Source organism: Enorma burkinafasonensis, assembly GCF_902150035.1.
GTDB classification, from domain to species: domain Bacteria; phylum Actinomycetota; class Coriobacteriia; order Coriobacteriales; family Coriobacteriaceae; genus Enorma; species Enorma burkinafasonensis.
In genome coordinates this window covers 57,672-171,886 of record NZ_LR597503.1, presented here as the reverse complement: position 1 = coordinate 171,886, position 114,215 = coordinate 57,672, and the positions used below count along the sequence as shown (strand labels likewise).

The 114,215-nt window shown below is 67.5% G+C and carries 98 protein-coding genes and 3 tRNA genes (2 of these 101 cut by a window edge); 35 read left to right on the top strand and 66 right to left on the bottom strand.

All coding sequences use genetic code 11. The features are described 5' to 3' along the window. From pstA to FS885_RS03190, 3 genes are all read right to left on the bottom strand, one after another. Positions 1–807, bottom strand: the 5' portion of a protein-coding gene (gene pstA / locus FS885_RS03200) for a phosphate ABC transporter permease PstA (protein ID WP_144743561.1). It extends 129 nt beyond the left edge of the window; only the first 807 of its 936 coding nucleotides appear in the window; it begins with the start codon at positions 805–807; its stop codon lies off the left edge, out of view. Then, the gene (pstC, locus tag FS885_RS03195; protein WP_144743560.1) at positions 800–1,699 is read right to left on the bottom strand and encodes a phosphate ABC transporter permease subunit PstC; all 900 of its coding nucleotides are present in this window, start codon (positions 1,697–1,699) and stop codon (positions 800–802) included. Before pstC ends, pstA begins: the two co-directional genes overlap by 8 nt. A gap of 93 nt (positions 1,700–1,792) precedes the next feature. Further along, on the bottom strand, positions 1,793–2,755 hold the full coding sequence (locus FS885_RS03190) for a phosphate ABC transporter substrate-binding protein (protein WP_144743559.1): 963 nt from the start codon (positions 2,753–2,755) through the stop codon (positions 1,793–1,795). 393 nt (positions 2,756–3,148) lie between these two features. On the opposite strand from FS885_RS03190, the gene FS885_RS03185 reads away from it, so the two are divergent. Next, the gene (locus tag FS885_RS03185) at positions 3,149–3,346 is read left to right on the top strand and encodes a hypothetical protein (protein WP_144743558.1); all 198 of its coding nucleotides are present in this window, start codon (positions 3,149–3,151) and stop codon (positions 3,344–3,346) included. Positions 3,347–3,350: 4 nt separating this feature from the next. Further along, positions 3,351–4,349 (top strand): VanZ family protein, encoded by a 999-nt coding sequence (locus tag FS885_RS03180; RefSeq protein WP_144743557.1) that lies wholly within the window; start codon positions 3,351–3,353, stop codon positions 4,347–4,349. 85 nt (positions 4,350–4,434) lie between these two features. Here the strand turns inward: FS885_RS03180 and FS885_RS03175 are convergent, their stop codons facing one another. Beyond that, the gene (locus FS885_RS03175; RefSeq protein WP_144743556.1) at positions 4,435–5,256 is read right to left on the bottom strand and encodes a ZIP family metal transporter; all 822 of its coding nucleotides are present in this window, start codon (positions 5,254–5,256) and stop codon (positions 4,435–4,437) included. A 376-nt stretch (positions 5,257–5,632) separates the two neighbouring features. Here FS885_RS03175 and FS885_RS03170 point away from each other — a divergent pair, with 376 nt between their 5' ends. Then, positions 5,633–6,499 (top strand): putative RNA methyltransferase, encoded by an 867-nt coding sequence (locus tag FS885_RS03170; RefSeq protein ID WP_144743555.1) that lies wholly within the window; start codon positions 5,633–5,635, stop codon positions 6,497–6,499. A 141-nt stretch (positions 6,500–6,640) separates the two neighbouring features. Here the strand turns inward: FS885_RS03170 and FS885_RS03165 are convergent, their stop codons facing one another. Next, complete coding sequence (locus FS885_RS03165) at positions 6,641–7,321, bottom strand: zinc ribbon domain-containing protein (RefSeq protein ID WP_144743554.1); 681 nt, start codon at positions 7,319–7,321, stop codon at positions 6,641–6,643. Between the two features lie 137 nt (positions 7,322–7,458). Between FS885_RS03165 and FS885_RS03160 the strand changes: the two genes are divergently transcribed. The 4 genes from FS885_RS03160 (at position 7,459) to FS885_RS03145 (ending at position 11,613) form a co-directional block, all read left to right on the top strand. Beyond that, complete coding sequence (locus tag FS885_RS03160; protein ID WP_144743553.1) at positions 7,459–8,187, top strand: response regulator transcription factor; 729 nt, start codon at positions 7,459–7,461, stop codon at positions 8,185–8,187. A 391-nt stretch (positions 8,188–8,578) separates the two neighbouring features. Continuing rightward, the gene (locus tag FS885_RS03155) at positions 8,579–9,601 is read left to right on the top strand and encodes an ABC transporter ATP-binding protein (protein ID WP_144743552.1); all 1,023 of its coding nucleotides are present in this window, start codon (positions 8,579–8,581) and stop codon (positions 9,599–9,601) included. Positions 9,602–9,713: 112 nt separating this feature from the next. Beyond that, a complete protein-coding gene (locus tag FS885_RS03150; protein WP_144743551.1) occupies positions 9,714–10,613 on the top strand; it encodes a hypothetical protein in 900 nt (299 codons plus the stop codon). Between the two features lie 76 nt (positions 10,614–10,689). Continuing rightward, complete coding sequence (locus FS885_RS03145; RefSeq protein ID WP_246060746.1) at positions 10,690–11,613, top strand: sensor histidine kinase; 924 nt, start codon at positions 10,690–10,692, stop codon at positions 11,611–11,613. Positions 11,614–11,780: 167 nt separating this feature from the next. Here FS885_RS03145 and FS885_RS03140 read toward each other — a convergent pair whose 3' ends face one another. From FS885_RS03140 to gatC, 4 genes are all read right to left on the bottom strand, one after another. After that, entirely contained in the window at positions 11,781–13,385 is a 1,605-nt protein-coding gene (locus FS885_RS03140) for an ABC transporter substrate-binding protein (RefSeq protein WP_246060745.1), read from the bottom strand. Between the two features lie 373 nt (positions 13,386–13,758). Continuing rightward, a complete protein-coding gene (gene gatB, locus FS885_RS03135; protein WP_144743550.1) occupies positions 13,759–15,435 on the bottom strand; it encodes an Asp-tRNA(Asn)/Glu-tRNA(Gln) amidotransferase subunit GatB in 1,677 nt (558 codons plus the stop codon). Continuing rightward, on the bottom strand, positions 15,436–16,968 hold the full coding sequence (gene gatA, locus FS885_RS03130; protein WP_144743549.1) for an Asp-tRNA(Asn)/Glu-tRNA(Gln) amidotransferase subunit GatA: 1,533 nt from the start codon (positions 16,966–16,968) through the stop codon (positions 15,436–15,438). Then, positions 16,969–17,274: an Asp-tRNA(Asn)/Glu-tRNA(Gln) amidotransferase subunit GatC gene (gene gatC / locus FS885_RS03125; protein ID WP_144743548.1), complete on the bottom strand. Its 306-nt coding sequence runs from the start codon at positions 17,272–17,274 to the stop codon at positions 16,969–16,971. A 538-nt stretch (positions 17,275–17,812) separates the two neighbouring features. On the opposite strand from gatC, the gene FS885_RS03120 reads away from it, so the two are divergent. Further along, positions 17,813–18,892, top strand: a complete 1,080-nt coding sequence (locus FS885_RS03120) for a M24 family metallopeptidase (RefSeq protein WP_144743547.1) — start codon at positions 17,813–17,815, stop codon at positions 18,890–18,892. Positions 18,893–18,930: 38 nt separating this feature from the next. Here the strand turns inward: FS885_RS03120 and FS885_RS03115 are convergent, their stop codons facing one another. Together FS885_RS03115 and FS885_RS03110 are read right to left on the bottom strand one after the other, a co-directional pair. Further along, complete coding sequence (locus tag FS885_RS03115; RefSeq protein WP_144743546.1) at positions 18,931–19,662, bottom strand: sulfite exporter TauE/SafE family protein; 732 nt, start codon at positions 19,660–19,662, stop codon at positions 18,931–18,933. A gap of 219 nt (positions 19,663–19,881) precedes the next feature. Next, positions 19,882–21,096 (bottom strand): iron-containing alcohol dehydrogenase, encoded by a 1,215-nt coding sequence (locus FS885_RS03110; protein ID WP_144743545.1) that lies wholly within the window; start codon positions 21,094–21,096, stop codon positions 19,882–19,884. A 337-nt stretch (positions 21,097–21,433) separates the two neighbouring features. Between FS885_RS03110 and FS885_RS03105 the strand changes: the two genes are divergently transcribed. Beyond that, positions 21,434–22,513, top strand: coding sequence for a SirB1 family protein (locus tag FS885_RS03105; protein ID WP_144743544.1), 1,080 nt, complete (start codon positions 21,434–21,436; stop codon positions 22,511–22,513). Further along, entirely contained in the window at positions 22,513–23,616 is a 1,104-nt protein-coding gene (locus tag FS885_RS03100; protein ID WP_144743543.1) for a hypothetical protein, read from the top strand. Before FS885_RS03105 ends, FS885_RS03100 begins: the two co-directional genes overlap by 1 nt. Here the strand turns inward: FS885_RS03100 and FS885_RS03095 are convergent. Further along, positions 23,613–24,203 carry a DUF3841 domain-containing protein gene (locus FS885_RS03095; protein ID WP_186365760.1) on the bottom strand — a complete coding sequence of 197 codons (591 nt, stop codon included), beginning with the start codon at positions 24,201–24,203 and terminating at the stop codon, positions 23,613–23,615. The two genes, FS885_RS03100 and FS885_RS03095, sit on opposite strands and share 4 nt — an antisense overlap. After that, on the bottom strand, positions 24,200–24,781 hold the full coding sequence (locus FS885_RS03090) for a DUF3841 domain-containing protein (protein WP_186365759.1): 582 nt from the start codon (positions 24,779–24,781) through the stop codon (positions 24,200–24,202). Before FS885_RS03090 ends, FS885_RS03095 begins: the two co-directional genes overlap by 4 nt. Before the next feature lie 462 nt (positions 24,782–25,243). Between FS885_RS03090 and FS885_RS03085 the strand changes: the two genes are divergently transcribed. Next, positions 25,244–25,963: a TetR/AcrR family transcriptional regulator gene (locus FS885_RS03085; protein ID WP_186365758.1), complete on the top strand. Its 720-nt coding sequence runs from the start codon at positions 25,244–25,246 to the stop codon at positions 25,961–25,963. Positions 25,964–26,202: 239 nt separating this feature from the next. On the opposite strand, the gene FS885_RS03080 is transcribed toward FS885_RS03085, so the two are convergent. From FS885_RS03080 to FS885_RS03000, 17 genes are all read right to left on the bottom strand, one after another. Next, on the bottom strand, positions 26,203–27,291 hold the full coding sequence (locus tag FS885_RS03080; protein ID WP_144743539.1) for a C45 family autoproteolytic acyltransferase/hydrolase: 1,089 nt from the start codon (positions 27,289–27,291) through the stop codon (positions 26,203–26,205). A gap of 45 nt (positions 27,292–27,336) precedes the next feature. Beyond that, positions 27,337–28,929: a YfcC family protein gene (locus FS885_RS03075; RefSeq protein WP_144743538.1), complete on the bottom strand. Its 1,593-nt coding sequence runs from the start codon at positions 28,927–28,929 to the stop codon at positions 27,337–27,339. A 227-nt stretch (positions 28,930–29,156) separates the two neighbouring features. Beyond that, a complete protein-coding gene (locus FS885_RS03070; protein ID WP_186365757.1) occupies positions 29,157–29,396 on the bottom strand; it encodes a putative Se/S carrier protein in 240 nt (79 codons plus the stop codon). An 11-nt stretch (positions 29,397–29,407) separates the two neighbouring features. Then, on the bottom strand, positions 29,408–30,049 hold the full coding sequence (gene yedF, locus FS885_RS03065) for a sulfurtransferase-like selenium metabolism protein YedF (RefSeq protein WP_144743537.1): 642 nt from the start codon (positions 30,047–30,049) through the stop codon (positions 29,408–29,410). 45 nt (positions 30,050–30,094) lie between these two features. Beyond that, positions 30,095–31,999 carry a selenocysteine-specific translation elongation factor gene (gene selB, locus FS885_RS03060; protein ID WP_144743536.1) on the bottom strand — a complete coding sequence of 635 codons (1,905 nt, stop codon included), beginning with the start codon at positions 31,997–31,999 and terminating at the stop codon, positions 30,095–30,097. Continuing rightward, a complete protein-coding gene (gene selA / locus FS885_RS03055; protein ID WP_144743535.1) occupies positions 31,996–33,417 on the bottom strand; it encodes an L-seryl-tRNA(Sec) selenium transferase in 1,422 nt (473 codons plus the stop codon). The genes selB and selA overlap by 4 nt, the downstream gene beginning before the upstream one ends. Positions 33,418–33,507: 90 nt before the next feature. Continuing rightward, positions 33,508–33,602: transfer RNA gene (locus FS885_RS03050), tRNA-Sec, on the bottom strand. Positions 33,603–33,844: 242 nt separating this feature from the next. Continuing rightward, positions 33,845–34,858 carry a selenide, water dikinase SelD gene (gene selD, locus FS885_RS03045; protein WP_281281374.1) on the bottom strand — a complete coding sequence of 338 codons (1,014 nt, stop codon included), beginning with the start codon at positions 34,856–34,858 and terminating at the stop codon, positions 33,845–33,847. A gap of 138 nt (positions 34,859–34,996) precedes the next feature. Next, on the bottom strand, positions 34,997–36,148 hold the full coding sequence (gene grdD, locus FS885_RS03040; protein WP_144743533.1) for a glycine/sarcosine/betaine reductase complex component C subunit alpha: 1,152 nt from the start codon (positions 36,146–36,148) through the stop codon (positions 34,997–34,999). A 9-nt stretch (positions 36,149–36,157) separates the two neighbouring features. Continuing rightward, positions 36,158–37,699, bottom strand: coding sequence for a glycine/sarcosine/betaine reductase complex component C subunit beta (grdC, locus tag FS885_RS03035; RefSeq protein ID WP_144743532.1), 1,542 nt, complete (start codon positions 37,697–37,699; stop codon positions 36,158–36,160). A 110-nt stretch (positions 37,700–37,809) separates the two neighbouring features. Continuing rightward, complete coding sequence (grdA, locus tag FS885_RS03030) at positions 37,810–38,280, bottom strand: glycine/sarcosine/betaine reductase complex selenoprotein A (RefSeq protein ID WP_144743531.1); 471 nt, start codon at positions 38,278–38,280, stop codon at positions 37,810–37,812. 93 nt (positions 38,281–38,373) lie between these two features. Continuing rightward, positions 38,374–38,691 carry a thioredoxin TrxA gene (trxA, locus tag FS885_RS03025; protein ID WP_144743530.1) on the bottom strand — a complete coding sequence of 106 codons (318 nt, stop codon included), beginning with the start codon at positions 38,689–38,691 and terminating at the stop codon, positions 38,374–38,376. 15 nt (positions 38,692–38,706) lie between these two features. Continuing rightward, entirely contained in the window at positions 38,707–39,654 is a 948-nt protein-coding gene (trxB, locus tag FS885_RS03020; protein ID WP_144743529.1) for a thioredoxin-disulfide reductase, read from the bottom strand. A 21-nt stretch (positions 39,655–39,675) separates the two neighbouring features. Further along, entirely contained in the window at positions 39,676–40,995 is a 1,320-nt protein-coding gene (grdH, locus tag FS885_RS03015; RefSeq protein ID WP_144743528.1) for a betaine reductase selenoprotein B, read from the bottom strand. A gap of 14 nt (positions 40,996–41,009) precedes the next feature. Then, complete coding sequence (locus FS885_RS03010; protein ID WP_144743527.1) at positions 41,010–42,338, bottom strand: glycine/sarcosine/betaine reductase component B subunit; 1,329 nt, start codon at positions 42,336–42,338, stop codon at positions 41,010–41,012. Positions 42,339–42,654: 316 nt separating this feature from the next. Next, a tRNA-Arg gene (locus FS885_RS03005) sits at positions 42,655–42,731 on the bottom strand. A gap of 85 nt (positions 42,732–42,816) precedes the next feature. Next, the gene (locus FS885_RS03000) at positions 42,817–43,170 is read right to left on the bottom strand and encodes a hypothetical protein (protein ID WP_144743526.1); all 354 of its coding nucleotides are present in this window, start codon (positions 43,168–43,170) and stop codon (positions 42,817–42,819) included. A 155-nt stretch (positions 43,171–43,325) separates the two neighbouring features. Here FS885_RS03000 and FS885_RS02995 point away from each other — a divergent pair, with 155 nt between their 5' ends. Next, positions 43,326–44,339, top strand: a complete 1,014-nt coding sequence (locus FS885_RS02995) for a dipeptidase (protein WP_144743525.1) — start codon at positions 43,326–43,328, stop codon at positions 44,337–44,339. A 127-nt stretch (positions 44,340–44,466) separates the two neighbouring features. On the opposite strand, the gene serS is transcribed toward FS885_RS02995, so the two are convergent. Next, entirely contained in the window at positions 44,467–45,750 is a 1,284-nt protein-coding gene (serS, locus tag FS885_RS02990; protein WP_144743524.1) for a serine--tRNA ligase, read from the bottom strand. A gap of 159 nt (positions 45,751–45,909) precedes the next feature. Here serS and FS885_RS09900 point away from each other — a divergent pair, with 159 nt between their 5' ends. From FS885_RS09900 to FS885_RS02980, 3 genes are read left to right on the top strand one after another with little or no spacing between them, the layout of a single operon-like run. Next, positions 45,910–46,080 (top strand): DUF6724 family protein, encoded by a 171-nt coding sequence (locus FS885_RS09900; RefSeq protein WP_186365756.1) that lies wholly within the window; start codon positions 45,910–45,912, stop codon positions 46,078–46,080. A 27-nt stretch (positions 46,081–46,107) separates the two neighbouring features. Continuing rightward, positions 46,108–46,440, top strand: coding sequence for a hypothetical protein (locus FS885_RS02985; protein ID WP_144743523.1), 333 nt, complete (start codon positions 46,108–46,110; stop codon positions 46,438–46,440). A gap of 12 nt (positions 46,441–46,452) precedes the next feature. Further along, positions 46,453–46,989: a biotin transporter BioY gene (locus FS885_RS02980; protein WP_144743522.1), complete on the top strand. Its 537-nt coding sequence runs from the start codon at positions 46,453–46,455 to the stop codon at positions 46,987–46,989. Positions 46,990–47,000: 11 nt separating this feature from the next. On the opposite strand, the gene FS885_RS02975 is transcribed toward FS885_RS02980, so the two are convergent. Further along, positions 47,001–47,966, bottom strand: a complete 966-nt coding sequence (locus FS885_RS02975; RefSeq protein WP_144743521.1) for an SPFH domain-containing protein — start codon at positions 47,964–47,966, stop codon at positions 47,001–47,003. A 331-nt stretch (positions 47,967–48,297) separates the two neighbouring features. On the opposite strand from FS885_RS02975, the gene FS885_RS02970 reads away from it, so the two are divergent. Further along, positions 48,298–50,073 carry a 1-deoxy-D-xylulose-5-phosphate synthase gene (locus tag FS885_RS02970; protein ID WP_144743520.1) on the top strand — a complete coding sequence of 592 codons (1,776 nt, stop codon included), beginning with the start codon at positions 48,298–48,300 and terminating at the stop codon, positions 50,071–50,073. A 284-nt stretch (positions 50,074–50,357) separates the two neighbouring features. Here FS885_RS02970 and FS885_RS02965 read toward each other — a convergent pair whose 3' ends face one another. Then, positions 50,358–51,476 carry an aminotransferase gene (locus FS885_RS02965; protein ID WP_144743519.1) on the bottom strand — a complete coding sequence of 373 codons (1,119 nt, stop codon included), beginning with the start codon at positions 51,474–51,476 and terminating at the stop codon, positions 50,358–50,360. 94 nt (positions 51,477–51,570) lie between these two features. Beyond that, entirely contained in the window at positions 51,571–53,016 is a 1,446-nt protein-coding gene (locus FS885_RS02960) for a basic amino acid/polyamine antiporter (RefSeq protein ID WP_144743518.1), read from the bottom strand. 450 nt (positions 53,017–53,466) lie between these two features. Between FS885_RS02960 and FS885_RS02955 the strand changes: the two genes are divergently transcribed. The 3 genes from FS885_RS02955 (at position 53,467) to FS885_RS02945 (ending at position 56,170) form a co-directional block, all read left to right on the top strand. Beyond that, complete coding sequence (locus FS885_RS02955) at positions 53,467–54,432, top strand: helix-turn-helix transcriptional regulator (protein WP_144743517.1); 966 nt, start codon at positions 53,467–53,469, stop codon at positions 54,430–54,432. Positions 54,433–54,475: 43 nt separating this feature from the next. Beyond that, the gene (locus tag FS885_RS02950) at positions 54,476–54,952 is read left to right on the top strand and encodes a hypothetical protein (protein WP_144743516.1); all 477 of its coding nucleotides are present in this window, start codon (positions 54,476–54,478) and stop codon (positions 54,950–54,952) included. A gap of 135 nt (positions 54,953–55,087) precedes the next feature. Continuing rightward, positions 55,088–56,170 carry a 6-phosphofructokinase gene (locus tag FS885_RS02945; protein WP_144743515.1) on the top strand — a complete coding sequence of 361 codons (1,083 nt, stop codon included), beginning with the start codon at positions 55,088–55,090 and terminating at the stop codon, positions 56,168–56,170. Between the two features lie 316 nt (positions 56,171–56,486). Here FS885_RS02945 and FS885_RS02940 read toward each other — a convergent pair whose 3' ends face one another. Then, positions 56,487–57,041 carry a TetR/AcrR family transcriptional regulator gene (locus FS885_RS02940; RefSeq protein WP_144743514.1) on the bottom strand — a complete coding sequence of 185 codons (555 nt, stop codon included), beginning with the start codon at positions 57,039–57,041 and terminating at the stop codon, positions 56,487–56,489. A 164-nt stretch (positions 57,042–57,205) separates the two neighbouring features. Between FS885_RS02940 and FS885_RS02935 the strand changes: the two genes are divergently transcribed. Together FS885_RS02935 and FS885_RS02930 are read left to right on the top strand one after the other, a co-directional pair. Next, positions 57,206–57,907, top strand: a complete 702-nt coding sequence (locus tag FS885_RS02935) for an ABC transporter ATP-binding protein (protein ID WP_144743513.1) — start codon at positions 57,206–57,208, stop codon at positions 57,905–57,907. Between the two features lie 10 nt (positions 57,908–57,917). Next, positions 57,918–61,616 carry an ABC transporter permease gene (locus FS885_RS02930; protein WP_144743512.1) on the top strand — a complete coding sequence of 1,233 codons (3,699 nt, stop codon included), beginning with the start codon at positions 57,918–57,920 and terminating at the stop codon, positions 61,614–61,616. A 48-nt stretch (positions 61,617–61,664) separates the two neighbouring features. Here FS885_RS02930 and FS885_RS02925 read toward each other — a convergent pair whose 3' ends face one another. Next, complete coding sequence (locus FS885_RS02925) at positions 61,665–62,690, bottom strand: aspartate-semialdehyde dehydrogenase (protein ID WP_144743511.1); 1,026 nt, start codon at positions 62,688–62,690, stop codon at positions 61,665–61,667. Between the two features lie 144 nt (positions 62,691–62,834). Further along, a complete protein-coding gene (locus tag FS885_RS02920) occupies positions 62,835–64,232 on the bottom strand; it encodes an aspartate kinase (RefSeq protein ID WP_144743510.1) in 1,398 nt (465 codons plus the stop codon). 96 nt (positions 64,233–64,328) lie between these two features. On the opposite strand from FS885_RS02920, the gene thrC reads away from it, so the two are divergent. From thrC to FS885_RS02905, 3 genes are all read left to right on the top strand, one after another. Beyond that, entirely contained in the window at positions 64,329–65,867 is a 1,539-nt protein-coding gene (gene thrC, locus FS885_RS02915) for a threonine synthase (protein WP_144743509.1), read from the top strand. Positions 65,868–65,914: 47 nt separating this feature from the next. Further along, entirely contained in the window at positions 65,915–66,796 is an 882-nt protein-coding gene (thrB, locus tag FS885_RS02910) for a homoserine kinase (RefSeq protein WP_144743508.1), read from the top strand. A 110-nt stretch (positions 66,797–66,906) separates the two neighbouring features. Further along, entirely contained in the window at positions 66,907–68,001 is a 1,095-nt protein-coding gene (locus FS885_RS02905) for a YitT family protein (protein WP_144743507.1), read from the top strand. Between the two features lie 77 nt (positions 68,002–68,078). Here FS885_RS02905 and FS885_RS02900 read toward each other — a convergent pair whose 3' ends face one another. Beyond that, entirely contained in the window at positions 68,079–69,251 is a 1,173-nt protein-coding gene (locus tag FS885_RS02900) for an NAD(P)-dependent malic enzyme (protein WP_144743506.1), read from the bottom strand. Between the two features lie 179 nt (positions 69,252–69,430). Between FS885_RS02900 and FS885_RS02895 the strand changes: the two genes are divergently transcribed. The 3 genes from FS885_RS02895 (at position 69,431) to FS885_RS02885 (ending at position 72,613) form a co-directional block, all read left to right on the top strand. Continuing rightward, entirely contained in the window at positions 69,431–71,656 is a 2,226-nt protein-coding gene (locus tag FS885_RS02895; protein WP_186365755.1) for a YgiQ family radical SAM protein, read from the top strand. 190 nt (positions 71,657–71,846) lie between these two features. Continuing rightward, positions 71,847–72,140 carry a type II toxin-antitoxin system TacA family antitoxin gene (locus FS885_RS02890; protein WP_186365754.1) on the top strand — a complete coding sequence of 98 codons (294 nt, stop codon included), beginning with the start codon at positions 71,847–71,849 and terminating at the stop codon, positions 72,138–72,140. Continuing rightward, positions 72,137–72,613 (top strand): GNAT family N-acetyltransferase, encoded by a 477-nt coding sequence (locus tag FS885_RS02885; protein ID WP_144743505.1) that lies wholly within the window; start codon positions 72,137–72,139, stop codon positions 72,611–72,613. The genes FS885_RS02890 and FS885_RS02885 overlap by 4 nt, the downstream gene beginning before the upstream one ends. A gap of 124 nt (positions 72,614–72,737) precedes the next feature. On the opposite strand, the gene yihA is transcribed toward FS885_RS02885, so the two are convergent. The 10 genes from yihA to pflB all read right to left on the bottom strand — a co-directional run bounded on the left by yihA (position 72,738) and on the right by pflB (position 83,847). Further along, positions 72,738–73,331, bottom strand: coding sequence for a ribosome biogenesis GTP-binding protein YihA/YsxC (gene yihA, locus FS885_RS02880; RefSeq protein WP_144743504.1), 594 nt, complete (start codon positions 73,329–73,331; stop codon positions 72,738–72,740). A 62-nt stretch (positions 73,332–73,393) separates the two neighbouring features. Then, positions 73,394–74,158: a 5'-methylthioadenosine/S-adenosylhomocysteine nucleosidase gene (mtnN, locus tag FS885_RS02875; RefSeq protein WP_144743503.1), complete on the bottom strand. Its 765-nt coding sequence runs from the start codon at positions 74,156–74,158 to the stop codon at positions 73,394–73,396. A 44-nt stretch (positions 74,159–74,202) separates the two neighbouring features. Then, positions 74,203–75,009: a pyruvate formate-lyase-activating protein gene (gene pflA / locus FS885_RS02870; protein WP_144743502.1), complete on the bottom strand. Its 807-nt coding sequence runs from the start codon at positions 75,007–75,009 to the stop codon at positions 74,203–74,205. A gap of 398 nt (positions 75,010–75,407) precedes the next feature. After that, positions 75,408–75,707 (bottom strand): PTS sugar transporter subunit IIB, encoded by a 300-nt coding sequence (locus FS885_RS02865; RefSeq protein ID WP_144743501.1) that lies wholly within the window; start codon positions 75,705–75,707, stop codon positions 75,408–75,410. Then, positions 75,704–77,170, bottom strand: coding sequence for a glycoside hydrolase family 1 protein (locus tag FS885_RS02860; RefSeq protein WP_144743500.1), 1,467 nt, complete (start codon positions 77,168–77,170; stop codon positions 75,704–75,706). The genes FS885_RS02865 and FS885_RS02860 overlap by 4 nt, the downstream gene beginning before the upstream one ends. Positions 77,171–77,174: 4 nt before the next feature. Further along, on the bottom strand, positions 77,175–78,464 hold the full coding sequence (locus tag FS885_RS02855) for a PTS sugar transporter subunit IIC (RefSeq protein ID WP_144743499.1): 1,290 nt from the start codon (positions 78,462–78,464) through the stop codon (positions 77,175–77,177). Between the two features lie 72 nt (positions 78,465–78,536). Next, on the bottom strand, positions 78,537–78,872 hold the full coding sequence (locus FS885_RS02850; protein ID WP_144743498.1) for a PTS sugar transporter subunit IIA: 336 nt from the start codon (positions 78,870–78,872) through the stop codon (positions 78,537–78,539). Positions 78,873–78,917: 45 nt separating this feature from the next. Beyond that, complete coding sequence (locus FS885_RS02845) at positions 78,918–80,831, bottom strand: BglG family transcription antiterminator (RefSeq protein ID WP_186365753.1); 1,914 nt, start codon at positions 80,829–80,831, stop codon at positions 78,918–78,920. Positions 80,832–81,394: 563 nt separating this feature from the next. Beyond that, complete coding sequence (gene grcA3 / locus FS885_RS02840; RefSeq protein WP_144743496.1) at positions 81,395–81,646, bottom strand: autonomous glycyl radical cofactor GrcA3; 252 nt, start codon at positions 81,644–81,646, stop codon at positions 81,395–81,397. A 119-nt stretch (positions 81,647–81,765) separates the two neighbouring features. Beyond that, positions 81,766–83,847 carry a formate C-acetyltransferase gene (pflB, locus tag FS885_RS02835; protein ID WP_144743495.1) on the bottom strand — a complete coding sequence of 694 codons (2,082 nt, stop codon included), beginning with the start codon at positions 83,845–83,847 and terminating at the stop codon, positions 81,766–81,768. Positions 83,848–84,293: 446 nt separating this feature from the next. Here pflB and FS885_RS02830 point away from each other — a divergent pair, with 446 nt between their 5' ends. The 3 genes from FS885_RS02830 (at position 84,294) to FS885_RS02820 (ending at position 86,316) form a co-directional block, all read left to right on the top strand. Continuing rightward, positions 84,294–85,328, top strand: a complete 1,035-nt coding sequence (locus FS885_RS02830) for an SPFH domain-containing protein (RefSeq protein WP_144743494.1) — start codon at positions 84,294–84,296, stop codon at positions 85,326–85,328. Between the two features lie 96 nt (positions 85,329–85,424). Continuing rightward, a complete protein-coding gene (locus tag FS885_RS02825) occupies positions 85,425–85,613 on the top strand; it encodes a type II toxin-antitoxin system antitoxin (RefSeq protein ID WP_144743493.1) in 189 nt (62 codons plus the stop codon). A 361-nt stretch (positions 85,614–85,974) separates the two neighbouring features. Beyond that, positions 85,975–86,316: a hypothetical protein gene (locus FS885_RS02820; RefSeq protein WP_246060743.1), complete on the top strand. Its 342-nt coding sequence runs from the start codon at positions 85,975–85,977 to the stop codon at positions 86,314–86,316. Positions 86,317–86,429: 113 nt separating this feature from the next. On the opposite strand, the gene FS885_RS02815 is transcribed toward FS885_RS02820, so the two are convergent. Then, positions 86,430–88,628, bottom strand: coding sequence for an ABC transporter permease (locus FS885_RS02815; RefSeq protein ID WP_144743492.1), 2,199 nt, complete (start codon positions 88,626–88,628; stop codon positions 86,430–86,432). Further along, complete coding sequence (locus tag FS885_RS02810) at positions 88,618–89,478, bottom strand: ABC transporter ATP-binding protein (RefSeq protein WP_144743491.1); 861 nt, start codon at positions 89,476–89,478, stop codon at positions 88,618–88,620. Before FS885_RS02810 ends, FS885_RS02815 begins: the two co-directional genes overlap by 11 nt. A gap of 231 nt (positions 89,479–89,709) precedes the next feature. Here FS885_RS02810 and vsr point away from each other — a divergent pair, with 231 nt between their 5' ends. Continuing rightward, positions 89,710–90,642 carry a DNA mismatch endonuclease Vsr gene (vsr, locus tag FS885_RS02805; RefSeq protein ID WP_144743490.1) on the top strand — a complete coding sequence of 311 codons (933 nt, stop codon included), beginning with the start codon at positions 89,710–89,712 and terminating at the stop codon, positions 90,640–90,642. A 378-nt stretch (positions 90,643–91,020) separates the two neighbouring features. On the opposite strand, the gene htpG is transcribed toward vsr, so the two are convergent. Beyond that, complete coding sequence (gene htpG / locus FS885_RS02800; protein ID WP_144743489.1) at positions 91,021–93,072, bottom strand: molecular chaperone HtpG; 2,052 nt, start codon at positions 93,070–93,072, stop codon at positions 91,021–91,023. 241 nt (positions 93,073–93,313) lie between these two features. Continuing rightward, positions 93,314–94,489: a DMT family transporter gene (locus FS885_RS02795; RefSeq protein ID WP_246060742.1), complete on the bottom strand. Its 1,176-nt coding sequence runs from the start codon at positions 94,487–94,489 to the stop codon at positions 93,314–93,316. 250 nt (positions 94,490–94,739) lie between these two features. Here FS885_RS02795 and FS885_RS02790 point away from each other — a divergent pair, with 250 nt between their 5' ends. Next, on the top strand, positions 94,740–97,817 hold the full coding sequence (locus tag FS885_RS02790; RefSeq protein ID WP_144743488.1) for an insulinase family protein: 3,078 nt from the start codon (positions 94,740–94,742) through the stop codon (positions 97,815–97,817). 377 nt (positions 97,818–98,194) lie between these two features. Here the strand turns inward: FS885_RS02790 and metA are convergent, their stop codons facing one another. Together metA and FS885_RS02780 are read right to left on the bottom strand one after the other, a co-directional pair. Next, a complete protein-coding gene (gene metA / locus FS885_RS02785; protein WP_144743487.1) occupies positions 98,195–99,142 on the bottom strand; it encodes a homoserine O-acetyltransferase MetA in 948 nt (315 codons plus the stop codon). A 258-nt stretch (positions 99,143–99,400) separates the two neighbouring features. Next, a complete protein-coding gene (locus FS885_RS02780; RefSeq protein WP_144743486.1) occupies positions 99,401–101,410 on the bottom strand; it encodes a RecQ family ATP-dependent DNA helicase in 2,010 nt (669 codons plus the stop codon). Positions 101,411–101,631: 221 nt separating this feature from the next. On the opposite strand from FS885_RS02780, the gene FS885_RS02775 reads away from it, so the two are divergent. Beyond that, complete coding sequence (locus FS885_RS02775; protein WP_144743485.1) at positions 101,632–102,630, top strand: YitT family protein; 999 nt, start codon at positions 101,632–101,634, stop codon at positions 102,628–102,630. Positions 102,631–102,683: 53 nt separating this feature from the next. Here FS885_RS02775 and mfd read toward each other — a convergent pair whose 3' ends face one another. The 3 genes from mfd to FS885_RS02760 all read right to left on the bottom strand — a co-directional run bounded on the left by mfd (position 102,684) and on the right by FS885_RS02760 (position 107,027). Further along, positions 102,684–106,256, bottom strand: coding sequence for a transcription-repair coupling factor (gene mfd / locus FS885_RS02770; protein WP_144743484.1), 3,573 nt, complete (start codon positions 106,254–106,256; stop codon positions 102,684–102,686). A 199-nt stretch (positions 106,257–106,455) separates the two neighbouring features. After that, positions 106,456–106,755, bottom strand: a complete 300-nt coding sequence (locus FS885_RS02765; protein ID WP_144743483.1) for a type II toxin-antitoxin system YafQ family toxin — start codon at positions 106,753–106,755, stop codon at positions 106,456–106,458. Then, positions 106,755–107,027: a type II toxin-antitoxin system RelB/DinJ family antitoxin gene (locus FS885_RS02760; RefSeq protein ID WP_144743482.1), complete on the bottom strand. Its 273-nt coding sequence runs from the start codon at positions 107,025–107,027 to the stop codon at positions 106,755–106,757. Before FS885_RS02760 ends, FS885_RS02765 begins: the two co-directional genes overlap by 1 nt. 238 nt (positions 107,028–107,265) lie before the next feature. Here FS885_RS02760 and FS885_RS02755 point away from each other — a divergent pair, with 238 nt between their 5' ends. After that, positions 107,266–108,639, top strand: coding sequence for a DNA recombination protein RmuC (locus FS885_RS02755; RefSeq protein WP_144743481.1), 1,374 nt, complete (start codon positions 107,266–107,268; stop codon positions 108,637–108,639). 2 nt (positions 108,640–108,641) lie between these two features. Next, on the top strand, positions 108,642–109,301 hold the full coding sequence (gene nth, locus FS885_RS02750) for an endonuclease III (protein ID WP_144743480.1): 660 nt from the start codon (positions 108,642–108,644) through the stop codon (positions 109,299–109,301). A gap of 94 nt (positions 109,302–109,395) precedes the next feature. Here the strand turns inward: nth and FS885_RS02745 are convergent, their stop codons facing one another. The 9 genes from FS885_RS02745 to FS885_RS02705 form a co-directional block, all read right to left on the bottom strand. Next, positions 109,396–109,839 carry a type II toxin-antitoxin system HicB family antitoxin gene (locus FS885_RS02745; protein WP_144743479.1) on the bottom strand — a complete coding sequence of 148 codons (444 nt, stop codon included), beginning with the start codon at positions 109,837–109,839 and terminating at the stop codon, positions 109,396–109,398. 11 nt (positions 109,840–109,850) lie between these two features. Then, a complete protein-coding gene (locus FS885_RS02740) occupies positions 109,851–110,039 on the bottom strand; it encodes a type II toxin-antitoxin system HicA family toxin (protein ID WP_144743478.1) in 189 nt (62 codons plus the stop codon). A gap of 36 nt (positions 110,040–110,075) precedes the next feature. Next, complete coding sequence (locus FS885_RS02735; protein ID WP_144743477.1) at positions 110,076–110,654, bottom strand: hypothetical protein; 579 nt, start codon at positions 110,652–110,654, stop codon at positions 110,076–110,078. 418 nt (positions 110,655–111,072) lie between these two features. Continuing rightward, positions 111,073–111,612 carry a rubrerythrin gene (gene rbr / locus FS885_RS02730; RefSeq protein ID WP_144743476.1) on the bottom strand — a complete coding sequence of 180 codons (540 nt, stop codon included), beginning with the start codon at positions 111,610–111,612 and terminating at the stop codon, positions 111,073–111,075. 112 nt (positions 111,613–111,724) lie between these two features. After that, positions 111,725–112,675 (bottom strand): HhH-GPD family protein, encoded by a 951-nt coding sequence (locus FS885_RS02725; protein WP_144743475.1) that lies wholly within the window; start codon positions 112,673–112,675, stop codon positions 111,725–111,727. Then, the gene (locus FS885_RS02720) at positions 112,675–113,169 is read right to left on the bottom strand and encodes an RrF2 family transcriptional regulator (RefSeq protein WP_144743474.1); all 495 of its coding nucleotides are present in this window, start codon (positions 113,167–113,169) and stop codon (positions 112,675–112,677) included. The genes FS885_RS02725 and FS885_RS02720 overlap by 1 nt, the downstream gene beginning before the upstream one ends. Before the next feature lie 99 nt (positions 113,170–113,268). After that, positions 113,269–113,346, bottom strand: a tRNA-Asp gene (locus FS885_RS02715). 114 nt (positions 113,347–113,460) lie between these two features. Further along, positions 113,461–113,955, bottom strand: a complete 495-nt coding sequence (locus FS885_RS02710; protein WP_144743473.1) for a metallophosphoesterase family protein — start codon at positions 113,953–113,955, stop codon at positions 113,461–113,463. Positions 113,956–113,964: 9 nt separating this feature from the next. Further along, positions 113,965–114,215 carry the 3' end of a LytR/AlgR family response regulator transcription factor gene (locus tag FS885_RS02705; protein WP_144743472.1) on the bottom strand. It continues 466 nt past the right edge of the window, so only the last 251 of its 717 coding nucleotides appear in the window; its start codon lies off the right edge, out of view; its stop codon occupies positions 113,965–113,967.

Below are 114,215 nucleotides of genomic sequence, written 5' to 3'. Positions count from 1 at the left end.
GCTCGTGAGACGCCAGATGTAGACGGCGAGCGTGCAGGCGGGACGGAAGATGTTGAAGGGGTTCGTGGGCGAGCTGAAGTTGAGCACGTTGCCGAAGTTTAGGCGGCTCGGCGCGGAGCCCGAGGTGAAGATCAGCGCCGCGGCCTCGCCGAACACGCGGCCGGCCGAGATCACGATACCCGTGACGATGGCGGGCATGGCGGCGGGCAGAAGCACGTTCACCGTGGTCTCCCAGCGGGTGAGACCCATGGCGAGCGCCGCATCGCGCTGGCTGCGCGGCACGTCCTCGAGGGCCTGCTGGATGGTGCGCACCAGGATGGGGATGTTGAACATCGTGAGCGCCACGGCGCCGGAGATGATCGAGATGCCCCAGCCCAGCACCACGACGAAGAACAGCGAGCCGAACATGCCCACGACGATCGACGGCAGGCTGGAGAGCGTCTCGATCGCGGTCTTGGCCGCCGAGGTGACCCAGTTGTCGGGGGCGTACTCCACGAGGAAGATCGCGCCGCCGAGCGAGATGGGCACCGAGATGATGAGCGTGATGATGAGCATGTAGAACGAGTCGAACAGCTGGTAGAGAATGCCCGACACGTCCGCCGAGGACGGGTTGGTGAGGAACCCGGGCGTGAGCGCGATGCCGCCGCCGCGCGCGAGGATGTAGATGATAATCGCGGCGAGAAGCGCGAGCACGAGCCCCACGATGGCGGTCAGGATGCCGGTGACGATACGGTCCTGGCGGCCGATGCGCCTGACGTGCGCCGAGAGGTCGCGCGCCTGGGGCGCCGCGGTGGTCTGGCTAGCCATTCTGCTTCGCCCCCTTATGGCCGATGAGGTGGATGATAAAGATGAAGACGAGCGACATGGCGAGCAGGATCAATCCGAGCGACCAGAGCGCATGGTAGAACTCGGTGCCCGCCACGGCGTTGTTGAGACCGGAGGTCAAGGTCGCCGTGAGGGTGGACGCCGGCGAGAGCAGGCCCGTGGGCATGTTGCGCTCGACGCCGCCGATGACCATCTGCACGGCGAGGGTCTCGCCGAAGGCGCGCGTCATGCCGAGGATGACCGCCGTCATGATCGAGGGCGTGGCGCTCTTGAGCACCACGTGCCACACGGTCTGCCAGCGGGTGCACCCGAGCGCGTAGGAGCCCTCGCGGTACTCGTTGGGCACGGCGCGCAGCGCGTCGATGGAGAGCGTGGTCACCGTGGGCAGGATCATGACCGCGAGCACGATGGAGCCCGAGAGGATGCCCGCGCCGGTACCGGCCGCCGCGCCGAAGACGAGGCGCATGAAGGAGTTGACCACGTACAGGCCGAGCACGCCGTAGACGACCGACGGGATGCCCACGAGCAGCTCGACGAGCGGCTGGAACACGCGCGTGCCGAAACCCGGCGCGACCTCGACCACGAACATCGCCGACCCGAGCGCGATGGGCAGGGCGATGAGGGTCGAGAGCAGCGTGACCGAGAACGAGCCCACGATCATGGGCAGCGCCCCGTACATATCCTGCTCGGGGATCCAGTGCTGTCCGGTCAGAAACGCGATGGGGTCGAATCCGTCAACGAAGAACGTGGTGAGGCCCTGCTGGGCCACCATCACGATCAGCGCGAGGACCACGACGGCCACGAGCAGCACGCAGGCGCCCGTGATCCCCAGGCCGATGTTCTCCAGTTGGCGCTTCGGCATTACCTTTGCCATGTGACGCCTTTCTCAAACAGGGAAAGGGGGCGCCCCACGCGAACGAGAGGCGCCCCTTCTTACGACAGTTGCGCTAGCTGAACGATGCGCGCGCTACTCGACGGGAGTCACGTTGCCGTCGACGTCCTTCTGGACCTTCATGTTGCTCACGGGGATGAAGCCCTGCTCGATGACGGTCGTGGACTGGACGTCCTCGCTCATGATGTAGTCGATGAAGGCCTTGGTGATGGCGGCCGTGGACTCGTCCTCGTCGGAACGGGTGTACATGTGCTCGTAGGCCCAGATGTTGAAGTCGCCGGTCTCGACGTTCTCCTGCGTGGGCTCGACGCCGTCGACGGTGAGCGCCTTGATGCCCTCGTTGGTCTCGTAGTAGTTGAAGGCGACGTAGGAGATGGAGCCCTCGGTCGCGGCGACCTGCTCGACGACGGTGCCCGAGGAGTCGACCTCGGCGACCGGGGTGAAGTCGGCGGGAACCTCGGCGCCCTGGAGCACGGCGGCCTCGAAGGTGGCGCGGGTGCCCGAGCCGGCCTCGCGGTTGATCACGTTGATGGTGCCGGCGGTGCCGCCCACCTCGGACCAGTCGGTGATAGCACCGGTGAAGATGCCCTTGAGCTGCTCGGTGGTGATGTCGTCGATGTCGACGGAGGCGTTCACGATCGGGCCCATCCCGACGATGCAGACCTGGTTGTCGACAAGGCCCTCGAGCTGGGACTCGTCATCGACCTTCTCCTCGGCGAAGACGTCGGAGCGGCCGATCTGGAGCGAGCCGTCGACGATGCCGGAGATGCCGTCGCCCGAGCCGCCGCCGGAGATGGCGATGACCACGTCGGGGTTGTCGTTCATGAAGTCGTCGGCGACCGCCTCGATGAGCGGCTGGAACGAGGTGGCGCCACCGCAGTTGATGGTGCCGGAGAGGGCGGCCGCGGCGTCACCGCTGCCGGCGGCGGAGCCGGCCGCGGGGGCCTGGCCGCAGCCCGCGAGGCCGAGGCCGGCGAAGGCGGCCACGCCACCGGCGAGGCCGAGGAACTGACGACGAGAGCACGACTGATCGAACATGGATGATTCTCCTTCCGGAAATCTCTACGCAGAGGCGCGTCGGGAGCCCTCCCTTGCGCCTGTCGATGGCACTGTAGCGCGCCGAAATCCGGCCGATCGGCCTCGTCAAGCGGTTATTACCGGGGTCTTATCATCCATTACCCGGCTCGAACGGCCGCCTTACCCGCCGCTTACAATCGCCGCGGGCGGCATACGCGCGCTTGATGATGGCCGCCGCGCCGCCGTGAGGCGCGCCCGCTGGACGGCGGAAGCGGCGCCCCGCGCCCGCCTCCCGCCCCGCGGCCCCGTCGATTACAAAATCGTCACCCATCTGTAAGGCAAATCGATGGCATCCGGGCGCCGCCCTCCGCAGAATGGAAGCATCGGATACAGCTACGAAAGGCGGTGGCGAACATGAAACGGAAGACGAACGACCTTCGGCCGGGCGAGCGCGTCGGCAACCCCTATCGCCCCCAGGCAGACGGGCCGACACAGGCGGCGTCGGTGAAAGGTGCCGTCCGCTCGTGCGCGAGCCTCATCGCCTACATCGCCGCCATGGCGGTGCTGACCATCGGCATGCTCTGGATGCTCTGGAAGGTATCGGGGCGGTAGCGCGATGGGAGCTATCGACCGCTTCATCACGGGGTACTCGCGCAACTTCGAGATGGCCCTCATCCTGTGGCCCCTCGCCTCGGCGGCGCTCACCCTGCCAATCCTCGCCTTCCTCTACCACCGCGAGGGCCGGCTCAGGTTCCCCTCCGTCGTGACGACCTACCTCGCAGTGCTCTACCTGATGGGCCTCGGGTGCTTCACCCTCTACCCGCTGCCCAGCGGCACGAGCGGTCCCGGGATCAGCTACGGGATCCCCTGGCAGCTGAACCCCCTCGCGCCGATCGGCGACTTCATGCGCGAGGGCGTCTCCGTCCTGCCGCAGATCGTCTTCAACGTCGTGCTCTTCATGCCGCTGGGCTTCATCGCGGGGCGCCTTCTGCGCTGGGGCGCTGTGCGCTCGATCGCCTGCGGCCTCGCCGTGTCACTGCTCATCGAAGCCGCCCAGGGCACGGGGCTCTTCGGCATCTACCCGTACGCCTTCCGCACCGCCGACGTCGACGACCTCATCTACAACGCCGCGGGCGCGGCTGCGGGCTGGTGGGTCGCCTCGATGCTCGGCCGCGTGCTCCCGCCCGGCGCGCTCGCCGAGGAGGGCGAGGTCACACACGAGCCGGGCTTCGTCCGCCGGTCGGTGGCATTCTGGCTCGACACCCTGCTCGTGGGCCTCATCACGCTCGTTGCCGCGGGGCTGCTGTCATGCGCGGCGCCCGGCCTCGTCACGAGCGACGTGGAGCCTCTCGCTTCCTGGCAGACCGTCGTGACCGGGGCGGCGTTCCTCTGGGTGGAGGCGTTCATCCCCTGGCGTTCCGAGGGTTCCACGCCGGGCGGGAGGTTCGTGCGCATGAGCTGCGAGACGGTGGAGCGCGCCGGCGTGCGGCGGGTGGCGTTCTTCGCCGCACGCGCGGCGGTGCTGGGCGCGTCCTACTTCTACTTCCCGATCGCCTGGCCGCTGCTCGCCCTCTTCTACCTCATCTGGCGGCAGATGCCCTACGACCTCATCTGACGGGCGCCGGCGCCACTCGGGATGACCGCCGGCAACTTGGGAACCGGCCGAGCCAAGGCACCCGGAAGGCACCGAGCCGGGCTCCTTACCCCAGCGCGACGTCGAGCACCATCATGATCACGAAGCCCGCGATGACGCCGAGCGTGCCCACGTTGGAGTGCTCGCCCAGGTGCGCCTCGGGGATGAGCTCCTCCACCACCACGTAGATCATCGCGCCGGCGGCGAACGACAGGAGCCACGGCATGAAGGGCGAGATCCAGCCGCTCGCGAGCACCACGAGGATGCCGAAGATGGGTTCGACGATACCCGAGAGGCTTCCCACCACAAACGCCTTGAGCCGGCTCATGCCCTCGCGCCTGAGGGGGAGCGAGACCGCGGCGCCCTCGGGGAAGTTCTGCAGGCCGATGCCGATCGCGAGCGCCACCGCCATGCCCAGGTAGGCGTCGCCGGCCGCACCCGCCGCCTGCGAGGCCATCGCGAAGAGCAGGCCCACGCTCATGCCCTCGGGGATGTTGTGGAGCGTCACGGCCGAGACCAGAAGCGTCGTGCGCTTCCAATCGCTCCGCATGCCCTCGGGCTCGTCGCTGCCGGCATGCAGGTGCGGCAGGAGGGTGTCGAGCGCGATGAGGAAGGCGACGCCGAGCAGGAAGCCGCCCGCAGCCGGTATCCAGCCGATCTGCCCCAGCTCCTCGGCCTGCTCGATGGCGGGGTTCAGAAGCGACCAGACGCTCGCCGCGATCATCACGCCGGCGGCGAACCCCAAGAAGATGTGGTGCGTGAGCTTGCCGCGCTCGGGGTCCTTGCCCGTGAAGAGCACCACCGCCGAGCCCGCCGTGGTCATGAGCCACGTGAAGCCGCAGCCCGCAGCCGCCCACATGAGGCCGCGGACGAGGGTTGGTTCGAACATATCGTCTCCTATCGATGCTATGGGGCCCATCACCGGCGCACGGTCGTCGCCGCACACCACCATCACAGGACCGCCATCGGGTCATGCTGTCGCATAGTATTCCCTAGAAACAGCCCCGCGCATGCCCGAAATACGAGATGGCGGCATCCTTGGAGATGTGGCGGCCGATTGACTTGAACATGCTGCAGAGCGTCTAGATGAGACAGCGGTGTTCCCCGGATAGCCATTCGTCTTCTATACGAGACAAATCTAGAGCTGAGTTGTCTTTTATAGTCGACAGAATGCTGTCCAGCGATACTCGGGGTAATCGTGACAGCACATCGGGCCCGTTGCTCTTCTACGGTAAGATGCAGGGAGATATGAGGGGAGCAAGTCCATGGACCAACGGAAACTCATGCGGTTCGCGCAGAGAGCAGAGGCGCTCGCCTGCCCCGTATGCGGAGCGGCGCTCGCCCTCGAGGGCACGTCGCTGCGCTGTGCCGCGGGCCACAGCTTCGATGTGGCGCGCCAGGGGTACGTGAACCTCCTCACGGGCGGCCATCGCAACCAGAACTACGACCGAGCGTCCTTCGAGAACCGGCGTCAGGTGTTCGCGAGCGGCATCTACGACGGCATCGCGGATGCGCTCTGCGAGGTCGTGGCCGAGCTGGCAGCCGACAGAATCGCTGCGGGCGGCGAAGGCCGCCTGCGCGTGCTCGACGCCGGCTGCGGCGAGGGCCACTTCGCGCGCGCGGTCGCCGCGCGCACCGGGGCGCGGGTCTGGGCCTTCGACATCTCCAAGGATTCCGTGCAGCTCGCCGCGGGCGCCGACGCCGGGGACGACGTCGTGTGGTTCGTCGCCGACCTCGCGTCGATCCCCGTGGCCTGCGGCGCCGTGGACTGCGTGCTCGACGTGTTCTCGCCTGCGCACTACGGCGAGTTCCGCCGCGTGCTCGCACCGGGCGGGCACCTGGTGAAGGTCGTGCCGACCGAGAACCACCTGCACGAGCTGCGCGAGCGCGCGGCCGGCCAGCTCGCGCGGGGCGACTACTCCAACGAGCGCGTGGTCGAGCACCTCGAGGAGTCGTGCGAGCTCGTCGGGCGCCGACGCGTCAGCCGCACACAGGAACTCGAGCCCGACGAGCTCGAGGCGCTCGTCGCCATGACGCCGCTGCTCTTCCATGTGGACCGCGCCGCAATCGACTGGACGGATGTGCGCGAGGTCACCGTCGAGGCGGACATCCTCGTCGGTCGTTTCTCGTAGGAATCTGCCTTGATACCGAGCGCGCTTGACCTCGCGCAAGCGCCCCTCGGCACGAGAAAGCCATGCGGAGACGCCGCCGCGGGGTAACCGTGGCGCACGCGCGCTCTACCGCAGCCGAGGCCTCGCCCCAGCTCATACCCCCTAGTTGACGAACAGGGCTTGACGCTTGTCGAAATAGATCTTGTTGGCGAAGATCAGCGCGCCGTAGCCGATGAAGGTCCCAATGAACGAAGGGGTGAAGATCGCGGCAAAACTCGCGTGGATCAGGATGATGAACAGCAGCGAGTAGAGCACGTTGACGCCGATAATCGCCGCAAGGTAGATGAGATAATGCATCGGCGCGTCGCGCTTGAAGCCCGCGAGCTCGAACCGGACGAGAATCGCGAACGCGGCGAGACCGAGCATGACGAGCGCCGTGAGGATATCGAGCACCCGCACCCCGCCGTACAGCAGGTAGACGGCATGCGCGGAGCCCTCGTACTGCAGACCCGTGAACAGCTGGATGGCTTGGCCTATGGCAAGAAGCGCGGCGGCGAACAGCTGGAACCAGATCACGAACTTGTACCACTTCATACCAAGCTGAGCGGTGCCGAAGGAAGCCTGTCCGGGCGCGTTCCACGCCTGAGGAGCCGTCTGGTTCCAGCCGCCGAATACGGCCTGCTGGCTAGGAGCACCTGGTTCGGCCTGCGTGCTCGGGGCACCGGACGCCGGAGCTGCTTGCGGCGCAGCTCCCGCAGGGGCAGCATTACCCGTGGCAGCGCCGCAAACAGAGCAGAACGAGACACCGTCCGGAACCTGCGAGCCGCATTTGGAACAGAACATGGTTACCCCCTTCTCACAAGCGTCGCTTGGCCATTGTCGCCAAGCCCGCAGAGCACCAAGCCCTTATCGCACAAGTATATGCGCTGCCGCCGCGATGCGGTCCCCGGTATACTGGGATGTCGACAGGAGGTCCGAACATGCCGACTACCCATGTGCTCATCGTCGAGGATGACGCCGACATCAACCAGATCGTGACCACGCGCCTCGCACGCGAGGGCTATACGTGTACCCAAGCGTTCTCGGGCAGCGAGGCGCGCCTGCTGATGAAGGCTGCGCCGGACGAAAACCCGCGCAGCGAGGCGGGAACATTCCCCTTCGACCTCGTGATCTGCGACCTCATGCTTCCCGGTGTCGCCGGCGACGAGCTCGTGGGCGAGATCCGCGCCCTCGACGCGGGCGTCCCCATCATCGTCGTCTCCGCGCGGACCGCGCCGGCCGACAAGATCGACCTTCTGGGCATCGGCGCCGACGACTACCTCACGAAGCCCTTCGACCTCGACGAGCTCGTCGCGCGCATCGCGGTGCAGCTCAGGCACCGCGGCCGCGCCACGGCGTCGAGCGTCGGTGGAACGCTGCGCTTCCGGTCCTGGGAGCTCGACCCCGTCTCCAAGACCTTCACCGCGGCGGGCGCACCCATCGAGCTCACGCGCATCGAGTTCGCGATCATGGAACTGCTCATGCGCCATCCGCGACGCGTCTTCAGCAAGCAGGAGCTCTTCGAGGGTGCCTGGGGCGAGCCGTACGCCGCCGACGACAGCACCCTGAACGTCCACATCTCGAACATCCGCACCAAGCTGCGGCCGGGTGGCACCGACGGCTACCTCAAGACCGTCTGGGGCATGGGCTTCAAGCTCGCCGAGGCGTGATGCCTGAGCACCCGGGGCCAGGCCCCGACCGCGCGGACCGGTAGGATCCAGTTTTTCCGTTCGAGGCCGGTGTTTTGGCCGTGCAGTTCAGATATGTACGATTGGGTTGCCGAGGCGGCTCGGCATCCGCTGATGCGAATGGATGAATCCTGGGATTTTGGCGTGCGTGGGCGTATTCCGGCCTCTCGGTCACGTCGTTCAGGGACCTTTTGGCTCCCCACTTGGCAGCGGAATCGCGCATATCTGAACTGCGCGGCCAATTTCTTGACCCCGAACGGAAAAAACGCGACGCCGGACAGCTTTATCCTTTCTTTATACTTGCTGAAGGCTCTCTGAAACGTCGCGTGCCATAGTGGTTTCCAACAGGAAGCACCACGGCGATTGGACAGCCATGAACGTCATCGAACTGCACGGCCTCACGAAGCGCTACGGCGGCATGCACGCCGTCGACGGCCTCGACATGCGGGTCGCCCAAGGCGACATCTACGGCTTCGTGGGCAAGAACGGCGCCGGCAAGTCGACCACCATGAAGATCGTCGCCGGCCTTACCGAACCGACCTCGGGCACCGTGCGCGTCTTCGGCGTCGAGGGCCGCGGCCCCGCGTTCTCGAGCGCCTACTCGCGCATCGGCGCCCTCATCGAGCAGCCGGGCATCCAGCCCAACTTCTCCGCGTATGAGAACCTCATGATGAAGGCCCTCGCTATCGGCGTCATCAAGCCCCGGATCCAGTGCACGGAGCTGCTCGAGCTCGTCGGCCTCGATCCCGCGAGCCCGCGCAAGGCCAAGAAGTTCTCCATGGGCATGAAGCAGCGACTCGGCCTCGCGCTCGCGCTCGTGGGCTCCCCCGACCTGCTGATGCTCGACGAGCCGTTCAACGGCCTCGACCCCGAGGCGACGCGCGAGCTGCGCGGGGCGCTCATGACCATGAACCGCGAGCGTGGCGTCACCATGGTCATCTCGAGCCACGTCCTCGACCAGCTGAACCGCATGGCCACGCGCTTCGGGGTGATCCGCCAGGGGCGCATGGTGCGCGAGTTCACCGATGACGAGCTGCACGCGACGTGCAGCAGCTCGATCCGCGTGAAGACGACCGATCCCGCCCGCAGCCTCGCGCTGCTTGAGGAGCGCCTGCCCGCGGCGACCTTCAGGGCCGAGCCCGACGGCGCGATCTCGATCATGGGCGTCACTGGCGAGCGGCACGCAGCCTCCGCCTTCGGCGGCGCGGCGGGCGATGCGACCGTGAGCGCACCGGCCGTCGAGGAGGTCTCGCGGGCGCTCGCCGCCGCCGACCAGATCATCCTCGAGCTCATCGTGGTCGAGCGCGACGTCGAGGAGTACTTCGTCGAGCTCATGGGCGGCTACGGCGACGACCATGCGGGTGCCGTCCCGGCGCCCCGGCATGCGAGGCGCTGACATGGGCGCGCTCATCCTGGACGGCGCCATCATCGCCGCCCTCATCTACCTGCTCGCGGGCGCGCGCACGCGCTGACCCGCCGTCCGGCCTCTCACCAGGGAAGGAACTCTGATGTTCAACCTCCTCGCAGCGGACCTCTACCGCATCACCCGCCCGCGCGGCCTGCGCGGGACCTTCTGGCAGTACGGCATCGCGCTCGCCGTCGTCTACGCCGTGGTCTTCGGCTTCGTCTGGTTCTCCGGGTCGGACCTCCTCGCCGACCTGGCGGGCTTCTCCGCCGAGGAGCGCGCAGCCGCGGCGATCGAGTCCGCGGCGTGGCTGCGCTTCGAGACGCCCACGGCCATGCTCGCCAGCTTCCTCGGCGGCATCGTGCCCCTCTGCGTCGGCTTCATGGCCGTCGAGCACGCCTTCGCCGACTTCAAGGAGGGCTTCGCCCGGAGCATCGTCTCCGCGCGGCGCGGGCGGCTCTCCTATTTCGCCGAGAAGATCGTCTTCACCGGCATCATGGCGCTCGCGCTCACGCTCTTCGCGGCGCTCATGGTCGCGCTCGCGGCGATCCCCGCCGGCGCCACCGTCGAGCGCACGGACGGCGTGCTGCCCGCGCTCGGGTGGTTCGCCGCGTTCATCCTGAACACCTGGGCGATCGCCACCGCGGGCCTCGTCGTGGCCTACCTCTTCCGCAAGGTGCCGGCAGGCTACATCGCCGCCTTCCTGTTCGAGGTCGGCTTCGTCCCCGGGGCGCTCCAGCTCCTCGCCGGGCTCGCCCGCTCGGGCCTGCTCCACGTGCTCGCGCCCATCGCCCCGGCGCTCGACGAGATCGCCTACCGCATGCCCTCGCACCTGCTCGACATCCTCGGCAGCGGCGCGCCCGCGCTCTCGGGCGCCGCCCTCGGCGGGCTCGGGGAGTACGTTCCGGGCGATTTCGCCACCCAGGCGCTGGTGGACCCGCTGGTCTGGATCGCCCTCGGCGCGCTCGTCATCTTCGCCGCCTCGCGCAGGCGCGACATCTAGCGACGGCGGCGCCGTCACGGGATAATGGGGTGGATGGGCGCGACCCATCCGCCCGCTTCGCTAGAAAAGAGGGGCCATGCCTGACGACCTGCTCCCGATCATGCTGCTTATCCTCGGCATCTGCCTGGGCCTCATGATCGCGGCGGCGACCTACCTCACCGAGATGCGCCGCATGACGCGGCTGCTGCGCGACCTCGAGCCCGGCAGCAACGCTCGCCTCACGCTGGGCTCGCCGGCACCGGGCGCCCGCGAGCTCGCCGAGGCCGTGAACGAGGTGCTCGACCGCGACGCCCGCGAGCGCGTCCAGGCCTTGCGCGACCGCGCGGACTTCCAGCGCGACCTCGCGGCCCTCTCGCACGATATCCGCACGCCGCTCGCCGGGGCCAAGGGCTACCTGCAGCTTGCCGCCGACGAGGGCGATCCCGCTCTGCGCGGCCGACACCTCGCGGCGGCGATGGAGCGCATCGACGCCACGACGGAGTTGCTCGAAGCGCTCTTCGCCTACACGCGATCCGCCGATCCCGACCTTGCCCTGGAGCGCGAGGCCGTTGCCGTACGGCCGCTTGCCGAGCGCGCGCTCCTCAACCAGTACCCCGCCTTCGAGGGACGAGGCTGGGAGCCGCGCCTCGAATGCGCCGACGACGGCCTCGCTGCCTGGGTTGATGCCGACGCGCTCGCCCGCATCATGGAGAACCTGCTCGTGAACGCCCTGCGCTACGGCACAGCGGCGCCCCAGGTCAGGATATCCGCCGAGGACGAGGACCGGGTGCGCGTCACGGTCGAGAACCCCGTCGCCGAACCCGGGGCGCTCGACGTCGACCGCCTCTTCGACCGGTTCTATCAAGCGGACAGGGCTCGCGGCACGGCGGGCAGCGGTCTTGGCCTCGCGGTATGCAAGAACCTCGCGGAGGCCATGGGAGCGGGCATCGGGGCGCACCTGGCAGGCGACGTCCTCGCGATCGACCTCATGCTCCCGCGCGCGCCCGCCATGTCGGCGTAGATCGCGGCGGCATGGCGCGATGCGGTACCGCCCCGCCCGGCATCCCGCGCATTAGGGCGCGGCGGGCCACCGGCCTCCGGGCGGAATGGGAGCGAGCGGAAGCCCCCGCGCTCCCGCCCGCTTTCGAGCGCAGACCACTACGCCCTTAACCCTATGCGCTCTTGACCCTAGGCGCTCTTGGTGATGTACTCCGCATCGTAGAAGCTGAGCGGGTTCACGTCGTACCCGTCGATGGCGGCCGAGGTAGCGCCGAGCGAGACACCGTGGCTGATGACCATCCACGGCAGGTCACGTGCGACGATTTCCTCGCACTTGAGGTACACCTCGTCGCGGTCATCGCCGGCAGGCGTGCCCAGGCCCTCGACGATGAGCGCGTCGTACTCGGGGTTGGAGTAGTGCGCGATGTTCTGCGTGCCCGCGCTCGTGGCGAGCAGGTTCATGAAGTTGTCCGGGTCGCCGTTATCGGAGAGCCAGCCGGCCAGACACACGTCGTAGTAATCGGTCTGCTGGCGGTTCTTGTAGGTCGCCATGTCGTAGGCGACGATCTCCATATCGACGCCGACCTCGGCAAGGTAGCCCTGGAGCGTCTCGGCGAGGTTCTGCCCGTTCACGACGTTGTAGTCCTGCGCGTTGGTGTAGGTGAGCATCGTGATGTTGGTCACACCCAAGCGCGCGAAGGCCTCACGAGCGGCATCGGGGTCGAACGCGGGACGCTCGAGATCCTGCGCATAGGGAGCCATCGACTCGGGCATGCAGGAATGCGCGACCGTGGAGTACTCGCCGTAGAGCGTCTCGACCAGCTCCTCGATGTTGATGGCCTGGCAGAACGCTGTGCGCGCCTCAAGGTTGGAGAAGATGTCGCTCTCCATGTTGAACGCCATGTAGTTGAGGCTCGAGGCGTCCTCGATCACGCCCACGCCGCCCGCCTGCTCGACCTGGTCGATCATGGCCGGGTCCACGCCGTCGATGATGTCGACCTCGCCGTTGCTGAGCGCAGTGACGCGGCTCGAGGGCTCGGGGATGAAACGGTACACGATGGGCGAGCACTTGGGCATGTGCTCCTTGTCCCAGTAGTCCTCGAAGGTCTCCATCTGCACGTTCTCGCCCTTGGACCACGAGACGAACTTGTAGGGGCCCGTGCCGCAGGGGTGCTCGTTCAGGTTGTTGTCGTACTCGTCGAGGGCGGTGGGGCTCACGATGGGCGCACCGAAGAGCATGGCGAGGTTCATCTTGAACGGCGTCGAGGCGGCGCGCATGTGCAGGACGACCTCGTAATCGCCGGTCTTCTCGACGGAGGCCACACCCGTGCCCGTGCTCTCGGACCCGAACACGAACGACGCGTAGGCCATGTCGTCGGTGCGGTTGGGCTCGAGCTGGCGCTCGATGGAGCGCACCACGGCATCGGCGTTGAAATCGGTTCCGTCATGGAACTTGACGCCCTGGCGCAGCGTGAAGGTATAGGTCAGGCCGTCGTCGGAGACACTCCAGTCCTCCGCCAGGCAGGGCTCGACATCGGTGCAGTCGGCGTTGAACTTCACGAGGCCCTCGTACATCTGGCTCATGATCGTGCCGGGGTCGGAGCTCGCCAGCGCCGGGTCGAGGCCGAGCGACTCGGTGCGGACGCCGTAGGTGAGCGAGGTCGTCTCGGCGGCACCGGAACCCGCCTCGCTCGCGCGTTGGCTGCCGCACCCTGCAAGCCCCGCAGCACCGAGCGCGCCGGCGGCGCCCATGGCTAGAAATCCGCGACGTCCAAGCATCAGCTGTGGTTTCATAGTGTTCCTCTCGTCCGGACGCATGAGCGCCTACCGATACACAGTTCGTTTTGTCTACCCATCGAAGGCACCATCGAATCGCGCGAGCCCCGACAGGGAAGATGGACGGTATCGAACCGCCCCCAAACGGCAGCCTCCGCATCGCCCGCATGCCCGCTCGCGTCCTTCCCCCGGATGCGCCGAGGCCGAATCCACGGGGTCCCGCACGTTTGGTGCACCCGATTTCGAGTTACGTGCAAACCCGCAGGGAAACTGACGCACGGGGCGTCAGAACAACCTGCGGGTTTGCACCTAACAGCTTTTCTCGTGCACGTAACCGCGCTACCTGCGGTGCGCGCAAGGGGCCGTCGCGAAGGGTCGCCGCGGGCGGCCGCTAGGCCAGGCTCTTGCGCAGCAGCTCGTTGAACAGCTTGGGGTTGCCGCTGCCGCGGCTCTCGCGCATGCACTGCCCCACGAGGAAGCCGAGCACCTTCTGGTTGCCGTCGCGGTACTGCTGCGCCTGGTCCTCGCAGCGCGCGAGCACGGCGTCGACGACCGCCTGCAGCGCGCCCGTGTCGTTGACCTGGCGCATGCCGCGCTCGTCGACGATGCGCTCCGGGTCCTCCCCCGATCGCGCCATGAGCTCGAAGACCTCGTGCGCCTGGTTGCTCGAGATAGCATCCTCGGCGAGGAGCCGCGCGAGCGAGGCCACCTGCGCGGGCGCGATGCCGCACGTGGCGATCGTCACGTCGGCGCCCTGCGCGTTGAGGTAGCCGGTGAGCTCGTTCACGATCAGGTTCGCGACGGTCTGCGCGGCGGCGCCCCGCATGCCGGCGGCAGCCTCCTCGAAGAAGGCGGACGCATCCGGGTCGCCGGCGAGCTGCCCGGCGTCAGCGCGCTTGATGCCGAAGTCGCGCTCGTAGCGGTCGCGCTTGGCGTCCGGCAGCTCCGGCAGCTCGGCGCGGCAGCGGTCGATGAACTCGTCCGTGAGGTCGAAGGGCGCGAGGTCGGGGTCGGGGAAGAAGCGGTAGTCGTCCGCCGTCTCCTTGGTGCGCATCACGACGGTGCGCTTGCGGCTGGGCTCCCAGTGGCGGGTCTCCTGATAGATCTCGCCGCCCTCCTCGAGCACCTCGGCCTGGCGGCAGATCTCGTAGGCGAGGCCGTCGTGCAGGGCCTTGAAGGAGTTGAGGTTCTTGAGCTCGGTCTTCACGCCCAGCTCGGTCGAGCCACGGTGGCGCAGGCTCACGTTGCCGTCGCAGCGCATGGAGCCCTTCTCCATGGAGCAGTCGGAGATGCCGAGCGTCACGAAGATGCGGCGCAGCTTCTCCATGAAGAGGCGCGCCTCCTCGGGCGTGCGCAGGTCGGGCTCGGTCACGAGCTCGATGAGCGGCGTGCCGCAGCGGTTGTAGTCTATGAGCGACTCCGCCGCGCCGCCGATGCGCCCCTCCTCGCCGCCGACGTGCACCATCTTGGCGGCGTCCTCCTCCATGTGGATGCGCAGGATCCGGATGGGCACCGTGTAGGAGCCGTCGTCGCGGCGCTCGGCCACGGAGAGCGAGGCGGTGTCATAGGCCGCAAGCCCTGCGAGGGCTCCCTCGGGCATGGTCTTCGCCATCTGCGACGAGAGACCCACCGCGCCGGCGCTCGCCGAGGCGAGGCTCGCCGCCTCGTCCGCTCCGAACGCGCAGGCGGGCCGCTCCTCAGCGCCGCGGCCGGTGACCTCCAGATCGAGGCGACCGTGCATCGCGAAGGCGACCGGCCCCTGCGTGGTCTGGAAGTTCTTGGCCATATCCGGATAGAAGTAGTGCTTGCGGTAGAACATCGAGTGCTTCTGGATCTCGCAGTTCGTGGCGAGACCGGCTTTCACGATGTACTCGATCGCGCGGCGGTTGGGCACCGGCAGCGCTCCCGGCAGGCCCAGGCACACCGGGCAGACGTTCGCGTTGGGCTCGTCGTCGTGGCTGAGCTTGCAGCCGCAGAACATCTTGGTCTCGAGCGTGGTGAGCTCCGTGTGGATCTCGAGGCCGATCACGGCCTCCCAGTCCTGGAGCACCTCGTTGAGCTCGCGCATCTAGAGCTCACCTCCCTTCCCGGCGAAGGCAGCAGCGACCGGGGCCCCCGCGCGCCCGCGCGCCGCCGCGCCCCAGATGCCGTCTTTGCCCGCGTAGGCGCACTCGAGCGCCGACCCGAACGCGATGAGGCGCTCGTCGCCGAACGCGGGCGCCACGAGCTGGGCGGCGACCGGCAGCCCGGACGCCTCGCCCAGCCCGAGCGGCACCGTGATGCCGCCGTTGCCGGCGATGTTGATCGAGATGGTGTAGAGGTCGGCGAGGTACATCTGCGTGGGGTCCGAGATCTCACCGTGCTTGAACGCCGCATGCGGGCTCGCCGGCATGAGGATCACGTCCACCTGCTCGTAGGCGTGACGGTAGTCATCGGTGATGAGCGTGCGTGCCTTCTGCGCGGCGTAGTAGTACTTGTCGTACACGCCCGAGGACAGCAGGTAGGCGCCGAGCATCTGGCGGCGCTTGGCCTCCGGGCCGAAGCCGTGCGCGCGCGAGAGCGCGCTCTGGGCGGCGAGGGTCGCGCAACCGGGCTCCTGGTAGCCGTAGCGGATGCCGTCGAAGCGCGCGAGGTTGGAGAACGCCTCGGCGGGGCCGATCACGTAGTAGGCGGCGATCGCCGCGGCGAGGTGCGGCAGGTCGACCTCGACGAGCTCGGCGCCGGCGCGCTCGAGGTCCGCGGCGGCCGTCTCGACAGCGGCGCGCATCTCGGCCGTGAGGCCCTCGGCCCCCATGAAGGCGGGGATGATGCCCACGCGCTTGCCCGCGATGTCGGCACCCACATGCTCGGCGAAGGTGGCCGGGACGTCCTGGGCGGTCGAGTCGAAGGGGTCGCGCCCGCCGGTGACGAGCGCGTCCATGGCGAGCGCCACGTCCTCGACCGTACGGCCGAAGGGCCCCACCTGGTCGAGCGAGCTGCCGAAGGCGACCACGCCGTAGCGCGAGACGGCGCCATAGGTGGGCTTCATGCCCACGACGCCGCAGAGCGCGGCGGGCTGGCGGATCGAGCCGCCGGTGTCGGAGCCGAGCGCGAGCGGAACCTCGCCCGCCGCGACCGCCGCCGCCGACCCGCCCGAGGACCCGCCGGGCACGCGCTCGAGGTCCCACGGGTTGTTCGTGGGGTGGAACGCCGAGGTGTCGGTCGACGAGCCGAAGGCGAACTCGTCCATGTTGGCCTTGCCCACCGGCACGCAGCCCGCCGCGAGCATGCGCTTCACGCAGGTGGCGGTATAGGGCGACTCGTAGGTCTCGAGCATGTGCGACGCGCAGGTGGTGCGCGTGCCCGCGAGGTTCATGTTGTCCTTGATGGCGACCGGCACGCCCGCGAGCGGCGGCAGCTCCTCACCCGCGGCGCGGGCGTCGTCGATGCGCCGGGCGCGCTCGAGCGCAAGCTCGGGCGTGACCTGCAGGAACGCCTGCACATGCGGTTCGCGCGCATCGATGGCGTCAAGTGCCGCGCGGGCGACCTCCACGGCCGTGAAGGTTCCGGCGGCGACGCCCCGGGCGATCTCTTTGGCGGAAAGGGTGTCGAACGAGGCCATCTACTCCTCCTCCCCCAGAATCGAGGGCACGCGGAAGCTGCGCTCGCGCGCGCTCGCGGCGTTGCCCAGGGCATCGTCGACGGCGAGCCCGCGCGCGGCGTCGACCGCATCGGCGCGCATAACGTTCGAGAGGCTCCCGATGGGATGGAACGTGGGCTCGACGTCGGGCAGATCGTATTCGAGGACGGGCTCGAGCATGGCGACGGCGTCGTTCATATACGACGTCATCTCGGTGAGCTCCTCCCCCTCGAGCGCGATGCGGGCGTAGTCCGCGATGCCGCGCACGTCTTCTTCGCTGAGTGCCATGGGCGCTCCAATCCGGGATCGTCCCGTTCGTTTCAGTCAATCCGCACCATTATACGCGGCACGTCGAGCATCGAATGCGCGCGGCCGCCCTCAAGCGCGGAACGGAAACATGGAGGCACCGCGCAGACCTCGCGCTGCAAGGCGGAAACGGCCCCGCCGGGGCCGGCGCCGCACGCTCGTTTCGGTATTCGGTGCGAAGAATCCGGGGAGGCCCCGAGAGCGGCTTTTTGATGTAATAAAACTGCAGGTCGCGGTTTCCCGTCTTTGCCGGCACGGCGCGCGCCCGCGAAACTCACACCGAATTCCGAAACGAACATCGAAAGCGGCCACTGCAGAGCCCGTTTACCGGAATCCGAATCGCGGTTCTCGCGCGAATACGCCGATGCGCCTCGATGGGACGGCGCGTGCGCCCCACGGCACGCCGTCATGTACCGCGCCGCGCCGGGCAAGATCCTGTCATGCCGGGCGAAACCCTGCTGCGCCGCATCAACCCTGCTACACTTGCCTTGTTCCAACGACACCCATCCCGGGAGGCATCATGGATATCGAACGCATCGCACGGGTACGCGCCAACCTCGAGGCTGCGGGCCTCACGCAGCTCCTCGTGGTCGACCCCCTCTCCATCTGGTGGCTCACCGGCTACCATACCGAGCCCTACGAGCGCCTGCTCGCCCTCTACATCGGCCGCGAGGGCACGCCGACGCTCTTCGTGAACCGCCTGTTCCCCGACGCCGCGGCAACGGGTGCCCAGGTGGTGTGCTACGCCGACACCGACGACCCGGTGCCGCTCGTCGCCGCCGCCCTCGACCCCGCGCGCCCGCTCGGCGTCGACAAGGAGCTCGCCGCCCGCTGGCTCGTGCCCCTCATGCAGGCGGGCGCGGCGAGCGGCTTCGTGCTCGCATCCGACGCCGTGGACGACGCGCGCGCCATCAAGGACGCCCGCGAGCGCGAGCTCATGCGCGCCGCCTCGGCCGTGAACGACGAGGCCATGGCCTGGCTCGCCGAGCAGGTGCGCCCTGGCGCGACCGAGCTCGAGATCGCGGAGGGGCTGCTCGGGACCTACCGGCGCCTGGGGGCCGACGACCACTCCTTCACCCCCATCGTGAGCTTCGGCGCGAACGCCGCCGACCCGCACCACGAGCCCGACGGGACCGTCCTTGCCCCCGGCAACATGGTTCTCTTCGACGTGGGCTGCAAGCGCTCCCGGTACTGCTCGGACATGACCCGCACGTTCTTCACCGCCGAGCCGACCGACCACCAGCGCGCCGTCTACGAGGCCGTGCTCGCCGCCAACGAGGCGGCCGAGGCCATCGTCCGCCCCGGCGTCACCTTCGCCGAGATCGACCTCACCGCGCGCCGCATCATCGAGGACGCCGGCTGGGGACCGCAGTTCAACCACCGGCTGGGCCACCAGATCGGCCTGCAGGACCACGAGCCCGGCGACGTCTCCGCCACACATGACGAGCCGGTGCAGCCGGGTATGTGCTTCTCCATCGAGCCGGGCATCTACCTGCCGGGCGACATGGGCGTGCGCATCGAGGACCTCGTCATCGTGACCGAGGACGGCTGCGAGGTGCTCAACCGCTACCCCAAGGGCATCCAGGTCATCGGCCGCTAGGCGCGACCCTTCCGCACGCCGGCGGTGCGCCCCGCCCGCTAGATGAGCCCGTTCGCGAGCTGGATCACGCCGCACGCGCCGATGAGCACGTAGGTGATCTTTCTCAGGAGCGCGTCGTCGATCTTGGACTGGATGGCGTTGGCCACCACGAGGCCGACCCCGATGCTCACGCTGCCGATCGCGATCGAGCCGAGCGCATGGGGCGGGAACGCCCCGGCGACCGCGCGGACCACCGTGGTGTAGACGGCGTTGATGGTGAAGAAGAGCTGCAAGGACCCGAGGCGCGCCTCGCGCGTCTCGAAGCGGTCGAGGAAATAGACCACGAGCAGCGGCCCGCCGATGCCGAAGAGCCCGTCGCAAAGCCCCGAGATGACGACGCAGAGCACGCCGGCGCCCCGGCTCATGTGCCGCTCGCCGAAGCGCTCGTGGAAGCACAGATAGTAGATGCTGAGCGCGATGAGGAAGAGGCCGAAGACGCGCTTGATGAGCACCTGGTCGGTCGCGACGCTCGTGAGGTACGCCGAGGAACCCGAGAGCGCCATGTAGCAGATGAGCGGGAGGGCGATCTTGCGCGGCTGGAGGCTCTCGCGGTACTGGACCGTCATCGCGACGCTGAGCACGAGGAACACCAGCCCCGACACCGCGGCCGAGCTGGGCACGGAGTAGAGCATGGGCAGCGCCATCATGAGGACGAGCCCCGCGCCGAAGCCCGTGACGCCCTGCAGCACGCCGCCGAGGAAGGCCGCGAGCGCGACCACCGCGAATTCCATCTCCACCCCCTTCGCTCAGCTCGCATGGTACCACGCCCGGCAGCATCCGGGCGCGCCGCCGCCGAGGGCTTCGGGCACCGGCCGACCCGCGACAGAGAAAGGGCCGGAACCCTGAGGCCCCGGTCTGCCCGTGGACAGAAAAAGGGCCGGAACCCTGAGGTCCCGGCCCTGGATGCCGGCGCACAGGGCGCCGGCAGGTCTCGCTCGCGATAGCGCGGCTTAGAAGTCCACGTCCACGTCGTTGTAGACGCACTCGAGGAGCTTCTCCATCTCCTCGGGCGTCGGCTGGCGCGGGTTGGAGCCGGTGCAGGCGTCGCCGATGGCGTCGACGGCGATGCGGCCCTTCTTCTCCTCGAACTCGGCGTAGTCGATGACGGACTCGTCGGCCTTGACGCCGCCCTTGCCGTAGTTCTTGATGCCCTGCGGGATGTCGATCTTGTCGTTCAGGTCGCGGATCATCTGAACGAGCGCGGCCACGAGCTCGTCCTCGGTCTCGCCGGCGAGGTGGAAGACCTCCTTGGCGATGTAGGCGTAGCGGCTCTTGGCGCGGGCGTCCTTGGCGTTGAACTGGATGACCTTGCCGAGGTACATGGCGTTGGCGCAGCCGTGGATGATGTGGTCGCCGGTGAAGGCGGCACCGGTCTTGTGCGCCATGGAGTGCACGATGCCGAGCAGACCCGAGGAGAAGGCGATGCCGGCGATGCACTGGGCGTCGTGCATGTGCTGGCGGGCCTCCTTGTCGCCCTGGTAGCTCTTGGGCAGCCACTCGACGATCTCACGCATGGCGTAGAGGGCGTTGGCGTCGGTGTAGGCGGAGCCGGCGGTGGAGACGTAGGCCTCGATGGAGTGGGTAAGCGCGTCCATGCCGGTGTGCGCGCAGAGCTTGGCGGGCATGGTGTAGGTGAGCTCGGGGTCGACGATGGCCACGTCGGGCGTGATCTCGAAGTCGGCGATCGGGAACTTGACGCCCTTGGAGTAGTCGGTGATGATCGAGAACGCGGTCACCTCGGTCGCGGTGCCGGAGGTCGAGGAGATGGCGCAGAAGTGGGCCTTGGTGCGGAGCTTCGGCAGGCCGAAGACCTTGCACATGTCCTCGAAGGTGGTCTCGGGGTACTCGTACTTGATCCACATGGCCTTGGCCGCGTCGATGGGCGAGCCGCCACCGAGGGCGATGATCCAGTCGGGCTGGAACTCGGCCATGACGGCAGCGCCGTTCATGACGGTCTCGACGGAGGGGTCGGACTCGACGCCCTCGATGAGCTTGACCTCGAAACCGGCCTCCTTGAGGTCGTTCTCGACGTCCTGCAGGAAGCCACCGCGGCGCATGGAGCCGCCGCCGGTGACGATGACGGCGCGCTCGCCCTTGAGGTTCTTCACCTCATGGCGGGCACCCTCACCGAAGTACAGGTCGCGGGGGTTGGTGAAACGTCCCATAGTTGCCTCCAAACACGGGCTCCATCGGAGCCCGAATACACACGGGGCCGCCCATCGGCCCCGTAAGGACCGCTCTTTCGCACCCGGGCGGGATGCCGGGTGCGTTTCGCCACCGCATATTCTACAACGCATGACGGACTCCTATGCATGAAACGGCATACTTTTCCCGTCCCGATAGGAAATCGGCCCGCGCGGGCGCCCGCGGGGCCAAACCGGACCCCAAGCGGGCCCGCACGGTTTATGTACCTGCCCCGATGTGCTATGCTGGTCCATTCAGCCAGGGGTACCGCGCCCACACGGCACCGATGCCGACCCCGTCCGCGAAAGGAGGCGCGCCGTGGCTTTCGATCCCATCCAAGAGGACTGCCTGCGCCTCATCCTCGAGGCGATGCGGCGCGAACGCGTCTACCCGCTCGAGGACGCGCTGTTCATCGAGACGTGCATGACCGCGTTCAACGACGACCCCGCCAAGCTCATCGTGACCGACCGCGACCGGGCTTTCCACCTGGTCGCCAAGGCCACCCAGACCATCGACTACCGCTTCCCCTTCATCACCGACGACGCCGTCGCCGAGCAGGAGGCGGCACAGGCCGAGGCGCAGCTGCGCGAGGCGTGCGAGCTCGATCCCGCCAACTGGGACGCGAAGCGCATGCTCGTGGCGCTCCGCTCCGAATCGAACGACGCCTACGTCGCCTACCTCCTCGAGCACCGCGACGAGGTCGCGGAGGACCTCGAGCGCACCATCGAGGCGGCGAGCGACGTCTACAGCCGCGAGTACGCGAGCGACCTAGCTCGGCGCCCCCTCATCCGCTGGCTCGCCGCCATCGCCTCGCGCGCCCTCATCTCGGGCCAGTACCGCGTCGCGCTCTCCGCGGCGGAGGACTGCTTGGCCTTTGCGCCTGATGACCCCGCCGACGTGCGCCGCACCGCGCTGCTCGCCCTCGCCAAGCTCGAGTGCACGGTCGATGACCTCGACCGCTTCCGCCGCAAGCACGCCAGCGCGCTGCGCCCCACGGTCACGCGCGGCAGGCGCCACCACCTCGCCGAGAAGGCGCCCGACGCCTGGGCGCTCCTCTCCGAGCTCGCCGTCAGGTACCGCTCCTTCGATTTCGCCGGCGCGACGCGGGTGCTCCAGACCATCCTGCAATCGTTCCCCAACGCCGCGGCGCCCCTCTACTACCAAGCGGAGTTCCCCGACGGGCTCTTCGCGCGCGTGAACGTCGCCCCCGGCAGCGAGGACGAGCTCATCCTCGCCATCAGCGAGGCGACGCCGCTTCTGCAGGAGGGCCTCGGCGCACCAGACAACGCCGGCCTGTCGATCTGGATCGCCGAGCACGAGGCCGTTCGCGCCGCGCTCGACGCCGCGGACGGCCGCAAGCGCACGGTCGGCCGACGCGGGACGGGAGGCGAGAACTGATGGAGCCCGCGCGCTACGTCGCCGCCTACCTCGAGCGCACCTATCTAGAGAACCACCCCGAGCTCACGCCCGCCGCGCGCGAGCTCGTCCACGACGAGATAGCCCAGCATCCCGAGAAGTACGCCGCGGACGCCCATGCCCAGGCGCTCGTCGCCTACGCGCGCTGCCACGAGCATCTTATGGCCGAGCTCGCGCGCATGGACGACCTGCCGGACGATGAGTTCGAGCGCAAGCGCGGCGAGCTCTTCGACCGGACGCGCCTCGAGCTCTACAAGATCGCCGAGACGGACCGGCTCTGCATCGACGCCCGCCTGGTGGGGATCCTGCTCGCCGACATCCCGCTCGACGCCTGCATCGGCGAGCTCATGAAGCTCGAGCAGGCGGCACGCGAGTACCTCGCGGGCGGCGTGCCCGGGTTCTCGATCGAGGCCCCGGGCTTCTGGGAGGACCGCGCGGTCGCCTCGTGGCTCGAGCTCGCGGGCGCGGCGCTTTGCATCGACGACGCCGGCGAGCGCGCCGCGGCCGCCCGGGAGCGCATGACCGTGCAGGAGCCCGCCCTCATCGGCTGGCTCCACACCCTCGAGGCCATCTCGCAGCTCTGCCTCGCGAGCGCGCGCTACCGCGCCGCCGCCGAGTACGCGCAGCGGGTGCGACGCGCCGCGGGCTATCCCAACCGCGCCGAGGGGACGGTGTTCCTGGCGCTCGCGCGCCTCGAGGACGAGGAGGGCTTCTTCGCCTTCGCCCACCGGCTCGAGGCCGAGGCGGGCGACCGGGCGAGCGGGCTGCTCGACGACTCGCCCTGGTTTCTGCTCGCGCGGACGCTTCTGCTCTACAAGCTCGGCAGGCGCAGGCCCGCGCGCCGTGCGCTGCGCGACTTCGCCTCCCGCTGCGAAGGCGGCGCGTTCTTCCTGCTCAACCCCACCTACCTGACGCCCTACCTGCCGGTGCGGCCCGCACCGCGCCGCGCATGGGAGCTCTCGCACCAGGCGGTCTGGGAGGCCGACGGCATCATCGCCGACACGCCCGATTTCGCCGCCTGGGCGGAATCGGTCGAGGGCATCTACGACGAGTCCGAGCGCTTCGCCGAGCGCAACGGCTTCTAGCCCGTCGCCCCGCCCACGGGGATGACCTCGCGCACCCACGCGCGCCTGAGCTCCCACACGCCCGCCTGCAGGTAGCACGCCGGACAGCCCTCCGCGGACGAGAACAAGCGCTCCCAGCTCTTTTGCACCCGCTGCCTCTGCAGCGGGTAGAACGGGGTCTCGAAGAGCCTGCGCGCATCATCGACGCCCGCGCGCTCGAGCTCCTCCTGGAAGCGGCGGCCGTCCGCCTCGTCGGCGGGCACGTACGAGAGGTTCAGGATCGCGTTCCACACGCGCGAGTCGAAGAGGATCGCCGCGGCGCGCGGCACCTCGAGCCTCAGCACGTAGCTTCCCGGCGCGGCGTAGAGGTTCTTGCGGTCCGCATAGAGCCAGATGGCGGATTCGGCGCCCTCGGGCACCTCCACCAGGCGCGCGCCCTCGCGCCGGAAGAAGCGGTACGCCTCGGCGAACGCCCAGGCGCTCTCGCCGTACTTCCGCTCGACATAGGCCATCTTGACCCGCGACACCCCGTCGCGCTCGAGCGCATCGATGACGACGCGGTCCTGTGCCGCCCAGAGCTCGATCGTCTCGCCGTCTCCCGCCGTCATGGCCGCTCCCCCACCGTGTAGCCGCGTACCCATTCGCGCCTGAGCTCCCAGCACAGGCCGAGGTTGTCCTCCATCGACGCCGCCGGGGTGAAGACGCGCTCCCAGCTGCGCGTGATCTTGCCCTTGAGGGCCGGGTGGTAGTTCCCCAGGGGCCCCGCCACCACGAGCGACTCATTCGCCACGCCCAGGCGCGCGAGCTCCTCGTTGTGCGCGGTCTCGTCGGCGGGATCTGCCGGCACGTACCAGTTGTTCACGCGGTATCCCCAACGCGCCCCGTCGATGACGGCGATCCTGTCGCGCGGGATCTCGAGCTCGAACATCACCGCGCCCTCGGTCTCGCCGAGCTTCTGCGACTCGGTGAGCGCGATCCAGATCGGCAGGGTCGCACACGCCGGGATGTCCGCGCCCCGCGCGCGGCAACCGGCGATCAGCCAGTGGTAGAGGCCGAGGTAGTGGTCGGCGATGTCGCCGTACTTCTCGCGCACGAACTCCTCGCGCGCCCGGTAGACGCCTTCGCGCTCGAGGACATCGAGCACCGCGAGGCCCTGCCGTGTCCACGCGTGCACCGTATCGCCCATCGCAGCTCCTCCCGCCGGGCGGCGTCGCGCCCCTTCTCCTCCGGTTGACCTTCGCCGCGCCGAAGCGCCCGCAAGCGCGCTCGCGGCAGGCGGCCGCCGCTCGCAGGCGGCCATCTCTAGGATACCGCCGCCGTCCACGGTGGCAGCGGCCAATCGCCGAGCGTAGGGGGCGTTCCGGCTACTGTCCCAGGACCGTTGGGGGCCCACGCGCGCACCGGCTGCTGCGGGGCCGCGTGGGCGGGCGGCACGCGTTCCCTGCGCATCTCAACATGCCGCCCCCGTGGCCTATGCGACCGTTTCCGGATTAATTCCGACCGAACGGACATGTCCGAACGGTTAAAGATTTACACTAACCGTGATAGCTATTCAATAAACGTGTTCAGCGATGTAAGGTGACCTATCTTCTTTTGGGCGCCGGCACGCGCAATGCATGGCCGGGCGGCAGCTGCGGAAGGATGGTGTATGGGCAGAAGAGAGTACTCCGACGAGGAGCGCGCGCAGATGGTCGATATCTTCCTGCGCGCCACGCGCAAGATCATCGACTCCGAGGGAATCAACAACGTCTCGATACGCAAGGTCGCGACCGCGGCGGGCTACCATAGCTCGACGCTCTACCTCTACTTCCGCAACCTCGACGAGCTCGTCACCTTCGCCTGCATGGGCTACCTCGTGGGCTACTGCCGCAAGATGGCCGATGCCGCCCCGCAGATGAAGACCCCCCGCGACGTCTACTACAAGACCTGGGAGATCTTCTGCAACTGCGCCTTCGAGAGCCCCCAGGTGTTCCAGCAGCTGTTCTTCGGCGAGCATGACTTGGCCCTGGGCGAGATGGTCAAGCGCTACTACAAGGTCTACCCCCACCAGCTCGACAGCATGGATGTGGCCGTGACCGAGATGCTCACCGCCGGCGAGCTCGACGACCGCAACATCCACATCCTGCGCCCGCTCGCCGCCGAGCTCGGCTACGACGAGGAGGAGACGCTCATGGTCAACACCATGACGACGTGCTTCTTCAAGCGCCTGCTCGCCGAGCGCTGCCGTGCGGTCGAGACCGGCGAGGGACCGAGCGCGACCGACCTCACCGCCGAGATGATCGAGGGCATCAACTTCCTCTTCAGAAACGCCACCGCCACGAGCGAGATGCGCCGCGCGATGCGCGAGCGCGACCGTGCCGCCGAGTAGACGCACCCCCACCGCGCAAGCCTCACAGCAAGCCGCGCCCCATGCGGCAACAGCGCCATGCCGCCTTACCGGCCCGGCCGCGCCGCGCCTGCCAGCCGCCGCGCTCCCCTCACGCCGCCGTTCCCACCCTCATGCCGGCGCGCAATGCCCCAGCCATCAAAATAGCGCCCCACCTGCCATCGCAGGCGGGGCGCCAGCTCACGCTACGAGCGCAAGACCGCTAATCGAGAGGAAAGAGCTTAGCGGTAGTTGTCGAACTCGTAGGTCATGTACGGATGCTCGCAGGCGTTGCCGAACGTGATGTGCATCTTGCCGGCCTCGAGCTCGTACACCTGGGCCGCGAACGTCTTGCGGTACGGACGGTCGGCGCAGGGGTGCACGCAAATCCCGTTGGGGAAGCGGTCGTGGCACTTGAAGAACTCCTTGGCCACCTCGGCGTCGATCTCGCCGTAGTGGGCCTTGAGCTGCTCCTCCATGAGCTCGCAGCGATCGAACGTGGTGGCGGAGACGGTCTCCTCCGGCTCGGGGTCGCTGAAGCGGTTGTGGTTGGTGTGGGCCATGGTGGGCAGGCCGCGCTGCACGTAGACGGCGTTGGGGAAGCACTCGACCTGGGCCACGTCACCGGACTTGTCGCCGATGCCGAACTCGTTGGGGATGTCGTGCGGGATCGTCTGCAGGTACTCGACGGCCTCGGCGGTCGAGGAGCACTCGAGCAGGTGACGGATGATCACGCAGGTGGGCACGCCGCCCTCCTCGTTGAGCTTGCCGTTGTCGATGTAGGTCCACAGCACCGCCACGCCGTCGTTGTTCATGCCCATGTAGGCCGGCACGCCGGGGTGGGTGTAGATGAGCTGCTCCTTGCCCGTCTCGGGGTCGACATGATGGACCACGACGTCGAGCTGGTAGATCCACTCGATGAGGTCCTCGTCGTTGGTCTGGCCGATGACGGTCTGGCCGCCCTTGGTGGCCTCGCCGGTGGCGAGGAACGAGGTGCACTTGCCGTCGACGTGCTTGTCGGCGACGGTGTCCACGGCGAACGACTTCTCGTAGGCGGTGGTCATGGCGAGCACCTGGGCGAACGAGAGGTCGGAGCCGTCGGCCATGCCGCGGACCTCGTCGAGGACCTCAGGAGCCCACTTCTCGAGGATCGGCACGTAGCGGCGCTCGGCGATGGCCTCCCAGTCGGCGTAGTCATAGCCCTGGTTCTTGTAGAAGGTGACCTGGTTGTTGTAGTTCGCCTTCATCTGCTCGTTCATGGCCTCGCCGGCCTGCTTGCCGCGCTCGTAGGCGTTGCCCTCGACGCGATACAGACGCTTGTACATTTCCATGTCCGCTCCTTAGCGAAAACGTTGGTTACCTGACGTGCGCGAACGCTAGCCCGCGATGCCGATGTAGGGCGCGAGCATGAGCACGGCCAGGCCCGCGATGGTGACGGGGATGAACATCTTGGTCGCCACCGCGAGATAGGTGGGATACGGGATGCCCGTGAGCTCGAGCACGCCCATCTTGGACGCCTCGGGGAACAGGCCGGAAGCCGACAGGTTCAGGCCCATGGTGAAGGCGGAGATGAGGACCATCTGGCCAGCCTCGGGCGAGACGGCGGTGCCGGCGAAGAGCGCCATGGCGACGGCGCCGAGGATGGACATCGTCATGCCGGCGACGGCGGAGGTGGACTGGATGGCGAAGCCGATGCCGAAATACGCGGCGAAGGCGGCCAGGGCGAAGGCCCACATGGGCACGCTGGAGAGCGCGTTCTGGATCCAGTACACGAAGGTGACGGACATGCCGTACTCGCTGGTGCCGATGATGGCGGAGATGCCACGGCAGATCGAGATGACGATGACGAGGGACACGAGGTCGGCCGCGCCCTTGACGAACTCCTCCACGAACACATCCTGCGGGATGCGGTTGATGACCACGATCAGGATGGTGGCAAGCAGGAACACCACGCCGTACTCGTTGAAGTACCAGTCACCGAACCACGTGAAGCTACCGGCACCAAGCAGGTCGCTCAGGAACGGCACGTTGGTGGCGAGGAACGTGGTCCAGCCGTTGATGACGTCGTACATGGTGCCGTCGCCCACGGGGATCGAGGCCCAGGGCATGTAGCCCATGATGAGGAAGACGACCACGAGGCCGAAGATGAGAAGCGACGCGGCATGGCGGCCGTTCATCTCGGGGAACGAGCCCTCCTCGTCGCTGCCGGCCATGTCGGTGAGGTTGTTGATGCCCTCGATGTTGGCGATGACGGAGGCCCGCGGGTTGGCCTTGACCTTCGCGGCGTAGCGCATGACGAGGAAGGTCGCCAGCAGGTACATGACGGCGAACAGCAGGATGCGCATCACGATGCCCGTGCCGAGCGAGAGCTCGGGGTTGCCGATGGCGGCAACGGCGGCGCCGATGGAGTAGGGGTTCACGATGGAGCCCATGTTGCCGACGGTGGCGCCGATGAAGATGATGAGGAAGCCCGTCATGGCGTCATAGCCCGCGGTCACGCACAGCGGGATGATGACGAACGCGTAGGCGGGCAGCTCCTCCCAGGCGCCGTAGACGGCACCCGTGATCGCGAAGAAGAACATGAGCGCCGCGATGAGCGCGTTGCCCTTCAGATGCTTGAGCAGGGCGCCCACGCCCGCATTCATGGCTCCCGTGTAGCTGAGCAGCGCCAGCAGGCCACCGGAGATGAGGATGGCCATGCTCACGGCCGCACCGTCGGAGAAGCCCTGGATGGGAGCGTAGAGCACGTCCCACAGGCCCTTGGGGTCGGGGCCGGCGTTCTCGATGACGTTGCCGTCCGCGTCAAGTGCCGCGTTGAAGATGATCTCCTGCGTGCCGTCCTCGGCGGTCACCGCGACCGACGTGGGAACGAACCACGTCACGATGGCGACGGCGACAAGCACCATGAACAGCAGCACGATGGCACTCGGCATCTTGAAATGCTTTTTCTCCTTTACTTCTTCTGCCACAATTGCCTCCTTTACCTGATCGGTACCTTCTTTCTCCGAACGCGTCGGAGTTAATTAATCACGTTCATTTTATACTCCATAAATGCTTCACGGACAAATATCGCGCAAGCGGTAGCGGATACCCGGCAAACGGCAGGGGCCGGAAGCGTTCCTCCCGGCCCCTGCTCAAGGCTGCTATCGATGGGGTTTTCGCAGGTACCGCAAAATGCCGGCACCCCGGTGCGGCATCACAGGTCGATGGTGTAGGTCCCCTGCCAGAAGATCCCGGCGCCCTCGAGCGAGGCGAGGATGGCCTCGCGGTCCTCGGGCGCGGCCTTCCACGCGAGCCCGCACCCCGCCGTGATCTCGCGCGGGACGGGGATGAGCCTGCCCGGCAGGCCCTCGGCCCGACAGTGCTTCTCGACCTGCATGGCGTCGACCGCCGACGCGAACGAGATGACGAGCGCCGGCGCCTTGGCGCGCAACATCGCCGGCCCCTTTACGGCTTCACGATGCGGCGGGCGCGCCCGAGCTTCTCGACGATGACGTACATGTTGGTCACGTCGCCCACCTCGAGCGTCTCGGCGATCCCGTAGTAGTTGAGGCAGGTTCCGCAGGTGAGGATCTCGACGCACTGCTCCGCGAGGGCGCGCAGGTCCTCGAGCGACTCCGACCCCGTGCAGGTGAGGTGCGCTCCGCCGTTGTAGAACAGGATGGTCTCAGGTAAGGCGTCCTGCTGGCCGAGCGCGTAGATGAAGCTCTTCATGAGGGCGCCGCCGAGCTCGTCTGAGCCCGACCCCATCGTCGCGGACGAGACCGCCACCACGTACCCGGGCACGATGCCGCTCTCGGGCTCGGGGGCGTCAACCGGGCAGCTGACCGCATCCTCCTCGCCGGCGGGGACAGACACGTCCTCGCCCACCGTGAGCGTCACGGTGAAGCGGTCCTCGGCATCCTGCGCCGAGGTCGCGGCGCAGCCCTTCTCGCTCGCCATCTTGAGCAGGTTCTGGACGGCCACCTCGTTGTCGACGGTCGTGACCACCACGTCGCCCGTCGCGCGGTCGCGCAGGGCCTTCAGGGTCTTCACCACCGGGATGGGGCAGGCATCGCCCACGGCATCGACTTCGATACGATCGCTCATACGGATTCCTCCTTAACCGTTCCCCCGGCGATATGCCCGGGCGCCTCACCGCTCGCGGGGTGCGAGCAGGATCCTCTTGTCGCCGACCATCTTCGAGATTCCCTTCGCGTCGAACGCGTCGAGGAGCTGCTGGGCGTACTTGCGCGAGATACCTGCGCGGGTCCTGAAGTCGGCGAGCGCGACGGCGTCGGCGTCATCGAACATCTCGAGGAAGAGCGCGAGCGCGCGGTCGTACGCCTCGCGCGAGACACATGACTGCGCGGTGAGAAACACCACCTCGCCCGTCTCGCGCAGGTGCGAGACAACCTGCTTGAACGCCTTGGCGTTGCCCGGGGCGGCCTCGGAGACTTCCTCGATCGTGGGCGCCTCGAACCCCCGGCCCTCAACGAAGGCGCAGATCTCGCGCTTCAGGCGCTCGTGCTCGGCGGTGAGCTTGGGCGCGAAGCCGGGCGTGTGCACGCGGTCGCCCGCCATCTCGAGCGCACCGCGCTCGACGATCGCTCCGAGCAGGCCCTCGGCGACGGCCGGGTCCGAGGCGCAGAGCTGCTGGCGAACGTCCGCCGCGCGCGGGCCCGCCTCGAGCGGGTGCTCCGCCTGATAGGCCTCGGCGGCCGCGACCGCGCGGGACTCGAGCTCGCCGAGCGCCTCGGTCGTGAACGGGATCCCGGCGATGCGCACGAGCGCGCCCGCGTCCACGAGGGCGGCGAGCGCGGCGTCGAGCTCGCCCGGAGCGACCACGGCATCGAGCGCGAGGCGCGCCGGGTCGCAGGGCGCGGTGCCCGCGTCGCTCACGAGCTGGGCCACGCGCTCCTCGGGCGCGCCGTCGAGGCGGCGCAGGCGCTCCTGCACCTGCGCGTCGTGTCGGCGCAGCCGCGTCGCATGGCAGTCGAGCACGCGCCCTCCGCCGATCGTCACGAGCGGCGAGAGGAAGCGCACGATGAAGCGGTCGAGGTTGCGCAGGGCGAGCGGCTTCTCGAACGAGAGCTGCGCGAGCGCGCTCTCATCGGGGAGCAGCTCGTCGCAATCGAGTAGGCGAACGCGGGCGACCGTCTCCTGCGTGCCGGCGTAGACGTGGACCCGCGAGGAGTTGCGCACACTGAACGGCGCGCTCGCGGTCAGGGTGAGCACCGCACTCGCCATCTCGGTGAGCGCGAGCGTGCCGGGCGCAGCCAGGGTGCAGCCGAGGGCCACCTGCTTCTGCTCGATGCCCGCCAGGTTCGCCGCGACGCGCATGCCCGCCTCGGACGACTTCTCCGAGACGCCATGGTTCTGCAGCTCGCGGACGCGCGCGCTCGTGCGCTCCGGGTACACCTCGACGGTCTCTCCCACCTGGACCGTGCCCTCGGTGCAGGTACCGGTCACGACCGTGCCGAACCCCTTGATGGTGAACGAACGGTCGACCGGCATGCGGAACGGCAGGTCGAGCCGCTTGGGCGCGGCATGCTCGACGAGCCCCACGATAAGCTCCTTGAGCTCGTCGATGCCCTCCCCCGTGACCGAGGATACCGCGATGGCGGGAGCATCCTCGAGGAACGTCCCCGCGACGCGGTCGCGCGTGTCGGCCTCGACCATCTCGAGCCAGTCGGCGTCGACGAGGTCGGCCTTGGTGAAGACGATGATGCCGTCGCGCACGCCCAGAAGCGACAAGATGTCGAGGTGCTCCTGGGACTGCGGCATGAAGCCCTCGTCCGCCGCCACGACGAAGAGGACCACGTCGATACCGGAGGCTCCGGTGAGCATGTTCTTGATCAGGCGCTCGTGGCCGGGCACGTCGATGATGCTCGCCGTGCGCCCGCCGGGGAGCTCGAGGCGCGCGAAGCCGATCTGGATCGTGATGCCGCGGCGGCGCTCCTCCTCGAGCCGGTCGGTGTTGGTGCCCGTGAGCGCCCGTGTGAGCTCGGTCTTGCCGTGGTCGACATGGCCCGCGGTGCCGATGATCACGTGCTTCATCGCGCCTCCCCCGCCCCGGCCGCGGCCGCGCCGCGCGCGATCTCGCCGACCGTGTCGGCGATGCGCTGGATGTCGCCCGCCATGAGCGTGCGCACGGAGAAGAGCACGCGGCCCTCCGAGACGCGCGCGACGATCGCGTGGGCCGCGCACCTGAGCGCGCGCTCCAGCTCCTCCGCGGTATGGCCCGCAAGCTCGAGCGCGACGGCGCGCCCCTCGAGCTCCACGCCAGGCAGCGAGCCGCCGCCCACCTCGTCGACGACCGGCACGACCTCGAGCCTCGCCCCGGCGATACCGCCGAGTGCCCCGGCGAGCTCGCCGGCGCGGGCCTCGAGCGTCTCCACGTCCTCAGCGATCATGCGCAGCGCCGGCACCTGCTCGCGCGCGCACGCGGGGTCGAGCTGCCAGATGAGCGCCTGCTCGAGTGCCGCGAGCGAGAGCTTGTCGATGCGCAGCATGCGGGTCACCTGGTTGCGCTTCATGCGCTGGATGGCGTCCTGCGAGCCCACGATGACGCCGGCCTGCGCCGACCCCAGCAGCTTGTCGCCGGAGAACGTGACCACGTCCGCGCCGTCGGCGATCGCGCGGCGCACCACCTCGACGTCGGTGAGGCCGAGCACCTCCCCGGGGAACATGAGCGCCGACCCCACGTCGTAGAGCACGCGGGCGCCGGCGGGGTGCGCGATGCGCGCGAGCTCGGCGATGCCCACGGCCTCGGTGAACCCGCGCATGACGAAGTTGCTCGTGTGGACCTTGAGCAGTGCCTGCGCGCCGGCCTCGACCGCGCGCTCGTAGTCGTAGGCGTGCGTCTTGTTGGTGGTGCCCACCTCGACGAGCTCGGCCCCGCTCGCCGCCATGATCTCGGGAACGCGGAACGACCCGCCGATCTCCACGAGCTCACCGCGCGACACCGCGACCTGCTCGCCCGCGGCGAGCGTGTTGAGCATGAGGAACACCGCCGCGGCGTTGTTGTTGACCACCATGGCGGCCTCGGCGCCCGTGAGCTCGCAGAGCAGGTGCTCCACATGCACGTAGCGGCTGCCGCGCTTGCCGCGGGCGAGGTTGTACTCCAGGTTGCTGTAGCCCGCGGCGACCTGCGCCACGTGGCGCGCCATGCGCTCGCCGAACGGCGCGCGCCCCAGGTTGGTGTGCAGCACCACGCCCGTCGCGTTGATGACCGGGCGCAGGCTGAAGGCTCCCGACGCCTCGAGCCCGGCGAGCACGCGCGCCGCGATGTCCTCCTGGGCGGGAACCTCGTCGAGCGCGCCCGCGAGCACCTGCCTGCGGATGCCCTCGAGCTCTTGGCCGATCAGATGTTTCACCTCGGGATATGAGAAGCGCTCACATGCCTGGGAGATCTCCGGGAGCGCCAGCAGCGCATCCATCTTGGGGATCCGACGCAATACCTGACCCACGTCCATACGGTCTCCCATCCGCTCGCACGGTCCATGCAAGGAGCCGGAATCCGCCTCCGGCAGCGCTATCTATGAGCCGGCCGTCCAGGCGGCGGTTGGCGGGAGCATGTGGGAATCGAACCCACCCGAGCAGGTTTCTACTCACACCGGTTTTGAAGACCGGGAGGCACACCAGTTACCTAAATGCTCCCCTGTCGCCTGCGCTCGCGGCTTCGGTTAAACGATAATCGCGATGGGCGATGGTGTCAACGGTCCTTGCCCCAAGCGGCGACGCTGCCTCGCGCAAGCACGGGGCCAACGCGCGGACAGACCCGTTGGACTCGCCGGCTTCACCGGGACAACGTACCTACTACTTGATTTTTTGTTTTCCGAATCCTGCGCAAACGCGAATCGGGCCATCGATAGTCGGTACCCTATCGCCAAACCTCGCGCATCACGCGCGCACGTGGACGTGATACCCCTCGTACGTCGAGAGCGACCCCACGAGCGCGGCGGGCACCCCGGCATCGCGCAGGCGCGCGAGCAGCGTCTCGGCGTCTGCGGGCGGCAGCGCGAAGAGCAGGCCGCCCGAGGTCTGCGGGTCGAAGAGCACGTCCTCCATGCCGTTTTCCACGTCCTCATCGAAGATGACGCCCGCGCCGAAATGGTCGGCGTTGCGGTAGGCGCCGGCGGGGATGACGCCCATGCGCGCCATCTCGAGCGCCTCGGGCAGAAGGCGGAACGCGCCCGCGCTCACCGTCGCGGTAAGCCCGCTCCCCTCCGCCATCTCGCAGAGGTGGCCGGCAAGGCCGAACCCCGTCACGTCGGTGCAGGCGTGGACGGCAAGGCCGCGCGCGCACTCGGCGGCGTAGCGGTTGAGCGTGCGCATGCTCTCGACCGCCCGCTCGACCGTCTCCCCTGCGACGAGCTCGCCCTTGAGCGCCGTCATGATAAGGCCCGTGCCCAGCTCCTTGGTGAGCACCAAGGCATCGCCCGGACGGGCGGAGCAGTTCTTGAGGATGCGGTCCGGGTGCGCCATGCCCGTGACGCACATGCCGTACTTGGGCTCGTCATCCGTGAGGGTGTGCCCGCCCGCGACGGTCACGCCGGCCTCGCGCGCCTTGTCGGCACCGCCGGCGATGATCTGGCCCGCGACCTCGACGCCGAGGCAGTTGGGGAAGCACAGGATGTTCATCGCGAGCACCGGCGTGCCGCCCATGGCGTACACGTCGGAGAGCGCGTTCGCGGCCGCGATCTGCCCGAAGACGAAGGGGTCGTCCACCATCGGCGGGAAGAAGTCGACGGTCTCGATGAGCGCCACGTCATCGCTCACGCGGTAGACGCAGGCGTCATCCGAGGTGTCGAGCCCCACGAGCACGTTGGGGTCGTTCATGGTTGGGATCTCGCGCAGAACCTGAGCGAGGGCGCCGGGCGCCATCTTGGCGGCTCAACCGGCGGCTTTCGTCATCGACGTGAGCTTGATCTTCTTGGCGGTCACGGCCCCTCCTCTCGCGGTCCGGCAAACGCCCGCGGGGCGGCAGGTGCAGCCCGGCGCCCCGCTGGCCCTGCCGGGGGCACAGCGCCCCCGGCAGTCGCTCATTGCATACTAGCCGATATACCCGGCCTGGGTAAGGAGCTCCACGGCCTTATCGTGGTTGGCCTCGCTCATCATGACGAGCGGGCCGGTGCAGCCCATGCCCGACTCGGCGTAGATGCCGGCGCGCCAGAGCACCTGCACGGCATCCTCGAGGTCCATGACCTCGATGCCGGGGATGCTCGCCGTGACCGGCTCCGCCGGCGGGGCAGATACGGCCTCCTCCTCGGCGGGCCTCTTCTCGGAGGCGCGGCGCTCGGCGAGGATGGCCTCGAGGCCCGCGGCGTCGGCGCGCGCGTACTCCTCCTCGGCGATCTTGAAGACGCCGCCGCGCACGAGCTCGCCCGCGAACTCGAGGGCGTGCTCCACCACGGGCGCACCCGAGGCGCGCGACACGATGAGCACGAGCCTGTCGTAGCCCCGGCCGATGCCCGGGCCGTAGCCGAAGCCCGTGGCCTCGAAGCTGCCGCCCGTCGTGAAGGCCGAGATCATCTTCGTGAGCACGTTGCCCGTGAGGGAGTCGGTCACGAGAATGTCCGGCGTGCCGCGCAGCACGTCGTTGCCGCGCATGACGGCGCCGCCGTCGGCGCGGGAGGACTCGGCGAACGTGATGGGGTAGCCGCCCTCGGCGAGCTTCTTGAGCGCGATCTCGCACTGGCGGGCGCCGTCGACGTTCAGGATGCCCACGGTGGGGTGCTCGTTGCCGAGCGCACGGGCCACGATGATGCCCGCGATGGCGTTGAGCACCATGCCCTCGATGCGGTCGCCCGACGAGGTTCCCGTGGTGTTGGCGATGAGCATCTCCTTGCCCGTCGCCGGGGTCACCACGCGGCCCACGGTGCTCACGCCGATGGGGAACGGGTAGTGCATGGTCACGGCGCCGTCGACCTCGCCGGAGGCGAGCAGCTCATCCATCTTGGCATGGCCGGCCTCGTCGTCGGCGACCGGCACGCAGGTCACCGCGTCATCGGCGAGCGAGCCGATGTAGTGCACGTCGATGCCCTGCTTGGCCGCGGCGCGGGCCGCCGCCATGGCGTTCTCCTCGCCGTGCTCGCTGCCCATGCCGGTGAGCGCGATGCGGGGACGGGCACCGTAGCGCCCGCTCTCCAGACCCTCCGCCATCTCCAGGAACGCGGAGGCGATGGTCTTCTCTAAGCTTCCCATACGACGCTCCTACTCAGCCTGCTCGATCAGGGTCGCGGCGAACTCGCGCATGGCCTTGGCGATCATGGATTTGACCTCGGTCTCGGAGACGCCGGCGGCCTCGTCGGCGGCACCCTCGTTGCGCTTGATGAGCACGGACACGCCGTCGAAGAGGTTGGTCATGCGGCCCAGGAACAGCGACCCCTTGCCGATGATCATCACGCGCTCCATGTCGCCCGCGAGCATCGCGTCGCGCGCGTAGCCGATCGAGGGCACGCCCGAGGGGATGTGTCCCTGCGTGGGCGCCCAGCCCACGAAACCGTGCTGGCTCACGAAGTCGTTCAGCTGGGTGCGCTCGAGCTCACCGCGCTTCACGCCGAGGGCGCCGATCATCTTGTAGTTGGACGCGGGCACGTCGCCGGCGCCGGCGAACTTGGTGATGTCGGGGTTCTGCAGCTCGGGCGAGAAGTAGTCCACGTCGGTGACCTTGAGGCCGGCGCGCTCGAGCGGGTCGTAGACGAGCGAGCCGATGACCACCTGCGGGGCGGAGCCGGTGCCCACGGTGTGGCGGCCGAGCACCGAGAGGTCGATCTCGGGGTTCACGCCGTCGTTCACGGTGACGAGCACGGCGAGGCCGGCGACCACGTCCTCGAGGATGGGCAGGCCCTTCTTGACGTGGTCCTTGCCGTTCATGCCGAGCTTGGCGGTACAACCGCCGGCCGTCACGGCGACGGTCTTGTAGGCGCCGGAGGCGACGAGCGCGGCCGCCTCGACGAGCGCATGGGTCGGCGCGGCGCAGAAGCCGCGGACGTCGGAGCCGGTCGCGGCGGTGAGGCCGGCGATCTCGGCCGCGGCCTTGGCGAAGTTGCCGCCGCCGCGCTGGTTCATGTCGCCGCAGGCCTCCTCGGAGCAATCGATGACGTACTCGATCTCGTCCTTGGCGACGCCCGTGTTGTGGACGAGCGAGAGCAGGGAGAGGACCGAGGACGCCTTCTCGACGATGTTCTCGAGCATAATCTCGGCGGAGAGGTTCACGTCGATGTCGTGCGCGGGCTTGACGCAGCCCACGACCGCGCCCTCGAAGCAGATGCGCTCGGCATGGTCGTCGGCGATGAGCGCCTCGATCTCGGAGGCGTCGACGCCCTCGACGATGCGGGCCATGATGCTCTCGTCGATCACGGGGTTGGCGGCGAGCGCGTCCTTGTGGGCCGCGACGAAGCCGCGCTCGAGCTTGACGAGGTCGAAGACGTCGCACGCCTGCATGAGCAGGATGAACTCGTCCTCGGGCATCATCTGGCCGTAGGCGCCGTAGCGCGAGGTCTCGTCGCAGGACTTGTCGTACCAGGGCTGCTCCACCTCGGCGAGCTCAAGCGGGGTCTTGTTGCCGATGTAGACCTGGTTGGGCCAGTACGCGAGCGCCTCGTCGAAGCTGCGCAGATGGCTCGGCAGCTCCTTCAGGTACTCGCTCTCCGGATTCACGATCCGCTCGGTCATCTGGGTCGTGCCGTTCTCGATCACCATATCGGGAGTATGGGCGAGCACGTACCCGACCCCCTTGATAACGCTGTTCACGTTTCCACTCCTAGCTCGATGTCTGGCGAAGAGCAGTCGCTCAATCCGGGAAGGGGCGGCGGCCCCAGCCACCGCCCCCCGAAGCACGTCAAGCGCCCGGTACTACTCTTCTAGAACTTGCAATACTGGTCGCGAATGGTGGTCATCTCGCCGATGATGTCATCGACGTCGAGGACCATCTCCATCATGCTTACCTGCTCGTCGTAGACGGCTTCATCGAACTCCGCCTTGACCTCAGGCTCGACAACGTGATAAACCGCGAGTCCCAACTGGACTCCAGTCAACGGACCGGCATAGGTCGGGTCACCGTTGGTGACCGTCTCAGCAGCGAGGCCGGCAGCCTCACCGTCAGCGGCGCCAAGGAGAACGACGACGTTCTCGGGGCCATACTGCTCGGTGAACTCCTTAACACGCTTCTGATTCTCCAGGTCCATTGCACCTGCAGCGGTTCAAACGAAGCACTCTGTCGAAGAGAAAATCACTTCGGCACCCGCGCTAGCGGCACAGGCCGAGATGGCCTCGCCGGGGATGCCGTCGCGGTCGCCGATGACGACGCACTTTTTCCCAGCTAAGATGCTCATGTTCTCTCCACTCCCTTCCATATCTCGTAGTTACAGCCTACGTGGCCGCGTGTCCGCCGGGCCGAAGACGGCCCGGCGGGCGTCCCGGTGCACCTAGACGTACTTCTGAATCATCGCCTCGACGTTCTCGGGCGTGGCGTCATCCTTGACGCACTCGTCGACCTTCTCGCCGTCCTTGTAGATGGCGATCACCGGCAGGCCCAGGATCTTCTGGGCGATGGCCAGGCGACGAGCCTTGGTGGTGTTGAGCTCGCAGAACTTGATGCTCTCGCCGTACTTCTCGGCGAAGGCCTCGATGTGCGGGTGGAGCGCGGCGCAGGGCACGCAGCCGTCACCGAAGTAGTCGACGAGCACGTAGCCGTCGGCCTTCAGCACCTCGTCCTCGAACGTGTTCTTATCAACCTCGAGCATATCCGTTCCTCCTTTTTACTCGGACAGGTTGGAGATGTAGTGCTCGGCCTGCATGGCGGCGATGGCGCCGTCGGCGACGGCGGTCACCACCTGGCGCAGGCTCTTCTGGCGCATGTCGCCAGCGGCGTAGACACCCTCGATATTGGTATGCATGTCGGCATCGGTGAGCGCGTAGCCGCGCTCGTCCGTGTCGATGATACCCTCGATGAGCGAGGTCGAGGGCAGAAGCCCGATGAAGCCGAAGAGGCCGAACATGCCGTCCTCGGGGTCGGCCTCGATGGTGGTGAGCTCGCCGGTCTTGGTGTTCTTGACGACCATCTTGGAGAGGATGCCGTCACCGTCGACCTCGTCCACCACGGTGTCCCACATGAAGTGGATCTTGGGGTTGGCGAAGGCCTTCTCCTGGATGGACTTGGCGGCGCGCAGCTCGTCGCGACGATGGATGATCGTCACCTTGCGCGCGAACTTGGTGAGATACATCGCCTCCTCGACGGCGGCGTCGCCACCGCCCACGACGTAGACCTCGAAGTCCTCGAAGAACGCCGCGTCGCAGGTCGCGCAGAACGAGATGCCGCGTCCGGTGAACTCGGCCTCGTTCTTGCACCCGATCTTGCGCGGGTGGGCGCCGAGCGCCAGGATGACGCTTTTCGCCTCGTACTCCCCACCGTAGCCGATGAGCTTCTTGACCGGGCCCTCGAGCTCGAGCCCGGTGATGGTGTCGCTCACGCGCTCGCAGCCGAACTTCTCGGCCTGCGCGGTCATGCGCGCGATGAGCGAGGGGCCGGATTCGCCCTCGAGCATCTGCCCGGGGTAGTTCTCGATCTCATCGGTGATGGCAATCTGGCCACCGTCCTGGGCCTTCTCGATGATGAGCGTCTTGAGCCTGCTGCGGCCGGCATAGAGACCGGCGGCGAGCCCCGCGGGGCCGGCGCCCAAGATGATAACGTCGTACACCTCTGCCATGGACGAGCGTACCTCCCTGCTTTAGTACTTGACCTTGAAGACCGTCTGCTCGGTCACCGGCGTGGCGAGCGCGTCGAGCGCGACGCCAACGCGATGATAGCGCAGCTTCCACTGCTCCTCGGGCGACGTGTTGGGGTCTCCCAGAGGATAGGGGATCGAGATGGTGGGCACGATCCTGTTCGCGCCGACCGTCGTGGAAACCGGGACCAGGTTGCACATGTGCACCACGGGGAACCCGGCCTTCTCGAACTCCTTGACCATCGTTGCACCGCAACGAGTGCAGGTGCCTCAAGTGCTGCCGACGATAACGCCGTTCACACCGTCCTCCTTGAGGTACGGGATCATCTCGATGGCCATGCGCGAGGCCTCGGCCTCGGTGGTACCGGTACCCACGGTGGAGTAGAAGTACGGATGCAGGCGGCCGATCTTGCCCTCACGCTCGTAGGCGCGCATGGCGTCGACCGGGACGATCACGTTGGGGTCGGCGTTGGCCGCCGCCGGGTCGAAGCCGGCGTGGATCGTCTTGAACTTGCCCGCATCGAGGCGGTCCATATCGGAGATGTCGTAACGGCCCCAGCGCGTCGCGGACGCGGACTGGATACGGTCGGGGTTCGCGATGGGCACGATACCGCCGGTGGTCACGAGCGCGATGACGGAGCTGCCGAGGTCCTTGATGGCGTCGGCGACCGGCACGGTCTCCTTCTTGGGGATCACGAGCTCGGTCTGGTACTCCTCGCCGCGGATCTTCTTGAGCAGCATCTGCACGCCGCGGTAGGCGGCCGTGTTCTCGCGCTTGTCCTCGAGGTAGATCTCGTGGCGGATGCCGCGCGCGAAGTAGCCCTCGGCGTCGGCGCCGAGCGTCTGCTCGCCAGCGAGCACCTTGTTGACGTAGCCGATCATCTTGGGCACGTCCTTGCGCATCTTCGCGGCGCCGTCGCCGCCCTTGAAGATCACGACGTCGCCCTTGAACATCTCGACGCCGGGGTTCTCCTCGTTCATCGAGGTGACCGCGGGGACGCCGAGCTTCTCCTGGACGGCCTTGCAGATCGTGCCGCAGGCCACGCCGTAGCGGCCGGCGCGGAACGCCGGGCCGGCGACGAAGAAGTCGAACTCCTTGCCCTCGAGCATCTCCATGATGCGCGAGACGGCCTCCTCGGTGTTGGAGCCCATGAAGTTGTCGCCGCACACGATCGTGTGGGTGACCTCGGCGTCCTTGAGGGCGCCGTTGATGGCCATGGTCGGGCCCACGACACCTTCGACGATGTAGGGCTCGATATCGGCCTTATCCTCGCCACCGACACCACCGAAGAACTGGTTGAGGTAGCAGATTACCTTCTTCACCTATGCGCACCTCCCTAGACTTCGACCATGGTCTTGACGGAGAAACCGGAGATATGGTCCCCGCAGAACCAATTGTTGCCTTCCATGATGATGGAGCCGTCGTCGCGAGCGGACTTGCCGAGCACCTCATCATAACCCCACGAACCGGACATGCCGTCGCGGTTCATGGCCTCCAGGCTGCCGATCACCGTCGCGCACGCGGGGAGCTCGGACAGCTCGGAGACGTTGCCCGTCGAGACGAGCGCGGTCATCTTCTCGTCGAGGGTCACGAGCGGCTGCGAGCGGCCGTCACGGCCGGTGCACTCGTTCGAGATGCCCACGACGGGGATGCCGGCGTCCTCGAGGATCACCTGGCAGCGCACGTAGTCGGTATCGGGGTTGCCGTAGCCCTCCTCGGTCACGAGCGCGTAGTCGATACCGAGGTTCAAGGCCATGTTGCGCACCATGACGGCCGCGCGCTCCTTCTGGTCGAGCGCGACGTTCAGCATGGAGAGGATCACGCCCACGAAGTTGATGGACTTCCCGTCCTCGGCGAAGAGCTCCTTGATGGTGGGGAAGTTCTGCATCTCGTAGGTGGACCACTTGGAGGACGAGGGCATGAACGAGCCCGAGATGAGGGCGCCGTCCAGGATCTCGGTCGGGCTCACGAAGGTCGGCAGGTACTTGTTCATGTCCCAGCCGTACCACAGGTCGTTGTAGCCCAGGGCCTCCATCTGCGACTGCGGCTGCAGGACGAGCGCCACGTTCGGCAGGTCCTTGCGGGCCGGGTCGCGCTTGAGCACCGGATCGACCACGTAGGTCTCGGTCTCGTCGACCTCGACGTCGCGGGCGATACGGCCCAGGTACTCCGCGAGGCGGTGGCCACCCCAGCGCAGGGCGTGGTTGCACTTCTGCTGCTCATGGCGCTCGAACTCCTCGTCGGTGTCGGCAACGAGGCAGATGTTGATGAGCTTCGACCAGTAGGTGTGCTTGGCGCCCTCCCCGCCCATGTCGATGACGCCGTCACCGAACGAGCCGTACTCCTTGGCCACCACGGTCACACAGCAGCCCTTGAGGGCCTTGAGCTCGCCGTCGCCCGCCGGCACCACGTCGTCGGTGACGCCGGGGAACAGGCAGCGGCCGTCCATGCGCACGCGCGGCTCGATGGTCTCGACCACGGGCACGATGCGCGTGTCATCGCCGGGATGGGCGATGACGAGGTCCACGTCGGTCAGATGCTCGTCGCACTCCTTGAGGTATGCGATGGCGGCATCCTTGTCGATGGTGAGCACGCCGTTCTCAAACGAGTCGGCATCGCCGAACCGAACGTCCTCGACGTGGATGTTCCCAATCTCCAGTTTCACGATAGGCACTCCTTTCTTGCGAATCCTCGACTTCCAACTTTCCTTCGGGGCGTATCGACACACTACGCCTTCATACCGGAAATTTTAGAATAATCGCGATTAGTAAACAATGCCATTCGCCGTCGCCTACCCACCGCTAGCCGACAATTCTGCATGAACGACCAGCTTGAATGCATATCCAGGGGAGTCGGTGCGCGATCCGCCGCCAAAGGGGGTTCCGCGCCGGCACGGACCGCGCGTCTGTGGGCGCACGCCGTTGCGCACGGGGCTGTGAAAACGAAAAGGGCACCCTTTCGGGTGCCCTCTAACCATCGGCTGGTGCGGCGTATAGGATTCGAACCTATGACGTTCTGATTCGTAGTCAGACCCTCTATCCAGCTGAGGTAACGCCGCAACGCACGAACTATAATGGCACTGCCCCTAGGGTTCGTCAAGCAACTTTTTTCAAAAAATTCGGCCGCCATGCCTCCCGCGCTCATCACCCCTCGAAAACCGGGCACTCGACCACGGTATACGACAGCTCGAGCCGCTCCAGCAGACGCTCGATCCCCGCCATGCCCTCCGCGCCGCCGAACACCAGGGCGATCACCCGGCAGAGCTGCTCGACCGTCTCGACGTGGTAGTAGTCGACGAGCGCCGCCGCCGGACGCGCGCCCAGCTCGATCTGGGTCACGCGGGGCGAGGCCCCGAAGCACCAGGCCGTCAGCGCCCCCGCGCTCACCTCGCAGATGGCAAGACCGCCCGCCGCAGTCGGGAAGCAGCCTATGAGCAGCCCCTCGCCGCCTTCACTCCGATGGAACAGAACCTGATCCGACCTGCACGCCGTCTCCATGCGACCACCCCTTTCCCGCGTTCTCGTAGCTCTAGTGTACGCCAGATTCAGAACATATGTTCGTGTATCTTTTGTTCAGGAATCCAGGCGTGTCCGCACGGAGTGCTATGGTGCTATGCTGGCCCCGAGACCAACTTCGAGCCGAAGGAGCCGCCATGCCCTACCCTGTCGTCGACCTCCACTGCGACACCATCGACCGCCTCGTCTGGCAGCGGCTCCCCGCCGAGTTCAAGATCGCCACCGGGGATGACTTCTACTTCCCCGGCGATGCCGAGAGCCCCGAGACCATGCGCGAGCTCGCGCGCAACCATGGGCACATCTCGCTTGCGGGCATCGGCGACACGCCGTGGGCCCAGTGCTTCGCCTGCTACATCCCCGATGAGCTATCTCCCGAGCAGGCGCTGCGCTTCTACCGGTTCGTCCAGGACTTCCTCGCCGGCGAGCTCGCGAAGCTGCCGCAGGTCGCAGAGGTTCGCTCCGGGAGCGAGATCCGGCCCGCCATCGAGCGCGGCGGGGTCGCCTGCATCCGCACGATCGAGAACGCGCGCCTCTTCGCCCACGATCCCGCCCTTGTCGACGAGCTCGCCGGCACCGGCGTGCTCATGGCCTCGCTCAGCTGGAACGCCGAGGGCCCCCTCGCGAGCGGCCACGACGTCGAGGGCGCCGACGTGACGCCGGTGGGCCTCGAGGTCATGCGGCGGATGGAGCGCGCGGGCATGGTGCTCGACGTCTCGCACCTCAACGACGTATGCTTCGATACCGTCGTCCGAGCGACCGAACGTCCCTTCGTCGCGAGCCACTCCAACAGCCGCGCCGTCTGCGGGCACCCGCGCAACCTCACCGATGCCCAGTTCGCCGAGATCCGCGACCGCGGCGGCATCGTGGGCCTCAACTACTGCGACGACTTCCTCCGCTACGGCGGCAACCCCACGTTCGACGACCTCTCCCGGCATATCGACCATATGCTCGAGCTCGGCGGCGAGGACGTGCTCGCGCTCGGCAGCGACTTCGACGGCTGCGACACCCCGGCCTTCATCGCCGACGCCGCCGCCATGCCCTCGTTCCAGAAGCTCCTCGAGGGGCGCTTCGGCAAGGAGCTCACGGCCAAGATCTGCTACCGCAACGCCTGCGACTTCTTCGAGCGCTGGGGGCGCGAGAGCGCGCGCTAGGGCGCAGGGCGACGGCGTGCGACGGTGCGGCGCCGGGCGTGCACGCAACCTAGGGAAACGAGAACGGGCCCGTCCTCGATGCGACCGAGGACGGGCCCGCTGCGTTCGCCGGGGATGCGCGGGGGTGCTATCCGATGCGCTCCATGCCGCCCATGTAGGGGCGCAGCACCTCGGGCACGGTAATCGAGCCGTCGGCGTTCTGGTAGTTCTCCATGATGGCGGCCATGGTGCGGCCGGTGGGCAGGCCCGAGCCGTTCAGCGTGTGCACGAGGCGCACGCCCTTGAAGTGCTCGGGGTCGCGGTACTTGATGTTCGCGCGGCGCGCCTGGAAGTCGCCGCAGTTGGAGCACGACGAGATCTCCTTGTAGGCGTTGTAGCTCGGCAGCCACACCTCGATGTCGTAGGTCTGGCGCGCCGAGAACCCGAGGTCGCCCGTGCACAGGCTGATCACGCGGTACGGCAGCCCCAGCTGCTGGAGCAGGTACTCGGCCTCGGCGACCATGCTCTCGAGCTCGTCGTCGGACTGCTCGGGCGTGGCGAACTTGACCATCTCGACCTTGGTGAACTGGTGCTGGCGGATGATGCCGCGCGTGTCGCGGCCCGCCGAGCCCGCCTCCTCGCGGAAGCACGGGGTGCCGGCGGTGTAGCGCAGCGGCAGCTCGGCGACGTCGAGCACCTCGCCGGCGTGGAGGTTCGTGAGCGCGACCTCGGCCGTGGGGATGAGGAACTGGTCGTCGCCGGTGTGGTAGGCGTCGTCCTCGAACTTGGGCAGCTGACCCGTGCCGTACATGATCTCGCGGTTCACGATGACCGGCGGGATGAACTCCTTGAAGCCGCGGGCGATGTGCGTGTTCAGGAAGAAGTTCTGCAGCGCGCGGTCGAGCGCGGCGCCGGCGCCGGCGAGCACGGTGAAGCGCGCACCGGAGAGCTTGGAACCGCGGTCGAAGTCGAGGATCCCCAGATCGGTACCCAGGTCCCAATGCGCCTTGGCCTCGAAGCCCTCGGCGGCGAAATCACGCGGGACGCCCCAGCGGCGGCGCTCCGGGTTCTCGTTCTCGTCCTTGCCCACGGGCGTGGCATCGCACGGGATGTTGGGAAGGTGCGCCATGAACTCATTGAGCTCGGCCTCCAGGGCGCTGCGGCGCTCGGCCAGGGCATCGATCTTCTCGTTGACCTCGCGCACGGACTCCTTGGCAGCCTCGGCCTCGTCGCGCTTGCCCTCGCGCATGAGGGCGCCGATGTTCTTGGACGCGGCGTTGCGCGTGGCCTGCAGCTCCTCGACCTCGGTGATGACGGCGCGACGCTCCCCGTCGATCGCGAAGAAGCGCTCGCGGTCCCAGGAGGTCTGGCGATTCGCCATGGCGGCGTCCACCGCATCGGGGTTCTCGCGGACGAATTTGATGTCGAGCATGATTCCTCCGGTTTCCAGCTCGTCGTCTTTGGGGCATGTGTGCTTTGGCAAGTATATACTTATTGGGCGCCCCGCGGGAACGCTGGACGCGCCCGTGCCCCGCACGGGCATGACTTCTACTTGCACGACCTCGACTCGCAAGCTCCGGGAGGGCTCACCATGGGCGATGTCTTTTCGTTTCTCTTCGGCACGCGCGGCGGCCTGGCCGTCCTGTTCTTCGGGGGCATCGTCGTCGCGGCGGTCGTTGCCTTCATCTTGGAGAAGCGCACGAGCAAGATGTACGTCGACCGCGGGCCCAAGCCCGAGGACGAGGACGGCAGCCTCTTCTAGCGACGGTTCTCGGAAGGTTGGAGACCCATGGCCTGGAGCCAGACACCTCGCTACGCGCCCGATATCGATCCGTTCAACGCACCGGATCCCATCATGCCGACCGATGAGCCCGGCTTCGAGGCGCCCGATATGACCGACGGCGCCGAGCGGCTCCGGGCGCACGAGGCGCAAAGACGCCATGAGCAGGCCCGTCGCGAGGTGGAGCATCACCAGCGCCATGCCTGGCATCGTAGGCCCGCGTCAACCGCACCCCAACAGGCATCGGCGATCCTATCGCAGCTGCGGAGCATCATCGTCTTCTTCGTCGTCATGATGCTCATCGCAGTGCTCCTGCCGCTCGTCTTCGGCTTGTTGCTCTAAAGGAGGCCAACCATGGAAACCGTCCGCATCGCCCGCTGCGGCCTGAGCGTTGCGCTGCTCGCCGTGGCGTCCTCGATCAGCATCCCCTTGGGACCGATCCCCTTCACCTTGCAGACGCTCGTCCTCGCCATGCTGCCCATCGCGCTCGGCGGGCGCGACGCCGTGGTCACGGTCGCCGTCTACCTGCTTCTGGGCGGCATCGGCATGCCCGTGTTCTCCGGGTTCTCCGGCGGCATCGCATCGCTCGCCGGACCGACCGGCGGCTTTCTGTGGGGCTTCCTGCTCGGGACAATCGCCGCGGCAGGCGTGCTCGACCGCGGGCGCATCCCCTTGGGCATCCGCGAGCCGCTCGCCATCGCGTGCCTTATCGCAATCTCCTATGCGGCGGGGACGCTCCAGCTCATGGCCATCTCCGGCATGGGCCTTACCGAGGCGCTCGCCGCGGCGGTGGCGCCCTTCGTGGTGGCCGACGCCGTCAAGGCCGTGATCGGCGTGCAGGTGGGCCGCATCGTGCGGAAGGCCGTGAGCGTCCGGCCCGCGAGATCCTAACGGGGGCTTCCCTATTTGCCCGGCGCGGTCGGCGGGACGTTGCCCTGCTCGCCCGCCTCGCTCGCGGCGAGCATCTGCTCGAACATCGAGGCGCTCTCCTTGAAGCTCGCCGGCAGCACGACCGTGGAGCTCTTGCCGGTGCGCGCGAACTCGGTCATCATCTCGGTCCACTGCGTGTACATGAACAGCAGGTTCGCCTCGGTGTTGGACACGCCGGTCTCCTGGATGGACTCCAGCGAGTCCTTGATGCCCACGGCGATGGCCTTGCGCTGGTTGGCGATGCCCTCGCCCGACTTCTCCATCGCCTCGGCCTCGGCACGGGCCTCGGTCACGCGGCGGATGCGGTCCGCCTCGGCCAGGTCCTGCGCGGCGGCCTTGGTGCGCTGGGCGGCGTTGATCTGGTTCATGGAGTCCTCGACCTCGGCAGGCAGCGCGATGCGGGTGATGAGGGTCGACACGAGCGTGAAGCCGTAGGCGGCCATCTGCTCGGACACCGTGGCGTTCACGTCCTGCGCGATGTCGTCCTTCTTGGCGAAGACCTCGTCGAGCGTGTAGACCGGGATCGACGAGCGCAGGGCGTCGGTGATGAAGTCGCGCATCTGCGCCACGGGCTGCTGGAGCATGTAGTAGCTCTTGTAGACGCCGGAGTCGGCCGGGCCGCGACCCATGTCGTAGGAGACGTGGTACTGCACGGAGACCTCGAGGCCGATGGTGACGTTGTCCTCGGTCTTCGCGTCGATATCGAAGCCGTTCTTCATCGTGCGCAGGCTCACGGTGGCGGCCTTGCGGTCGATCACGGGGATCTTGGCGTGGATGCCCGCGCCCACGATGCCGCTGAACTTGCCGAGCCGCTCGATGATGACCGCGTGCTGCTGCTTGACCACGAAGAGCGTGTTGGCGAGCACGACGCCGATCAGGGCGACGATGACGATGAGCCAGAACAGTCCGCCGATACCGGACAGAACGGAATCGATCATGGGGTGTCCTCCTAACATCCGCCCGATGCGTTACGCGATAGCATAGCAGGTTCGACAGCCCGCACCCCGGCAGCATCGTATAAAGGTTTCGCGGGGGTGCCAGGACACGGGCGCGGGCGGCTATCCGGTAGCCGGAGCAGGGCTCCAGATGCCCCGCGGCAAAACCTGCGCGCAATCCGCCTGCCGTTCAGCGCCGCGCAGCTACCGTCCCCCTCCATCGACCGCACACCCATCGCAGAGCATACACATTTCCCCGCGGTTCTTGTGAGAAACTAGGTATTCACGCTGAACTGACGGGGACGGGACCATAGATTTCGGAGCGCGGCGCGCGATGCTTTTGGAACACATCACATCACCTGAGGATGTCAAGGCGCTGGACGCCGCGGACCTGCCTAGGCTCAGCGACGAGCTCCGCCGCGCGATCGTCCGCCAGTCCGCCGCCGTGGGCGGGCACCTCGCCCCCAACCTCGCGATCATCGAGCTCACGGTGGCGCTGCACCGCGTGTTCGACTCCCCGCGCGACAAGATCGTCTTCGACGTCTCGCACCAGTGCTACGCCCACAAGGCGCTCACCGGCCGCGCGGCTGCCTTCACCGACCCCGCGCACTTCGGCGAGGTCTCCGGGTTCTCCAACCCGCGCGAGTCCGAGCACGACCTCTTCTCGATGGGGCACACCTCGACCTCGCTGAGCCTCGCATGCGGCCTCGCCAAGGCGCGCGACCTCGCCGGCGAGCACTACGACGTCGTGGCCGTCATCGGCGACGGGTCGCTCTCCGGCGGCCTTGCGTTCGAGGGCCTCGACAACGCCGCCGAGCTCGGCAGCGGCATCATCGTCATCGTGAACGACAACGACCAGTCCATCGCCGAGAACCACGGCGGCATCTACGGCAACCTCGCCGCGCTGCGGGCGACCGGCGGCACGGCCGAGAACAACCTCTTTCGCGCCATGGGCTTCGACTACCGCTACGTCGAGGCGGGAAACGACGCGCTCGCCCTCGTCGACGCGCTCACGGAGCTGCGCGGCTGCGACCACCCAGTCGTCCTGCATATCCATACCGTCAAGGGTGCTGGCTTCGAGCCCGCGGAGCGCGACCCCGAGGGCTGGCACCACGTGGGCGCCTTCGACCCCGAGGCCGGGGAGAAGATCGCGCTCATCAGCGGGGACGTGCCCCGCGGCACCTATGCCGACCTCACGGCCGAGCACCTGCTCGCGCGCATGGGCGAGGACCCGCGGATCGTCGCCGTGACCGCCGGCATGCCCTACGTGATGGGCTTCACGCCCGAGCGCCGCGCGCAGGCGGGCGAGCGCTTCGTGGACGTCGGGATCGCCGAGGAGCACGCCGTGACCTACTGTGCCGCCCTCGCGCGCGCCGGCGCCAGCCCCGTCTTCGGCGTGTACGGCGCCTTCCTGCAGCGCGCCTACGACGAGCTCTGGCACGACCTCTGCCTCAACCGCGCACCGGCGACCATCCTGGATATCGGCGCCTCGGTCTTCGGGGCGTCTGCGGAGACCCACCTCAACTTCTTCGACCTCGCCATGCTCGGGAGCATGCCCGGCCTGCGCTGCCTTGTCCCCGCATGCCGCGAGGAGTACCTCGCCATGCTCGACTGGGCGCTCCGGCAGCGCGAGGTGCCCGTGGTCATCCGCATGCCCGTCGGCCCCGTGGTCTCCCGGCCCGAGCTCGTATCCCAGAGCGGCGATACCGATTTCTCCGCCCCCGCCTACCGGACCGTCCGCGAGGGCTCAGACGTCGCGATCCTGGCGCTCGGCACGTTCCTGTCGCTCGGAGAGCAAATCGCCTCCGCGCTCGCCGCGCGAGGCATCGACGCGGCCGTCGTGAACCCGCGCTTCGCGACCGAGCTCGACGAGGCGTTCCTCTCCGACGCCCGCGGCCGCTACCGCGCGCTCGTCACGCTCGAGGACGGCGTCCTCGAGGGCGGCTGGGGCGAGAAGGTCGCGCGCTTCCTCGCCGGGAGCGACCTGCGCGTGCGCTGCTACGGCATCCGGAAGGGCTTCCCCGACCGCTTCAAACCCGAGGAGCTGCTCGCCGAGAACGGCATCACCGTCGAGGGCATCGCGGCCGACATCGAGAACCTGCTCGCGTAGGGCTGGAATCCGTGCGGCGACAACAGTTTTTCAAGTAGTCGGTACCTTTTCTGGCTATCGCGCGGTAAGCGGTAGGGTTTCGACGTGCCGAGCTGCACGGTTCATCATGCCCAGGTAGCCTCTACTCGGAAGTTCTCAATAAAGGTACCTACTACTTGAAAAACTGAAACAGCGCCTCCATCGAAGCCCCGAAAAAGCGGCATGGAGGCAGGCGACAGCCCACCTCCATGCCAAACGACAAACTTCCTACGGCGCCCCCGCATCGGCAGAAGGAGCGGGACCCCCTAGTCGAACTCGCGCAGCGCCTCCGAGAGCAGCGCCAGCCCCTCGCGCAGCGTCTGCTCGGGTGCGCAGTAGCCCAGCCGCGCGCCGCAGGGCAGCTCGAAGCGGCCGCCGGGGACGAGCAGCACGCCGCGCTCGCGCAGCAGCTTGAGGCAGAACTCCTCGTCGTCCATGGGGATGTCGAACTGGATATAGGAGGTCGAGACGCCCTTGGGCGCGACCCAGCGCACGCGCGGCTCGGCGTCGACCCATGCCTGCGCGATGGCGCGGTTGCCCAGCACGATGGCGCGGTTTCGCTCGAGGATGCGCCCGCGGTTGCGGAGCACGTGGACGGCGAGCGCGTCGTTGAAGATGCCGCCGCAGATGAGCGTGTAGTCGCGGTACGTGCGGATGCGGTCCGCCACCTCGGCGTTCGAGACCGTCCAGCCGATGCGCGCCGCCGGCACCGAGTAGGTCTTCGAGATGCTGTTCGTGACCACGGCGCGGTCGTAGAGGTCGGCCATCGAGACGAAGCTCTCGGTGTCCTCGAGCGGAAGGTAGACCTCGTCGGAGAGCACGTAGGCGCCCACGGAGCGCGCGATCTCGACGATTCGCTCGAGCGTCTCGCGCGGGAGCACCGTGCCGAGCGGGTTCGAAGCGTTGTTGATGCAGATGAGCTTGGTGTCGGAACGGATGAGCCGCTCGAGCTCGGCGATGTCAGGCTGCCAGCCCAGCTCCTCACGGATGTGCCAGTACTCGACGTCGGCGCCGAGCGTGCGCGGGATCTCGTAGAGCGGCTGGTAGGTGGGGTACTCGGCGATCACGTGGTCGCCGGGCTCCACGAGCGTCATGAGCGCGAGCAGGTTCGCGCCGGTGGCGCCGTTGGTCTGGAGGATGTTATCGGGCTCGACGCTATCGTAGAGCCGGGCCACCTCCTCCTTGAACTCGGGCGAGCCCTCGATCCAGCCGTAGTTCATCTTCTCGCGGCCGAGCTGCTCGTAGAACCCGCTGCCGTCCGTGCCGTCCAGGTGCAGGATCTCGTCCATGGTGAGCGACGCGATCGTCGACTGCGCGATATCGACCGTGGCGCTCTTCTCGTGGACGTTGAGCCAGTCCTCGACGCCGATGGTTGCGATCTTCATGGGGTACTCCCTTCCCCTACTCCTTCGAGAAACCCCGAAGCGCCGCGGCGATTGCCGCCTCCGGCGAAGCCGCCGCGGCGTCCCAATCTATACGTTACAGGCTGATAACGCCCATGGCGAGCAAAATGAGCGCAAGGACGCCGAGCGCGGTGATCGCGGCTATGCCCACCTTGTCGACGGAGCCGAGCTCAAGCCCCTCAGACCTGCGCGCCTGGACATACACGACGAAGCCGGGGATGTAACCGACGCACGTGAGGAGGAGGAACGACCATCCGTTGAACAGCACGCCCACGATGAGGAACACCGTGGCGACAAGACCGATGGCGAGCTGTGCGGCCTGCTTGTTCTCCAAAGCGTACTTGACCTGGTAAGCAGCGGCAAACGCCCACGTGATGACGATGGCGACGGTGCACATGGAGTACGCGAAGTCATAGGCGTCCTCGCTCACCAGGAGCACGATGAGGAATGCCTGGGTGCACGCGCCGACGACCGTGAGGCTGAGCTGCGGGGCACCCTTGCCGTTAAGCTTGCCCCACGAAGCGGGCAGAAGCTTGCTGGCGGCCATCTCCGACGTGGTCTCGGCCGGGAGCATCGTGAACGAGAGCCACGATCCGAGGATGGAGATGATGATGGCGATAGAGATGAACGCACCGCCCCAGCCCGGAGCCATATCCTCGAAGATATACACCATCGCGGGGTAGTCGAGCTGTGCGATCTCGGTATAGGGCATATAGCCGTACGGCAGCACCGAGCAGCCGATATAGATGGCGAGCAGGCACGCGAGACCGATGACCGTGGCCTTGCCCACATCGCTCTTGCGGACGGCGCGCGACGACATGACCGTCGCGCCCTCGATGCCGACGAACACCCAGAACATGATGATGAAGCAGTTCATGATCTGCTGCGCGACATCGCCGAGCGCCACCGCATCGGCACCGGCGGAGCCGGCAGCGACGGCGTTGTTGTAGAGCGTGCCCCAGAAATCTGCGGTGAACACACCCGCGTTGAACATGAAGACCGAGAACAGGACGAACACGGCGAGGGACGCCACCTTGCACACCATCACGACGGCGTTGAGAAGCGATGCGCTCTCCACGCCGCGGATCACGAAGATCGTGAGCAGCCACATGACCACCGATGAAATCGCGATGCACGGCACGGTGTTTCCCGCGAGAAACGCCGGGAAGAAGTAGCCCACCGTGGACATCATCATGGTCGCGAAGGCGACGTTCCCCAACCACGCCGAGAGCCAGTACCCCCAGCCCGACACGAAGCCCGCGAAGGGACCGAACCCCTCCTGGGCATACGAGAAGATGCCCGGCAGGTCGGGACGCTCGGCGCCGAGGTTATTGAGCGAGAGGGCGAGGGCGAGAAAGCCCAGGCCCACGATGAGCCAGGCGACGAGCGCGCTGCCCGGGGAGGCCACCTGCGACAGCTGCCCCGAGATAGCGAACGCGCCCGAGCCGATGCACGAGCTCACCACCATGCCGATGAGGCCGAACAGCCCGATCCCCTTCTTGCTTTCCTTCGCTTCTTCCATGGGCGAACCCCCTTCCCGCACGCGCGTTCACGCGGTGCGACGAGCCCCGCCGCCGCGAGGGCGGCGGGCTGTCGGACGATCAGGCAGATGGGGCCCAGCGCGGCATCCATGCTGGGGGACATGGCACCATCGCCCCCTCTGCCCTCGATATACCGATACCGCCCGTGAGAGGTGGGCAAAAGGCCTATGCCGGATGTAGCGCGCGGTGTATCTTGGGTCTACCGTGAGGGAAATCACTGCTAAACCCAAAATAAACCGCAGGTCATAGATGGTATTTTCCGTAGAAACCGCTCGATTTCCGGAGCCACCGCCTGCCGATGACACGCCCTTCCTTGAAGCGAAACCAACCCTGTCGCAGGTAACATTGGTGACCGTAGCGTTCACAGAAATCGTTTCCCTACCATGCGCGAACGGCTGGATGCGAAGCGGACGGCCAGAAGGGATCGGCAGATGGAATTCATCGTGCTCCACTTCACTTTCCTCATGCTCCTCGCTTCGATCCTCACATCGGCGAGCTGCTTCTCCGCCTTCCTCGCCTCGCGCTGGAACCTGTTCCTGCTGGCCGCCATCGGCTTTCTGTTCTACTTCTTCGATATCGCCTGGGTGTTCCAGGACAGCTTCGTCTCGGCAGGGCGCCCATGGAGGACCGATGGCATCTACATCACCGTCAGGTCCGCGGCGACCGTCATATCCGGCGTCGGGTTCATCTCATCGTTCTGGCTGCTCGTCTGCGACTATATGGGGCAGGAACGGCGCGTCGTCAAAGTCGCTCCCTGCGTCGCGTTCCTATGCATGAGCATCGTCTCGCTCTTCTTCCCTCCCACGACCGGCCTCGGCAGGTTCGCGTTCTACTCGACGCGCGCGATCTTCCTACTCTGGATCCTGCTGTACGCCGCATTCCGGTATCTCAGGACCGATGACCGCGACGAGCGGGCGCGCATGCGACGGGGGCTCAAGATCTATATCGTCACCTGGCTGCTCGGGATCGGCGTCATCGTAGAAGATGCCTGCTTCTTCTTGGTCCCTCACGCCGAAGGCATCATCATGGAGCTCCGCGCCGTCGCCCCGGAACGCAACTACTGCGAGAACGCGCTCATGATCTGCTGCATGGTCACAGCCTGCAAGAGCGCGTTCAAGGCCCTCTCGATCAGGTTCGACAATCCCCCGATGCAGAGCACGCGCCCGCAGGCGGCGTTCGTCGCGGAGAACCTCCCCGTGTTCGGGAAGCGCTACCGCCTGTCGCCCCGCGAGCTCGATGTGCTCGCCCTCATCATCGCGGGACGAGACAACCAGAACATCGCCTCATCCCTCCAGCTCTCGCTGAGCACCGTGAAGGTCCATGTCCACAACATCCTGAAGAAAACGGACTGTAGCGATCGCCGTTCGCTCGTGAGAGAATTCTGGAAGGAATCGTGACCCCAGCTGCCACATGAGGTAGCCGAGCGACGATGGAGGCAGCATGGCAGGCTACATGAATTACCCGAACGGCATCCCCCAGCAGGACCCGCGCTACACCCCGCCGCAGGTCGACAACGTGGCGCTCGGGACGGCGGGCGCGCTGGCGGGCTCGCTCGCGGGCGTGCTCTGCATCGTGCTCCTCGGGCGGCTCGGCATCGCGAGCGCGCTCTCGGGCGCGGTCATGGCCATCTGCACGCTCGTGGGCTACCGCAAGCTCGGTGGGGCGCTCACCGTGCGCGGCATCGCGATCTGCGTCGCGATCATGCTCGTCATGATCTTCGTGGGCGACTACATCGACTGGGGCTTCGTCGTGTCCGAGCAGCTCGGCTACGGCTTCTTCGAGTCCCTCGGCGAGATCCCGCGGCTGCTCGAGCACGGCAACATCGAGAGCACCGGCTACTTCGGGAACCTCGTGCGGCTGTACCTCTTCGCCGCCATCGGCGCCGTGCCCACCGTGCTGTCCTACGTGCGGCGGTAGGCCACGCACCTCGCGTCAGCGCGCCCATAGGGGCCCGGCCCGGCGAGCCGCGACGGTAAAATCACGCACCCTAGCACCTCGCGGCGCATCGCGAGGAGTACACTGGTGTGCGTGTTTTCGGGAAAGGGAGGCCTCATGCTTCGAATCGGACTGCTCACGAGCGGCGGCGACTGCCAGGCGCTCAACGCCACCATGCGCGGCATCGTCAAGACCCTGGAGAACAGGCTCGGCGCGGACGGCCTCGAGATCTACGGCTTCGAGGACGGCTACCAGGGCCTCATCTACAGCCGGTTCCGCATCATGACGCCGCATGACTTCAGCGGCATCCTGACGCGCGGCGGCACCATCCTGGGCACGAGCCGCACGCCGTTCAAGCTGCTCGACACCCCCGAGGCCGACGGCGTCGAGAAGGTCCCCGCCATGGTGCAGACCTACCACAAGCTGCAGCTCGACTGCCTCTTTATGCTCGGCGGCAACGGCTCGACCAAGACCGCGAACCGCCTTGCGCAGGAGGGCCTGAACGTCATCGCGCTGCCCAAGACCATCGACAACGACACGTGGGGCACCGAGCGCACCTTCGGCTTCTCGAGCGCGGTCGAGGTCGCCACGGAGTGCATCGACAACATCCACACCACCGCGAGCTCGCACGGCCGCGTGTTCGTCATCGAGATCATGGGCCACAAAGTCGGCTGGATCCCGCTGTACGCGGGCGTCGCCGGCGGCGCGGACGTCATCCTCATCCCCGAAATCCCCTTCGAGATGAAAAACGTCATCAGCACCATCGAGCGCCGCATGGAGCGCGGCAGCCGCTTCACGATCGTCGCGGTGGCCGAGGGCGCCATCTCCAAGGAGGACGCCAAGCTCTCCAAGAAGGAGTACAAGAAGAAGCTCGCCGAGCGCACGAGCCCGTCGATCGTCTACGACATCGCCCGCGAGATCGAGGAGAAGACCGGCCGAGAAACCCGCGTCGCCATCCCCGGGCACACGCAGCGCGGCGGCGAGCCCGATGCGCAGGACCGCGTCTTCGCGACCCAGTGCGGCGTCGAGGCGGCACTCGGCTGCCTCGAGGGCGAGTTCGGCTACATGATCGCCCAGGTGGGCGGCAAGATGACGCGCGTCGCGCTCTCCGAGGTCGCCGGCAAGCTCAAGTACGTCGACCCCGAGTGCGACCTCATCCGCGAGGCGAAGGCGCTCGGCATCAGCTTCGGCGACGAGTAGCCCCCACCGCGCGAACGGATGAACGCAAGGGTGCGGCGCTTCCCGAGAGGGAGGCGCCGCGCTTTTCCTTGCGTTTCGGGTGCACCGCACGCGGATGCCGTGCGGGCCCACGCACTTCGAGCCCCTTGGCGGTGGATGGCTCGCGCTTCCCCGACTATACCGAAACTCTTAGACAAGATATTCGCAGGTAGAAAGCGTACGTCATAGCTATATCGCCGTCGAGCATCCCCGTACCCACCGCCAAGACGCCTAAACTTCCGAAAGCGAGCAGCCCGCGACGCCGCCGGAGACGCACTCGGGCTTTTGGCTGCCTGCGCTAGGCCCGCCCGGGCAGCACCGCGCCCACGATGAGGTCGATGAACGCGCCGAGCGGCATGCGGTCGGGCGCCACCATCCACGCGTTGATCGAGGCGAGCAGCCCGCTCGCGTAGAACTCGCGCAGAAGCCGCCGCTCGTCCTCGCTCTGGGTGGCCCCATCCAGGATGAACCGGTCAAGCAGCGGCGTGATGACCGCCTTCAGCCGCTCGCTGAACGAGGGGTCCCCGCTCATGAGGCGCGGCAGGTAGCCGTCGAACTGCTGCGCGAGCTCGACGATGAGCCCCATGTGCTGCTTCAGGTTCAGGGTCTCGTCGTGCATGAGGTGCCCGTCCACGAGCGCGCGCACCCGTGCCAGCACGCCCTCCTCGAACTGATCGAAGAGGTCGTACACGTCGCGGTAGTAGAGGTAGAAGGTCGCCCGGTTGTATCCCGCGCGGTCGGTGATCTCGCGGATGGTGATCTTCTCGATCGGCTTCTCGAGGTAGAGCGACCAGAACGCCTGCGTGAGGTTCGCGCGCGTCTGCTCGGTCACCTGCGGCTGCTTGTTGGCCATGCGTGCCACCGCCCATCGCTCGACAATTCGGCGCCCGTTGTCGAGGGCACCTCGAAGCGCCCCGGCAGCTCCACTATACTACGGTTTAGACAACATGCTGTCGAGTGAACCGCAGGCAGCCGCCACGTCGCGCGCGGACGGATGCCCGCTAGATTGGTCCAGCCATGGCGTATATCGAGTTCCAAGATGTCATCAAGGCCTACGGGAGCGAAGAGACGCTCATCCATGCGCTCGACGGCGCGTCGTTTGCGGTCGAGCGGGGCGAGCTCGCGGTGATCCTCGGCGCCTCGGGCGCGGGCAAGACCACGGCGCTCAACATCCTGGGCGGCATGGACACCGCGACCGCGGGCACGGTCATGGTCGACGGGCGCAACATCACGCACGCGAGCGAGCGCGAGCTCGTCGAGTACCGCCGCACCGACGTGGGCTTCGTCTTCCAGTTCTACAACCTCGTCCCCAACCTCACCGCGCTCGAGAACGTCGAGCTCGCGGCACAGGTGTGCCCGGACGCGCTCGACGCGGCGGAGTCACTCGGCAAGGTGGGCCTCTCCGCGCGCCTCGGCAACTTCCCGGCCCAGCTCTCGGGCGGCGAGCAGCAGCGCGTCTCGATCGCGCGCGCCGTCGCCAAGAACCCCAAGCTGCTGCTCTGCGACGAGCCCACGGGCGCCCTCGACTACCAGACCGGCAAGCAGATCCTGCAGCTGCTGCAAGACACCTGCCGCCGCGACGGCATCACGGTCATCATCATCACGCACAACTCGGCGCTCGCGCCCATGGCCGACCGCCTCATCCGCTTCAAGAGCGGCAAGGTGACCGAGATGAGCCTGAACGCGCACCCCCAGCCCATCGCCGAGATCGAGTGGTGAGGTAAGAGCCATGACCACGGCGTTCCGCAAAGACATAGCGCGCACGATACGGGGCAACCTCAAGCGCTTCGTGTCGATCGCCGTGATCTGCGCGCTCGGCGTGGCGATGTTCTGCGGCCTGCGCGCCGCGTGCACCGACCTGCGCGACGCCGCCGACGCCTTCTTCGACGACCAGCGGCTCTTCGACATCCAGGTCCTCTCGACGCTCGGCCTCGATGACGGCGACATCGCCGCGCTCGCCACGGTCGACGGCGTCGAGACCGTGGAAGGCGACTGGTCCGAGACCGCCTACACCGATGTCGACGGCGCGCGCGCCACCGTCGAGGTGAAGGCCCGCTCATCTGAGGGGCTGAACGACCCGTACCTCATCGAGGGCGAGCTGCCCGAGGCGGCCGACGAGGTCGCCGTCACGCAGAAGTTCATCGACGCGAGCGGCCTTGGGATCGGCGACACCGTCGAGATCGCCGAGGCCGAGAACGAGGAGGAGGCCGTCTTCGCGCGGCATCCCTACCGCATCTGCGGCATCGTCGTCGACGCGATGGACGTGAGCAACCCCGAGCTCTCGTTCCGCTCGAGCTCGAGCGCCGACTACACCTTCATCGTCGCGCCCGAGGCCATCGAGACCGACACCTACACCGTCGCGTACCTCACCGTCGAGGGCGCGGACGCGCTGCCCACCTACTCCGACGCCTACACCGAGCGCGTCGAGGCGGTGACCGACCGCATCGAGGACGAGATCCGCGCCGACCGCGAGGCCGCCCGCACCGCGGCGGACAAGGACGAGGCGCAAGCCGAGCTCGACGACGCGCGGGCGGAGTACGAGGAGGAGCGCGCCGACGCCGAGGCCGAGCTCGCCGACGGCTGGGCCGAGCTCGAGGACGCGGCCCGCCAGCTGGGCGACGCGCTCCGCGAGATCATGAGCGGCCAGGCCGAGATCGACGACGGCTGGGCGGAGGTCCGCTCCGGCGAGGCCGATATCGCCTCCGGCCGTGCCGAGCTCGCGGACGGCTGGGCGCAATTCGAACAGAGCACGGCCGACGCGCGCGCCCAGCTCGAGGATGCGCTCGCCGACGGCCGCGAGCAGGCTCTCGAGGCCGCCCGCGACCAGGCGACCGCGGCCGCCGAGGCGCAAGTCGAGCAGATGCGCCCCATGATCGAGCAGCAAGCCGTCGCTGCGTTCGAGGCGCAGGACCAGGTGAAGCAGGCTATCGCGATGCGCGAGCTCCTTGCCGCGCAGCTCGAGCCCATCGAGCAGCAATGGGGCACGCTCGAGGCGCTCGAGGCCGCCATCGAGCAGACGAGCGGCAACATCTCCGCCTACACCACCGCCGCCCAGGCCATCGAGGAGCTCGGCGGGCAGATCGGCGGGCTCAGAGACCAGATCGGCGCCCTCGACCCGGCAAGCCCGTCGTATGCGGAGGACAAGGCAGAGCTTGAGGGTCAGATCGAGACGCTGGAAGGTCAGCGCGATGAGCACCAGGCCGTGATCGACCAGTTAGACGCGCAGGTCGGCGGTCTCGAGGCCCTCCAGGCGATGCTCGACGAGGAGACCCGGGCAGCTGAGCTCTGGGGTCAGGTGAACTCCATCGACGAGCTTCTCGAGCAGGGTCGCCAGACCGCCATCGACACGGCCATGGATACCGCGCTCGAGACAGCGCTCGACCAAGCGCTCCCCGCGGCCGAGACTCAGGCGGAAGCGGCGTTCGCGCAGATTGAAGAGGACTCCTGGCGCGAGTTCGACGAGGGCGTGGCAGCCGGTCGCGCCAAGTTGGAGCAAGCCGAGGCCGAGCTCGAGGCCGGGGCCGCGGCGCTTCCGGCGGCGCGCCAGGCGCTCATCGACGCGCAGGCGGAGCTCGACCGCGGGCGCGCCGAGTACGAGGACGGCATGGCCGCCTACCTCGACGGCCTCGCGGAATGGCAGGACGGCCGCGCCGAGGCCGACGAGCAGTTCGCCGAGGCCGAGGCCGAGCTTGCCGACGCGCAGGCCGAAATCGACGCCATCGACACCGCGACCTGGTACGTGCAGACGCGCTCGTCGCTCTCCAGCTGGTCGTCCATCTCGAGCGACGCCGACTCGATCGAGGCCATCGGCACGCTCTTCCCCATCGTCTTCCTCGTCGTGGCCATGCTCGTCTCGCTCACCACCATCACGCGCCTCGTCGAGGAGGAGCGCGGGCTCATCGGCACCTACAAGGCGCTCGGCTACCGCAACGGCGAGATCCTCTCGAAGTACCTCGTCTACGCGCTCTCGGCCTGCATCGTGGGCTGCCTGTTCGGCCTGTTCTTGGGCTTCATCGCCCTGCCGGCCTTCATCTTCACCATCTTCGACATCATGTACCTCCTGCCCGCCTACGGCTTCGCGTTCGAGGCGCTCTACGGCCTGGGCGGCACGGCGCTCTTCGTGGTCGCGATCGGCGCCACCGCCTACCTCGCCTGCCGCTCCGAGGTGATCCGCACCCCGGCCGAGCTCATGCGGCCGAAGGCGCCCAAGTCCGGCTCGCGCATCTTCCTGGAGCGCATCCCCGCCATCTGGCGGCGCCTTTCGTTCCTCAACAAGGTGACCGCGCGCAACCTCTTCCGCTACAAGCGCCGCTTCTTCATGACGGTCGCGGGCATCCTGGGCTGCACGGCGCTCATCGTGTGCGGCTTCGCCATCAAGGACTCCGTGGCCGAGCTCGTGCCCGAGCAGTACGGGCGCATCTCGCACTACAGCATCCTCACGGCGACGGAGGCGGCGGACCACGATGGCGCCCTGCGCGACATCGAGGCAGACGCGCGCGTCGAGGAGGCCGTGCCCATCTACATCGACTCCGCGACGCTCAAGTACGGCGAGGGCGAGGAGACCGTCCAGCTCATCGTCGTGCCCGACGGCTACGCGCCGTCAAACGAGTTCTCGCGCTTCGTGAGCATGACGGACCGCGACACGAGCGCGAGCGTCGATTTGCCGCTTGAGGGCGCCGTGATCACGCAGAACGCCTCCGAGGTGCTTGGCTTCGAGGCGGGCGATACCGTGGAGCTCCAGGATTCGCAGCTCGAGCAGGCCGAGCTCGAGGTGGCCCACGTCGCCCGGAACTACCTCGGCAACTACGTGTACCTCACGCGCTCCGCCTATCTCGACGCCTTCGGCGACCGCGCGAGCGCGCTCGACGACGAGGGGGCCTTCCAGGCGAACGGCATGCTCATCCGCTGCACCGATGCCGCCGACGCCGAGGCCTCGCTCGCCGCGGACCTCTCGGACGACAGCCGTTTCCTCTCGGTCACGAGCACCAGCGAGCTCGCGGACGACTTCTCGAACTCGTTCATGCTCATCAACGCCGTCGTCGCGATCGTGCTCGGCATGGCGGCGGCGCTCGCCTTCGCGGTGCTCTTCACGCTCTCCACGACCAACATCTCCGAGCGCGAGCGCGAGCTCGCCACCATCAAGGTGCTCGGGTTCCGCCCACGCGAGGTGCACCATTACGTGAACAAGGAGACCATCATCCTCACGATCATCGGCATCGTGTGCGGGCTGCCGTTCGGCTACGTTCTGGGCGACGTGCTGCTGCACGCGCTCAAGATGCCCTCGATCAGCTTCCTCACCGTGGTCACGCCCATAAGCTATGTGCTCGCCGCCGTGCTTCCGCTCGTGTTCGCGCTCGTCGTGAACCTCATCACCAACCGGACGCTCAACCGCATCGACATGATCGAGGCGCTCAAGAGCGTCGAGTAGCGCGGCCAGCGGCTCTCGGCGCACCGCGACGGAGGCCCCGTGCGGGCCCTACCGCGCGAGCAGCTTCAGGATCTGGACGGCGTTGGTGGCGGCGCCCTTGCGGATCTGGTCGCCGCAGCACCAGAAGGTGATGCCGCGCGCCGGGTCGGGGTTCGAGATGTCGCGGCGCACGCGACCGACCCAGATGAGATCCTGGTCGGAGGTATCGATGGGCATGGGGAAGCGGTCGTGCGCGCTCGCGGCCCCGCGGTCGTCCACGAGCTTGACGCCCGGGGCGGCGGCGAGGGCGGCGCGCGCTTCGTCGAGCGTGATGTCGCGCTCGAACTCGAGCGTGATGCTCTCGGAGTGCGAGCGCAGCACCGGCACGCGCACGCAGGTGCAGTTCACGCGCAGGTCGGGCAGGTGCATGATCTTGCGGCCCTCGTTCTGGAGCTTCATCTCCTCCGAGGTGTAGCCCTCGTCGTCGAACCCGCCGATCTGCGGGATGAGGTTGCTCACGAGCGGCGCGGCGAAGGCCTTCGGCGCGGGAAGCTCCTCGCCGCGGCCGAGGGCGGCGATCTGCGCCTCGAGCTCGGCCATGCCCGGCGCGCCCGCGCCGCTCGCGGCCTGGTAGGTCGAGACGATCATGCGCGTCACGCCGGCGAGCTCGTGCAGCGGCCAGACGGGCACCAAGCCGATGATCGTCGCGCAGTTGGGGTTGGCGATGAGCCCGTGATGGTTCAGGGCGTCCGCGCCGTTGACCTCGGGCACCACGAGCGGCACCTCGGGGTCCAGGCGGAACGCGTGGCTGTTATCGATGACGACGGCGCCGGCCTCGACGGCCCTCGGCAGCAGCTCGCGCGCGATGGCGTCGTCCGCGGCGCCCAGCACGAAGTCGCACCCGGCGAACGCCTCGGGGCGCGCCTCCTGGATGGCCACCTCGCGGCCCTGGAACGCGACCGTCTTGCCGGCGCTGCGCGCGCTCGCGAGCAGGCGCAGCTCGCCCACGGAGATCTGCTGCTCGTCCAGGCACTGGAGCATCTGCGTGCCCACCGCACCGGTCGCTCCCAGGATGGCGATCGTGTACTGCTTCATGGTGTCCTCCAGGTCCTCGGGCCGGTACGGCGTCTTCCCAGTTTGGGCATCAGCCTATCGCAGCTATGTTACAGCCTGATAACGGGACGCGGTGCGAGCCGAAACGGCACACGGCAGCGCCCGCACATCAAGAGGACCGGCAGCCTACCGCTCGCCGGTGAGCACCGCGGTCTCGGCGCGGGCCTCCTCCTCGGCGCGCTTGAGGTCCGAGAGCTCGAGCAGGTGGTCGCCATCGGAGAACGCCTGGTAGACAGCCTTGATCGCGCGCTCGAAATCGTCGTCGCGCACGCCCACGATGATGTTGATCTCGTCCGACCCCTGGGCGATCATGCGGATCGAGATGCCCTCCTGGCCGAGCGCCGCGAAGAGGCTCCCCGAGACGCCCGGGCGGCCGATCATGTTGCGGCCCACGGTCGAGATCAGCGCGAGGTCGTCGACGACCTTGATGTAGTCGGGCTTGATCTCGGTCTTGATGTCGGCCACGATCGACCACAGCGAGTCCTTGACGTCCTCGCCCTGCACCACCACGGCGAACGAGTCGATGCCCGAGGGGATGTGCTCGATCGACACGCGGTAGCGCTCGAAGATCGAGAGCACGCGGCGGATGAGGCCGACCTCGTTGGACATGTGGTCCTTCATGATGTGGATCGCGACGAAGTTGCGCTTGCCGGTCACGCCGGTGATGATGGGCTCGTCGGCCACGAAGTCCTCGCGGTCCGAGATGATGGTGCCCTGGTCCTCGGGGCGGTTGGTGTTGCGCACCGCGATGGGGATCCCGGCCTCCATGACCGGGAAGACCGCCTCCTCGTGCAGGACCGAGGCGCCCATATAGGAGAGCTCGCGCAGCTCGGCGTAGGTGATGCGGCTGATGGGCTGCGGGTTGGCGACGATGCGCGGGTCGGCGGAGAGGAACCCCGAGACGTCGGTCCAGTTCTCGTAGAGGTCCGCGCCCAGGCACTTGGCGAGGATCGAGCCCGAGATGTCGCCGCCGCCGCGGTCGAGCAGCATCACGCGGCCCTCGCGCGTGGCGCCGTAGAAGCCGGGCATCACGAAGCCGCCGGGGATCCCGCGCTCCTGGATGAGCTGCTCGGTGCGCGTCATCGAGAGCGTGCCGTCGTGGTGGAACGCGACGACGTCCGCGGCGTCGAGGAACGGCAGGTCGAGGTACTCGGCCATGAGGCGCGCCGTGAAGTACTCGCCGCGGCTCACGAGCTCCTCGGTCGAGTAGCCACCCTGCTTGGCGCGCTCGGCGAACGCGGCGTACTCCTCGCGGATGGGGTAGCTGAGATCCAGCTCGTCGGCGATGGCGATAAAGCGGCTGCCGATCTCGTCGAGCAGGTCGTCGCACGAGACGTGGTAGCGCACGTGGGCGTTCACCAGGTAGAGCAGGTCGGTGACCTTCGAATCGCTCTTGTAGCGCCGCCCGCAGGCCGACACCACGATGAAGCGTCGCGCCGGGTCGCGCTCGACGATCGAGCGAATCTGCTTGAAGTGCTTGGCGTCGGCGACCGAGGAACCGCCGAATTTCGCGACCTTAATCATGACGAGGAGGTTACCTTTCCGCTCAGGGTTCCGGTCCCATCGCGCGCTTCTGATACCATGGGCGTGACGAGCCGGCGGGCATTCGAGGAGTTTCGCATGAAACGGTATCATAGTACACGTTCGCGCACGATTTCGCGCTCAGCCAAGGAAGCCATCGCGCTCGGCATCGCGCCGGACGGGGGGCTGTTCGTCTCCGACGCCCTCGGGTCGGAGAAACTCGACGTAGACGCGCTGGTCGATACCGACTACCCTGCTATCGCGCGCGCCGTGCTGGCATTGTTACTACCTGATTACACCGCAGGCGAGATCGCCGCGTGCGTCGACGAGGCCTACCGCGGCACGTTCGCGAGCGCCGAGGTGACGCCGGTCGTGGAGCTCGGAAGCGCCGACGCGGCGGACGCCGCCGGCGATGGCCCGGCAACCTTCGTGCTCGAGCTCTTCCACGGCCCCACGAGCGCCTTCAAGGACGTGGCGCTCCAGATGCTCCCCCGCCTCATGGCCCGCGCGGGCTCCGCCGGTGACTCCCGCGGGGGCGCGGGTGGCGGCGAGCGCATCATGGTCGTGACCGCCACCTCGGGCGACACGGGCAAGGCGGCGCTCGCCGGGTTCGCGGACGCCCCGGGCTGCGGCATCACCGTCTTTTACCCCGAGGGCAAGGTGAGCCGCGTGCAGGAGCTGCAGATGACCACGCAGGAAGGCGCCAACGTCGCCGTCTGCGCGGTGCGCGGCAACTTCGACGACGCGCAGAGCGCCGTGAAGCGCATCTTCGCCGACCGGGAGCTCGCCGAGCGCCTCGCGCGCCAGGGCTGGACGCTCTCGAGCGCGAACTCCATCAACGTCGGCCGCCTGGTGCCGCAGGTCGTCTACTACGTCGCCGCGTACGCCCAGCTCGTGCGCGCGGGCGCCATCGAGGCGGGCGATAAGGTCGAGTTCTGCGTGCCCACCGGGAACTTCGGCGACGTGCTCGCCGGCTACTACGCCAAGCTCTTGGGCCTGCCCGTGGCGCGGCTCGTCGTGGCGAGCGACGCGAACAACGTGCTCTTCGACTTCCTCACCACCGGCGTCTACGACCGCAACCGGCCGTTTTTCACCACCACCTCGCCGAGCATGGACATCCTCATCTCGTCGAACCTCGAGCGCATGCTCTACTACCTCTCGGATGGGGACTGCGAGCTCGTGGCCGAGCTCATGGCCGAGCTCGCCGAGCGCGGCCGCTACGAGGTGCCGCCTGAGCTCCTCGAGCGCATCCGGGCGGTCTTCGGCTGCGGCTGGGCGAGCGAAGACGAGGTCGCGGCTGCCATCCACGCGTGCTGGGAGGACCACGGCTACCTGATCGACCCGCATACCGCATGCGGCTACCACGTGCTCGGGCACCTCGCGCCCGCGACGGGCGCCAAGGCGCGCGTGCTACTCTCGACCGCGAGCCCCTACAAGTTCCCCCGCGCCGTGGCCGAGGCGCTCGGCATCGAGGTCCCCGCGGACGACTTCGCCTGCATGGACGCGCTCGCGCAGGCGACCGGCACGCGCCCGCCCGCGCAGCTCGCCGCCCTGAGAGAAGCGCCCGTGCTCCACGACGACGTGGTCGATATCGCCGACATGGGCGCCTTCGTCGAGCAGGCGGTAGCGAAGCTGTAGGGTCGACCGACGAGAGCGGGGCGAGCGCCCTGGGAGGAGCTGCAACCATGATCAGGATCACCGTACCCGCCACGAGCGCGAACCTCGGCATCGGCTACGACACGCTCGGCATGGCGGTCTCGCTCTACGCGCACTTCACCTTCGACCACGCCGACACCCTCACCATCACGGGCTGCCCGGAGGAGTTCCGCAACGAGGGGAACCTCGTCTACCAGTCGTTCGAGCAGGCGCTCGACGCCTGGGGCATGGAACCCTTCCCCATCGCGCTCGACATCCAGACCGAGATCCCCGTGGCGCGCGGCCTGGGCTCGAGCTCGACCTGCGTGGTCGCGGGCATCATGGGGGCCGCGGCGCTCACCCGCCACACGGTGACGCGCGAGGAGCTCGTCGCCATGGCCACTGCGATCGAGGGCCACCCCGACAACGTCGCGCCCGCGCTTCTGGGTGCCGCCGTCTGCTCGTTCACGCCCGCAGGCGAGCTGCCGCGCTGCCTGCGCTACGACGTGAGCGAGCGGCTGCGCTTTATCACCGTGATCCCGCCCTACGAGGTCCACACGAGCGAGGCGCGCAAGGTCGTGCCGCAGGAGATCCCGCTCTCGACCGCCGTGTGGCAGATGGGCCGCATCGCCGGCCTCACCCGCGGGCTCGAGACCGGCGACGCCGACCTCATCGCCGCGGCCAACGACGACCGCCTGCAGGAGCCGTACCGCCGCGCCCTCATCCCCGACTACGATGCCATCCGCGCCGCGTGCCTCGCGGGCGGGGCGAAGACGCTGTGGATCTCGGGCTCGGGCTCGACGCTCATGGCGGTCACGGATGACACCATCGTGGCGAAGTTCCTCCAGGTGCGCCTGCGCGAGGAGTTCCCTGCCTGCGAGACGCACATACTTACCTGCGACAACGCTGGAGCGCAGATCGAGTACCTGTAGGGGCTCGCGAGAGACGTCGTGTTGCCGTGGATTCGCGCCGCGACGCTAGGAGACCGCATCGGTTCGCGTTATGGTGATGGCGCACGCGAACCCGATGGAGGGACCGACCGATGCCCGATGAGCAAACACCCCCGGAGCCGCCCCTGAGCCGAGACGGCACCGGCCCCGCCAAGGTGGAGCCCGCGACCGAGGGCATCGCCCGTGTCAAGCACCTCGGCCGCTACGTGTTCGTGCGCCGCCTCGTGACGCTCTGCAGCGTCTTCATGTCCGCCCTGCTCCAAGCCTTCGTCATCCAGGCGTTCATCAACCCTGCCGGGCTGCTCTCGTCAGGCTTCACGGGCGTCGCGATCCTCATCGACCGCGTGACCTCGCTCGTGGGGTTCTCGTTCCCCACGCAGCTCGGCATGCTCGCGCTCAACTTCCCCGTCGCCATCCTGTGCTGGCGCTCCATCAGCAAGCGCTTCGTGCTCTTCTCGATGCTGCAGGTGGTGCTCGCCAGCTGCTTTCTGCAGTTCTGCTCGTTCAAGCCGCTGCTCGACGACACCGCGCTCATCGTGCTGTTCGGCGGCGTGCTCAACGGCATGGCCATCTCGCTCGCGCTCAAGAGCGGCGCCTCCACCGCCGGCACCGACTTCATCGCGCTCATGGTCTCCAACAAGACGGGCAAGACCATCTGGGGCTACGTCTTCGCGGGCAACTGCATGGTGCTCGCGATCTTCGGTGCGATCTTCGGGTGGGAGTACGCAGCGTACTCCATCGTGTTCCAGTTCCTCTCCACGAAGACCATCGACAGCTTCTACCACCGCTACGAGCGCGTGACGCTGCAGATCACGACCGAGCACCCCGAGCTCGTCTGCCGGACCTACACGGCGAGCTTCCACCACGGGCTCTTCCGCGCCGACGGCGTGGGCGGCTACAGCGGGCGCCCGATGAGCCTGCTCAACACCGTGGTCTCGTCGTATGAGGCGGGCGACATCATCAAGCTCGTGCGCACCGTCGACCCCCATGCTGTGATCAACATCATGAAGACCGAGGACTTCGTGGGCAATTTCCACCGCGAGGCCGTCGACGAGCCGCTGCCCACCGAGGTGCCCGAGACCCCGCAGGAGGACCCGGTGCTCGACCTGCCGCAACGCGTGCGCCATCGCGCGCTCCAGCGCGACAAGCGCGGCACGCGCGGGCACAAGGGCGACCCGCACAGGTAGCTCGGCGCCGGCGACAACCGGGTGATGCCCCGGCGACCGCCCCTCAGGCGGCACGCCGCCTCCTGAACCCGTGCGCACTAGCAGCGCGCAAGGCCCTCCGCGCGCGCCTCGTCCGCGACCGCCCGGGCGACCGCGGGACACACCCGCTCATCGAAGGGCGACGGGATGATATGGTCCGCCGCGAGCGTATCCGCATCGATGAGCCCCGCGATCGCGCGGGCCGCGGCCGCCATCATGCCGCCCGTGATGTCGCGCGAGCGCACGTTGAGCGCCCCGCGGAACACGCCGGGGAACACGAGCACGTTGTTGATCTGGTTGGGGAAGTCCGAGCGGCCCGACGCGGCGACGGCGGCGCCCGCCGCAAGCGCGTCTGCCGGCATGATCTCGGGCACGGGGTTGGCGAGCGAGAAGACGATCGGGCGAGGCGCCATCGCGCGCACCATGTCGCCCGAGACGATCCCCGCCACCGAGACGCCCACGAAGACGTCGGCGCCGGCCATCGCCTCCGCGAGGCCGCCGGTCACGCGGCGCGGGTTGGTGCGCTCCGCCATCGCGGCCTGCGCCGGGTTCATGCCCTCCTTGCCCCGATAGAGCGCGCCCGCGATATCGCAGAGCACGATGTCGCGCACGCCGAGGTCGAGCATGAGCGCGGCGACCGAGATACCCGCCGCGCCGGCGCCCGAGATCGCGACGCGCACGTCCTGAAGCGCGCGCCCGGTGAGGCGGCACGCGTTGATGAGCGCGGCGCAGACGGCGACCGCCGTGCCGTGCTGGTCGTCGTGGAACACGGGGATATCGAGCCGCTCCTTGAGCCTCCGCTCGATCTCGAAGCAGCGCGGCGCGGCGATGTCCTCGAGGTTGATGCCGCCGAAGCTGCCCGCGATGGTGCAGACGGTCTCGACGATCTCGTCCACATCGTTGGTCGCGAGGCACAGCGGGAAGGCGTCGACGTCGGCGAAGGCCTTGAAGAGGGCGCACTTGCCCTCCATGACGGGCATCCCCGCGACCCCGCCGATGTTGCCGAGCCCCAGCACCGCCGAGCCGTCCGTGACGATCGCGACGAGGTTCCCGCGCCGCGTGTAGGTGTAGGAGAGCTCGGGGTCCTCGGCGATCTTCAGGCAGGGCTCCGCGACGCCCGGCGTGTAGGCGACCGCGAGGTCCTCGGGCGTGCGCAGCTCGACCCGGCTCACGACCTCGATCTTGCCCCGCCACGCCGCGTGCTTCTCAAGCGCAAGCTCCTTCGCGTCCATCGCATGCCGCCTTTCCCAAACGATGCCATCCCGGCGGCGCCGCGCGCCGCATCTATCCATCTTGCGACTATAGGCCCCCTTGGCGCCACCGTCGTTAGCATGAGGAGAAAAGGAGGGCGCGGCCCCTTATCCGATGAGGACATGCGACAATGGGTGAGGCGACGAGAGAAGAGGGATCGATGGCACGCAAGCCAGAGGCACAGGGGCGTTCGGGACGTTCCGGAAAGAAGCGGGTCGCGTCGTCGCGGCCCGGCACCGGTGGACACGGCAACGCGGGCGGGAGCGCCGCGAAAGCCCATGCCGCAAAGAGGGCACCTGCGCCCCGCGACGCGTACGGCCCCTCCGCGCTCGGGCTCACGCGGGCGGACTTTTTGCCCGTGAGCCGCGCGGACATGGACGAGCGCGGCTGGGACCGGTGCGACTTCGTCTACGTGTGCGGCGACGCCTACGTCGACCACCCGAGCTTCGGCGCGGCCATCATATGCCGCCTGCTCGAGGCGCACGGCTACCGCGTGGGCATCATCGCCCAGCCCGACTGGCGCGACCCCGAAAGCATCGCCGCGCTCGGCGAGCCGCGGCTCGCGTTTCTGGTCTCAGCCGGCAACATGGACTCCATGGTCAGCCACTACAGCGTGGCCAAGCACCGGCGCCGCACCGACGCCTACACCCCCGGCGGGCGGGCGGGCGCGCGGCCCGACCACGCCACGGTGGTCTACGGCAACCTCATCCGCCGCACCTTCAAGCAGACCCCCATCATCATGGGCGGCATCGAGGCGAGCCTGAGGCGCCTTGCGCACTACGACTACTGGCAAGACCGCCTCAAGCGCTCCGTGCTCCTCGACGCCGGGGCCGACCTCATCATCTACGGCATGGGCGAGCGGCCCGTCATCGAGGTGGCCGAGGCACTCGACGCGGGCCTTCCCATCGAGCAGGTCACCTACGTCGACGGGACCGTCTACCGCACGCGCTCGCTCGACGAGGTCTACGACGCCCTCGTGCTGCCCAGCTGGGACGAGCTCGAGGCCGATCGCCTCGTCTACGCCAGAAGCTTCAACGAGCAGTACCGCAACATGGACCCGTTCCGCGGTAAGCGGCTCGTGGAGCCCTACCCGCACGACGTCTACGTGGTGCAGAACCCGCCCGCGAAGCCGCTCAGCCAAGCCGAGTTCGACGAGGCCTACGACCTGCCGTACACCCGCTCCTACCACCCCGACTACGAGGCGGCCGGCGGCGTGCCCGCGCTCAAGGAGGTCAAGATGAGCCTCATCTCGAACCGCGGGTGCTTCGGCGAGTGCAGCTTCTGCGCGCTCACCTTCCACCAGGGGCGCATCGTGCAGACGCGCAGCCACGCCTCGCTCCTGGCCGAGGCGCGCCGCATCACGCAGGAGCCCGACTTCAAGGGCTACATCCACGACGTGGGCGGCCCCACGGCGAACTTCCGCCAGCCCGCGTGCAAAAAGCAGCTCACGCACGGCGCCTGCGTGAACCGGCGCTGCCTGTGGCCCGAGGTCTGCCGCCAGATGGACGTCTCGCACACCGACTACGTGCAGCTGCTGCGCGAGCTGCGTCAGCTGCCGGGCGTGAAGAAGGTCTTCGTGCGCAGCGGCATCCGCTTCGACTACGTCATGGCCGACCCCGACCCCGACCGCACGTTCCTGCGCGAGCTCTGCGCGCACCACGTCTCGGGCCAGCTCAAGGTCGCGCCCGAGCACGTGAGCGACGCGGTGCTCTCGGTCATGGGCAAGCCGGGCCGCGCCGTCTACGACCGCTTCGTCGCCGCCTACCGCGACATGAACCGCGAGCTGGGGCTCGACCAGTACCTCGTGCCGTACCTCATGAGCAGCCACCCGGGGAGCACCCTCACGGAGGCCGTGGGGCTCGCCGAGTACTGCCGCGACCTGGGCTACATGCCCGAGCAGGTGCAGGACTTCTACCCCACCCCGTCCACGATGTCGACCTGCATGTACTACACCGGCGTGGACCCGCGCACCATGGAGCCCATCTACGTGCCCAAGACCGCGCACGAGAAGGCGCTCCAGCGCGCGCTCATCCAGTACCGCAAGCCCGAGAACTACGACCTGGTGCGCGAGGCGCTGCAGAAGGCCGGGCGCGAGGACCTGATCGGCTACGGGCCCCGGTGCCTCATCCGGCCCGTGCGGCCGCACGGGGTGAAGTCGGGCAAGCACGCGGGGGCGTCCGGGCAGCGCGGCGGCTCGTCCTCGTCTGCGACGCGGGAGTCCGGGCGCGGGGCGGAGAGCGGGGCACGCACCGGCCGCGCGAAGCGCAAAGGCTCCGGCGAGCGCTCTGACGCGCAGGGCGCAGGCAGCAAACGCGGCGGCAACGCAGCCGGCCGCAACCGCGCCGGCCAGGGACGCGAGGCCAACCGCGGCGGCCACCGGGGGTGAGCTTTGAGCCTCATTCGCACCCCAGAAAAAGCCCGAACCACTCAAGACAAGACGCAAGAATGACGCGATGATAGATGAGCGGATGATTCGTCGCAGTTCTCGATGCTGAACTGGATACTAAGACGAATCCTTGATATGTACGGATTTTTTTCGTACACTTGCTTTAAAGGCAGTCCTTGAATGGAGGCTCATGATGCGCACAGCGCCTATCGCCGCATCGGCAAAAGAGGAAAAGAGTTACCGCATGGATCTGCGCCTCACAAAGCGCCAGCGCGCGAGTTACGAACGTGCCGCAGAGCTTACGGGCAAAACGCTTACCCAGTGGGCGACTACCCACCTTGATGAAAATGCCCAGCGCGATATTAGCGACTCAACGATGACCTACCTTTCACCCGAAGCGTTCGATACGTTCTGCAACATGCTCGATGCCCCCCTACCCGACGCCACGAAAAAGCTCCTTACCTCGAAGGCGGTCTGGGAATGACTGCGTTCCAACCGCCCGAGCAGCTTCCGTCTGGCGTCGGCATCGAAGGCTTCTGTTGTGGCGACAGGATCGTCGACGATTGGGTGCGCCTCCACTCCGCATCGGCGCGCAAGCGAGGAACCGCTGTTTTATATGTGGTGCGCAGCGGTGATGAAATCGCAGGCTTCTATTCTTTAAGCACGCATGCGGTCGCTCGTTCCGAGATTCACGGCGGCTGGTTTGCACGCAACGCCCCCGAACAGGTTCCCTCGGTACTTCTCGGTATGCTGGGCGTAGACAAACGGTTCAAAGGCATGGGCTTGGGCGCCTCGCTTCTCCGTGACGCCATACAAAACGCCATGAAAGTCGCTCACCTAGCCGGAGCGCGGGCGCTTATCGTCGATCCCAGCTGCGAGGAGGCCGCGTCGTTTTACGAGTATTTCGGCTTTGCGCATCTACCGGGCACACATCGTATGGCGCTTAAACTGATCTAGTCGGCGCTTCCGTAGCTATCGAACAGCACGAACGCTTCTCCACCATCTCCCGCGTTATCGTGACGCTCTTGTAGGCGCGACGTTGCTCGCGACGCGACCACGTCTCAATCGAGCGGGGGTCGCATCAATCGAGGCAGGCGGCCTCGATGCGGCGCTTGAGCTCGTCGATGCCCAGGCCGCTCTGGGAGCTCGTGACGATGATGTCCTCCGCGGGCACGGTGAGCTGGCGCTTGATCGCCGCCGCCTGCTTCGCCTGCTGGTTGCGGCTGAGCTTGTCGGCCTTGGTGAGGGCGACCACGAACGAGAACCCGCCCTCCTGCAGAAACTCGATCATCTGGTGGTCGAGCGCGCTCGGGTCGTGGCGGATGTCGACGAGCGAGACCACGAGGTTGAAGCTGCGCTCCGACTCGAAGAAGTCGCCGATGAGCCGGGCCCACCGGCCGCGCTCGGCCTTCGAGCGCTGGGCGAAGCCGTAGCCGGGCAGGTCGACGAAGTGCACGCCATCGGCCTCGAAGAAGTTCACGTTGCTCGTCTTGCCCGGCGTGCTCGAGACCTTGACCAGGCCCTTGCGGCCGAAGAGCTTGTTCATGATGGACGACTTGCCCACGTTCGAGCGGCCCACGAACGAGACCTCGGGGCGGGTCGACGGCGGAATCTGCGACACCTCGCCGTAGCTCGCGACGAACCGGGCGAGCTGGTAGTTGATGGAATCTGCCATGATGGGTCCTTTCGGGCTCAGGGTGGTCGGGACGGTGCGGTACCGCGGGAACCCCGCGGGCGCTACCGCGCCTCCGCCTCCAGGCGGCGCACGATACCGAGGGTGAGCGCGCTCGCCGAGCGAGCGTACTCGTCGAGGTCGAACTCGCGCTGCGAGAGCGCGTCGTACTCCTCGTCGCAGTTGTCGGAGATCGCGCGCAGCACGAGGCACGCGGCGCCGTTCTTCGCGGCGATGTGCGCGACGGCGGCACCCTCCATCTCGACGCAGTCGGCAGCCGTCGCCTCGATCGCGGCAGCGCGCATCGCGTTACCCGTGACGAAGCGGTCACCCGTCGCGATCGTGCCGCGCAGGTAGCGGGGGCACCCATCGATCGCCTCGGCCGCCGGCCGCTCGGAGGCATCGGTGGCGCCCACAGGGCAGAAGCCCTGCGCGGCGAGCTCCTCCTCCGCGAGCGCGACCAGGTGCCCCGTCGAGGCGAACTCCTCGAGACCCGGGGCGGACTCGGCGATGAGCGCGGTATCGGTATCCAGGTAGCGCAGGCGCTCGCCGATGACCACGTCGCCTGTATGCAGCGCCGGGTTGAGGCCGCCCGCGATACCGGAGAAGATCACCGTGTCGGCGCCGTACGCGCTGATGAGGTGCTGGGTCGCCGCGGCGGCGTTCACCGTGCCCATACCTGCGGTGCAGGCGACGACGCAAACCGCCCCCAGCTGCCCGCGCGAGACGGTAAGGCCCGCCTCATCGACCTGCGAGTGCTCCTCGAGCGTCTCGTATACCTGCGCGACTTCCTTCTCGAGCGCACCGATGATCGCGACCGTGAGCGCCATGGCTCCCCTCTCCTCCCGTGTCATGCGCATTTGTCCGCGTGCAATTATAGCCGCTCGCCGCGGTGCGCCTCCCGCATGCCGGAGAGCACCGCCGCACGCAGCTCCGGAATGCGTGCCTTGTCCATCTGCGGCACGCCCTCCAGCCTGTACGGGATGCCCAGCTGCTCGTACTTCGTCACGCCCATGGTGTGGTAGGGCAGCATCTCGAGCCCCGCCACGTTGGGCCAGCGCCCGATCAGGCGGCCCAGGCGCTCGCACTCCTCGACCGTATCCGTGTAGCCGGGCACCACCACGTGCCTGATCACGGTCTTCACGCCGCGCCGCGCGAGCTCGTCCCCGAACGCGAGGATGCGCTCCGGGCGGCGCCCCGTGAGCTCGCGGTGCCGCTCGGGGTCGGCGTGCTTGATGTCCAGAAGCACCAGGTCGCACTCGTCGAGCACCGCGGCGACGTGCTCCGGGTGCTTAGGGTCGAACGCGTATCCGCAGGTATCAAGGCAGGTGTGGACCCGCCCCTGCGGACGGGCGTGCATCTCGGCGAAGAGCGCCGCCAGAAACTCCGGCTGCAGCAGCGGCTCGCCGCCCGAGACCGTGATGCCGCCGTTGCGGTAAAACTGCCGGTTGCTCTCGAAGAGCTCGACGATGTGCTCGACCGAGACCTCGGTGCCGGCGTCGGCCGCCCAGGTATCGGGGTTGTGGCAATAGGCGCAGCGCATGGGGCAACCCTGCACGAACACGACGAGGCGGATCCCCGGCCCGTCGACCGTGCCCATCGACTCGAGCGAGTGGACGCGCCCCAGCGGAAAGCGCGAGCGCACGCCGGCATCCAGCGTATCAAGGTCGATGTTCGCCATGGTATCCCCGTTCCGCGCCGGCCGGGCGCCCTCAGAATCGCTATCCGTGGACTAGCATAGCAGCGTGTCGCATCGCATGCACCGGATTTGGGCACGTTCGCGCGTCTTGGCGGTGGTTGCCGCGCAACCTGGCGAGCAGGCCCGAGAACGTCACAGCTTCTACCAGCAGGTTCCTCCGGCTCCATCTGCCGTCTATAAACAGGAATCGCGACAGACCACCGCCAAGACGCGCGAACCTCCCGCGAGCCCGCGAAGGGCCTTCTCGAAGGATGCCCGAAGCGCAAAACGGGAGCGCCCATAGGGGCGCTCCCGCCTGCAAAGCGATGTCAATCGGGCACGCATGCTGCCCGGTCCGGAACCTGCGCCGTGAGGCGCGAGCCCCCGAGCTGCCCGCGACCCTAGCCGATAAGGCCAAGCGCCGTGTCGAGCACCTTCGGCGCGTCCATCATGCCGTAGGCGCGCATGTCGATGTCCGTGACCGGCTTATCGGGGAACATGGCCTTGATCGAATCGACCTTGAAGCGCATCTGCGGACCCACGAGCACCACGTCGGCGTCGCCGCCCTCGAGCGCGGCCTGCTGCTCGGCGACGGCGCGGACCGTCACCTCGAGGCCGCGGGAGGCAGCCTCCTTCTGCATCTTGTCGGCGAGCATGCTCGTCGAGGCGCCGGCGGCGCAGACCAGAAGAATGTTCGTCATCGTATCGTCCCTCCATTCGACTCCGTGACCTCACGGAACCAGTAGAAACTGTCCTTGCGGCTGCGGGCGTAGGTACCCGAGCCGTCGTCTTGCTTATCGACGTAGATGAAGCCGTACCGCTTGCGCATCTCGCCCGTGGTGGCGCTCACCAGATCGATCGGTCCCCACATAAGGTACCCGCGGCAGTCCACGCCGTCCAGCCGCACCGCGTCCATCACGGCACCGATGTGCTCGCGCAGGTACGCGATGCGGTAGTCGTCGTGCACCGCGCCGTCCTCGGCCACCGTGTCGAGCGCGCCGATGCCGTTCTCGGTCACCATGAGCGGCAGGCCGTAGCGACGGTAGGCGTAGTTGAGCAGGTAGCGCAGACCCGTGGGGTCGATGGTCCAGCCCCAGCGCGACTGCTCGAGGTAGGGGTTCTTGAGCCCGCCGAAGAAGGCGCCGCTCTCCCCCTCCGCCGAGACGCCGGCCTCGATGACCTCGCTCGAGTAGTAGTTCATGCCGATCCAGTCGAGCGAGTCTGCCGCGAAGGCCTCCTCGTCCTCGGGCCGGTAGTCGAGCTCGATGCCCGCGCGCTCGTACTCGCGCAGCTTGTAGGTCGGGAAGCGGCCCTGGCACATGGCGTCGATCTGGTAGAAGTCGCGGTCCATGCCCTTGAACGCCGCGAGCACGTCGGCCGGCTTGCAGCTCATGGGGTACATCGGCGTGATGCCGAAGACGCACCCGACCTTGCTCTCGGGGTCGATCTCGTGGATCAGCTTGACCGCGCGGATGCTCGCCACCGTCATGTAGTAGCCGAGCGTCGCGAGGTCGCGGCGACGGTCGGTGAGGTCGGCGTTCGTGAGGCCCGTGATCATGTAGATGAAGATATCGGTCGCCGAGCTCATCGGGTCGATATGGTTCATCTCGTTGAACGTGGACCAGTAGCGCACCTTGCCGCGCAGCGACTCCACGACCGTGCGCACGAAGCGCAGGTAGAGCTCGATGGTCTCACGACTGAGCCAGGAGTGATAGCGGCGCACCACCGAGACGGGCATCTCGAAGTGGTAGAGCGTCACGATGGGCTCGATGCCGTGCGCGATGAGCTCGTCGACCACCGCGTGGTAGTAGGCCAGGCCCTCGGCGTTGGGCTCCGCGTCGTCCCCGTTGGGGTAGATGCGGCTCCAGTCGACGGAGATGCGCAGCGCCTTGAAGCCCATCTCGGCGAAGAGCGCGATGTCCTCCTTGTAGCGATGGTAGAAGTCGATGCCCGTGTGCGAGGGGTAGGTGTAGCCCTCCTCGAACGCGCGCGAGATGTGGCGCGGGGTGTCGACCGCTCCGCTGGACACGAGGTCCATCATCGCGAGGCCCTTGCCGCCCTCGTCGTAGGCGCCCTCGCACTGGTGCGCGGCGATGCTGCCGCCCCACATGAAGTCCGCGGGGAAGGCGTTCTTGCCCGGTGCGTGCGACGTACGCGTTGCCATGGCCCTACGCCTCGGCCTTCTCGACGGCGCCCTCGGCGCCCTCGGCGGCCTTCTCGGCCTCAGCGGCCTCGAGCTCCTCCTGGTAGGCAGCCTTATCGGCCATGCGGAAGAACGGGTAGTACATCACGATCGGGGCGACCACGCAGATGATCGACCAGATGATGTTCGTGATGTTGCCGGCGCCCATGAAGATGCCGACGGCGATGGGCGGAAGCGTCCAGGGCACCATGCCCACCACGGGGGCGCCGATGAGGCCCATGTCGGTGAACAGGAAGGTGAGGAACGCCATGATACCGGGCGCAAACACGAACGGGATGAAGAAGATCGGGTTGAAGCAGATCGGCGTACCGAAGATGACCGGCTCGTTGATGTTGAAGATCGCGGGGATCACGGACATGCGGCCGATGGTCTTGTACTGGGCGCTGCGCGCCATGAAGCACATGAGGATCACGAGGCCGATGGTCATGCCGGTGCCGCCGGCCCAGATCATGGAATCGGTCGCGTAGGTCACGGAGTACGGCAGAGCCTCGCCGGCGAGGTAGGCGGCCTCGTTGGCAGCGCCCATCTGCATGATGAACGGCTGCACGACGCCGATGACCACGGCGGAGTTGATGCCGCAGAAGAACACGAGGCCGCACAGGGCGTGATAGATGCCGTAGCCGAGCGGGGTGTTGACGGCCATGGCGAGCGGCGAGAACACGATGCCCAGGATGTCGTTGATGCGGATGTTGAACACGATGGTGATGAGCGCGAACAGGCACACGACGAGAGCGGCCGGGATGAGCGAGGTGAACGAGTCGCCGACCGCGGGCGGCACGCCGGCGGGCATCTTGATGACGATGTTCTTATCGACGCAGAAGCGCATGATCGCCACGGTCACGAAGCCGACGAGCATGGCCGTGAGCAGGCCGTTGGAGCCCAGGCCGGACACGTCGAGGGTGCCGTCGGCCAAAAACTGTGTCACGATGAACGCGGCGACCGAGGTCAGCACGCTCGTGAACATGTCGGTCTTGTACTCGACGGCGGCGTAGTAGGCGATGCTCGCCGCGGTGAAGAGGCCCATCATGCCCGTGGTGCAGCTGTAGACCGCGTTGAAGAACGGCACGGCCGGCGCGAGCACGTTGGCGATCGCCTCGACCGGGAAGCTCGTCAGAAGGATGCTGATGGAGCCCACGATCAGCAGGGCGATGTAGACGCACATCGCGTTACGGATGATGGTCAGGATGCGGTTCGAGCCGATCTTCGCCGCTATGGGCATCAGTTTCTGCTCGATGAAATTGGAAAACGCCTCCACGGTGGTTCCTTTCTCACTGGGGCGGTTATCTGAGACCGGCGCGTCCGGCGCCGGATGGTCTCCGGTCCTCGGTTACTGCTCGCGCAGCTTCACGTCGACGCGATGGCACAGATCGATCATCTCCTCGGCGATGATCTTGAATCCCTCGGCGCTCATGAGCTGGTCCTCGGCGTGCGTGAGCATGAGCGTCATGGCGACGGGGTCGCCGGCGGCCTCCTGCTGCACGAGGCGGGTGTGGGCGTCGTGCCCCTCGAGGAAGGCCTCGCCGCCCTCCTTCATGAGCTGCTCGGCGCGATCGAAGTCACCGTCCTTGGCGGCGTGGATGGCCTCGATGTACTGGCTCCGCGCAGTGCCCACGCAAGCGATGATCTCGAACGCCTTCATCACGAGCTCTTCGTTGTTTTCCATCTGTCGCTCCTTTCCTCTGGTTCCCCTCGATACGTTCCGTTGCGGTTATGCGCTCAGCTCGGCCATGAGCTGGTCATAGGTTTGGGCGTGCACCAGGCGCGCTATCGCGTCGCCGTCGTTGAGCAGGCGCGCGACCGGCCGGTAGAAGCCGTCGAGCTTGGCCTCGGGCAGGCGCGAGATCGAGAGCATGAAGATCGCCCGCACCGTGCCCGTCCCCCACTCGAGCGGCTCGTCGAGCAGCGCGACCGCGGCGAACGTGGACGTGCTCACCGCCTCCAGGGGATGCGGCAGGGCGACGTCGTTGCCGAACGACGTGGGCGCCGCCTCCTCGCGCTTCCACACGAGCTCCTCGAAGGTCTCGGGCACCTCGTCGGGGCGGGCGCGGCGCAGCTCGCCACAGAGGAACGAGATCGCCTCGTCCTTGCTCGCGAAGCGCCGGTGCGTGAAGAAGAGGCCGCGCGGGAAGTAAGTCCCGAGGTCGTCGGGCGCGCCCTCGAGGACGTTGCGCATGAGCTCGCGGTCCGCGTCGGTCAGAAGCAGCGTGATCTCGCGCACCGGCACCGGCACGGGCGCGCTAAGCGGCACCGTCGTGAACACGTAGTCGATCTCGTCGAAGTCCTGGTCGGCGACCTCCGCCGCGTTGCAGGTCCTGATGGAGCCGAGCTTGCTGCCGAACTCCTCCTTGATGCGGAAGGCCAGAAGGCGCGCGCTCGCCATGCCCGAGGCGCACACCACGAGGATGCGCTTGTGGGCCTGCTCGGTGCGCTGCCGCTCGAGCGCAAGCGCAAACGCCATCGCGATGTAGCCGAGCTCGTGCTCGGAGGGGTAGTAGCCGTACGAGTCCGCGAGCACGCACGCCGCCTCGCCCGCCATAGAGTACGCGAGCGGGAAGCGGCTCTTGATGTCGTCGAGCAGCGGGTTCTCGAGATGCATGTGGTAGGTCAGGCGCACGGAGAGCGGCACCATGTGGCGCGCGAGGTTCATGCGCAGCTCGACGTCGTCGCGGAAGTCGAACCTGTACACGCGCCAGACCACGTCGATCATGCGGCCCACGAGGTCCCACATCTCGTCGGTGATGATGGTGGACTCCTGGCTCACCTGGTCCTCGTAGAGCACGCGCTTGCCGGCGAGATGGATCGCGATGTAGCCGATCTCGCTCGAGGGCAGCGTGACGTCGAGGTCGCGCGCGACGGCCTCGGCGATGCGCTCGGCGACGGCGCGCTCGCGCGTGCCGGCCGCGGCCGACGCGGGCAGGGAGCCCTGCGGCATGGCGTTGCCGCCCCGGATCCTCAGCACGGCGATGGCGATGTGCACGAGCAGGTTCTGGTACGAAAGGGAGTTCACCGCGAACGACTCGCGCTCCAGCACCTCGTCCACGCACGCCGAGACCGCGTCGAGCAGGGGCTCGAACGCGCGGTCGAAGGTGTCCCCCGCGTCATCGCGGTTCGTCATGCGACGAACGGTCGCCTCGGCCAGGCAGAGCCGGCGGCCCATCTCCGAGCCGGTCACGCGGATCCCGTAGCGGGGGCGCTTCTCGAGGCTCAGGTTGTAATGGGCGAGCACCGGCTCGATGCGCTTCAGGTCCCCGGAGATGCACGCACGGGAGACGAACAGCATCTCGGCAAGGGTGTCGAGCGTGATCCAGTCGTTGCGCAGAAGCAGGTCGTTCAGGAGATAGGCGCAGCGGCTGTCGGCCGAGGAGGCCGGATCGTCCTGGGAGAGCGTGCGCACGCGCTCGCGCCACGCCTCGAACGCGGCATGGTCGGTGACGTCGAGCACGTAACCGCCACGGCTGCGCGAGAAATGGACGCGCGCGACGCCGTCGAGCGATTCGTTGACCCGGTGGATGCGGTCGCGCAGCGTGCGCGTGCTCACACGCAGCCGTTCCGCGAGATCGGTGGGGGTTATTCCGCTCTCAAGCAGGATCCGCTCGATGATGTCCGCATCGTAGACGGTCATGTCGTCCTCCCTTCGCTTAACACGGTATGGGAGAATCCGCACGGACTCCATCCAAACCACCGCCGCGCAAACGGCGGAAAAACTGAACGAAACAGCCTTATGCGGGGGCATTCCCTCCCGTTCAGCCCACGCCGGGCGGCCCCGTGGATGCCGTTGTCCAAGTTCAGGTAAGAATACTGTGGGTTATCGGCTTCGTTGCGAGTAAAAGCAAAAGGGAAATCGTTCTCACCTGCGGTTTTGCTCACGTCACAACGCGATATACCCAGCCCGTCCTGGAAAACCCACAGTATTCTTACTTGAGCTTTCGTGAGGCTGCCATGCAGCGAGGGGTTCGAGCGTCTTGGCGGTGGCCGATCTCGGGTCTATGGCCGAAAGCCAGAATCCGCTTCGCAAAATGGTCAGGTTATCGCCGTGCGCCGAGTCCGGCTACTCGAATTGCTCACGCGGAACCACCGCCAAGATGCGCGAGTCCCCTCCGCGTCGAGAAAAAACGGGCGCACCCTTATGGATGCGCCCGTTTCGAAGCATGCTCGTTCGATGGGATCGAAGGCTATGCGGCCGACCTACATCCCCTCGTGGAACGTACGGCTGATGACCTCGTCCTGCTGCTCCTTGGTGAGGTTGTGGAAGTTCACCGCGTAGCCCGAGACACGGATGGTGAGCTGCGGGTACTTCTCGGGATGCTGCTGGGCATCGAGAAGCGTGTCGCGGTTGAACACGTTCACGTTGAGATGATGGCCGCCCTTCTCGGCGTACGCGTCGATCATGTTGACCAGATTGTCGGCCTGAGCCTGGGAAACGTCCTTGACCTGCATGGGATCCTCCTTCATGCGTTAATTGCTACTTAGATAATAGCATTACTCCCGGGACACGGGAACTCATGCCCCGGATGCGGTGGCGGGAAAAGCCCCATCACCGCGAATCGGAACCGTCGTTAGCAGTCGGCGCAGTTGGGCGCGGGGTTCTCGAAGGTGACGCCATCGAGGTCGATGTCGCCGAAGAACACCTGGTCCTCCTTGCCGAGCGCGCCCGGGATAATCGAGAACGTGTTGGAGATGCCGTCCTGCGCGTCGCGGAACGGCAGCTTGGACACGCTCGAGAGCGAGGCGATGGCGCCGTGGGTGTCGCGACGGTGCATGGGGTTGGCACCCGGGGCGAACGGCACGCCGGCCTTGCGGCCGTCGGGCGTGGCGCCGGTCTTCTTGCCGTAGACCACGTTGGAGGTGATGGTGAGCACCGACGTGGTAGGCACCGAGTTGCGGTACGTGTCGTTCATGCGGATGTACTCCATGAACTGGTGCACCACGTCGTGCGCGATCTGGTCGACGCGGTCGTCGTCGTTGCCGTACTTGGGGAAGTCGCCCTCGATCTCGAAGTCCACGATGACTCCCTGCTCGTCGCGGATGGGGTGGACCTTGGCGTACTTGATCGCGGAGAGCGAGTCGGCCACGACGGAGAGGCCGGCGATGCCCGTGGCGAACCAGCGGTGCACGTGCTTGTCGTGCAGGGCCATCTGGATGCGCTCGTAGCAGTACTTGTCATGCATGTAGTGGATGATGTTCAGCGAGTTCACGTACACGCCGGCGAGCCACTGCATCATGTCGTTGTACTTGGCCATGACGTCGTCGTAGTCGAGCGTGTCGCCCTCGACCGCGCGGTACTTGGGCCCGACCTGCTTCTTGGAGACCTCGTCCACGCCGCCGTTGAGCGCGTAGAGCAGGCACTTGGCGAGGTTCGCGCGGGCGCCGAAGAACTGCATCTCCTTGCCGATGCGCATGGAGGACACGCAGCAGGCGATCGCGTAATCGTCACCGTGGTAGACGCGCATGAGGTCGTCGTTCTCGTACTGGATCGACGAGCTCGCGATGGAGGTCTTGGCGCAGAACTCCTTGAAGGCCTGAGGCAGGTTCTTCGACCAGAGCACGGTGAGGTTGGGCTCCGGCGAGGTGCCCATGTTCTCGAGCGTGTGCAGGTAGCGGAAGGCGGTCTTGGTGACGAGCGTGCGGCCGTCGACGCCCATGCCGCCGATGGACTCGGTGACCCACTGCGGGTCGCCGGAGAAGAGGTTCTGGTACTCGGGCGTGCGGGCGAACTTGACCATGCGGAGCTTCATGATGAAGTGGTCCACGAACTCCTGGATCTGCTCCTCGGTGAAGGTGCCGCGCTTGAGGTCGCGCTCGGCGTAGATGTCGATGAAGGTCGAGGTGCGGCCCATGGACATCGCGGCGCCGTTCTGCTCCTTGACGGAGGCGAGGTACGCGAAGTACATCCACTGGATGGCCTCCTGCGTGTTCTTCGCCGGGCCGGAGATGTCGAAGCCGTAGAAGTCGGCCATCATCTTGAGCTCGCCGAGGGCGCGGATCTGCTCCTGCAGCTCCTCGCGGTCGCGGATGTTGTCCTCGGTCATGACCTTGGGCGTGGAGGCCTTCTGGGCCTCCTTGTCCTTGATGAGGTAGTCGATGCCGTAGAGGGCCACGCGGCGGTAGTCGCCGATGATGCGGCCGCGGCCGTAGCCGTCGGGCAGACCGGTGATGATGTGGGCCGAGCGGCAGGCGCGCATCTCGGGGGTGTACACGTCGAAGACGCCCTGGTTGTGGGTCTTGCGACGGTAGGTGTAGTTCTCGACCACGTCGGGATCGATGTGGTAGCCGTGCTGCTCGGCGGCCTGCACGGAGATGCGGATGCCGCCGTTGACGTGCAGCGCGCGCTTGAGCGGCTTGTCGGTCTGCAGGCCGACGATGGTCTCGAGCTCGGGGTGCTCGTTGTTGATGTAGCCGGCCGGGTGGCTCACGATACCCGTGACCGTCTTGGTGTCCATGTCGAGGCAGCCGCCCTGCTCGCGCTCCTTGGTGAGCAGACCCATGACGTAGTCCCACAGCTGCGTCGTGCGCTCGGTGGGACCCGCGAGGAACGACTCGTCGCCCTCGTAGGGGGTGTAGTTGCGCTGGATGAAGTCGCGGACGTCGACCTCACCGGTCCATGTGCCGCCCTCGAAGCCTTCCCATGCTTCCTGCATCGTGTAACCACGCTCCTTGAACGTGCGCCTTACGGCGCGCTTATGCTTTCCCGCATGAAGGCGGTCCGACGGAGCGCATGGCACGAGACGACTGTGAGCGGCCGGAACCGCGTCGTGCCCTACCAACCAACACGTAGGGCAAATGCCTACGTTCACGCCGAAATTCCAACCGTTCACCGAGAAAAATTCCTCTGCGAAAGAGTATCACATCAAGGACTGCTAATGGGGCTCAGCGCGACCCAAATCTAAGTTATCTGTAACAAACTTTGTTTGTCGCGGCCGCTCGCCGAATCGGTGAACGGTCGTTGACATGATCGCAATGTGATATCACAATGCAATCATCGAATCGCAGCCGCGATCCGTGCGGGAGCGCCCCTTCCCGAAGCACCACGGGGCGGCGTCCGGGCTGTCACGCAAACGCGGGCGCGTTCTTGAAAGGAACTTCCATGAGCGTGGAGAAGAAGATCAAGGCCGCATCCGGTTGGGGGATGCTCGCCGTCGTGTGCATCGGCTTCGTGGCGATCATCGCCCTGTTCATCTGGAGCGTCATCGGGCTCGCCTCCGCCGACGAGGCCGGTGTCGCCACCAGCCCGCTTTGCGGCTGGGGCCTCGGCATCAGCATCGCGGCCTTCTGCCTCATCTGGATTCCCGTCAGCGGATTCTTCACCCTGCAGCCCGGCCAGGCGCGCGTGTGCATCCTCTTCGGTGACTACAAGGGCACCGTGCGCGACGAGGGTTTCCGCTGGGCGAACCCGTTCTACAGCCGGTCCATGGGCTCCAACAGCGCCGCGGAAAACGCCACGGCCGAGGTCATCAGCAAGTCTGGCCTCTCGCTCGGCAAGCAGATCGAGACCGCGACCAAGGCCTCATCCGCCCTCTCCACCAAGATCTCCGTCCGCGCCCGCACGTTGAACGGTGAGATCCTGAAGGTCAACGACAAGATGGGCAACCCCATCGAGATCGCCAATGTCGTGGTGTGGCACGTGGCCGATACCGCGAAGGCCCTCTTCGACGTCGACAACTACGAGCAGTTCGTGGCCACGCAGGCCGAGACGGCGCTCCGCCACGTGGCGAGCATCTACGCCTACGACCACGCCGAGGACTCGAGCGACTCCATGGACTCCATCACGCTGCGCTCGAACATCGAGGAGGTCTCGACCGCGCTCAAGCACGAGCTCACGCAGCGCCTCGCGACCGCCGGCGTCGCCATCGATGACGCGCGCCTGACGCACCTCGCCTACGCCCCCGAGATCGCCCAGGCGATGCTGCGCCGCCAGCAGGCCGAGGCCGTCATCGCCGCGCGCAAGAAGATCGTCGAGGGCGCGGTCACCATGGTGGAGATGGCCGTCGACGAGCTCGGCCAGCACGGCAAGATCGACCTCGACGAGGAGCGCAAGGCGCAGATGGCCTCGAACCTCATGGTCGTGCTCTGCGGCGAGTCCGAGGCGAAGCCCATCGTGAACGCCGGCTCGCTGTACTAGACTTCCCGGGCGGCGCGGAGATCGCTTTCCGCGCCGCCAGAGCTCACCACGAGCTGGCCTGGAAACCGGTGCGGTTTTACGTAAGTAGTTGATGGCATGGCACGCAAACAGTATCCGCTTCGCATCGATCCCAAGATCTGGGAGGCCGTCCAGCGCTGGGCAGATGACGAGATGCGCAGCGCCAACGGCCAGGCGGAATGGATCTTGCGCGACGCCCTGAAGCGCGCGGGACGGCTACCCAAGAACGAAAGCGCCGATGAGGCGGGCAAGGAACGCGGGGCGTAGCGGCACTCTGCCGCGAAGCACGGGCGGGCAAGGGGGCCTTGCGCACCGAGCCCCGCGCATTCGTTGCGGTATTCGGTGCGAACTTCTCCGCTGGTGCCCGCAAGCCCATTTTGCGCTCAACAAAACCCCAGGTAATCACGGCGCGGTATGGGAGCTATCCCGTACCGCGCCGTTTCTCACACCGAATTCCGCAACGAGTTTGCAATGCGCCCGAAGGGACGCCCCGAAATCCGTGTGTTCGTCGTGAACGCAGACTAAATCTGCGCCCGCGAGGTACATATCCAATGGCATTCGATACACGACCGCCGGCTGGGCACCGCACGAGGCGCGACGCCGGCGACACAGAACGGGAGCACATCGTATGCATCGCTCGCACAAACATCTTTCGCACAAGAACGCGAAGCCTGGGCCCGAACGCCCGCGCGATCGCGTCGCCCCCTTCACGGCAGCCGAGGCCTCGGTGCGCACCGGCGCGCCCAAGGTCTACCCGTACGCCTCGGGAAGCGTGACCCGCATGCGCACCCCGCGCAGCCGCGCCGAGGACCAGCGCACGAACCTGCGCCGCGCCTACCAGGCGTTCCTGCGCAAAGCGAACGCGACGGCCCCAAACGCCGGGAACGCGCCCGCGGGCGCCTCGCCGCAGGACGCCCACCTCACGTCATACCAGAGCTGGCCGATCCGCCCCTACGCGGCGTCGGTCTAGCGCGAAGCCCCCAAGCTGCAGAGAAGTTCCCTCCCTTCATCTCCCCTCTGCAGCGCGAGACGGCCCGAGGCTCAAGCCTCGGGCCGTCTGCCGTTAAAGCGCGCCGGATAGGTCTAGTGGCTGTTGCGCACGCGCACCACCTCGCCGACGATACCCTTGCTCATGAGGTAGGTCACGAAGAAGTACCCGCCGTAGGCCACCACGAAGATGAGCGCCGTGAAGCCCACCGCCCCGCCGATCGAGAACCCGCCGAAGAGCTCGACGAGGTCGATGATCACCGAGAGCGCCACGCACGAGTGCGCGATGCCCAGCACGAGCGGGAACACGAAGAACACCGTCTGCTGCGCGAGCACGGAATGCGCGATGTCGCGGCGCTCGGTGCCCAGCTCGGAGAGGATGCGGTAGTTGCCGCTCGCATCGGCCACGCCCGATAGCTGCTGGATCGTCACGATCGCGGCGCACGCAACCACGAGCACGAAGCCGATGTAGATGGCCAGATACGAGATGAGGCCGTTCATGGAGTCAACGCTCTCGTAGGTCGAGGTGCGGGTCGCCTCCATGCCCCAGAGCGCCACGACCGCGCCGTCACCATCCGTGAGGTCGCCGTAGCGGCGGTGCGCGCTCACGTAGGCGTCGCCCTCCTCGGTCGAGACGCCATCTGCGTAGTCGCCCAAGAAATAGCTCCAATAGAGCGGAAGCTCCGCCTTTTCCACCAGCTCATCGGGCACCACGACCACACCGGAGTTCATGCCCATCATCGCGTTCTGGAACACGCTCGCCTCCGGGTCCACCGCATCGGCCACCGGATGCAACACACGTCCGGCGATATCGATCGTCACGCCATCGGCCATGACCGCGTTGTAGACATCGTTCACCGAGGCGCCCATGTCGGACGTGATGAGGTAGCCGTCCTCGCCCAGGTCGACCTCGTCGAGCCCGCGATAGCGCAGGTAGCGGTTGTAGTCGCTTTCCTTCGCGACGCCGAGCCCCAGGCCAGTCACGTCGGCCGACTCCGTGCCCGCCGGCAACGGCATGCCGACGGCCTCGCACAGGCCGTTCAGCGTCACGAGCGGCACGCTCTGGCCCACCGGCGTGGAATCGTACACGTCCAGCTGCACGGAGCGGCCGATGATCGACGCCAGGTCGAACGGGCGCGCGTCCGCCCCGTCGGGATCGATGGTGTCGAGCGCGCTCGCCTCGAGCACGTCGATGGGCTCGGTCGCCAGCGCGTAGCGCGCGCCCGTGCCGTTCTGCTCCTCCATGGCGTTCATCTCCGCCGCCGAGCGCTCGCCGATGTACGTGACGATGCGCGAGTAGTCCGCCGGCGTGCCGTGCTCGACGTTCTCGTTCATCACGCCCGCGAGCGACATGCCCGCCGTGACAGAGGTGATCGCCAGAAAGAGGATCATCGCGATCATGGCCATCGAGAAGCTCACGGTGTTCACCTTGGCCGCGAGCTGCCTGAGCGTCACCATGTTGAGACCGCGCCAGTAGAGTCCGCGCGCCGCCTGGAGCACCTTGAGCAAAAAGCCCGAGAGCCCGAAGAAGAGAAGGATCGTGCCCACCACGACGGTGACGGTCGTGACCAGGAAGTTCGTCATGCCGTCAGCCGAGCCGTCATAGGGCAGGCCGTCGTGCAGCAGGCGCGCGTACGCGACCGCGATGGCGACGGCGCCCACCACGAACACCACGGCGGAGAGCCACGGGTTGCGCACGCGCACCGTCTCGTTCTTGCGGCTGGCGCTCATGAGGTCGATGATCTTCGCCCGCGCCACCACGCGCAGGTTGAAGACGAGCGTCACCAGGAAGATCGCCACGAGGCAGCCGACCGTGAGCACGAAGGCGCTCATCGAGAAGAAGAAGTGGAAGTCGGCGATCTGCGTCTTGAAGATGCCCGCCGTGAAGAACACCATGAGCCACGAGAGCCCGAGCCCGCACAGCACGCCCAGCACCAGGGCGGCGAGCGACACGAAGAGCGTCTCCATGGCCATGATGCGCGCCACCTGCCAGCGGCTCATGCCGAGCACCTGGTACAGACCGAACTCCTTCTTGCGGCGCCTCATGATGAAGTTGTTGGCGTACACCATGAGAAAGCCCATCACGAAGCCCAGAAACACCGTGAGGCCGGAGATGATGCCGCCGAGCGTCTCGCCCATGCCGGCGTTCTGCTCGGAGACGCCCGCGATGTCCACCTGGACGGAGATGGTGTTGAACGCGTAGAACACCGTGACGGCGAGCGTGAGCGTGAGCAGGTAGACCAGATAGTCCCTGCCCGCACGGCGCACGTTGCCGAGCGCAATCTTACAGAGCATCGGAACCCTCCCCGCCCATCATGGCCACGACCTCCATGATGCGGTCGAAGAAGTCCTGGCGCGAGGAGCCGCCGCGGCGCAGCTCGGTGAAGATGCGGCCGTCGCGGATGAAGAGCACGCGGTGCGTGTAGCTCGCGGCGAAGCTGTCGTGCGTGACCATGAGCACGGTCGCCTTGAGGCTCTGGTTCATGGTCTCGAGGCACTCGAGCAGAAGGCGCGCGTTCTTTGAGTCGAGGGCGCCCGTGGGCTCGTCGGCCATGATGACGGCGGGGTCGGTCACCAGCGCGCGGGCGGCGGCGACGCGCTGCTGCTGACCGCCCGAGAGCTGGTAGGGGTACTTGGCGAGCGTGTCGCGGATGCCCAGGCGGCCGGCGACCTCGTCAACGCGGCGCAGGGTCTCCTTGGGCGCCACGCGGCTGATGGTGAGCGGCAGGGCGATGTTCTCGCGCGCGGTGAGCGTGTCGAGCAGGTTGGAGTCCTGGAAGATGAAGCCCAGCTGCTCGCGGCGGAAGCGGGTGAGCTTCTGCGACTTCAGGCGCGTGATGTCCTCACCGTTCACGAGGACGCTGCCGCTCGTGACCGCGTCGATCGTCGAGACGCAGTTGAGCAGCGTCGACTTGCCCGAGCCGGAGGCGCCCATGATGCCCACGAACTCACCGCGCTCGACGGTGAACGAGACGTCGCGCAGGGCATGCGTCACGTTGTTGCGGCTGCCGTAGACCTTCTCGATGTGGCGCACGTCGAGCACCGGCGCGGCGGTGCCCGCGGGTACGCCCTGCTGCGCACCTGCGGGCGCGGCGGGCGCGGCTCCCGGCGCGAAGTGGGCGAATGTCTTGGAATTCACTGGCATCTTAGGTCCTTTCCCTGTGCCCTAGCTTACCTCGTGCGCGAGCGGGTGCGGCCGGGGCGTGGACGGACGCGGTCGGGGACGCCGCACCGCTCGCAACCCTATCGTCGCAAGACGGGCCGCGGGCAGCCATCGATTTGGCTTACAGTTGGCTTGCAAATTCGTAAGGTGCGCGATCTGATATGCTTGCTTGTCGTGAAACGACGGCGCGCGGTACAGGCGAGAGGAGGGCCCATGCGTACGGTTCACGTGGCAGCCGGCATCATCAAGGCGGGCGACGGATCCGACCGCGTGCTCGCCGTCCAGCGCGGCTACGGCGAGATGGCAGGCCTCTGGGAGTTCCCCGGCGGCAAGGTGGAGCGCGGCGAGACCGCCCGCGACGCCTGCCGGCGCGAGCTCGCCGAGGAACTGCAGGTGCGCATCTGCGACCTGCGCGACTTCTACACGGTGGAGTACGACTACGAGGACTTCCACCTCTCCATGGAATGCTTCCTCTGCCGCATCGCCGAGGGCGACGAGCCCCGGCGCTCCGACCGGCAGCTCGAGCTCCGCTGGGTCGAGCGCGCCTCGCTCGCCAAGCTCACGTGGATGCCCGCCGACATCGAGCTGGTCCGCGCGCTCGCCGCGGCCTCTCCCGCCGATGGGGCGGATGCCGAGGACGGGCAGCCGGCAGCGGGCCGCAAAAGGTCAAAACTCCTGGAGAAGATCGACACCGCCGACCTCTCGGCCGACGAGACCGAGCTGGTGCGCCGCCGCGCCGCCATCCGCAAGTCCATGCAGGGCAACAAGCGCGCGGACACCAAGCCGGAGCTTCTCGTGCGGCAGCGCCTGCGCGCTGCGGGCCTCACGGGCTACCGCCTGCAGTGGAAGAAGGCGCCCGGTCGCCCCGACATCGCCTTCCCCGGCCGCAAGGTCGCCATCTTCGTGAACGGCTGCTTCTGGCACCGCTGCCCGCACTGCCACCCCTCGACGCCCAAGCGCAACACGGAGTTCTGGGAGGCGAAGTTCCGCCGCAACGTCGAGCGCGACGCCCGCGCCCTCGCCGAGCTCGCCGAGCAGGGCTGGACCGCGATCACCATCTGGGAGTGCGAGCTCAAGCGCGACCGCGTCAACGAGACCATGGAACGCGTCATACGTGAGGTGCGTGCTGCCGAAAAGCGTCGTTGACCAGCGGTTTCATCATGGCTTCAAAGCAGATTAAGCCATTCTTATGTTATGTCCGGTGCCGCGGCGGACATAATGGTCACAAGCGAACGGGAGAGCAGCACCCCGTGTCGCTACCTAGGTGGTTGAGCGAGGAGGCCGCGCATGCTTTCTTCCAGAGACGCAGCTTGCACATGGTCACCATTGCAAACAGCCCAACGTGCGAACCATTTCTCCTTCCCCCCGACACAGAGATCTGGCCTCCTCGTCCCCACCAATCGCTCTCAAGATCAGCGCGTGAACCTCAACCGCACCTGGAACGGCGAGCTCGAGACATTGAGCGAGCGCCCTTTGCAGAACGCTCGCTCCCTATCCTAAGACGAATATCGGCCTATCCTGCGGCTACATGAGCTCGCAGACGCTCTGCACGAAGGCGACGGGATCCTCGGGCAGGATGCCCTCGACGAGGAGCGCCTGGTCGTAGAGGAGCCCCGCGTACAGGCCGAGCTTCTCGGTATCGCCCGCCTCCTGCGCCGCGACGAGCTTCGCGAAGACGGGGTGCTTGGCGTTGAGCTCGAGCACGCGCTGGCTGCGGGGCAGGTCCTCGGTATCGGCCTCGGGGCCGCGCTTCAGGACCTTCTCCATCTCGAGCGAAAGCGGGCCCTCCGTCGAGATGCACGCGGGCGCGCCGCCCTCGTCCACCAGACGCGATGAGACCGCGACCTTCTCGACCTTGTCGCCGAGCGCCTCCTTCAGCGCCTCGAAGAGGTCGGCGTGCTCCTTCGAGGCCTCCTCGGCCTCCCGCTTCTCGTCCTCGGTCGCGAGGTCGAGGTCACCCGACGCGACGTTCTTGAGCTCGAGGTGACGGTCCTCGGTCTCGGGCTCGGCGCCGTCGGCCACGGCCTTCTCTGCCGCCTCGCGCGCAGCCTCGTCCTCATAGACTTTCGGCATGTCGCGCGCCACGTACTCGCGCATGGCCTGGAACGTGAACTCGTCGACGTCCTGCGTGCAGAGCAACACGTCGTAGCCGCGCGCGAGCACGCCCGTCACGACGGGCATCTTCGCGAGGCGGTCGCGGTCGTCGCCGGCCGCGTAATAGATCGCCTTCTGGCCCTCTGACATGGCGCGGGCGTACTCGGCGAGCGTGACCATCTTCTGCTCGCGCGCGCTCCAGAACAGCAGCAGGTCAGCGAGGTCGTCGGCCTTCATGCCGTAGCTCGCGTAGATGCCGTACTTGAGCCCGCGGCCGAAGTTCTCGAAGAACTTCTCGTAGGCCGCGCGGTCGTCGTCGCGCATGGAGCCGAGCTCGCTCGTGATGCGCTTCTCGATGCGGCGCGCGATGGCATGGAGCTGACGGTCGTGCTGCAGCGTCTCGCGGCTGATGTTGAGCGAGACGTCGGCGGAGTCGACGATGCCGCGCACGAAGTTGTAGTAGTCGGGCAGAAGCTCGGCGCACTTCTCCTGGATCATGACGTTGGAGCTGTAGAGCGCGAGCCCCTTCTCGTAGTCTTTGCTGTAGAGGTCGAAGGGCGCGCGGCCGGGGATGAACAGCAGCGCGTCGTACTCGAGCTGGCCCTCGGCGTGGAAGCTCACCGTGCGCGCGGGTGCCTCGAAGTCGTGGAAGGTGCTCTTGTAGAACTCGTCGTAGTCGGACTGCTCGACCTCGCTTGCGCGCTTCTTCCAGATGGGCGTCATGGAGTTGATGGTCTCGAGCTCCCGGTAGTCCTCGTACTCGGGCTTGTAGTCGTCGCCCGCGTCCTCCGGCTTGGGCTTCTGGCGGCTCTTGGTGACCATCATCTGGATCGGGTAGCGCACGTAGTTGCTATAGCGGCGGATGAGCTCTTTGAGCTCCCACTCGGAGAGGAAGCGGTCGTAGTTCTCGCCCGGCTCCGCGGGCTCGCCGGGCTGCGTCGGCTTCGCGGGCTCGTTGTCGCGCAGCGTGAGGATGACGTCGGTGCCGTGCTCGGCGCGCTCGCCGCTCTCGATGGTGTAGCCCTCCAGGCCGTCGGACTCCCAGGCGTGCGCCTCGTCCTCGCCGTAGGCGCGGCTCACCACGCGCACCTTCTTGGCGACCATGAAGGCGGAGTAGAAGCCCACGCCGAACTGGCCGATGATGTCCACGGCGTCGCCCTGGCTCTGGGCGTTGGCCTCCTTGAACTCCTCGGAGCCGGAGTGCGCGATGGTGCCCAGGTTGCGCTCGAGCTCGTCGGCCGTCATGCCGATGCCGTTGTCGGAGACCGTGATGGTGCGCGCGTCCCTATCGAAGCTCACGCGGATCGCGAGGTCGTCCTGCTTGACGCCGAGCGAGTCGTCCGTGAGGCTCTTGAAGTTGAGCTTGTCCACGGCGTCCGACGCGTTGGAGATGAGCTCGCGCAGGAAGATCTCCTTGTTGGTGTAGATGGAGTTGATCATGAGGTCGAGGAGCTTCTTGCTCTCCGTCTTGAACTTGCGCATGTGCTGCGTCCTTCCCATGTTGCCGCATGCGGCCACCCGCCGCATGACGCGATGTACCGCACCCATGGTACCCATATCCGCACGCATAAAACCTTAGCGCGCAAGACTTAGATTTTCTTCATGTTGAGCGGCGGCGCGAGCGGGCACGTGCGGCAGCGGCCGCAACGGCCCCCTGCGACAGGCGCCGCCGAGGCCGCCATATGCAAACGGGTTCTGCAGGGCAGGTTCTAGAGGTCGGCCTCTACACCGTGAGGACCATCATGATGATGATGCAGGCGAAGCCGGCGATATCGGTGCCGGTGAAGACCGTGCCGAGCGCGATGGCGCTCGTGACGGCCGCGGAGACGGGCTCGACCGTGCCGATGAGGCTCGCGCGCATGGAGCCGATGTCCTTGACGCCCTGCATGTAGAGCGAGTAGGCCAGGCACGACCCGACGAGCGCGAGCACGATGAACGCGCCCCAGGCGATGCCGTCGAAGGCCGGCATGTGCGCCCACGGCTGGATGAAGAGGCTCGACACGATGCCGCAGATGAGCATGCCCGAGCCGGTCACGACCGGCGCGCCGTACTTGGGCAGGATGCGCACCGGGACGATCGACATCGCCGCCGCGCCGAGCGCGGAGATGAGGCCGATGAACAGGCCGAACGGTGGGATGGACAGGTTGGAGGGGTCGCCGCCCGTGGCCAGGAGGTAGGTGCCCACCAGCGCGAGGCCCACGCCGATGAGCTCGCGGCGCCGCGGGGCGCGGTGCGTGGTAAGGCAGGCGTAGACCATGATGATCACGAGCTGCAGGCACTGGAGCACGGTCGCGGTGCCGGCGTTGGTGATGCGGATGGACATGAGGTAGCCGAGCTGGTTGAGCAGCACGCCCGACGCGGAGAAGGCCAGAAGCACCATGAGGTCGCGTTTGTCGGTGAAAAGCCGGCGCAGGCGCTCGCGATCCTTCGCGCGCGCGAGGATCACGACGAGGAACATGGCGCCGGCGGTGATCTGGCGCATGCACATCAGCCACATCGTGTCGGCGGCGTAGTTCTCGAACAGGAAGTCGGCGCAGGTGCCCGAGAAGCCCCAGAACAGGCCGCCGAAGAAGGTGGCGAGCACGCCGACGAGCATGCGGCGGCTGCTCTCGGCGTTGGCGCGCTCGCGCATACGGCGGCGCTTCTTGCGCGCCTTGGCGTCGGTGCCGTACAGGTCGGGGTCGCTCGGGGATATCGCGCGGGTGACGGCCGCCTCGAGCGCGGGGATCGCGACGGCCGGCTGGACCGAGGCGTAGCTCACGGCCGCCTCATGGGTGTCGGCGAGCTGGCGCTCCGGCGCGCGGCGATCCGCTGCCGAAGGCTCGATGTCCCGTGTGCCGTCCATGTCGTTCCTCTTCTTGCCCATCGCCATGGTCCCCGCCTTCCCCGTCTCGTGCACCCGTTCACCTTAACCCAAGATTCCGCAGGATAGAGCCGTTGTTTTGCGATCTGGCGATATCGCTTTAGTCCGCCGAAGCATGCCCTTCGGTTTGCGCGCCGCCACGCGGTGCACACGCCCTGGGCTTCACATTCGCTCCATACCGCCCCGGGCGCGGCGGCGCGGGCCACATGGGTATACTCGTGGGTGTTCATGCGCATCCGGGCGCCCCCATCGCGAGCGCGCCGCCCCATCAGAAGGAGTCATGCCTATGTCCACCCCCTCGACCGAGCACGCCGACCCGCGGGCCGCGGCACGCGGTCTGCTCGAGCCCGGCTCATGCGTCTGCGGGTTTTCCATCGAGCGCCGCGAGACCATCGACGAACTCGATGCCGACGCCTACCTGCTGCGCCATGCCGCGAGCGGCGCGCGCCTGCTCTACCTCGCCTGCGACGACGAGAACAAGGCCTTCTCCATCGCCTTCAAGACCCCGCCGGCAAACGACACGGGCGTCTTCCACATCCTCGAGCACTCCGTCCTCTGCGGCTCGGAGAAGTTCCCCGTGAAGGAGCCCTTCGTCGACCTCATCAAGAGCTCCATGCAGACGTTCCTGAACGCCATGACCTACCCCGACAAGACGGTCTATCCCGTGGCGTCCACCAACGAGCAGGACCTCTTGAACCTCATGGACGTCTACCTGGACGCCGTGCTCAACCCCGCGATCTACACCAAGCCGACCATCTTCCAGCAGGAGGGCTGGCACCTGGAGCTCGACGTGCCGGAAGGCGCCGAGCCGCGCCAGGGCACCCTCCGCGTGAACGGCGTCGTCTTCAACGAGATGAAAGGCGCGCTCTCCGACCCCATGAGCGTGCTCGACGACGCGGTGATGAGCTCGCTCTTCCCCGGGACCGCCTACGCCTGCGAGTCGGGCGGCGACCCGCGCCACATCCCCGAGCTCACCTACGAGGAGTTCATCGACACGCACGCGCGCCACTACAACCTGGCTAACAGCTACATCACGCTCTACGGCGACTTCGCCGACGTCCGCCGCGAGCTCGCGTTCCTGGACGAGCGCTACCTCTCGCAACGGAGCGCCGCCGACGCCTACATCGAGCGCCGCCGCGCCGAGGGGGCGCTGCCCGCCGAGCTCGCGCCCAACCCGCTCGGCGAGATCGAGCCGGTCGTCTGCGAGCACCGCGTCGTGCACATGGACACCACGCCCGAGAACGCCCTCGTGGGCATCGCCTACGTGCTGGGCGACGCGCTCGACACCTTCCGCACCGTCGCGGCGGACGTGCTGTTCGACGCGATCCTGGGCTCCAACGAGGCACCGCTCAAGAAGGCGATCCTCGCGGCGGGCCTCGGCGGCAACGTGGTGAGCTACACGGCCCCCACCTGCGTCAAGCCCTACGAGATGCTCATCCTGCAGAACGTCTGGCCCGGCGCCGCCGAGAAGCTCCAGCGGCTCGTACTCGACGAGTGCGCGCGGCTGGTGCGCGAGGGCGTCCCGCGCGACCGCCTCGATGCCGTGCTCTCGGGCAACGAGTACGCCCTGCGCCAGCGCGACTACGGCACCGCCGACGGCGTGGTGCTCGCCTGCGACGCCCTGAACACCTGGCTCTACAGCGACGACGCGCCCACGGACGCCCTCAAGTACGCCGACACGTACGCCAGGCTGCGCCAAGAGCTCGAGGGCGACTTCTTCGAGCGGCTGCTCGCGGAGCTCGTGCTCGAGAGCGACCACCATGCCCTCGTGGAGCTCGTGCCGACCGGCGGCACCGCGCCCGACGAGAAGGCCGCAGGTGAGGATGCCGCTGCCGACGGCGACGCCCCCGCCGCCAACGCCCCCGCCGACGACGAGGCCGCGCGCCTCGCCGCCATCAAGGACGCCATGTCCGACGGGGAGCTCCAGCAGGTCATCGACACCGTGGCCGAGCTGCGCGCGCAGCAGGAGGCCGAGGACGCGCCCGAGGACCGCGCCAGGCTCCCGCGCCTGCACGTCGCGGACATCGGCGACGCCCGCCCCGAGCCCGCGCTTGTCGTGGACACCACCGCGCCCATCCCCTGCCTCAAGCACGACATCCCCACGCGCCGGCTCGCCTACGCGCTCACGTACTTCGACCTGAGCCACCTGAGCCATGCCGAGCTGCCCTACGTGAAGGTGCTCTGCCGTCTTTTGCAGCAGCTCGCCACCGCGCGCATGAGCGCCGCCGAGCTCGACACCTACATCGGCTCCAACCTGGGCTTCCTCTCGTTCACGACCGAGGTGTACCTGCAGGAGCGCAACTGGCGCCTCGCGCGGCCGGTGCTGCTCGTCTCCGCCGGCGCGCTCTCGGAGAAGATCGATATGCTCGCGCGCATCCCGCGCGAGGTCTGGGCCGGGACCGTCTTCGAGGACACCGGCCGCATCCGCGATGTGCTCACGCAGATGCGCATCGGCATGGAGCAGGCCTTCCTGAACGCCGGCCATCAGGCCGCGCTCGGGCGCGCGCTCTCGTACGTCTCGCCCGCCGCCGTGGTCTCCGACCAGCTTGCCGGCGTGGAGTTCTACCGCTTCCTGCGCGACGTGCTCGACCGCTTCGACGAGCGCGCCGAGGAGCTCTGCGACAAGCTCCGGGAGCTGCAGGGCCGCATCTTCACCTCGACGGGAACCATCGCGAGCTTCACCGGTTCGGACGAGGACTACGAGCGCTACTGGGCTGCCGCCGGAGACCTCGGCCTCGCGCCGCGCACCGCGCCCGCCAAGGAGCTCTACGTGCCCGCGCCCGAGGACAAGCACGAGGCGTTCGTGATTCCGAGCGACGTCTGCTACCTCGGCAAGGCCATCGACCCGCGCGTGCTCGGCATCGCGACTGACGGCTCATGGAGCATCGCTGCGAACGCCCTTACCTACGGCTACCTCTGGAACGAGATCCGCGTGAAGGGCGGTGCGTACGGCTGCGGCTTCCAGAGCGTTCCCGGCAGGCGCGCGGCGTTCTACACCTACCGCGACCCCGCGATCGATCCCTCGCTCGCGCGAATCGCCAAGGCCGGCGCCTGGCTGGGCGAGCTCGATGCCGATCGCGACACCTTCGAGGGCTATATCGTGAGCAAGGTTTCCGACTTCGACGCCCCGGTGAAGCCCTACGCGCTCGCCAAGCGCCAGGACGGCGCCTATCTCTCGGGCCGCCCGGCGGATTTCCGCTCCGCGACGCGCGCCGAGATGCTCGCCACCACGCCCGAGCGCCTGCGTGAGCTGGGCGACGACGTCGCGCGCATCGCCTCCGAGGCTCCCGCCTGCGTCTTCGGCGGCCGCGACATCATCGAAGCCAGCAGCGAGGACTGGACCGTCGTGGACCTGCTGGGGTAGGCCCCCTCTTCGACGCCTTCGGCCGCCCGGGTCGCGCGATGCGCCGCTCGGGCGGCTTTTTCACTCGATGCGACGTTACCGCGCACTTCGTACATGAAACGATGCTCTGTATCGACGGCAGCCCTCGTTCTGCGTCTGCATGCCAGCCGCCTCCCGCAGTGCTCCCTCAAGCTGGGTGCATCGCGAAACGTGTTAGGTGCAAACCTCCAGCGAAATAAAGTCGACCGTTCTTTATTTCCCCTGCGAGTTTGCACCTAACGGGAAATCAGGCGCACGTAACGACAACTGGGAATACGAAACAGGGGGCCAACAGCCACCCGGGCCGGGTACAGGCCGCGCATCAAGGGATACGGCGACCGCCCCCGCGCTGCTCGTTCCTACACCAGGCCCGCGCGGCGGCGCGCGAGACGACCGGCCAGGCGGATGTCATAGGGCGTGGTCTGGTAGACGTAGTAGTTCAGCCAGTTGGTGTAGAGCAGCTGCGCCTGGCTGCACCAGGTGTTGAGCGGCTCGCGCGCGGGGTCGTCATCGGGGAAGTAGTTCACCGGGATGTCGGGGCCGATCCCGCGGTCCAGGTCGCGCTCGTACTCGAGCTTGAGCGTGTCGGCATCGTACTCGGGATGGCCGAACACGAAGAACTGCCGGCTGTCGACGCTCTTCACGATGTAGAGGCCCGCCTCGTCGGAGACCGCGAGCACCTCGAGGTCGCAGCAGGCCTCGACGTCCTCGCGCCTCACCTCGGTGTAGCGGGAGTGCACCGCGTTGAAGCGATCGTCGAAGCCGCGCACGAGCGGCGACGACTTCTTGACAAGGTAGTGCTCGTACACGCCCGAGAGCTTCGCCGGGAGCTCGTGCTTCTGGATGCCGTAATGATGGTAGAGACCGGCCTGCGCGCCCCAGCAGATATGCAGCGTGGAGTGCACGTTGTCGACCGACCAGTCCATGATGCGCTGCAGCTCGGGCCAGTAGTCGACATCCTCGAAGTCGAGCTGCTCGACCGGGGCGCCCGTGATGATGAGGCCGTCGAAGTGCTCGTGCTCGACCTCCTCGAAGGTACGGTAGAAGGTCTCGAGATGGCTCTCCGAGACGTTCTTGGCATCGTGCGTGGCCGTGCGCAGCAGCTCGACCTCGATCTGGAGCGGCGTGTTGGAGAGCTTGCGCATGATCTGCGTCTCGGTCGCGATCTTGGTGGGCATGAGGTTCAGGATGAGCACATGCAGCGGACGGATGTCCTGGTGCAGCGCGCGGAACTCCGTCATGACGAAGATGTTCTCGCTGTCGAGCGCAGCGGTCGCGGGCAGGGCGTTGGGGATGCGGATGGGCATGGCGGTCTCCTTCTTCATGCGCTTGCCGCGCCGACCGATGCCGCGCCGGTATCTAGGCGGCCGCATCTCGCGCGTGCCGTTTTATCTTTTCACGCCGGCGGGCGGGCGTCAAATGGTCTGGGCGCGCCTTCGCGAGCCGTGCGTCCCATCCCGTACCGAGCGCCGGCAGTTCATATCTGAATTCCACGGCCATTTTTCAATGTATCGAGCGAAATACCGCCCGAGAGGCACGTTCGATCGCCCGCTTCAAGGGGAAGCCTACCCGCGCTCCTCCTCGAACGCGGCGACGGCGGCCAGGAGCGCCTCGCCGAACTCGTCCGCCTTGCGCTCGCCGATGCCCGAGACCTGCAGCAGCTCCTCGCGCGTGCGCGGGCGCAGCCGGCAGATGCCGCGGAGCGTCTTGTCGTTGCAGATGATGTAGGGCGGCACGTCGCGCTCGCCGGCGAGCTCCAACCTGAGCGCGCGCAGGCGCTCGAAGAGCTCGGCGTCGTCACCCACGCGATCTCGAGCAGGACCCGCCGCCTCCTCGCGCAGCAGGTCGATCGCGCGCCGCGTGCGGGCGTTCGCCGCGCGACGGGACGAGCGGCTCTTGATCGTGAAGCTGAAGGCGCCCTCCGTGGCGCCCACGGCCTCGCCGGCGCGGGGGCCGGGCGCGATGACCGGGTACTGCCCCTGCGAGACCTCGAGGTAGCCCCGCCCCGCGAGCTGGTCGATCACGTCCTTGATACGGGCCGTCGGCATGGAGGCGAGCGCGGCATGGCACGCGTCATCGGCCAGGCCGAGCGATCGGATGCGCTCGCCCATAGCTCCATGGAGCGTCTCGGCGATGAGCGTCTTGCCGAAGCGCGCCGGGTGCGCGAGCACGAAGCGGACGACGGAGCGCGCGGCATCGGTGACGTCCTCGACCGCGAAATCGGTAAGGCAGTTCGAGCAGTTGCCGCACCCGGGGGCGGCGTCCCCCTGAACATTGCCCGCGCGCGAGGCACCCTCCTCGACGCCGAGCACGCCGGCGTCCCCGAAGTACCTCAGGATGTACGCGCGCAAGCAGCCCGTCGTCTGGCAGTAGCCTTCCATCTGGGCGAGCAGGCGGTACCGGTTGCGGCGCGCCTGCTCGCGCTGCTCCGGGTCGAGCTCGCGCTCGGCCTCGTCACCGCGGTCGATGAGGAAGCGCCGCAGGCGAAAGTCGTTGCCGTTCCACAGAAGATGGCAGCTCGCCGGGTCGCCGTCGCGTCCGGCGCGGCCCGCCTCCTGGTAATACGCCTCGATGCTCTCGGGCACGTTATGGTGGATGACGTAGCGCACGTTGGGCTTGTCGATCCCCATGCCGAATGCGTTGGTCGCGACGATCACCGGCATGCGGTCGGCGATGAACGCCTCCTGGTTGGCGCGCCGCTCCTCGACCGTGAGGCCCGCGTGGTAGCGGCCCACGCGCACGTTGGCCACCGCGAGCCGGCGCCCCAGCTCGGCGGCGAGCTCCTCGACCGTCCGGCGCGTCGAGCAGTAGACGATCCCGCTCTCGCCGGCATGCGCGAGCGCGTAGTCGCAGATCCAGCGCGCCTTGGCCTTGTCGCCCATCTCCTCGACTCCGAAGTAGAGGTTGGCGCGGTCGAAGCCGGTCACCACGCGCTCGGGCGCGCGCAGCCCGAGCATGCCCTCGATGTCGACGCGCACGCGCTCCGTCGCGGTCGCGGTGAATGCCGCCATCACCGGGCGGCTGCCGAGCTCGCGCACGAACCGCTCGATCTCGAGATACGAAGGGCGGAAGTCCTGCCCCCATTGCGAGACGCAGTGCGCCTCGTCGACGGCGACAAGCGGGATGCCGATACCGCCCGGGCCGCTCGCCGCGCGCGCGAACGCGAGGAAACGCGGGTCCTCGAGGCGCTCGGGTGCCACGTACATGATCTGGTACCAGCCCTCGGCGGCGCGCTTGAGCACCGTGTTCTGCTGGCCGGGCGTGAGCGTCGAGTTGAGGTAGGCGGGGCGCGCGCCCGCCGCCTTGAGGGAGAAGACCTGGTCGGCCATGAGCGAGACGAGCGGGCTCACCACGAGCGTGATGCCCGGCAGCATGAGCGCCGGCACCTGGTAGCAGACGGACTTACCCGCACCGGTGGGCATGACCGCCAGGGCGTCCCTCCCGGAGAGGATGGCCGAGACCACCTGCTCCTGCCCGGGGCGGAACGCATCGTAGCCGAAGTAGCGCTTGAGCGCCTCGCGCGCGGCGCCCATCGACCGCACGCCGTCACATCCCTCGAATGCCCCTGCCGTCATAACCCTCCCCTCGGGTGCCCTGGCCGCGTCGCGCGCGGCCCCGTTCGCGGAAGATGCATGGAGCCTCCATGGTAGCCGATGCCCGCCCGCGGGCATGCTAGAATCGGCGCGACCCAACGTACACGGCTATCGTATCGAGCCGCCGAGGCGCAGCGCGCACCGGCGGCCGCGCCGCGCCCGCCGCATGGCGGACCGCTCAGACCACCTAAGGAGGAGGACCCGTGAACACCGCCACCGACCTCATCGGCGACCTCGGCCATGAGCTTGCCCGGCTCACCGTCATCCGGCGCATCATCACCGCGCTCGCCGTGACGGCATCGGCCCTGCTCCAGGCCTACCTCATCCAGGCGTTCATCAACCCGGCGAACCTTCTTCCCAGCGGTTTCACCGGCGTGGCCGTGCTCATCGACCGCATCACCGCCCTGTGGGGCATCCGCATCTCGACCGACCTGGGCATGCTCGCCCTCAACATCCCGCTCGCGCTCATCTGCCTGCGCAGCATCTCCAAGCGCTTCGTCCTCTTCTCGATGCTCCAGGTCGCGCTCTCGGCAGCGTTCCTCAGGTTCCTCGAGTTCCAGCCCATCCTGGACGACCAGATCATGCTCGTGGTCTTCGGCGGGTTCATCTCGGGCCTCTCGATCGCCATCGCGCTCAAGGCGGGCGCCTCGACGGGCGGCACCGACTTCATCTCGCTGCTCGTCGCCAACCGCACCGGCAAGACCATCTGGGGCTTCATCTTCGCGAGCAACTGCGCGCTTTTGGTCATCTTCGGCGCGCTCTTCGGGTGGGAGAACGCCGCGTACTCGATCGTGTTCCAGTTCATCGCGACCAAGACCATCGACAGCTTCTACCACCGCTACGACCGTGTGACGCTGCAGATCACCACGAAGCGCGCCGACGAGGTGATGGACGCCTACATCGAGAGCTTCCAGCACGGCATCAGCTGCGCCGAGGTCATCGGCGGCTACAGCCGCGAGCGCATGTACCTGCTGCACACCGTCGTGTCCACCTACGAGTCCGAGGACATCATCAAGCTCGTGCGGGAGGTCGACCCCGGCGCCGTGATCAACGTCTTCCGCACCGACAACTTCGTCGGCGGCTGGTGGCGCGGGCACGCCGACGAACCCGTGCCCACCGCCGTGCCCGACCCGAGCAAGCTCCCCGCGCGCGAGGCCGCCCGCAAGCGCCGCAGCGCGCTCATGCAGGACGACGGGCGCTGAGCCCACCTGCAAACCGATACGCTGCCTCCCTGCGCCGAGCAAGGCGTGCAAGCCTAGTCGTCGTCGCCCGAGGGGCCGAGCTCCACAAGCACGCCGAGCGCGGCCGCCACGACCCCGCGCTCGTCCGCGGCGTCGAGCCCGACGCCCACGCCCGAGCCGGCGCCCGCGCCCGCCTTGTACGGCACGGAGAGCTTGCGGCTCTTGGGGAAGTTCACCGCGCCCAGGCGGTCGCGCAGCTCGAAGGCAGCGGCCTTGGGCACGTCGACCCCCTGGAACACCAGGCGCCCCTGCGTGAGCGAGATGCTCTCCAGCCCCAGGCGGTCGGCGCGGATGCGTAGCCGCGCGCGGTCGAAGAGGTTCCTGCCGGCCAGCGGCAGCTCGCCGTAGCGCTCCTCGCACTCGCGCTGGGCCTCGTCCACGGCGGCCAGGGTATCCGCCGCCGCGATCTTGCGGTACACGAGCACGCGTCGGTCGACCTCGGGCAGGTACTCCTCGTCGAGGAAGTAGTCGGCCGGCAGGTTGATGGCCACGCCCGCCTGCTCGACCGCGCCATCGTCCTCGCCCCGGGCCTCGGCGACCGCTTGGCCCAGCATCTGCGTGAAGAGGTCGAAACCCACGCTCGAGAGGTTGCCGTGCTGCTCGGCGCCCACGAGCGAGCCCGCGCCGCGGATCTCGAGGTCGCGCATGGCGATGCGCATGCCGCTGCCGAGCTCCTGGAACTCCGAGAGCGCGGTCAGGCGCTCCGTGGCCTCCTCGGTGAGCGGTAGCTCGCCGGGGAACATGAAGTAGGCGTACGCCTGCGTGGCGGAGCGGCCCACGCGGCCCTTGAGCTGGTAGAGCTGGGCCAGGCCCAGACGCTGCGAATCCTCGATGATGAGGGTGTTCGTGTGGGGGTTGTCGATGCCGCTCTCGATGATCGTGGTCGCCACGAGCACGTCGACGCGCCCCGCGGCGAACTCGATCATCACGTCCTCGACCTCCCGCGGGCTCATCTTGCCGTGCGCCACGGCCACGCGAGCCTCGGGCACGGCCTCGTGCACGCGGTCCACGGCGTCGTCGATGGTCTTGACGCGGTTAGACACGTAGTACACCTGCCCGCCGCGGCCGAGCTCCAAGCGGATCGCGGCCGAGACCACGTCGGGGTCGTACTCGCCCACGTGCACGGCGACGGGGCGGCGCCCGGTGGGCGGCGTGGTGATGAGGCTCATGTCGCGCACGCCGGAGATGGCCATCTGCATGGTGCGCGGGATGGGCGTGGCCGAGAGCGTGAGCACGTCGATCTGCTCGCGCAGGTTCTTGAGCTGCTCTTTATGCTGCACGCCGAAGCGCTGCTCCTCGTCGATGATCACCAGACCCAGGTTCGCCGGGTTCACGTCGCTCGACAGCAGCCGGTGCGTACCCACGAGCACGTCGAGCTTGCCCTCGGCGAAGGCGGCGAGCGCGCGGCGCTGCTGCGCGGGCGTGCGGAACCGGGAGAGGACCTCGACCTCGACGCCGAAGGGCGCGAAGCGCTCGAAGAACGTCTGGTAGTGCTGCTGCGCCAGGATGGTCGTGGGACAGAGCACCATGACCTGCCGGCCCGAGTCGACGCACTTGAACGCCGCGCGCAGCGCCACCTCGGTCTTGCCGAAGCCCACGTCACCGCAGAGCAGGCGGTCCATGGGCTTGGCCGCCTCCATGTCGGCCTTGATGTCGGCGATGGCGTCGAGCTGGTCGTGCGTGGGCTCGTACGGGAAGCTCGCCTCCATCTCGAGCTGCTCGGGCGTGTCGGGCGGGCAGGCGATACCTGTGATGGACGAGCGGCGCGTGTAGAGGTCCACGAGGTCGAACGCGAGCTTCTTCGCGCTTTTGCGCGCGCGCTTGGTGGCGCGGCTCCAGTCCGCCGTGTTGAGGCGCGTGAGGCGCGGGTTCTGGCCGTCCGGGCCCACATAGCGCGTGATGCGGTCGACCTGCTCGAGCGGCACGTAGAGCTTGTCGCCGTCCGCGTACTCCAACAGGAAGTAGTCGCGCTCGCGGCCGGCCACCTCCTGGCGGACGATCTCGGCGAAGTGCGCGATGCCGTGCGTGGCGTGCACCACGTAGTCGCCCGGCTTGAAGGGGAACGTGACCTCGGTCACGTCCACGCGACGGCGCGTCTTGCGGCCGCGGCGGGCATCCATGCGCGCGTTGAGGTCGGCGATCGAGAATACCGCGAGGTGCGCCTCGGGCACCACCACGCCCGCGGGCAGCGGCAAGTCGACGAAGGTGACGCGCCCCCGCGTGAGCGTCGGGGCCTTGGGGGCGGCCTCGACCGTCCCGGTCTCGATACCCCGCGCGTTCAGCGGGTCGGCGCGGCGCGCGCTCACCGCGGGCTCGATGCGCTCTCGGTTCTCCGGCGCCGCCTGCAGCGACTCCTCGAACGAGATGCCCTCGTCGGTGAACGAGAGCTCGAGCGACTCGCGCGCGCCGCGGTCGGGCGCCGCGAACACGCAGGCGAACCTGTTCGCCGTGACCTCCTGGATACGCGAGATGAAGCGCGTGTCCGACCCGGCGATAGCGGGCTGCTCGATCTTGAGCTCGGCCGTCACGGCGCCGCCCGCGCGGATGATCGAGACGTAGTTCAGACGCTGCTGGCGACCGAAGTCGAGCTCCTGGGGGCGCATGTAGAGCCCCTCCAGGCGCACACCCGTCGCCTCGCCGGCGCGACGCTCCAGGTCCTCGTAGGCGCGCGAGCAGTCGTCGAAAAGCGAGCGCGGTTCCGAGAGCACGACGAGCGTGTCGCGGCCCATGTGCGCGAGCGGGCTCGCCGTCCGCTCGTACATGAAGGGCAAAAAGCGGTCGAGCTCGGGCGTGACCACGCGCGCGTCCGCGAGCTCGAGCACCGCGGCGAGCTCGGTGTCGGCCTGCGCGGGCTGGTAGAGCGCGACGTGCAGGCGATGCACGGCGTCGTCGGTGAGCGCCAGCTCGCGGCAGGGGAAGATCTCGATGGCGTCCTCGTCGCCGATGGTCTGGCCCGTGGAGGTCACCATGCGGCGGATGCGGTCGATCTCGTCGCCGAAGAACTCGATGCGCACGGGCGAGGTCGCCTGCGCAGGGAAGACGTCGACCGTGTCGCCGTGCACGCGGAAGAGGCCGGGGGCGTCCGCTGCGTCGGCGCTCGTGTAGCCCATGCCCACCAGGCGGCGCGGCACGTCCTCGAACGGCTGCTCCTCGCCGACCGCGAAGGTCGTCGACGCCCAGTAGCGGCTCTCCGCCGGGGGCACGCAACGCAGAAGCGAGCGGGCCGAGGCGACCATGATGCAGGCCTCGCCGCGGGCGATGCGGCCGAGCGCGGCGCACCTGGTTGCCACCACGGCGTCATCGGGCTGCTTGTCCTGCCAGGGGTAGTCCGTGCGCTCGGGGAAGCGCGCCACGTGCTCGAGCCCCACGTAGGCCGCGAGCGCACGGGCGGCGCGATCTGCCGCCTCCTCGCCCGAGACCACGTAGACGCACGGACGCGGAGCGCGCGCGAACTGCGCGGCGAGCAGGAGGGTGCGCCCGGACTGCGAGACCGCGAGCGTGGCGTCCTCGCCGGCGGCGAGTGCCTCCTCGATGGCGCGCGGGGCCTCGGCGGTGTAGAGCTGTGCGGCGATGCGATGGATGAGCATGCGAATCCTTCCTGCACGCGACATGCGAAACGGCGGACGCGGAGGCTCCGCGCCCGCTCGGGACGACTCGATGTGGGCTTTAAGTATAGGTCCCGGCAGGCTGCAGCGACATCCTTACACGAAAGCTCTCCGCAGCCGAAAGACGCGAGGACGATCAGAGATGCTCTGACGAAAACCCTGCGCTTTTCGCTTTACCGCCCTACCTGAACAGCTCGTCGTGGCTCCCCGTTCGTTCAAAGAAAGCGACCCGGTCATTCGATGACCAAATCACAAGCCAATCGCCGGCATTTGCAACATGGCATTCGTTGCGCCCTCTCCAGTTTCCCGTAAGAACATGCATGTTATGTCTACGACGCAAGACCTCGAGGGATTCGGCGCTGTTTTCGATGACAAGGTCGATGACCTTCTCAAGTTCGGAAAGATCCCATCCTCTGCGCTTCGCCTTCTTCTTGAGGTCGCGCTTGAACGCCCCAGAGAAGTCGGCGGTAAGACGCGACATCAGGACATCGCCGCTTCGATCAGGTCACGGCCTGTCGTGAACCGCCCCGTCTTTCCGGACGCCAGAAAGGCCTCGCCTTCGGCGATTGCAGATATGCTATTGGAATTAGGCTCTTCGGGAGCGAATGTAAGGGGAATGCTGCCTGTATTCACCATCTGCTTGTAGAATGCCCGGGTCACAGACGAAAGATCGAGGCCGTAGTACTCCGCAACCAGAGCCGCCCCGCGCTTGAGGTCCTCGTCAACCCGAATGGTGAGCGTCGAAGTCGCCATGATGATTTCCAATCGATAGGCATGTACATCTATATTATACCGTCCGCACATACATATATACCTATATGTATGTGCTTGAGCGTTATCAATCTAAGAATTACCACGCGCTCCAGATATCCAAAAGCCCGTCAACCGCAAACCTATAGCCCATCATGATGCAGCGTCCCGAAAAGGGGACTCCGCGTGTCGACCGCACGAGCACGTATAATGGGACGCGTCATCAGCCGGAAGGATTTGCATGGACCCGCTTCTCATCTGCGCGCTCATCGCCGCCGTCGCGGCCGTCGCCGCTGCAGCGGCATCGATAGCAGCCCTCGTGCTCGCGCGCCGCGAGTCCGAGCGCACGGAGGAGCTGACGCAGCGAATCGCCGAGGTGCAGGATGAGCTCGAGGACGAGAAGCGCTCGCTCGCGGCCCTCATGCAGCACGCCGCCGGCACGAGCCCCCTTATCCAGCAGCGCCTCGACGCCCTCACCCACCAGCTCGAGCGCACCGGCGACAAGATGGACGCCCTGCGCGCCGAGACCGCGCGCCAGCTCAACCTGAACCGCGAGAACGTCGAGCAGCGCCTCGACCGGGTCTCCGCGACGACCAGAAGCGAGCTCGGCGAGATGCGCGCCGTCGTGGACCGCCAGCTCGCGGGCATCCGCACCGACACCAACACGCAGCTCGACCGCATGCGCGCGACGGTGGACGAGAAGCTGCAGGAGACGCTCGCCGTGCGCATCCGCCAGTCGTTCGAGCTCGTGAACGAGCAGCTCGCCGCCGTGAGCCGCGGCCTCGGCGAGATGCAGAACCTCGCCAGCGACGTCGGCGGCCTGAAGCGGGTCCTCGCCAACGTCAAGACCCGCGGCATCATGGGGGAGATCCAGCTCGGCGCCATCTTGCGCGAGATCCTCTCGCCCGCCCAGTACGCGGAGAACGTCACCACGGTCCCCGGCAGCACCGCGCGCGTCGAGTTCGCCGTGCGGCTCCCCGGCCTCGACGGCGACACGGTCTGGCTCCCCATCGACTCGAAGTTCCCCGGCGACGCCTACGAGCACCTGCGCGCCGCCGAGGAGGCGGGCGACACCGCCGCCATCGATGCCGCGTGGAAGACGCTCGAGGGCCGCATCAAGCAGGAGGCGAAAGACATCCGCGACAAATACGTGGAGCCGCCCGCGACCACGACCTTCGGCATCCTCTTCCTGCCGTTCGAGGGCCTCTACGCCGAGGTCGTGAACCGCCCGGGCCTCATCGAGGAGCTGAGCCGCACCTACCGCGTGAACGTCGCCGGCCCCAGCACGATGGCCGCGCTGCTCAACAGCCTCCAGATGGGCTTCCAGACCGTCGCCATCCAGAAGCGCGCCGCCGAGATCCAGCACGTGCTCGCCGCGGTGAAGACCGAGTTCGGCCGGTACCACAAGTCGCTGCTCAGGGCCAAAAAGCAGCTCAACACCGTGGGCAAGACGGTGGACGAGCTGCTCGGGGCGCGCGCCAACAAGATGAACAGGGCGCTCGACGGCATCGTCGAGCTCGAGAGCCTCGATGAGGCCGAGCGGCTGCTCGGCATCGACCCCGCAGACACCGATGGCGCCACCGCGGAAGCGGCGGCGCCCCCTAAGGAGGACTAGCCATGCCGCGCGAGACCAACGCCGCGAAACGCGAGCGCGCCATCGAGGTGTGCCGCCGCCTGAACGAGCGCTACGGCCCGGTCGAGTGCTTCCTCGACCACGAGAACCCGTTCCGGCTCGTGATATCGGTCCTCCTCTCCGCGCAGACGACCGACGCCCAGGTGAACAAGGTCACCCCGGAGCTCTTCCGCCGCTGGCCCACGCCCGAGGCCATGGCCGGCGCCACGCCCGCCGAGGTGGCCGAGGTCATCAAGTCGCTCGGTTTCTACAAGACGAAGGCCAAGCACGCGGTCGAGTGCGCGCAGATGATCGTCGCCGACTACGGCGGCGAGGTGCCCGCCGACATGAAGGAGCTCGTGAAGCTCCCCGGCGTGGGGCGCAAGACGGCCAACATCGTGCTCAACGTCGGCTTCGGCATCGTGGAGGGCATCGCGGTCGACACCCATGTGAACCGCATCGCGCACCGGCTCATGCTCTCGCCCAAGACGCATGCGAAAGAGCCCCTCAAGACCGAGCAGGACCTGCTCAAGATCCTCCCGCGCGAGTACTGGAACGACGTGAACCACCAGTGGATCATGCTCGGCCGCGAGATCTGCGACGCGCGCAAGCCGCTCTGCGGAGCGTGCCCGCTCGCCGACATCTGCCCGAGCGCCAGGGTATAGCTCGCGCAACACAGCGCAGCGGCGGCTTCGGCGGAATCCACCGCCTCCGCGATCTCATGAGAGGCCACGCCTCCATCGATGGAGCGGCCGCGATCTACTGACGGGGACGTCCCGCGTGTCCCGGCGACTCCTTCCTGCGGCGAATCGACTCCTTCGTCACATAGGTTCTTCTGCCCTGACGATATCCCACCAGAATGCCGTCCCTGATCATATGCGTCACCCGACTCGGCGAGATGTCGAGGTCGCGCGCCGCCTGAGCGGCGGACACCACATCTCCCTCGACGATATAGCTCTCGTCGGTTTCGACGCAGAGGACCACAGGCAACCCCTCCGAGCGCTCGAGACCGAACCGGGCCTCCGGAATAGGGTCGCCGCATGCCATGAGCGCCGCGATATAGGTCTTCATCGCATCGATTCCCATCTCGATCGCCTCACGATAGGTGCGACCGAACGAGAGGCATCCCGGGAGGTCCGGGATCTCCACGCGATAGCCGTCATCTTCCGGATGCAGCATCGCTTGATATACGAAACGCTCCATGATCAGCCCCCTTATCTCCAACCCGCCAAACGAGCGATCTGACGATAGGTTCCTAGTGCGATTTCCTTATGGGATGTAGGCACGCTTATGGTCTTTCCTCCTTTTCGAACAACCACATGGCTTCCCTTCCCAGGGAAGAGCACCCAACCTTCCTTTCGGAAACGCCCAAGGACCTCGCGAACCTCGCATTCCCTCGGCATATGTCACCCCTTTATTATAAATACTTTATAGTTATGTCACGCCATCAGTTCTCTTGCGAAGGCGGTCACCCGCGTGGCCATCTCACCTAGCAGGGTCGCCACCTCCTCGGGGGAGGCGCCGTTCAGGATGCAGGTGAGCACGTACGAGCCCACGAAGATCGCGGCGAGCAGCACCGGGATCATGACGATGAGCGCGAGCGCGCGCACGACGGCCGCCAAGCGGCGACGGCGTCCGCGCCGCTTATGGAACGCGAGCTCCTCGCGATAGGATTCCTGGGATATCGAATAGGAAGGGTCGGCATGGGGATGCGCCGGGGCAGCGCCCGCCCCGCCGGCAGCCTCGGGCCGCGGCGAGCGGCGCTTGGCGCGCCGCCTTCCGAGCAGCCGGCCGAGGCCGAAGCGGGGGCCGTCGTCTTGCATCTGGCGCTGGAACTCCGACCAGTCGGGCGCACCCCACGAGCTCAAGGGGTCGTCCGCGCGATCCGGCTCCGTGCCGTGCGCGCGCTGGGCCTCGTACTCGTCTTGCACGGCCTTGAGCCACGCGTCGCTTTCGCGCCGGCGCTCGGCGGCCATGCGGGTCGACGCCTGCTGCGGCGTCTCGATGAACAGGTTCATGCAAGCCTCCTCACGAGGCATGCACGGGAGAGGGAACCTACAGGATGGCGGAGGGCGCACGCGCGGTCAAGGACGCTGCCGCGAGATTTCGCCCGCATGGGTGCCGCCGACGGGCACAAGGTATGCAGGCGCGTCATCTACCTGCGAAGATAATCGAGCTGCCCGAATCGTTCCGAAAGCTTGCCGGAACCTCGCCCAAACCTGTCCGAAACGTCACGGGAACCTTCCCCCGATCTTTCCGGGGGAGGCTGACGGCGCGCGCTCCCAGCCCGCACGGCCGACCACGCGAGCGCCCCGGCGAGCACGAGCGAAGATCGCCGCCGCCCGTGCGGTGGACACCCGCGACGCAAAAGCCCGCCCGACATCCCAGGGGACATCGGGCGGGCGGCTAGAGGCTAGAAGCTAGCGGGGCCGGGACCTAGTAGTTGACCACATGCTCCTCGAAGTAGCTCTTCGGGTGGTTGCAGACCGGGCAGATCTCGGGCGCGGTCGGGCCGACATGCAGGTGGCCGCAGTTGCCGCACTTCCACACCTTGACGCCCTCGCGCTCGAAGACCTCGCCCTTCTCGATGCGCTCGGCGAGCTTGAGGTAGCGCTCCTCATGCGCCTTCTCGACCGCGCCGACGCCCTTGAACTTGGCGGCGATCTCCTTGAAGCCCTCCTCCTCGGCGGTGGCGGCGAACTCGGCGTACATGGTGGTCCACTCGTAGTTCTCGCCGGCGGCGGCATCCTTCAGGTTGTCGAGGGTGCCCGGCACGGCGCCGCCATGGAGGTACTTGAACCACAGCTTGGCGTGCTCGGCCTCGTTCAGAGCGGTCTCCATGAAGATGTTGGAGATCTGGACGTAGCCGTCCTTCTTGGCCTGCGAGGAGTAGTAGCGGTACTTGGTATGGGCCTGCGACTCACCCGCAAACGCGGTCTCGAGGTTCTTCTTGGTCTGGGAGTTCTCGAAATCCATGGCTCTTCCCTTCTGTCGTCGAACACGGGTCCACCGCACGGCGATATGCGGCTATGCCCACTGTATACCCAACGACGGGCAGTTCCAATTCCTTATTAGGACAGCGTCAAAATTACGCAATCGTCCACACGCGGCCGTCGGCACCCGCCGCCGCATCCCCGTCGACCGCGCAGAACCCCTCGGCTACCAGCGCGTCGAGCAGCTCCTCGACGAGCTTCGCCTCGACCGGCGGCCGGGACGCCGCGCGCTCCACCCGGTCGAGCGCGCCGATGACCTCCTCGAGCGCGAGGCCGTGTCCGTCGCGGTGCGCGTCCAGAAGGATCCGCACGATCTCGGCGCGCTTCTGGCGCCGCGAGCCCTCGAAGCGCGACTGGCGCGTGTAGCCCGCCGAGCGCCTGGACGGGTTGGGAAGCTCCTTCTTGAGCTGGGCGCCGTAGTCAAGAAGGGCGTAGTACCACGCGCGCGGCGTGTCCTCAGCATCCTGAGGCAGCGCGAAGCGGGCGGTCTCCGCACCCCCGTCGCGCTCGGCCGCCTCAGGCATGGGGCCCGGGCAGGTCGCCTCGATGAGCGGCACGAGCTCGCGGTCGGGAACGCCGGGGACATCGGGGAAGAAGTGGTGCAGAAAGACCGTGCGCACGTTGGTCTCGAGGTACACGCCCGGCAGGTCGAAGGCGAACGAGCGGATGCCCTGGGCGGTGGCGGGCCCGATACCGGGCAGCGCCCGCAGAGCGGCCGCGTCGCGCGGCATGATGCCGCCATGGCGCTCGACCACGTCGCAGGCGGCCTGCCTGAGCGCGAGGGCGCGCCGGTTGTAGCCCATCCCCTGCCATGCCGCGAGCACGTCCGCCACGGGCGCCGCGGCGAGCGCCTCGATGGTGGGGAACCGGTCGAGCCACGCGGGCATGCGCTGCTCGACCCGGGCGACCTGCGTCTGCTGCAGCATCACCTCGGAGAGCCAGATGCGGTAGGGGTCGCGCGTCCTGCGCCAGGGCAGGTCGCGGTAGAGCCGACGGCCCTCGGCGCGGACGAGGGACCGGAACGCCTCGGCGGAATCGGCGGCCATCAGCGCGCTTCGCCGTGCGCCCTGAGCGAGGCGCAGTCGGCATACTGGATGAAGGAGGCCGGGTCGCTGAACGCCGCGTCGACCGCCGGGAAGCGCTTCCACAGCACCACGTCGGCAAGCGAGACCGAGCCGAAGTAGCTCTCGAGCAGCCGCTCCGCGCCGAGCCAGAGCGGATGGTAGCAGCAGACGGACATGCGCGCGCACGCGCCGTCGGGCGCCGTGCACTCGTTGAGCGCGAGGTCGCCCTCGACGGCGCGGATGACGTCGAGCATGGGAACCTCGGCGGGATCGGCCTTGAGGCGCATGCCGCCGTGGACGCCGCGGACGCTTTCGACGATACCGGCCTGCGTGAGGGCGTGCTGGATGGAGCGGGCGAAGGAATAGGGCACGTCCACCTGGTCGGCAGCGACCCTCACCGAAAGCGGCTCCCCCTCGCGGGAGACGAGCAGCGAAAGCATGCGCAGGGCGTAGTCGGTCTTCCTCGAGATGTACATGGCTCCCTCTCCAGACGCCGGTCGCCGCGCCGTGCCCCGACGCGGACCGATGCCTCCGAATATGCAAAAGCCCCGCGCAAGGCGGGGCTTTACATGCAATGGCGGGAAGTACGGGGCTCGAACCCGCGACCTCCGACGTGACAGGCCGGCGCTCTAACCAAACTGAGCTAACTCCCCTCAGCAAATGCTGCGAGAGCAAGTGTACCAAGAGCCGCGCGTGCGCGCAAGGGGAATTTGGGATCATTTTATGGAGGGGATCCGCGGAGCCCCCACGGGGCGTCGAGACGCTCCCTACCAGAAGCTGTCGCGCGCCAGGTCGACGATATCTGCCGTGAGCACGCGCCCGGCGGCCACCGTGAGGCGCGCCATGCTGGGGCCGCGCCCGCCGCGCGGGAAGGTGGGCGATCCGGGGTTCACCACGAGGCACTTCCCCACCTCGGAGATCACCGCGCGGTGCGTGTGCCCGCACACCGCGACATCGACCTCGCGGAGCGGCAGGTCCTCGCGGTAGTGCGCGACAGCGAAGTCGAGCCCCTCGTAGGTGAAGCGGGCGAGCCGCTGGACCTCGGGGCCGTACTCGCGGAAGTAGTCGTTGTTGCCTAAGACGGCGACGATGGGGCCGAGCATCTTCAGGTGCTCCCAGTCCTCCTCGGAGGTGATGTCGCCCGCATGGACGATCAGGTCGGCGCCCTTGAGCTCGGCCAGGAGCGCGTCGGAGAGGCGGCCGTGCGTGTCGGAGATGACGTCGACGCGACGGGGTACGGGCTGCTCGTTCTGCTCGACCACGGGCACCTCCTACAGGCTGAGCGCTTTCTTGAGCGGCACGACGCGGCGGCGGCTCACCGGGACGCGGTCCTCCACGCCGGTGATGCCGAGCTGGATGGCGCCCGAGGGCACCGTCTCGACGTCCTCGACGCAGGCGAGGTTCACGATGTAGCGGCGATGAACGCGGAAGAAGCCGAAGTCGCACAGCTTCGCCTCGAACTGGGCGAGCGAGGTGGTGGAGAGGAAGCGGTCGTCATCGGTGAAGATGCAGGAGTAGTCGT

What these genes read in the sequence shown, in the direction of transcription:
- thrC (WP_144743509.1), top strand. Translation starts at nt 64,329, where the DNA reads ATGAAACGGTATCATAGTACACGTTCGCGCACGATTTCGCGCTCAGCC.
- FS885_RS02830 (WP_144743494.1), top strand. Translation starts at nt 84,294, where the DNA reads ATGAGCGTGGAGAAGAAGATCAAGGCCGCATCCGGTTGGGGGATGCTC.
- FS885_RS02740 (WP_144743478.1), bottom strand. Translation starts at nt 110,039, where the DNA reads ATGCCGAGGGAATGCGAGGTTCGCGAGGTCCTTGGGCGTTTCCGAAAG.
- FS885_RS02970 (WP_144743520.1), top strand. Translation starts at nt 48,298, where the DNA reads ATGCTTTTGGAACACATCACATCACCTGAGGATGTCAAGGCGCTGGAC.
- FS885_RS02790 (WP_144743488.1), top strand. Translation starts at nt 94,740, where the DNA reads ATGTCCACCCCCTCGACCGAGCACGCCGACCCGCGGGCCGCGGCACGC.
- FS885_RS02940 (WP_144743514.1), bottom strand. Translation starts at nt 57,041, where the DNA reads ATGGCCAACAAGCAGCCGCAGGTGACCGAGCAGACGCGCGCGAACCTC.
- FS885_RS03120 (WP_144743547.1), top strand. Translation starts at nt 17,813, where the DNA reads ATGGATATCGAACGCATCGCACGGGTACGCGCCAACCTCGAGGCTGCG.
- FS885_RS03070 (WP_186365757.1), bottom strand. Translation starts at nt 29,396, where the DNA reads ATGTTGCGCGCCAAGGCGCCGGCGCTCGTCATCTCGTTCGCGTCGGCG.
- FS885_RS03085 (WP_186365758.1), top strand. Translation starts at nt 25,244, where the DNA reads ATGGGCAGAAGAGAGTACTCCGACGAGGAGCGCGCGCAGATGGTCGAT.
- mtnN (WP_144743503.1), bottom strand. Translation starts at nt 74,158, where the DNA reads ATGGCGCTCACGGTCGCGATCATCGGTGCGCTCGAGAAGGAAGTCGCG.
- thrB (WP_144743508.1), top strand. Translation starts at nt 65,915, where the DNA reads ATGATCAGGATCACCGTACCCGCCACGAGCGCGAACCTCGGCATCGGC.
- FS885_RS03140 (WP_246060745.1), bottom strand. Translation starts at nt 13,385, where the DNA reads ATGAAACCACAGCTGATGCTTGGACGTCGCGGATTTCTAGCCATGGGC.
- FS885_RS02760 (WP_144743482.1), bottom strand. Translation starts at nt 107,027, where the DNA reads ATGGCGACTTCGACGCTCACCATTCGGGTTGACGAGGACCTCAAGCGC.
- pstC (WP_144743560.1), bottom strand. Translation starts at nt 1,699, where the DNA reads ATGGCAAAGGTAATGCCGAAGCGCCAACTGGAGAACATCGGCCTGGGG.
- FS885_RS02810 (WP_144743491.1), bottom strand. Translation starts at nt 89,478, where the DNA reads ATGCCAGTGAATTCCAAGACATTCGCCCACTTCGCGCCGGGAGCCGCG.
- FS885_RS02945 (WP_144743515.1), top strand. Translation starts at nt 55,088, where the DNA reads ATGCTTCGAATCGGACTGCTCACGAGCGGCGGCGACTGCCAGGCGCTC.
- htpG (WP_144743489.1), bottom strand. Translation starts at nt 93,072, where the DNA reads ATGCGCAAGTTCAAGACGGAGAGCAAGAAGCTCCTCGACCTCATGATC.
- FS885_RS03145 (WP_246060746.1), top strand. Translation starts at nt 10,690, where the DNA reads ATGCCTGACGACCTGCTCCCGATCATGCTGCTTATCCTCGGCATCTGC.
- FS885_RS02925 (WP_144743511.1), bottom strand. Translation starts at nt 62,690, where the DNA reads ATGAAGCAGTACACGATCGCCATCCTGGGAGCGACCGGTGCGGTGGGC.
- FS885_RS03180 (WP_144743557.1), top strand. Translation starts at nt 3,351, where the DNA reads ATGGGAGCTATCGACCGCTTCATCACGGGGTACTCGCGCAACTTCGAG.
- serS (WP_144743524.1), bottom strand. Translation starts at nt 45,750, where the DNA reads ATGCTCGACATCAAATTCGTCCGCGAGAACCCCGATGCGGTGGACGCC.
- trxA (WP_144743530.1), bottom strand. Translation starts at nt 38,691, where the DNA reads ATGCTCGAGGTTGATAAGAACACGTTCGAGGACGAGGTGCTGAAGGCC.
- FS885_RS02980 (WP_144743522.1), top strand. Translation starts at nt 46,453, where the DNA reads ATGGAAACCGTCCGCATCGCCCGCTGCGGCCTGAGCGTTGCGCTGCTC.
- mfd (WP_144743484.1), bottom strand. Translation starts at nt 106,256, where the DNA reads ATGCTCATCCATCGCATCGCCGCACAGCTCTACACCGCCGAGGCCCCG.
- metA (WP_144743487.1), bottom strand. Translation starts at nt 99,142, where the DNA reads ATGCCCATCCGCATCCCCAACGCCCTGCCCGCGACCGCTGCGCTCGAC.
- selA (WP_144743535.1), bottom strand. Translation starts at nt 33,417, where the DNA reads ATGGACGTGGGTCAGGTATTGCGTCGGATCCCCAAGATGGATGCGCTG.
- rbr (WP_144743476.1), bottom strand. Translation starts at nt 111,612, where the DNA reads ATGGATTTCGAGAACTCCCAGACCAAGAAGAACCTCGAGACCGCGTTT.
- FS885_RS03175 (WP_144743556.1), bottom strand. Translation starts at nt 5,256, where the DNA reads ATGTTCGAACCAACCCTCGTCCGCGGCCTCATGTGGGCGGCTGCGGGC.
- gatA (WP_144743549.1), bottom strand. Translation starts at nt 16,968, where the DNA reads ATGGCCTCGTTCGACACCCTTTCCGCCAAAGAGATCGCCCGGGGCGTC.
- FS885_RS03110 (WP_144743545.1), bottom strand. Translation starts at nt 21,096, where the DNA reads ATGGGACGTTTCACCAACCCCCGCGACCTGTACTTCGGTGAGGGTGCC.
- FS885_RS03115 (WP_144743546.1), bottom strand. Translation starts at nt 19,662, where the DNA reads ATGGAATTCGCGGTGGTCGCGCTCGCGGCCTTCCTCGGCGGCGTGCTG.
- FS885_RS02985 (WP_144743523.1), top strand. Translation starts at nt 46,108, where the DNA reads ATGGCCTGGAGCCAGACACCTCGCTACGCGCCCGATATCGATCCGTTC.
- FS885_RS02815 (WP_144743492.1), bottom strand. Translation starts at nt 88,628, where the DNA reads ATGCTCTGTAAGATTGCGCTCGGCAACGTGCGCCGTGCGGGCAGGGAC.
- yihA (WP_144743504.1), bottom strand. Translation starts at nt 73,331, where the DNA reads ATGGCAGATTCCATCAACTACCAGCTCGCCCGGTTCGTCGCGAGCTAC.
- FS885_RS02965 (WP_144743519.1), bottom strand. Translation starts at nt 51,476, where the DNA reads ATGAAGATCGCAACCATCGGCGTCGAGGACTGGCTCAACGTCCACGAG.
- FS885_RS02860 (WP_144743500.1), bottom strand. Translation starts at nt 77,170, where the DNA reads ATGGCAACGCGTACGTCGCACGCACCGGGCAAGAACGCCTTCCCCGCG.
- FS885_RS02950 (WP_144743516.1), top strand. Translation starts at nt 54,476, where the DNA reads ATGGCAGGCTACATGAATTACCCGAACGGCATCCCCCAGCAGGACCCG.
- nth (WP_144743480.1), top strand. Translation starts at nt 108,642, where the DNA reads ATGCCGCGCGAGACCAACGCCGCGAAACGCGAGCGCGCCATCGAGGTG.
- FS885_RS02960 (WP_144743518.1), bottom strand. Translation starts at nt 53,016, where the DNA reads ATGGAAGAAGCGAAGGAAAGCAAGAAGGGGATCGGGCTGTTCGGCCTC.
- FS885_RS03165 (WP_144743554.1), bottom strand. Translation starts at nt 7,321, where the DNA reads ATGTTCTGTTCCAAATGCGGCTCGCAGGTTCCGGACGGTGTCTCGTTC.
- FS885_RS02720 (WP_144743474.1), bottom strand. Translation starts at nt 113,169, where the DNA reads ATGTACATCTCGAGGAAGACCGACTACGCCCTGCGCATGCTTTCGCTG.
- FS885_RS02930 (WP_144743512.1), top strand. Translation starts at nt 57,918, where the DNA reads ATGACCACGGCGTTCCGCAAAGACATAGCGCGCACGATACGGGGCAAC.
- FS885_RS02745 (WP_144743479.1), bottom strand. Translation starts at nt 109,839, where the DNA reads ATGGAGCGTTTCGTATATCAAGCGATGCTGCATCCGGAAGATGACGGC.
- FS885_RS02780 (WP_144743486.1), bottom strand. Translation starts at nt 101,410, where the DNA reads ATGACGGCAGGGGCATTCGAGGGATGTGACGGCGTGCGGTCGATGGGC.
- FS885_RS03155 (WP_144743552.1), top strand. Translation starts at nt 8,579, where the DNA reads ATGAACGTCATCGAACTGCACGGCCTCACGAAGCGCTACGGCGGCATG.
- FS885_RS03150 (WP_144743551.1), top strand. Translation starts at nt 9,714, where the DNA reads ATGTTCAACCTCCTCGCAGCGGACCTCTACCGCATCACCCGCCCGCGC.
- FS885_RS02755 (WP_144743481.1), top strand. Translation starts at nt 107,266, where the DNA reads ATGGACCCGCTTCTCATCTGCGCGCTCATCGCCGCCGTCGCGGCCGTC.
- grdD (WP_144743533.1), bottom strand. Translation starts at nt 36,148, where the DNA reads ATGGGAAGCTTAGAGAAGACCATCGCCTCCGCGTTCCTGGAGATGGCG.
- FS885_RS02820 (WP_246060743.1), top strand. Translation starts at nt 85,975, where the DNA reads ATGCATCGCTCGCACAAACATCTTTCGCACAAGAACGCGAAGCCTGGG.
- FS885_RS03160 (WP_144743553.1), top strand. Translation starts at nt 7,459, where the DNA reads ATGCCGACTACCCATGTGCTCATCGTCGAGGATGACGCCGACATCAAC.
- FS885_RS02825 (WP_144743493.1), top strand. Translation starts at nt 85,425, where the DNA reads ATGGCACGCAAACAGTATCCGCTTCGCATCGATCCCAAGATCTGGGAG.
- vsr (WP_144743490.1), top strand. Translation starts at nt 89,710, where the DNA reads ATGCGTACGGTTCACGTGGCAGCCGGCATCATCAAGGCGGGCGACGGA.
- FS885_RS02885 (WP_144743505.1), top strand. Translation starts at nt 72,137, where the DNA reads ATGACTGCGTTCCAACCGCCCGAGCAGCTTCCGTCTGGCGTCGGCATC.
- FS885_RS02975 (WP_144743521.1), bottom strand. Translation starts at nt 47,966, where the DNA reads ATGATCGATTCCGTTCTGTCCGGTATCGGCGGACTGTTCTGGCTCATC.
- FS885_RS03100 (WP_144743543.1), top strand. Translation starts at nt 22,513, where the DNA reads ATGGAGCCCGCGCGCTACGTCGCCGCCTACCTCGAGCGCACCTATCTA.
- FS885_RS02935 (WP_144743513.1), top strand. Translation starts at nt 57,206, where the DNA reads ATGGCGTATATCGAGTTCCAAGATGTCATCAAGGCCTACGGGAGCGAA.
- FS885_RS02865 (WP_144743501.1), bottom strand. Translation starts at nt 75,707, where the DNA reads ATGACGAACATTCTTCTGGTCTGCGCCGCCGGCGCCTCGACGAGCATG.
- FS885_RS02955 (WP_144743517.1), top strand. Translation starts at nt 53,467, where the DNA reads ATGGAATTCATCGTGCTCCACTTCACTTTCCTCATGCTCCTCGCTTCG.
- FS885_RS03080 (WP_144743539.1), bottom strand. Translation starts at nt 27,291, where the DNA reads ATGGAAATGTACAAGCGTCTGTATCGCGTCGAGGGCAACGCCTACGAG.
- FS885_RS02905 (WP_144743507.1), top strand. Translation starts at nt 66,907, where the DNA reads ATGCCCGATGAGCAAACACCCCCGGAGCCGCCCCTGAGCCGAGACGGC.
- FS885_RS03185 (WP_144743558.1), top strand. Translation starts at nt 3,149, where the DNA reads ATGAAACGGAAGACGAACGACCTTCGGCCGGGCGAGCGCGTCGGCAAC.
- FS885_RS02920 (WP_144743510.1), bottom strand. Translation starts at nt 64,232, where the DNA reads ATGATTAAGGTCGCGAAATTCGGCGGTTCCTCGGTCGCCGACGCCAAG.
- selB (WP_144743536.1), bottom strand. Translation starts at nt 31,999, where the DNA reads ATGAAGCACGTGATCATCGGCACCGCGGGCCATGTCGACCACGGCAAG.
- FS885_RS02900 (WP_144743506.1), bottom strand. Translation starts at nt 69,251, where the DNA reads ATGGACGCGAAGGAGCTTGCGCTTGAGAAGCACGCGGCGTGGCGGGGC.
- FS885_RS02850 (WP_144743498.1), bottom strand. Translation starts at nt 78,872, where the DNA reads ATGGAAAACAACGAAGAGCTCGTGATGAAGGCGTTCGAGATCATCGCT.
- FS885_RS02845 (WP_186365753.1), bottom strand. Translation starts at nt 80,831, where the DNA reads ATGACCGTCTACGATGCGGACATCATCGAGCGGATCCTGCTTGAGAGC.
- FS885_RS03095 (WP_186365760.1), bottom strand. Translation starts at nt 24,203, where the DNA reads ATGACGGCGGGAGACGGCGAGACGATCGAGCTCTGGGCGGCACAGGAC.
- trxB (WP_144743529.1), bottom strand. Translation starts at nt 39,654, where the DNA reads ATGGCAGAGGTGTACGACGTTATCATCTTGGGCGCCGGCCCCGCGGGG.
- FS885_RS02895 (WP_186365755.1), top strand. Translation starts at nt 69,431, where the DNA reads ATGGCACGCAAGCCAGAGGCACAGGGGCGTTCGGGACGTTCCGGAAAG.
- pflB (WP_144743495.1), bottom strand. Translation starts at nt 83,847, where the DNA reads ATGCAGGAAGCATGGGAAGGCTTCGAGGGCGGCACATGGACCGGTGAG.
- gatC (WP_144743548.1), bottom strand. Translation starts at nt 17,274, where the DNA reads ATGGCACTCAGCGAAGAAGACGTGCGCGGCATCGCGGACTACGCCCGC.
- grcA3 (WP_144743496.1), bottom strand. Translation starts at nt 81,646, where the DNA reads ATGCAGGTCAAGGACGTTTCCCAGGCTCAGGCCGACAATCTGGTCAAC.
- FS885_RS03000 (WP_144743526.1), bottom strand. Translation starts at nt 43,170, where the DNA reads ATGGAGACGGCGTGCAGGTCGGATCAGGTTCTGTTCCATCGGAGTGAA.
- gatB (WP_144743550.1), bottom strand. Translation starts at nt 15,435, where the DNA reads ATGCGCGAGCTCAACGAGGTGCTCCAGGACTGGGAGGCCGTGATCGGC.
- FS885_RS02735 (WP_144743477.1), bottom strand. Translation starts at nt 110,654, where the DNA reads ATGAACCTGTTCATCGAGACGCCGCAGCAGGCGTCGACCCGCATGGCC.
- pflA (WP_144743502.1), bottom strand. Translation starts at nt 75,009, where the DNA reads ATGGCGAACATCGACCTTGATACGCTGGATGCCGGCGTGCGCTCGCGC.
- FS885_RS09900 (WP_186365756.1), top strand. Translation starts at nt 45,910, where the DNA reads ATGGGCGATGTCTTTTCGTTTCTCTTCGGCACGCGCGGCGGCCTGGCC.
- FS885_RS02765 (WP_144743483.1), bottom strand. Translation starts at nt 106,755, where the DNA reads ATGTCGCGTCTTACCGCCGACTTCTCTGGGGCGTTCAAGCGCGACCTC.
- FS885_RS03170 (WP_144743555.1), top strand. Translation starts at nt 5,633, where the DNA reads ATGGACCAACGGAAACTCATGCGGTTCGCGCAGAGAGCAGAGGCGCTC.
- FS885_RS03190 (WP_144743559.1), bottom strand. Translation starts at nt 2,755, where the DNA reads ATGTTCGATCAGTCGTGCTCTCGTCGTCAGTTCCTCGGCCTCGCCGGT.
- yedF (WP_144743537.1), bottom strand. Translation starts at nt 30,049, where the DNA reads ATGAGCGATCGTATCGAAGTCGATGCCGTGGGCGATGCCTGCCCCATC.
- FS885_RS02890 (WP_186365754.1), top strand. Translation starts at nt 71,847, where the DNA reads ATGATGCGCACAGCGCCTATCGCCGCATCGGCAAAAGAGGAAAAGAGT.
- FS885_RS03090 (WP_186365759.1), bottom strand. Translation starts at nt 24,781, where the DNA reads ATGGGCGATACGGTGCACGCGTGGACACGGCAGGGCCTCGCGGTGCTC.
- FS885_RS02995 (WP_144743525.1), top strand. Translation starts at nt 43,326, where the DNA reads ATGCCCTACCCTGTCGTCGACCTCCACTGCGACACCATCGACCGCCTC.
- FS885_RS02725 (WP_144743475.1), bottom strand. Translation starts at nt 112,675, where the DNA reads ATGGCCGCCGATTCCGCCGAGGCGTTCCGGTCCCTCGTCCGCGCCGAG.